116 protein-coding genes, 12 tRNA genes, 1 rRNA gene, 5 pseudogenes and 1 other annotated feature are annotated in these 115,343 nt (G+C 38.3%); of the genes and pseudogenes, 41 read left to right on the forward strand and 93 right to left on the reverse strand.

The genetic code is table 11. The annotated features are described in order from the left end of the window. The 14 genes from ACTWQM_RS10425 to ACTWQM_RS10490 form a co-directional block, all read right to left on the reverse strand. Positions 1–91, reverse strand: a 16S ribosomal RNA gene (locus ACTWQM_RS10425); the annotation flags it as partial. Between the two features lie 139 nt (positions 92–230). After that, a tRNA-Ile gene (locus ACTWQM_RS10430) sits at positions 231–304 on the reverse strand. Between the two features lie 12 nt (positions 305–316). Next, positions 317–390: transfer RNA gene (locus tag ACTWQM_RS10435), tRNA-Gly, on the reverse strand. A 36-nt stretch (positions 391–426) separates the two neighbouring features. Further along, positions 427–503 (reverse strand) — tRNA-Pro (locus ACTWQM_RS10440). A gap of 6 nt (positions 504–509) precedes the next feature. Further along, a tRNA-Arg gene (locus ACTWQM_RS10445) sits at positions 510–586 on the reverse strand. A gap of 60 nt (positions 587–646) precedes the next feature. Beyond that, positions 647–730, reverse strand: a tRNA-Leu gene (locus ACTWQM_RS10450). Between the two features lie 98 nt (positions 731–828). Then, a tRNA-Leu gene (locus tag ACTWQM_RS10455) sits at positions 829–910 on the reverse strand. A gap of 6 nt (positions 911–916) precedes the next feature. Then, positions 917–992 (reverse strand) — tRNA-Lys (locus ACTWQM_RS10460). Positions 993–1,025: 33 nt separating this feature from the next. After that, a tRNA-Gln gene (locus tag ACTWQM_RS10465) sits at positions 1,026–1,100 on the reverse strand. 4 nt (positions 1,101–1,104) lie between these two features. Then, positions 1,105–1,181: transfer RNA gene (locus ACTWQM_RS10470), tRNA-Asp, on the reverse strand. A gap of 28 nt (positions 1,182–1,209) precedes the next feature. Beyond that, positions 1,210–1,281, reverse strand: a tRNA-Glu gene (locus ACTWQM_RS10475). Positions 1,282–1,287: 6 nt separating this feature from the next. Continuing rightward, a tRNA-Ser gene (locus ACTWQM_RS10480) sits at positions 1,288–1,378 on the reverse strand. Between the two features lie 3 nt (positions 1,379–1,381). Beyond that, positions 1,382–1,456: transfer RNA gene (locus ACTWQM_RS10485), tRNA-Asn, on the reverse strand. A 502-nt stretch (positions 1,457–1,958) separates the two neighbouring features. After that, complete coding sequence (locus ACTWQM_RS10490; RefSeq protein WP_443258115.1) at positions 1,959–2,432, reverse strand: SprT family protein; 474 nt, start codon at positions 2,430–2,432, stop codon at positions 1,959–1,961. Positions 2,433–2,617: 185 nt separating this feature from the next. Here ACTWQM_RS10490 and ACTWQM_RS10495 point away from each other — a divergent pair, with 185 nt between their 5' ends. After that, positions 2,618–4,057: a catalase gene (locus ACTWQM_RS10495; RefSeq protein WP_443258385.1), complete on the forward strand. Its 1,440-nt coding sequence runs from the start codon at positions 2,618–2,620 to the stop codon at positions 4,055–4,057. Between the two features lie 55 nt (positions 4,058–4,112). Here ACTWQM_RS10495 and ACTWQM_RS10500 read toward each other — a convergent pair whose 3' ends face one another. The 15 genes from ACTWQM_RS10500 to acpS all read right to left on the reverse strand — a co-directional run bounded on the left by ACTWQM_RS10500 (position 4,113) and on the right by acpS (position 17,106). Next, complete coding sequence (locus ACTWQM_RS10500) at positions 4,113–6,272, reverse strand: Tex family protein (protein ID WP_443258116.1); 2,160 nt, start codon at positions 6,270–6,272, stop codon at positions 4,113–4,115. An 80-nt stretch (positions 6,273–6,352) separates the two neighbouring features. Then, a complete protein-coding gene (locus ACTWQM_RS10505) occupies positions 6,353–6,955 on the reverse strand; it encodes a SpoIIE family protein phosphatase (protein WP_443258117.1) in 603 nt (200 codons plus the stop codon). Beyond that, entirely contained in the window at positions 6,952–7,743 is a 792-nt protein-coding gene (sigB, locus tag ACTWQM_RS10510) for an RNA polymerase sigma factor SigB (RefSeq protein ID WP_443258118.1), read from the reverse strand. Before sigB ends, ACTWQM_RS10505 begins: the two co-directional genes overlap by 4 nt. Next, on the reverse strand, positions 7,715–8,191 hold the full coding sequence (gene rsbW, locus ACTWQM_RS10515; protein WP_443258119.1) for an anti-sigma B factor RsbW: 477 nt from the start codon (positions 8,189–8,191) through the stop codon (positions 7,715–7,717). Before rsbW ends, sigB begins: the two co-directional genes overlap by 29 nt. Then, entirely contained in the window at positions 8,178–8,522 is a 345-nt protein-coding gene (locus ACTWQM_RS10520; RefSeq protein WP_443258120.1) for an STAS domain-containing protein, read from the reverse strand. Before ACTWQM_RS10520 ends, rsbW begins: the two co-directional genes overlap by 14 nt. An 84-nt stretch (positions 8,523–8,606) precedes the next feature. Continuing rightward, on the reverse strand, positions 8,607–9,617 hold the full coding sequence (locus ACTWQM_RS10525; protein ID WP_443258121.1) for a PP2C family protein-serine/threonine phosphatase: 1,011 nt from the start codon (positions 9,615–9,617) through the stop codon (positions 8,607–8,609). Between the two features lie 81 nt (positions 9,618–9,698). Continuing rightward, entirely contained in the window at positions 9,699–10,100 is a 402-nt protein-coding gene (locus ACTWQM_RS10530) for an anti-sigma regulatory factor (protein WP_443258122.1), read from the reverse strand. A gap of 2 nt (positions 10,101–10,102) precedes the next feature. Beyond that, a complete protein-coding gene (locus ACTWQM_RS10535) occupies positions 10,103–10,459 on the reverse strand; it encodes an STAS domain-containing protein (protein ID WP_092494230.1) in 357 nt (118 codons plus the stop codon). 4 nt (positions 10,460–10,463) lie between these two features. Beyond that, positions 10,464–11,333 (reverse strand): RsbT co-antagonist protein RsbRA, encoded by an 870-nt coding sequence (locus ACTWQM_RS10540; protein ID WP_443258123.1) that lies wholly within the window; start codon positions 11,331–11,333, stop codon positions 10,464–10,466. 234 nt (positions 11,334–11,567) lie between these two features. After that, positions 11,568–11,930: a type II toxin-antitoxin system PemK/MazF family toxin gene (locus ACTWQM_RS10545; RefSeq protein ID WP_092494228.1), complete on the reverse strand. Its 363-nt coding sequence runs from the start codon at positions 11,928–11,930 to the stop codon at positions 11,568–11,570. A 4-nt stretch (positions 11,931–11,934) separates the two neighbouring features. Next, positions 11,935–12,222 carry a CopG family ribbon-helix-helix protein gene (locus ACTWQM_RS10550; RefSeq protein ID WP_092494227.1) on the reverse strand — a complete coding sequence of 96 codons (288 nt, stop codon included), beginning with the start codon at positions 12,220–12,222 and terminating at the stop codon, positions 11,935–11,937. Positions 12,223–12,833: 611 nt separating this feature from the next. After that, positions 12,834–13,958 carry an alanine racemase gene (gene alr, locus ACTWQM_RS10555; protein ID WP_443258124.1) on the reverse strand — a complete coding sequence of 375 codons (1,125 nt, stop codon included), beginning with the start codon at positions 13,956–13,958 and terminating at the stop codon, positions 12,834–12,836. Positions 13,959–14,066: 108 nt separating this feature from the next. After that, a complete protein-coding gene (locus ACTWQM_RS10560) occupies positions 14,067–15,083 on the reverse strand; it encodes a LolA family protein (protein WP_443258125.1) in 1,017 nt (338 codons plus the stop codon). A 75-nt stretch (positions 15,084–15,158) separates the two neighbouring features. Further along, the gene (locus ACTWQM_RS10565; RefSeq protein ID WP_443258126.1) at positions 15,159–16,679 is read right to left on the reverse strand and encodes an NAD(P)H-hydrate dehydratase; all 1,521 of its coding nucleotides are present in this window, start codon (positions 16,677–16,679) and stop codon (positions 15,159–15,161) included. 64 nt (positions 16,680–16,743) lie between these two features. Next, the gene (gene acpS / locus ACTWQM_RS10570; RefSeq protein WP_443258127.1) at positions 16,744–17,106 is read right to left on the reverse strand and encodes a holo-ACP synthase; all 363 of its coding nucleotides are present in this window, start codon (positions 17,104–17,106) and stop codon (positions 16,744–16,746) included. Positions 17,107–17,262: 156 nt separating this feature from the next. Here acpS and ACTWQM_RS10575 point away from each other — a divergent pair, with 156 nt between their 5' ends. After that, positions 17,263–18,024 carry a rhomboid family intramembrane serine protease gene (locus ACTWQM_RS10575; RefSeq protein WP_443258128.1) on the forward strand — a complete coding sequence of 254 codons (762 nt, stop codon included), beginning with the start codon at positions 17,263–17,265 and terminating at the stop codon, positions 18,022–18,024. Between the two features lie 378 nt (positions 18,025–18,402). Here ACTWQM_RS10575 and ACTWQM_RS10580 read toward each other — a convergent pair whose 3' ends face one another. From ACTWQM_RS10580 to ACTWQM_RS10590, 3 genes are all read right to left on the reverse strand, one after another. Then, complete coding sequence (locus tag ACTWQM_RS10580; RefSeq protein WP_443258129.1) at positions 18,403–19,827, reverse strand: PH domain-containing protein; 1,425 nt, start codon at positions 19,825–19,827, stop codon at positions 18,403–18,405. Then, positions 19,820–20,299 carry a PH domain-containing protein gene (locus ACTWQM_RS10585; protein WP_443258130.1) on the reverse strand — a complete coding sequence of 160 codons (480 nt, stop codon included), beginning with the start codon at positions 20,297–20,299 and terminating at the stop codon, positions 19,820–19,822. Before ACTWQM_RS10585 ends, ACTWQM_RS10580 begins: the two co-directional genes overlap by 8 nt. A 73-nt stretch (positions 20,300–20,372) precedes the next feature. Further along, positions 20,373–21,839, reverse strand: a complete 1,467-nt coding sequence (locus ACTWQM_RS10590; RefSeq protein ID WP_443258131.1) for a DEAD/DEAH box helicase — start codon at positions 21,837–21,839, stop codon at positions 20,373–20,375. A 411-nt stretch (positions 21,840–22,250) separates the two neighbouring features. Here ACTWQM_RS10590 and ACTWQM_RS10595 point away from each other — a divergent pair, with 411 nt between their 5' ends. Both ACTWQM_RS10595 and ACTWQM_RS10600 read left to right on the forward strand, forming a co-directional pair. After that, complete coding sequence (locus ACTWQM_RS10595) at positions 22,251–23,156, forward strand: DMT family transporter (protein WP_443258132.1); 906 nt, start codon at positions 22,251–22,253, stop codon at positions 23,154–23,156. A gap of 69 nt (positions 23,157–23,225) precedes the next feature. Continuing rightward, positions 23,226–24,089 carry a DegV family protein gene (locus ACTWQM_RS10600; protein WP_443258386.1) on the forward strand — a complete coding sequence of 288 codons (864 nt, stop codon included), beginning with the start codon at positions 23,226–23,228 and terminating at the stop codon, positions 24,087–24,089. 41 nt (positions 24,090–24,130) lie between these two features. Here the strand turns inward: ACTWQM_RS10600 and ACTWQM_RS10605 are convergent, their stop codons facing one another. The 6 genes from ACTWQM_RS10605 to ACTWQM_RS10630 all read right to left on the reverse strand — a co-directional run bounded on the left by ACTWQM_RS10605 (position 24,131) and on the right by ACTWQM_RS10630 (position 29,131). After that, complete coding sequence (locus tag ACTWQM_RS10605; RefSeq protein ID WP_443258387.1) at positions 24,131–24,832, reverse strand: alpha/beta hydrolase; 702 nt, start codon at positions 24,830–24,832, stop codon at positions 24,131–24,133. 507 nt (positions 24,833–25,339) lie between these two features. Then, complete coding sequence (locus ACTWQM_RS10610) at positions 25,340–25,711, reverse strand: YppG family protein (protein WP_443258133.1); 372 nt, start codon at positions 25,709–25,711, stop codon at positions 25,340–25,342. Positions 25,712–25,804: 93 nt separating this feature from the next. Beyond that, on the reverse strand, positions 25,805–26,068 hold the full coding sequence (locus ACTWQM_RS10615) for a glutaredoxin family protein (RefSeq protein WP_443258134.1): 264 nt from the start codon (positions 26,066–26,068) through the stop codon (positions 25,805–25,807). 349 nt (positions 26,069–26,417) lie between these two features. Beyond that, positions 26,418–27,047 (reverse strand): SDR family oxidoreductase, encoded by a 630-nt coding sequence (locus tag ACTWQM_RS10620; RefSeq protein ID WP_443258135.1) that lies wholly within the window; start codon positions 27,045–27,047, stop codon positions 26,418–26,420. 523 nt (positions 27,048–27,570) lie between these two features. Further along, positions 27,571–28,161: a DedA family protein gene (locus ACTWQM_RS10625; RefSeq protein ID WP_443258136.1), complete on the reverse strand. Its 591-nt coding sequence runs from the start codon at positions 28,159–28,161 to the stop codon at positions 27,571–27,573. Positions 28,162–28,240: 79 nt separating this feature from the next. Next, positions 28,241–29,131, reverse strand: a complete 891-nt coding sequence (locus tag ACTWQM_RS10630; protein WP_443258137.1) for a YegS/Rv2252/BmrU family lipid kinase — start codon at positions 29,129–29,131, stop codon at positions 28,241–28,243. A 224-nt stretch (positions 29,132–29,355) separates the two neighbouring features. On the opposite strand from ACTWQM_RS10630, the gene ACTWQM_RS10635 reads away from it, so the two are divergent. From ACTWQM_RS10635 to ACTWQM_RS10655, 5 genes are all read left to right on the forward strand, one after another. Next, complete coding sequence (locus tag ACTWQM_RS10635) at positions 29,356–30,273, forward strand: phosphate/phosphite/phosphonate ABC transporter substrate-binding protein (RefSeq protein WP_443258138.1); 918 nt, start codon at positions 29,356–29,358, stop codon at positions 30,271–30,273. 103 nt (positions 30,274–30,376) lie between these two features. Then, positions 30,377–31,147 carry a phosphonate ABC transporter ATP-binding protein gene (phnC, locus tag ACTWQM_RS10640; protein WP_443258139.1) on the forward strand — a complete coding sequence of 257 codons (771 nt, stop codon included), beginning with the start codon at positions 30,377–30,379 and terminating at the stop codon, positions 31,145–31,147. Between the two features lie 35 nt (positions 31,148–31,182). Continuing rightward, positions 31,183–31,965 carry a phosphonate ABC transporter, permease protein PhnE gene (gene phnE, locus ACTWQM_RS10645; RefSeq protein ID WP_443258388.1) on the forward strand — a complete coding sequence of 261 codons (783 nt, stop codon included), beginning with the start codon at positions 31,183–31,185 and terminating at the stop codon, positions 31,963–31,965. Continuing rightward, the gene (phnE, locus tag ACTWQM_RS10650) at positions 31,965–32,765 is read left to right on the forward strand and encodes a phosphonate ABC transporter, permease protein PhnE (protein ID WP_443258140.1); all 801 of its coding nucleotides are present in this window, start codon (positions 31,965–31,967) and stop codon (positions 32,763–32,765) included. Before phnE (ACTWQM_RS10645) ends, phnE (ACTWQM_RS10650) begins: the two co-directional genes overlap by 1 nt. Before the next feature lie 629 nt (positions 32,766–33,394). Beyond that, positions 33,395–34,969 carry a bifunctional metallophosphatase/5'-nucleotidase gene (locus ACTWQM_RS10655; protein WP_443258141.1) on the forward strand — a complete coding sequence of 525 codons (1,575 nt, stop codon included), beginning with the start codon at positions 33,395–33,397 and terminating at the stop codon, positions 34,967–34,969. A gap of 47 nt (positions 34,970–35,016) precedes the next feature. Here the strand turns inward: ACTWQM_RS10655 and ACTWQM_RS10660 are convergent, their stop codons facing one another. The 4 genes from ACTWQM_RS10660 to ACTWQM_RS10675 form a co-directional block, all read right to left on the reverse strand. Then, the gene (locus ACTWQM_RS10660) at positions 35,017–35,835 is read right to left on the reverse strand and encodes a PepSY domain-containing protein (RefSeq protein WP_443258142.1); all 819 of its coding nucleotides are present in this window, start codon (positions 35,833–35,835) and stop codon (positions 35,017–35,019) included. Positions 35,836–35,927: 92 nt separating this feature from the next. Further along, positions 35,928–37,238, reverse strand: coding sequence for a HAMP domain-containing sensor histidine kinase (locus ACTWQM_RS10665; protein ID WP_443258143.1), 1,311 nt, complete (start codon positions 37,236–37,238; stop codon positions 35,928–35,930). 38 nt (positions 37,239–37,276) lie between these two features. Continuing rightward, the gene (locus ACTWQM_RS10670) at positions 37,277–37,969 is read right to left on the reverse strand and encodes a response regulator transcription factor (RefSeq protein WP_443258144.1); all 693 of its coding nucleotides are present in this window, start codon (positions 37,967–37,969) and stop codon (positions 37,277–37,279) included. 122 nt (positions 37,970–38,091) lie between these two features. Next, the gene (locus tag ACTWQM_RS10675) at positions 38,092–38,655 is read right to left on the reverse strand and encodes a GNAT family N-acetyltransferase (protein WP_443258145.1); all 564 of its coding nucleotides are present in this window, start codon (positions 38,653–38,655) and stop codon (positions 38,092–38,094) included. Positions 38,656–38,746: 91 nt separating this feature from the next. On the opposite strand from ACTWQM_RS10675, the gene ACTWQM_RS10680 reads away from it, so the two are divergent. The 4 genes and pseudogenes from ACTWQM_RS10680 to ACTWQM_RS10695 all read left to right on the forward strand — a co-directional run. Next, positions 38,747–39,358, forward strand: a complete 612-nt coding sequence (locus ACTWQM_RS10680) for a VOC family protein (protein ID WP_443258146.1) — start codon at positions 38,747–38,749, stop codon at positions 39,356–39,358. 76 nt (positions 39,359–39,434) lie between these two features. Next, positions 39,435–39,802: pseudogene (locus ACTWQM_RS10685) on the forward strand (ArsR/SmtB family transcription factor). Next, the gene (locus tag ACTWQM_RS10690; RefSeq protein ID WP_443258147.1) at positions 39,792–39,923 is read left to right on the forward strand and encodes a cation transporter; all 132 of its coding nucleotides are present in this window, start codon (positions 39,792–39,794) and stop codon (positions 39,921–39,923) included. Before ACTWQM_RS10685 ends, ACTWQM_RS10690 begins: the two are co-directional and overlap by 11 nt. A 227-nt stretch (positions 39,924–40,150) precedes the next feature. Then, positions 40,151–40,635 (forward strand): annotated as a pseudogene (locus ACTWQM_RS10695) (HAD-IC family P-type ATPase); the annotation flags it as partial. Between the two features lie 23 nt (positions 40,636–40,658). Here the strand turns inward: ACTWQM_RS10695 and ACTWQM_RS10700 are convergent. The 5 genes from ACTWQM_RS10700 to ACTWQM_RS10720 all read right to left on the reverse strand — a co-directional run bounded on the left by ACTWQM_RS10700 (position 40,659) and on the right by ACTWQM_RS10720 (position 45,600). Then, the gene (locus ACTWQM_RS10700; RefSeq protein ID WP_443258148.1) at positions 40,659–41,255 is read right to left on the reverse strand and encodes a class I SAM-dependent methyltransferase; all 597 of its coding nucleotides are present in this window, start codon (positions 41,253–41,255) and stop codon (positions 40,659–40,661) included. Between the two features lie 210 nt (positions 41,256–41,465). Next, on the reverse strand, positions 41,466–41,786 hold the full coding sequence (locus tag ACTWQM_RS10705) for a thioredoxin family protein (RefSeq protein WP_209482136.1): 321 nt from the start codon (positions 41,784–41,786) through the stop codon (positions 41,466–41,468). A 72-nt stretch (positions 41,787–41,858) separates the two neighbouring features. Beyond that, positions 41,859–42,674 (reverse strand): DUF368 domain-containing protein, encoded by an 816-nt coding sequence (locus ACTWQM_RS10710; RefSeq protein ID WP_443258149.1) that lies wholly within the window; start codon positions 42,672–42,674, stop codon positions 41,859–41,861. A gap of 519 nt (positions 42,675–43,193) precedes the next feature. Continuing rightward, positions 43,194–44,372 carry a CapA family protein gene (locus ACTWQM_RS10715; RefSeq protein WP_443258150.1) on the reverse strand — a complete coding sequence of 393 codons (1,179 nt, stop codon included), beginning with the start codon at positions 44,370–44,372 and terminating at the stop codon, positions 43,194–43,196. A gap of 79 nt (positions 44,373–44,451) precedes the next feature. Next, a complete protein-coding gene (locus ACTWQM_RS10720; protein ID WP_443258151.1) occupies positions 44,452–45,600 on the reverse strand; it encodes a thiolase family protein in 1,149 nt (382 codons plus the stop codon). A gap of 247 nt (positions 45,601–45,847) precedes the next feature. Here ACTWQM_RS10720 and ACTWQM_RS10725 point away from each other — a divergent pair. From ACTWQM_RS10725 to ACTWQM_RS10740, 4 genes and pseudogenes are all read left to right on the forward strand, one after another. Further along, positions 45,848–45,967 (forward strand): annotated as a pseudogene (locus tag ACTWQM_RS10725) (YfhE family protein); the annotation flags it as partial. Positions 45,968–46,143: 176 nt separating this feature from the next. After that, positions 46,144–47,064 (forward strand): ABC transporter ATP-binding protein, encoded by a 921-nt coding sequence (locus ACTWQM_RS10730; RefSeq protein ID WP_443258152.1) that lies wholly within the window; start codon positions 46,144–46,146, stop codon positions 47,062–47,064. Continuing rightward, positions 47,057–48,022 (forward strand): ABC transporter permease, encoded by a 966-nt coding sequence (locus ACTWQM_RS10735; RefSeq protein ID WP_443258153.1) that lies wholly within the window; start codon positions 47,057–47,059, stop codon positions 48,020–48,022. The genes ACTWQM_RS10730 and ACTWQM_RS10735 overlap by 8 nt, the downstream gene beginning before the upstream one ends. Positions 48,023–48,142: 120 nt before the next feature. Then, complete coding sequence (locus tag ACTWQM_RS10740; RefSeq protein WP_375052024.1) at positions 48,143–48,325, forward strand: hypothetical protein; 183 nt, start codon at positions 48,143–48,145, stop codon at positions 48,323–48,325. A gap of 487 nt (positions 48,326–48,812) precedes the next feature. Here ACTWQM_RS10740 and ACTWQM_RS10745 read toward each other — a convergent pair whose 3' ends face one another. Further along, positions 48,813–49,091 (reverse strand): YkvA family protein, encoded by a 279-nt coding sequence (locus ACTWQM_RS10745; protein WP_443258154.1) that lies wholly within the window; start codon positions 49,089–49,091, stop codon positions 48,813–48,815. 83 nt (positions 49,092–49,174) lie between these two features. Between ACTWQM_RS10745 and ACTWQM_RS10750 the strand changes: the two genes are divergently transcribed. Continuing rightward, a complete protein-coding gene (locus ACTWQM_RS10750; protein ID WP_443258155.1) occupies positions 49,175–50,038 on the forward strand; it encodes a manganese catalase family protein in 864 nt (287 codons plus the stop codon). Between the two features lie 26 nt (positions 50,039–50,064). Here the strand turns inward: ACTWQM_RS10750 and treR are convergent, their stop codons facing one another. The 7 genes from treR to ACTWQM_RS10785 all read right to left on the reverse strand — a co-directional run bounded on the left by treR (position 50,065) and on the right by ACTWQM_RS10785 (position 59,735). Continuing rightward, complete coding sequence (gene treR, locus ACTWQM_RS10755; RefSeq protein WP_443258156.1) at positions 50,065–50,775, reverse strand: trehalose operon repressor; 711 nt, start codon at positions 50,773–50,775, stop codon at positions 50,065–50,067. Positions 50,776–50,787: 12 nt separating this feature from the next. Beyond that, positions 50,788–52,446 (reverse strand): alpha,alpha-phosphotrehalase, encoded by a 1,659-nt coding sequence (gene treC, locus ACTWQM_RS10760; protein ID WP_443258157.1) that lies wholly within the window; start codon positions 52,444–52,446, stop codon positions 50,788–50,790. 27 nt (positions 52,447–52,473) lie between these two features. Beyond that, positions 52,474–54,363, reverse strand: coding sequence for a PTS system trehalose-specific EIIBC component (treP, locus tag ACTWQM_RS10765; RefSeq protein WP_443258389.1), 1,890 nt, complete (start codon positions 54,361–54,363; stop codon positions 52,474–52,476). Positions 54,364–54,569: 206 nt separating this feature from the next. Next, a complete protein-coding gene (locus tag ACTWQM_RS10770; RefSeq protein WP_443258158.1) occupies positions 54,570–55,526 on the reverse strand; it encodes a PQQ-dependent sugar dehydrogenase in 957 nt (318 codons plus the stop codon). 315 nt (positions 55,527–55,841) lie between these two features. Beyond that, positions 55,842–57,668 carry a translational GTPase TypA gene (gene typA, locus ACTWQM_RS10775; RefSeq protein WP_443258159.1) on the reverse strand — a complete coding sequence of 609 codons (1,827 nt, stop codon included), beginning with the start codon at positions 57,666–57,668 and terminating at the stop codon, positions 55,842–55,844. A gap of 61 nt (positions 57,669–57,729) precedes the next feature. Continuing rightward, on the reverse strand, positions 57,730–59,046 hold the full coding sequence (locus ACTWQM_RS10780) for a sensor histidine kinase (protein ID WP_443258160.1): 1,317 nt from the start codon (positions 59,044–59,046) through the stop codon (positions 57,730–57,732). After that, positions 59,043–59,735, reverse strand: coding sequence for a response regulator transcription factor (locus ACTWQM_RS10785; RefSeq protein WP_443258161.1), 693 nt, complete (start codon positions 59,733–59,735; stop codon positions 59,043–59,045). Before ACTWQM_RS10785 ends, ACTWQM_RS10780 begins: the two co-directional genes overlap by 4 nt. 169 nt (positions 59,736–59,904) lie before the next feature. Here ACTWQM_RS10785 and ACTWQM_RS10790 point away from each other — a divergent pair, with 169 nt between their 5' ends. Then, positions 59,905–61,197 carry a S1C family serine protease gene (locus ACTWQM_RS10790; protein WP_443258162.1) on the forward strand — a complete coding sequence of 431 codons (1,293 nt, stop codon included), beginning with the start codon at positions 59,905–59,907 and terminating at the stop codon, positions 61,195–61,197. 293 nt (positions 61,198–61,490) lie between these two features. Beyond that, positions 61,491–62,255, forward strand: a complete 765-nt coding sequence (locus ACTWQM_RS10795) for a hypothetical protein (RefSeq protein WP_443258163.1) — start codon at positions 61,491–61,493, stop codon at positions 62,253–62,255. A 137-nt stretch (positions 62,256–62,392) separates the two neighbouring features. On the opposite strand, the gene ACTWQM_RS10800 is transcribed toward ACTWQM_RS10795, so the two are convergent. Both ACTWQM_RS10800 and ACTWQM_RS10805 read right to left on the reverse strand, forming a co-directional pair. Beyond that, positions 62,393–62,599 (reverse strand): zinc ribbon domain-containing protein, encoded by a 207-nt coding sequence (locus ACTWQM_RS10800; protein ID WP_443258164.1) that lies wholly within the window; start codon positions 62,597–62,599, stop codon positions 62,393–62,395. A 51-nt stretch (positions 62,600–62,650) separates the two neighbouring features. Beyond that, positions 62,651–63,235, reverse strand: coding sequence for a TetR/AcrR family transcriptional regulator (locus tag ACTWQM_RS10805; RefSeq protein WP_443258165.1), 585 nt, complete (start codon positions 63,233–63,235; stop codon positions 62,651–62,653). Between the two features lie 149 nt (positions 63,236–63,384). Between ACTWQM_RS10805 and ACTWQM_RS10810 the strand changes: the two genes are divergently transcribed. Next, entirely contained in the window at positions 63,385–64,275 is an 891-nt protein-coding gene (locus ACTWQM_RS10810) for an ABC transporter ATP-binding protein (protein ID WP_443258166.1), read from the forward strand. Then, a complete protein-coding gene (locus ACTWQM_RS10815; RefSeq protein ID WP_443258167.1) occupies positions 64,272–65,078 on the forward strand; it encodes an ABC transporter permease subunit in 807 nt (268 codons plus the stop codon). Before ACTWQM_RS10810 ends, ACTWQM_RS10815 begins: the two co-directional genes overlap by 4 nt. Positions 65,079–65,115: 37 nt before the next feature. On the opposite strand, the gene ACTWQM_RS10820 is transcribed toward ACTWQM_RS10815, so the two are convergent. The 5 genes from ACTWQM_RS10820 to ACTWQM_RS10840 form a co-directional block, all read right to left on the reverse strand. Continuing rightward, complete coding sequence (locus ACTWQM_RS10820) at positions 65,116–65,778, reverse strand: TraR/DksA C4-type zinc finger protein (RefSeq protein WP_443258168.1); 663 nt, start codon at positions 65,776–65,778, stop codon at positions 65,116–65,118. Positions 65,779–65,855: 77 nt separating this feature from the next. Beyond that, a complete protein-coding gene (locus ACTWQM_RS10825) occupies positions 65,856–66,302 on the reverse strand; it encodes a GNAT family N-acetyltransferase (RefSeq protein ID WP_443258169.1) in 447 nt (148 codons plus the stop codon). Continuing rightward, positions 66,302–66,604 (reverse strand): hypothetical protein, encoded by a 303-nt coding sequence (locus tag ACTWQM_RS10830; RefSeq protein WP_443258170.1) that lies wholly within the window; start codon positions 66,602–66,604, stop codon positions 66,302–66,304. The genes ACTWQM_RS10825 and ACTWQM_RS10830 overlap by 1 nt, the downstream gene beginning before the upstream one ends. Before the next feature lies 1 nt (position 66,605). Continuing rightward, complete coding sequence (locus tag ACTWQM_RS10835) at positions 66,606–67,295, reverse strand: class I SAM-dependent methyltransferase (protein ID WP_443258171.1); 690 nt, start codon at positions 67,293–67,295, stop codon at positions 66,606–66,608. Positions 67,296–67,382: 87 nt separating this feature from the next. After that, on the reverse strand, positions 67,383–67,580 hold the full coding sequence (locus ACTWQM_RS10840; RefSeq protein WP_090867773.1) for a cold shock domain-containing protein: 198 nt from the start codon (positions 67,578–67,580) through the stop codon (positions 67,383–67,385). 373 nt (positions 67,581–67,953) lie between these two features. On the opposite strand from ACTWQM_RS10840, the gene trhO reads away from it, so the two are divergent. Continuing rightward, the gene (gene trhO / locus ACTWQM_RS10845; RefSeq protein WP_443258172.1) at positions 67,954–68,925 is read left to right on the forward strand and encodes an oxygen-dependent tRNA uridine(34) hydroxylase TrhO; all 972 of its coding nucleotides are present in this window, start codon (positions 67,954–67,956) and stop codon (positions 68,923–68,925) included. 73 nt (positions 68,926–68,998) lie between these two features. On the opposite strand, the gene ACTWQM_RS10850 is transcribed toward trhO, so the two are convergent. Together ACTWQM_RS10850 and ACTWQM_RS10855 are read right to left on the reverse strand one after the other, a co-directional pair. Next, on the reverse strand, positions 68,999–70,948 hold the full coding sequence (locus ACTWQM_RS10850; RefSeq protein ID WP_443258173.1) for a TRAP transporter permease: 1,950 nt from the start codon (positions 70,946–70,948) through the stop codon (positions 68,999–69,001). 73 nt (positions 70,949–71,021) lie between these two features. Next, positions 71,022–72,023 carry a TAXI family TRAP transporter solute-binding subunit gene (locus tag ACTWQM_RS10855; protein WP_443258174.1) on the reverse strand — a complete coding sequence of 334 codons (1,002 nt, stop codon included), beginning with the start codon at positions 72,021–72,023 and terminating at the stop codon, positions 71,022–71,024. Positions 72,024–72,345: 322 nt separating this feature from the next. Between ACTWQM_RS10855 and ACTWQM_RS10860 the strand changes: the two genes are divergently transcribed. Then, a complete protein-coding gene (locus ACTWQM_RS10860) occupies positions 72,346–72,825 on the forward strand; it encodes a glutathione peroxidase (RefSeq protein WP_443258390.1) in 480 nt (159 codons plus the stop codon). Positions 72,826–72,869: 44 nt separating this feature from the next. Here the strand turns inward: ACTWQM_RS10860 and ACTWQM_RS10865 are convergent, their stop codons facing one another. The 10 genes from ACTWQM_RS10865 to ACTWQM_RS10910 all read right to left on the reverse strand — a co-directional run bounded on the left by ACTWQM_RS10865 (position 72,870) and on the right by ACTWQM_RS10910 (position 81,131). Continuing rightward, positions 72,870–73,589: an amino acid ABC transporter ATP-binding protein gene (locus tag ACTWQM_RS10865; RefSeq protein WP_443258175.1), complete on the reverse strand. Its 720-nt coding sequence runs from the start codon at positions 73,587–73,589 to the stop codon at positions 72,870–72,872. Next, a complete protein-coding gene (locus tag ACTWQM_RS10870; RefSeq protein ID WP_443258176.1) occupies positions 73,582–74,241 on the reverse strand; it encodes an amino acid ABC transporter permease in 660 nt (219 codons plus the stop codon). Before ACTWQM_RS10870 ends, ACTWQM_RS10865 begins: the two co-directional genes overlap by 8 nt. 31 nt (positions 74,242–74,272) lie before the next feature. Further along, positions 74,273–75,049 carry a transporter substrate-binding domain-containing protein gene (locus ACTWQM_RS10875; protein ID WP_443258177.1) on the reverse strand — a complete coding sequence of 259 codons (777 nt, stop codon included), beginning with the start codon at positions 75,047–75,049 and terminating at the stop codon, positions 74,273–74,275. 53 nt (positions 75,050–75,102) lie between these two features. Then, positions 75,103–76,263, reverse strand: coding sequence for a M20 family metallopeptidase (locus ACTWQM_RS10880; protein WP_443258178.1), 1,161 nt, complete (start codon positions 76,261–76,263; stop codon positions 75,103–75,105). Positions 76,264–76,416: 153 nt separating this feature from the next. Further along, positions 76,417–77,814, reverse strand: coding sequence for a proline--tRNA ligase (gene proS / locus ACTWQM_RS10885; protein WP_443258391.1), 1,398 nt, complete (start codon positions 77,812–77,814; stop codon positions 76,417–76,419). 163 nt (positions 77,815–77,977) lie between these two features. Then, positions 77,978–78,199: a binding site (T-box leader), on the reverse strand. A gap of 140 nt (positions 78,200–78,339) precedes the next feature. Further along, positions 78,340–78,525, reverse strand: coding sequence for a hypothetical protein (locus ACTWQM_RS10890; RefSeq protein WP_443258179.1), 186 nt, complete (start codon positions 78,523–78,525; stop codon positions 78,340–78,342). Positions 78,526–78,590: 65 nt separating this feature from the next. Continuing rightward, positions 78,591–79,142: a cysteine hydrolase family protein gene (locus tag ACTWQM_RS10895; protein ID WP_443258180.1), complete on the reverse strand. Its 552-nt coding sequence runs from the start codon at positions 79,140–79,142 to the stop codon at positions 78,591–78,593. 23 nt (positions 79,143–79,165) lie between these two features. Further along, the gene (gene thiD / locus ACTWQM_RS10900; RefSeq protein ID WP_443258181.1) at positions 79,166–79,990 is read right to left on the reverse strand and encodes a bifunctional hydroxymethylpyrimidine kinase/phosphomethylpyrimidine kinase; all 825 of its coding nucleotides are present in this window, start codon (positions 79,988–79,990) and stop codon (positions 79,166–79,168) included. Positions 79,991–80,011: 21 nt separating this feature from the next. Next, positions 80,012–80,497 (reverse strand): DUF456 domain-containing protein, encoded by a 486-nt coding sequence (locus tag ACTWQM_RS10905; RefSeq protein WP_443258182.1) that lies wholly within the window; start codon positions 80,495–80,497, stop codon positions 80,012–80,014. A 13-nt stretch (positions 80,498–80,510) separates the two neighbouring features. Next, positions 80,511–81,131 carry a glycerol-3-phosphate acyltransferase gene (locus ACTWQM_RS10910; protein ID WP_443258183.1) on the reverse strand — a complete coding sequence of 207 codons (621 nt, stop codon included), beginning with the start codon at positions 81,129–81,131 and terminating at the stop codon, positions 80,511–80,513. Positions 81,132–81,272: 141 nt separating this feature from the next. Here ACTWQM_RS10910 and ACTWQM_RS10915 point away from each other — a divergent pair, with 141 nt between their 5' ends. Continuing rightward, positions 81,273–81,854, forward strand: coding sequence for a M15 family metallopeptidase (locus ACTWQM_RS10915; protein WP_443258184.1), 582 nt, complete (start codon positions 81,273–81,275; stop codon positions 81,852–81,854). A 68-nt stretch (positions 81,855–81,922) separates the two neighbouring features. After that, positions 81,923–82,888 (forward strand): ring-cleaving dioxygenase, encoded by a 966-nt coding sequence (locus tag ACTWQM_RS10920; RefSeq protein WP_443258185.1) that lies wholly within the window; start codon positions 81,923–81,925, stop codon positions 82,886–82,888. A 97-nt stretch (positions 82,889–82,985) separates the two neighbouring features. Here ACTWQM_RS10920 and ytzI read toward each other — a convergent pair whose 3' ends face one another. From ytzI to ACTWQM_RS10935, 3 genes are read right to left on the reverse strand one after another with little or no spacing between them, the layout of a single operon-like run. Next, positions 82,986–83,141, reverse strand: a complete 156-nt coding sequence (ytzI, locus tag ACTWQM_RS10925) for a YtzI protein (RefSeq protein WP_443258186.1) — start codon at positions 83,139–83,141, stop codon at positions 82,986–82,988. A gap of 13 nt (positions 83,142–83,154) precedes the next feature. Next, positions 83,155–83,589 (reverse strand): GNAT family N-acetyltransferase, encoded by a 435-nt coding sequence (locus ACTWQM_RS10930; protein ID WP_443258187.1) that lies wholly within the window; start codon positions 83,587–83,589, stop codon positions 83,155–83,157. A 4-nt stretch (positions 83,590–83,593) separates the two neighbouring features. Then, positions 83,594–84,508 (reverse strand): ketopantoate reductase family protein, encoded by a 915-nt coding sequence (locus ACTWQM_RS10935; RefSeq protein ID WP_443258188.1) that lies wholly within the window; start codon positions 84,506–84,508, stop codon positions 83,594–83,596. A 433-nt stretch (positions 84,509–84,941) separates the two neighbouring features. Between ACTWQM_RS10935 and ehuB the strand changes: the two genes are divergently transcribed. From ehuB to ehuA, 4 genes are all read left to right on the forward strand, one after another. Then, positions 84,942–85,874, forward strand: a complete 933-nt coding sequence (ehuB, locus tag ACTWQM_RS10940) for an ectoine/hydroxyectoine ABC transporter substrate-binding protein EhuB (protein WP_443258189.1) — start codon at positions 84,942–84,944, stop codon at positions 85,872–85,874. Positions 85,875–86,012: 138 nt separating this feature from the next. Beyond that, the gene (locus ACTWQM_RS10945; RefSeq protein WP_092494249.1) at positions 86,013–86,642 is read left to right on the forward strand and encodes an amino acid ABC transporter permease; all 630 of its coding nucleotides are present in this window, start codon (positions 86,013–86,015) and stop codon (positions 86,640–86,642) included. Then, the gene (gene ehuD / locus ACTWQM_RS10950; protein WP_443258190.1) at positions 86,639–87,340 is read left to right on the forward strand and encodes an ectoine/hydroxyectoine ABC transporter permease subunit EhuD; all 702 of its coding nucleotides are present in this window, start codon (positions 86,639–86,641) and stop codon (positions 87,338–87,340) included. The genes ACTWQM_RS10945 and ehuD overlap by 4 nt, the downstream gene beginning before the upstream one ends. Positions 87,341–87,361: 21 nt before the next feature. Further along, positions 87,362–88,132 carry an ectoine/hydroxyectoine ABC transporter ATP-binding protein EhuA gene (ehuA, locus tag ACTWQM_RS10955; RefSeq protein ID WP_443258191.1) on the forward strand — a complete coding sequence of 257 codons (771 nt, stop codon included), beginning with the start codon at positions 87,362–87,364 and terminating at the stop codon, positions 88,130–88,132. Positions 88,133–88,900: 768 nt separating this feature from the next. Here the strand turns inward: ehuA and murB are convergent. From murB to ACTWQM_RS10975, 4 genes are all read right to left on the reverse strand, one after another. Next, positions 88,901–89,824, reverse strand: coding sequence for a UDP-N-acetylmuramate dehydrogenase (gene murB, locus ACTWQM_RS10960; protein WP_443258192.1), 924 nt, complete (start codon positions 89,822–89,824; stop codon positions 88,901–88,903). 15 nt (positions 89,825–89,839) lie between these two features. After that, complete coding sequence (locus ACTWQM_RS10965) at positions 89,840–90,661, reverse strand: alpha/beta hydrolase (protein ID WP_443258193.1); 822 nt, start codon at positions 90,659–90,661, stop codon at positions 89,840–89,842. Between the two features lie 26 nt (positions 90,662–90,687). Then, complete coding sequence (locus ACTWQM_RS10970; RefSeq protein ID WP_443258194.1) at positions 90,688–91,071, reverse strand: YbaN family protein; 384 nt, start codon at positions 91,069–91,071, stop codon at positions 90,688–90,690. 199 nt (positions 91,072–91,270) lie between these two features. Next, complete coding sequence (locus tag ACTWQM_RS10975) at positions 91,271–92,065, reverse strand: histidinol-phosphatase HisJ family protein (RefSeq protein WP_443258195.1); 795 nt, start codon at positions 92,063–92,065, stop codon at positions 91,271–91,273. A gap of 114 nt (positions 92,066–92,179) precedes the next feature. Between ACTWQM_RS10975 and hisZ the strand changes: the two genes are divergently transcribed. The 9 genes from hisZ to hisC are packed head-to-tail and all read left to right on the forward strand — an operon-like array spanning position 92,180 to position 99,739. Continuing rightward, positions 92,180–93,433 (forward strand): ATP phosphoribosyltransferase regulatory subunit, encoded by a 1,254-nt coding sequence (gene hisZ / locus ACTWQM_RS10980; RefSeq protein WP_443258196.1) that lies wholly within the window; start codon positions 92,180–92,182, stop codon positions 93,431–93,433. Continuing rightward, complete coding sequence (gene hisG, locus ACTWQM_RS10985) at positions 93,434–94,060, forward strand: ATP phosphoribosyltransferase (protein ID WP_443258197.1); 627 nt, start codon at positions 93,434–93,436, stop codon at positions 94,058–94,060. Positions 94,061–94,066: 6 nt separating this feature from the next. Further along, the gene (hisD, locus tag ACTWQM_RS10990) at positions 94,067–95,353 is read left to right on the forward strand and encodes a histidinol dehydrogenase (protein WP_443258198.1); all 1,287 of its coding nucleotides are present in this window, start codon (positions 94,067–94,069) and stop codon (positions 95,351–95,353) included. Continuing rightward, on the forward strand, positions 95,346–95,930 hold the full coding sequence (gene hisB / locus ACTWQM_RS10995) for an imidazoleglycerol-phosphate dehydratase HisB (RefSeq protein ID WP_443258199.1): 585 nt from the start codon (positions 95,346–95,348) through the stop codon (positions 95,928–95,930). The genes hisD and hisB overlap by 8 nt, the downstream gene beginning before the upstream one ends. A gap of 14 nt (positions 95,931–95,944) precedes the next feature. After that, the gene (gene hisH, locus ACTWQM_RS11000; RefSeq protein ID WP_443258200.1) at positions 95,945–96,550 is read left to right on the forward strand and encodes an imidazole glycerol phosphate synthase subunit HisH; all 606 of its coding nucleotides are present in this window, start codon (positions 95,945–95,947) and stop codon (positions 96,548–96,550) included. Further along, on the forward strand, positions 96,547–97,269 hold the full coding sequence (gene hisA, locus ACTWQM_RS11005) for a 1-(5-phosphoribosyl)-5-[(5-phosphoribosylamino)methylideneamino]imidazole-4-carboxamide isomerase (protein WP_443258201.1): 723 nt from the start codon (positions 96,547–96,549) through the stop codon (positions 97,267–97,269). Before hisH ends, hisA begins: the two co-directional genes overlap by 4 nt. Further along, positions 97,259–98,023 (forward strand): imidazole glycerol phosphate synthase subunit HisF, encoded by a 765-nt coding sequence (hisF, locus tag ACTWQM_RS11010; RefSeq protein ID WP_443258392.1) that lies wholly within the window; start codon positions 97,259–97,261, stop codon positions 98,021–98,023. Before hisA ends, hisF begins: the two co-directional genes overlap by 11 nt. Further along, positions 98,023–98,664 carry a bifunctional phosphoribosyl-AMP cyclohydrolase/phosphoribosyl-ATP diphosphatase HisIE gene (hisIE, locus tag ACTWQM_RS11015; protein ID WP_443258202.1) on the forward strand — a complete coding sequence of 214 codons (642 nt, stop codon included), beginning with the start codon at positions 98,023–98,025 and terminating at the stop codon, positions 98,662–98,664. Before hisF ends, hisIE begins: the two co-directional genes overlap by 1 nt. Continuing rightward, entirely contained in the window at positions 98,657–99,739 is a 1,083-nt protein-coding gene (hisC, locus tag ACTWQM_RS11020) for a histidinol-phosphate transaminase (protein WP_443258203.1), read from the forward strand. Before hisIE ends, hisC begins: the two co-directional genes overlap by 8 nt. 270 nt (positions 99,740–100,009) lie before the next feature. Here hisC and ACTWQM_RS11025 read toward each other — a convergent pair whose 3' ends face one another. The 8 genes and pseudogenes from ACTWQM_RS11025 to ACTWQM_RS11060 form a co-directional block, all read right to left on the reverse strand. Continuing rightward, positions 100,010–100,780, reverse strand: coding sequence for a SurA N-terminal domain-containing protein (locus ACTWQM_RS11025; protein ID WP_443258204.1), 771 nt, complete (start codon positions 100,778–100,780; stop codon positions 100,010–100,012). 213 nt (positions 100,781–100,993) lie between these two features. Then, positions 100,994–101,272: pseudogene (locus ACTWQM_RS11030) on the reverse strand (ABC transporter); the annotation flags it as partial. Then, positions 101,265–101,825, reverse strand: a pseudogene (locus ACTWQM_RS11035) (iron chelate uptake ABC transporter family permease subunit); the annotation flags it as partial. The pseudogenes ACTWQM_RS11030 and ACTWQM_RS11035, both read right to left, overlap by 8 nt. 218 nt (positions 101,826–102,043) lie before the next feature. Further along, the gene (locus tag ACTWQM_RS11040) at positions 102,044–102,769 is read right to left on the reverse strand and encodes a DsbA family oxidoreductase (protein ID WP_443258205.1); all 726 of its coding nucleotides are present in this window, start codon (positions 102,767–102,769) and stop codon (positions 102,044–102,046) included. Between the two features lie 132 nt (positions 102,770–102,901). Beyond that, on the reverse strand, positions 102,902–103,762 hold the full coding sequence (locus ACTWQM_RS11045) for an MBL fold metallo-hydrolase (protein ID WP_443258206.1): 861 nt from the start codon (positions 103,760–103,762) through the stop codon (positions 102,902–102,904). A gap of 184 nt (positions 103,763–103,946) precedes the next feature. Further along, a complete protein-coding gene (locus ACTWQM_RS11050) occupies positions 103,947–104,396 on the reverse strand; it encodes a DUF2188 domain-containing protein (protein WP_443258207.1) in 450 nt (149 codons plus the stop codon). A gap of 340 nt (positions 104,397–104,736) precedes the next feature. Next, positions 104,737–105,786 (reverse strand): type 2 isopentenyl-diphosphate Delta-isomerase, encoded by a 1,050-nt coding sequence (fni, locus tag ACTWQM_RS11055; RefSeq protein ID WP_443258208.1) that lies wholly within the window; start codon positions 105,784–105,786, stop codon positions 104,737–104,739. Positions 105,787–105,797: 11 nt separating this feature from the next. Continuing rightward, positions 105,798–106,757 carry a DMT family transporter gene (locus ACTWQM_RS11060; protein WP_443258209.1) on the reverse strand — a complete coding sequence of 320 codons (960 nt, stop codon included), beginning with the start codon at positions 106,755–106,757 and terminating at the stop codon, positions 105,798–105,800. A gap of 322 nt (positions 106,758–107,079) precedes the next feature. On the opposite strand from ACTWQM_RS11060, the gene ACTWQM_RS11065 reads away from it, so the two are divergent. Continuing rightward, complete coding sequence (locus ACTWQM_RS11065; RefSeq protein ID WP_443258210.1) at positions 107,080–107,619, forward strand: HD domain-containing protein; 540 nt, start codon at positions 107,080–107,082, stop codon at positions 107,617–107,619. A gap of 162 nt (positions 107,620–107,781) precedes the next feature. Here the strand turns inward: ACTWQM_RS11065 and rsgA are convergent, their stop codons facing one another. From rsgA to abc-f, 4 genes are all read right to left on the reverse strand, one after another. Beyond that, on the reverse strand, positions 107,782–108,846 hold the full coding sequence (rsgA, locus tag ACTWQM_RS11070) for a ribosome small subunit-dependent GTPase A (protein WP_443258211.1): 1,065 nt from the start codon (positions 108,844–108,846) through the stop codon (positions 107,782–107,784). Positions 108,847–109,123: 277 nt separating this feature from the next. Then, entirely contained in the window at positions 109,124–110,020 is an 897-nt protein-coding gene (gene thpD, locus ACTWQM_RS11075; protein WP_443258212.1) for an ectoine hydroxylase, read from the reverse strand. A gap of 246 nt (positions 110,021–110,266) precedes the next feature. After that, positions 110,267–111,091 (reverse strand): aldo/keto reductase, encoded by an 825-nt coding sequence (locus ACTWQM_RS11080; RefSeq protein ID WP_443258213.1) that lies wholly within the window; start codon positions 111,089–111,091, stop codon positions 110,267–110,269. Positions 111,092–111,159: 68 nt separating this feature from the next. Then, a complete protein-coding gene (gene abc-f, locus ACTWQM_RS11085) occupies positions 111,160–112,785 on the reverse strand; it encodes a ribosomal protection-like ABC-F family protein (protein WP_443258214.1) in 1,626 nt (541 codons plus the stop codon). Between the two features lie 1,046 nt (positions 112,786–113,831). On the opposite strand from abc-f, the gene ACTWQM_RS11090 reads away from it, so the two are divergent. Then, positions 113,832–115,259, forward strand: coding sequence for an amidase family protein (locus ACTWQM_RS11090; RefSeq protein WP_443258215.1), 1,428 nt, complete (start codon positions 113,832–113,834; stop codon positions 115,257–115,259). Positions 115,260–115,343: the final 84 nt, after the last annotated feature.

The raw sequence follows: 115,343 nt of genomic DNA on the forward strand, positions 1-115,343 counted from the left end.
CGAAGGGATCCGTCTGCTTCCCGCGCTCGACTTGCATGTATTAGGCACGCCGCCAGCGTTCGTCCTGAGCCAAGATCAAACTCTCCATAAAAGTTCGTTTGATTATGATTGACACCAATCAATCATTGTTGTCTTAGCTTTAAAAATTGAAATCAGGGTTTAAAAGTTTAACTTTTTTAACCTGTTTTCTTGACATACTGGTTGTTTTGTTCAGTTTTCAAGGAGCAAAATGGGCCTGAGTGGACTCGAACCACCGACCTCACGCTTATCAGGCGTGCGCTCTAACCAACTGAGCTACAGGCCCATAAGTAAAAAATGGAGCGGGTGATGGGAATCGAACCCACGATATCAGCTTGGAAGGCTGAAGTTTTACCACTAAACTACACCCGCATATAAAATTCTGTTGAACTACTTAAAGATTTTCGGTGGTCGGGAAGACAGGATTCGAACCTGCGACCCCGTGGTCCCAAACCACGTGCTCTACCAAGCTGAGCTACTTCCCGTTAAAATGGTGCGCCCGAGAGGAGTCGAACCCCTAGCCTCTTGATCCGTAGTCAAACGCTCTATCCAATTGAGCTACGGGCGCTTTAAAGCGAGAAACTTTAATATACCATATACAGTATATATTATCAAGAAGTTTTTTTAATGCGGTCGAGAGGACTTGAACCTCCACGGGATAAACTCCCACTAGGCCCTCAACCTAGCGCGTCTGCCATTCCGCCACGACCGCCTAATCTTCATTAGTAATACTTGGCAAGATGGGAAGTAACTTGTCTGATACCACAAAGTAAAACGCCGTGAATAACCACAGCAATGGGAATTGTTAAATGCGGGTGGAGGGACTTGAACCCCCACGTCGTAAAACACTAGATCCTAAATCTAGCGCGTCTGCCAATTCCGCCACACCCGCAAAAGGTGGTGAGCCATGGAGGATTCGAACCTCCGACCCTCTGATTAAAAGTCAGATGCTCTGCCAGCTGAGCTAATGGCTCTTATAATGAATATAAATTTAATCCATAAAAAAATGGCTGGGCTACCAGGATTCGAACCTGGGGTACACGGGATCAAAACCCGATGCCTTACCGCTTGGCTATAGCCCAACAGTGGCGGTCCGGACGGGACTCGAACCCGCGACCTCCTGCGTGACAGGCAGGCATTCTAACCAACTGAACTACCGGACCCAACCGATTTATTTATTAAAATATATGATGACCCGTACGGGATTCGAACCCGTGTTACCGCCGTGAAAGGGCGGTGTCTTAACCACTTGACCAACGGGCCATAAAATGGCGGAGAAGGAGGGATTCGAACCCTCGCGCCGCTCACGCGACCTACACCCTTAGCAGGGGCGCCCCTTCAGCCACTTGGGTACTTCTCCGAATGGCTCCACAGGTAGGAATCGAACCTACGACCGATCGGTTAACAGCCGATTGCTCTACCGCTGAGCTACTGTGGAATAATCTAAAATATTTATCAAGGCAATTCAACCTTATTTTTTATGCTCGTCGTGTTGCAAGTTCAATTCAGTGAAGCAAGCACTCCTCGCAGACCTGCACATGGTTGCTAATTCAGTGATGTATGCGGTCAGCTACTGTGGAATAATCTCAAGGTAATTCAACCTTATTTTTGTGCTCGTCATGTTGCACAAATATAATAGCGACGAAAAACACTATACAATATATAACGTTTATTGTCAATAAGTTTATATAGTATAAATAATAAAATCGACACGTTTTTTTAAGCCTTATTTAATTTAACACGTAGGGCATATTTCGTCAATCTATTATTTGAAATTTGTCTATATCAATCATTATATCATACAGGCACAGGCAGAAACTATTGGAAACTTGACTTTCGTTAAAGAGATTCTTTATGAGAGCATATTGTATTTTCTTAGAACTCCATATACTTTTGGATTGCAAGCCTTAATATAGATAAAGAAAAAAGTCGTTAACTGCCTAAACTTCGACTTGTCCTTCATCCGCTAATAACTTCCCCCTGCATTTTCCACACCTGTATTTATTAACATCAATTCGCCTGGTACGCTTATATACTCTTGAACAGTTTCTACATATATAAATATGCTTATTATGTTTTTTTACAGAGGAGGGCAGTGGATTACAATGCCGTGGTGAGCCTGTAGTTTTCAATAAATTTTTAAAGTCTCTATCACCGTGCTTATACCCTTTTCCTTCTATATGAAGATGGTAATGGCAAAGTTCATGTTTAATGATACCTATTACTTCGTTTTCCCGCATTTCCATAGAGTACTTCGGATTCAATTCAATTACTCTTTTCGAGGGTAGATACCTCCCACCTGTTGTTCTAAGGCGATTATTATATCTGATGATATCTTTAAAAGGTTTATCAAAATATTTTACTGATAGTTCATTTACCAATTTATATAGTTCATTTTCATTTAACAACTTCATATAATCATTCCCAACATATTAACACAGCACTATATTACCATATATTTAAAAATTTTTATATCTACGTCTAAATTAAAATAATTGTAATTAAACATTGATTTTTGATAGTATTATATTATAATTGAATATGAGGTTAATATTGTAAAAGGAGAGGTGTTCTGTAAGTGAGTAATGAAAAGAAAAGAATGACAACAGCATCTGGTGCTCCGGTTGGAGATAACCAGAATTCAATTACTGCAGGTAATCGGGGTCCAACATTAATTCAGGATGTTCACCTTTTAGAAAAACTAGCACACTTTAATAGAGAACGTGTACCTGAGCGTGTTGTACATGCAAAAGGCGCTGGGGCACATGGTTACTTTGAAGTAACAAACGATCTATCAAAATACACAAAAGCATCATTCTTAAGTGAAGTCGGAAAACGCACACCAATGTTTATTCGTTTTTCAACAGTTGCCGGTGAACTTGGCTCAGCAGATACAGTACGTGATCCACGTGGCTTCGCAGTTAAATTTTACACAGAAGAAGGTAACTATGATTTAGTTGGTAACAACACACCAATCTTTTTCATCCGTGATGCTATTAAGTTTCCAGACTTTATTCACACACAAAAGCGTAACCCTAAGACAAACTTAAAAGATAAGAATGCTGTTTGGGATTTCTGGTCATTATCACCAGAATCACTGCATCAAATCACATACTTACATGGTGATCGTGGTATTCCGGCAACATTCCGTCACATGAATGGATATGGAAGTCACACTTTCAAATGGGTAAATGATAAAGGAGAAGCATTCTGGGTAAAATACCACTTCATTAGTGAACAAGGTGTAAAAGGTTTAGATGAAGATGTAGCAGGCGAAATTGCTGGAGATAACCCAGACTATCATGTGGAAGATCTATACAATTCCATTGACAATGGTGACTTCCCAGCATGGAAACTTTATGTACAAATCATGCCGTATGAAGACGCAAAAACATATAGATTTGATCCATTCGATGTTACCAAGGTATGGTCTCAAAAAGACTATCCACGCATCGAAGTAGGTCGCATGGTCCTTGACCGTAATCCTGAAAATTACTTTGCTGAAGTAGAGCAAGCTGCATTCTCACCAGGTAACTTTGTACCAGGAATTGAAGCTTCTCCAGACAAAATGTTGCAAGGCAGACTATTTGGTTACTCTGATGCACACCGTTACCGTATTGGTGCCAACCATCAGGAATTGCCAATCAACCGTCCAGTTAACGAAGTAAATAACAACCAGTATGATGGACAAATGCGCTATAGTAATGGCAGTGGTTCGGTTAATTATGAACCCAACAGTTATGATACTGAGCCAAAAGAAGACCCAGCCTCAAAAACAAGTCCATATGAGGTTTATGGAGAGGCTGACAGTGTGTCATATGACAGTGATGACCATTATACACAAGCAGGAGATTTATATCGATTAATGAGTGCAGATGAGAAAGACCGTCTCATCGATGCTTTCGTAGGTCATATGAAGCCTGTTGACAAAGATGAAATCAAATTACGTCAAATTGAACACTTCTACAAAGCAGATCCTGAATGGGGCGAAAGAATCGCAAGTGGTTTAGGATTATCTGTTCCAGAAGGCGTTAAATAGTTACAGTTAACCAAAAACAGCTGATTATCTTTTTGATAATCAGCTGTTTTTTTATTTAACCTTTATTTTCGATCATTGATAGTGCGATACGACCTTTTTCAACATCAATCTGCTCAACCCATACTGTAACAACATCACCTACTGAGGCGATATCCATCGGGTGTTTAACAAATTTGTTCGCCATTTTTGAGATATGAACAAGTCCATCCTGCTTTACTCCAATATCTACAAAAACACCAAAGTCTACTACGTTTCTTACTGTACCCTGCATTTCCATCCCGGGTTTTAAATCTTCCATACTCAATACATTCTGTTTTAATAATGGTTTAGGCAAATCATCACGTGGATCACGTTCCGGACGACCTAATGCATTCATAATATCCATTAATGTCGGTTCGCCAATCTCCAATTGATCAGCTATTTCCTTTTTGTCCAATTCATTAAATTTATCCCGCAATTTATTAGAACCAATATCCTCAAGCTCACAGCCTATCATTTGCAGAAGTTGTTTCGTGTGTTTATAACTTTCAGGGTGTATCGGTGTCCTGTCCAGTGGATTTTCACCATCCAGAATCCGTAAAAAGCCTATCCCTTGTTCATAGGTTTTAGCACCTAGGCGGGGAATCTTTTTTAATTGTTTGCGATTAACAAACTTCCCTTCCTCATTACGCTGGTTCACAATATTATTTGCTACCGTCTTGCTTAGACCTGCGACATATTGTAAGAGTGAAGTGGAAGCTGTATTAACATTAACACCCACTTGGTTAACCGCTGTTTCTACGACAAATGTTAATGATTCATTAAGTGCTTTTTGAGTGACATCATGCTGATACTGACCAACGCCGATTGACTTTGGATCAATTTTAACAAGTTCAGCCAGCGGATCTTGCACCCGTCTCGCTATAGATGCTGCACTACGCTCTTCAACCTTCAAATTTGGAAACTCTTCACGTGCCAATTTTGAGGCAGAATAAACACTTGCTCCAGCTTCATTGACAATGATATATGGTATATCCAGTGTGTGCTTCCCTATCACATCTGCAATAAATTGTTCCGTTTCTCTTGAAGCAGTTCCATTTCCAATTGCTATCAGCTCGATACTAAACTTGTTGATATACTGCATCACAGTCTTTTCTGCACCAGCTGTATCATTTTTTGGTGCTGTTGGATAGATTACACTTACTTCATGAACTTTTCCTGTTTCATCAACAACAGAAAGCTTACAGCCTGTTCGATAAGCTGGGTCAACCCCAAGAACAGTTTTTCCCTTTAATGGTGGCTGCAGTAGAAGGTTTTTTAGATTTTTGGCAAATACAGAAATTGCCTGTTCTTCAGCCTTTTCAGTTAAACTATTACGGATTTCACGTTCTATCGAAGGCTGGATTAATCGTTTATAGCTATCCCCGATAGCATCCTCTAAAATCTGGGCAGCTTCCGGGTTGCCTTGACTTTGTATCACTTTTTTCTGGAGATACTCGAGCACCCGCTCAGTTGGAGGCTGGACTGCTACCTTTAACACGTCTTCTTTTTCCCCGCGGTTTAATGCTAAAATACGATGTGAAACCATTGAGCGAATTGCTTCATCATAATCATAGTACATTTCGTAGACGCCTTTTTCGTCCTTCTCCGTTTTCTTTGCTTCTGCATGCATGGTACCACGTTTAAAGGTTTCCTCACGAATAAAATCACGGTATTCCGGGTCATCTGATATCCACTCGGCGATTATATCATTAACACCTGCTAGTACTTCCTCTGTAGTAGTTAGTTCATGCTCCTCGGAAAAATATAACTCAGCTTCTGCAGAAATACTCTTCAATTCTTGCTTCCAAACCATTTCCGCCAGTGGCTCTAGCCCCTTTTCTTTAGCAATTGTCGCCTTTGTGCGGCGTTTTTGTTTATATGGCCGGTATAAATCCTCTACACGTTGTAATTGTGTTGCCTGTGTAATGTCACGTTCGAGTTCTTCGGTTAGTTTCCCCTGTTCATCAATAAGCCGAATCACTTCCTGTTTTCGTTCAGCTAAGTTAACAGCATATTGATATTTGTCATGAATCAATTTGATTTGCACTTCATCAAGCCCGCCTGTTGCTTCTTTCCGGTAACGTGCAATAAATGGTACGGTGTTACCTTCATCCATTAATGCGATTACTTTTTTTACGGTAGCATTGTTTACTTCAGCTTCCTTTGCCACCCATTGTTCTAATTCAATTGACACAATCGGCTCCTCCTTTATGTACGAACTTATTCTATCAAAAAATGAACGGAATTGAAAAAGACCGGCATTTTAAGTCCGGCCTAATTCTCATATCTTATAGCTATTAAGGTTGTATCATCTTTTCTAACTTCTCCGTTAACGTGGTTTGCATAAGCATTAGTAACCTGGTTTACATCCTTATTCAATAGGAAACGTTGTGACAGGTCATTATCTGAAACACCATCTGAGAACATAATCAAATTCATTTCGGGATCCAGTCTGTCCGTCACAACTTTAAAAGGTCTGTGATAACCAGCCAGGTAACCTGCATTCGGTATATTTCGCTTTTTCTTACCATTCTCAGTAATCGTTAATAATCCAATATTACCAATAGATGAAAACGAATAAAGGCGCGAATGGAAATCCATTTTTAGAATCCCTATAACAGCACCTCGCTTACCAGTCAATTGTTGGTTGCTCTTCTTTATTAACTGTTCTACAGTTGTATGAACGTTGTCTTTGATGATATCAATTACGATTTGAGAAGATTCTTTGGCAAATTCGCCACTGCCTAATCCATCTGCCAGTGCGCAAATAAATTCATTTTCTGTTTCTGTATAGAAATAGCTATCACCACAATAGTACTGACCTTTTTTTGCTTTTTGGAAGATAGCTACTTCTACATTGTTCTCTTTCGTGCTCAATCAAAAACCTCCGTGCTCTCAGTCTTGATAGCCTCACGCAGTTTTCTTAGAGAACGGCGTTGAAGTCTTGAAACGTGCATCTGCGAAATACCAAGTAACTCGCCGGTTTCTTTTTGACTCAAATTATCAAAATAGGTGCAACGTAATATTTGTTGTTCACGCTCAGATAAAACAGGTAAAATCTTCTCCAGTAACATTCGCTGGTCTACATTTTCATAACCATTTTCACTGTTACCTACCAAATCAAGGATGGCTACTGTACTTCCATCAGAGTCAGCTTCAATTTTCCGGTCAACGGAAAGCGCCTTATAGCTTTTACCCATTTCCATTGTCTCCAGAATATCTTCTTCGGAGACTTCTAAGTAATCGGCTATCTCCTTCACTGAAGGTGAGTCCTGATTTTCGGTAGTAAGCTCGTCAACAGCTTTCTTAATCTTCGGTCCTAATTCTTTAATACGGCGTGGTACATGAACACTCCACGTCTTGTCCCGAATAAAACGCTTGATTTCTCCGATGATCGTTGGAATTGCAAAGGATTCAAATGATTTGCCGAATGATGCATCATACCTTCTTATAGCAGCAAGTAATCCAATCATGCCGACCTGTGCTAGGTCTTCGTGTATATTGCTGTTTTTCGAGTACTTTCTGGCAATAGATTCAACAAGATCGGTATAGGCAAGCACTACTTTCTCCTGTGTTACTTTGTCATCCGGATCCTGTTGAAGCTGCTCAATCCATTGGTATACTTCGCCTTTCCCTTTATTGTCTGGTTGAGATCTGGTCTTCATCTAGACCCACCTCAGCTTCATAAAGGTACTTAGTCATTAACACAATCACACCATCATTGTTATTAATTTCAACTTTATCCATTAATGCATCAATTAAGAAAAGCCCAAAGCCACCTTCACGTAGATTCTCAACAGGCTCTGAGTTCTTGTATGGGCCGATTCCTCCTTTAATTTGATTTAAATTAAAGCTGCCACCGTGGTCGGCTACCATCACTTCAAGACGATTATCATACACTCCGAATCCTACCGTTACCTCCCCATTGTCATCTTCCGTATAAGCATGATCAACAGCGTTTGTAATTGCCTCTGAAACGGCTACTTTCAGATCTTCTATATCCTCATATGTGAAACCCATTCTGTTAGCAATTCCTGATATACTTAGTCGGACAACACCAACATATTCTGCTTTAGCAGGAACCTTCATTTCAATAAAATCAAATTTGTCCATTTTGATTCCCACCTCTAATTGCAGTAGTTATATCAATAATTTCATCCAAACCAGTAATTTTGAACAACCGTAAAACACGATCCTGCACATTTACCAGTTTCAAATGACTGTTATTTTCTTTTGTAGACTTTAAAGCACTTATAAAAACACCAAGACCGGTACTATCCATATAATTAACATATTCAAGGTCTACCTCAACTAGTTGACTCTCAATTCTGGTAAGCGGCAGTAAAGACTCTTTTAACTGTGGTGCTGTGTAAGCATCTATTTCACCAGACAGGCCAACAATAGATTTAGCACTTTCTTCTGAAACCTCAACCTTTAAGTTCATCGCCATCCTCCTTGAAACAATATATCTATTTATATATAAAAGCTTTCTTTAGTAACAAAGGACTATACCCAGAATAAAAAAGGATTAAACTTCTTTTCGCAAAACAATCAAGGTAAAGTCATCGCGTAATTGAAAGTTTTGCAGGCGTTCAAAATGCTTATACACCCCATTAACAAGCTCTTGAGCTGGCAAATGAGCATATTGCTTAATAACATCCAATACTTCCTCACTTTCAATAAAACGATCTCCTTGCCGGCACTCTGTAACGCCATCCGTTAACAGTATAACCATATCACCCTTTTTGATTATCCGCTCATATTGTTTGTACTTGGTATCTGCAGAAACTCCGAGTACCAGACCTTTCGCTTCTATCTCTTCAAACGTGTCACTTTGGGCATCATAATAAAATCCAGGTTCGTGGCCTGCTGAGGAGTATCGGAGCTTGCTTAAATCTGGGATATATTGTGCATAAAACATCGTAATAAACATGCTTGGATCAACATTTCGTTCAACTACGCGATTCAAATTTTTTAAAATCGATTTTGGACTCATGGTTGCCTCCGGAAAACTATCCATCGAGTATTTAATCATAGACATACATAATGCAGCTGGTATGCCTTTACCAATAACATCTGCAACAGCAATTCCCAGCGAACCATCCTTACCTTTAATAAAATGATGGTAATCACCATTCATTTGATGCGCCGGAACACTGATGACACCCACATCCAAATCATCAATAGTAGGTTTAGTAGTAGCAAGCAACGTATCCTGCATACCAGCAGCAACAGAAATTTCCGATTTCAGTTCGGATTGTTGTTCTCTCAATGTCTGGTATTCCTGATGTGCCAATCCATAAGAAATCATCGTTTCCAGTAAAAAATCCATGGAATGCCGAATGTGTTCTGGAATTTCCTCATAAAGTTCTGTTAGTGCCTGAATATGAAAATTCACAATTTCTTCTGGCGGAATGCTGTTTTTAATGAATGTCTTGCTAATTTGTTCAGCTCCATAAAGTGATTGTTCATCTTGGGTATTAATGTAATGTTTTAATAATTCTTTATAGTTAACTGCATCCAATTTTAGGGCATCCATGCATTCGTTCCTCCCCCGTTATAACTCTATAATTTCAAAAGGGGAGACTTAATTTTATTCTCCCCTTTTTTCTATTTATCATTATCGCACCCATTTGATGGTTCTAATTTCTGTCCCTTTTCCATCCTCTGATCTTATATCGAACTCGTCCATTAGCCTTTTGACCCCAGGCAGCCCGGCACCAAGTCCACCAGATGTAGAATAACCATCCTCCATTACTTGGCTTATGTCCTTAATTCCTGGACCACTGTCAAAGGAAAATATGCTCATCCCCTTTTGATTAATATTATCAATCACTTCAAAGCAAATTTTGCCGTTCTCCGTATATAAATATATGTTTCGAGCTAACTCAGATATTGCTGTCGCAATACGTGCCTGGTCTACTGTACCAAATCCGGTTTTTCTTGCGATGTCGCGGCCAAGCTGGCGTGCAGCAACAATATCCCACTCTTTTTGAATAGTAACACAGGATTGGAGATCCATACTCATTCCCCCAATTCCTGATGCAGTTTTACCAAGCCTTGTTCCAGATCTAAAGCAGTTGGAACATTTCGTAAATGAATTCCCAAATCAATTAATGTCATAGCAACTGCAGGCTGGATTCCTGTCAATACTACTTTTGCCCCCATAAGATCTGACATTGTAACGACATCACCTAATACCTTGGCTATAAATGAGTCAATTACTTCTACAGATGTTAGATCAATAACTACGCCTGATGAACCACTTTTGTGAATTTTGTCCAACAGGTCTTCCTGAAACTGTATTGCTGTATTATCATCAATCTCTGTCTGAATTGAGATCAGTAAATAATTGTGTAATTTTAATATAGGTATCCGCACACTATCACTCCTTACCGATGGATTCAATCATATCTTCAATTTTCTTGTCTTCGGTATTCATGTCGACTACTTTTCTGTTTGTAATTTCAAGTGCAGTGGTAAACCCTTTTTTCAGCGAGCTTTTGGTAGGAAATTTACCTAAATCAATCCCAAGGTTTACAATTGTTTGTGCAATTTCAGGGCGAATACCTACAAGGATGCACGTTGAACCTATTAACCGAACCGCTTCTGCTGCCTGTATAATGTGATGGGCAACCATGGTATCAACAACAGGAACGCCTGTAATATCCATTAGAACAACCTCTGAATTATGTTTCATTACACCTTCGAGCAGGTTTTCCATAATTAACTTTGCACGTTCAGTGTCGATCGTTCCAATCAAGGGCATTACCGTAATATTGTCCATAACCGGAATTAATGGTGCAGACAATTCCTGAAGCGCGACACGCTGCAGCGAGACAATGTGTTCCCAGCTACCTGAATACTCATTTACCAATTGTCGAATTATCGGTTCTGTCCAAGCATCTACACTCCTCAATACCTGTGAAATATAGTCTGAATCAACTTGTTCGGATTGAGCGAGAATGAAGTCAACTGTGACGCGTCTAAAAACTTGTAACCCGTCGGTAATATAGCTTAACGGCCAACCTAAATTTATCAGTTTTTCAGAGAAATCCTCCAGATGTTTTGTGGAACCTTGATCTTTAATACTTTTAAAAATAACGTTCACAAATTCTCTATTAGTACTTTCAAATAATTCATCTGATACATTTGATGTATAATTCCCATTTTTTAAAGAGCCTATCTCACCCATCCACATATTTACTATTGAATCACTGTTTTCCAAGGCAATTTTTTTAAATTTTTGGTCCATTGGTTTACCTCCCACTAACACGTTAATCAATGTTTCCTAGTAAATTATTAAAAAATTTAATATATATCAATAATACCAATTCAATTTGGTTTTATCATGGAATTTTATTTTTTTCAAGAAACATGTATAGTAATGCTATTTATTGTAACATAAAATCGATTTGTACATGTTCACACTTAGATTAATAAATTTTACAACAAAAAATACCCCTGCTTCATTTATCGGAAGGGGGTATCACGATTGATCATACATTTCCTTAAGTCCTAGACTTATTTCCAATGCCTTATCAATTTTTTCCATCATTTTATTATCTAACTTTGTAATTTTATCCGTTAAGCGTTGCTTATCTAATGTTCTAATTTGTTCTAGCAAGATGACCGAATTACGATCGAACCCATACCGCTTTGCATTAATCTCCACGTGTGTAGGGAGCTTGGCCTTTTGAATCTGCGCAGTAATGGCAGCCACAATAACCGTTGGGCTAAATCTGTTTCCGATATCATTTTGCAGGATCAATACCGGGCGTATGCCTCCCTGCTCTGATCCAACCACAGGGGATAAGTCAGCGAAATATACTTCGCCTCTTTGAACGATCAAATGCTTACACCCCGATCACAGAGCGCTCTAGGGTGTTTTTTTCAGCCTCCTCTTCAGCTTGGAAAGCTTCGGAAGCAATTGTTAGATTAATTCTGGCCATTTCTTCATATCCTTGCTGCATAGATTCGCGAAATTGTTGAATATGCTCATCTTTCTTATGTTCCAGATAGTTTCTTGTAGCTTGACATATGAAATCACTGAAATCACTATTTTCATATTTCATTAATCCATCCACCTCGTTTAATAGGTTTTTTGGTAATCGTACTAAGATCTCTTGTAAGCTCTCTGACAAAACCATACACCTCCGCCAACTGTTGAACGACCACTATTTAACTCTTTTTTAATAATATCATTGTAGCCCACGGTTTGCAAAGGTATATAAAAATATTTTTAATAAAAAGTTTAGCAGTTAAGTCAATTTCATAAATTCTTGTGATTTTCATTTATCCGATGCTTTTACAAACTAAATGCATTATTGTTCATTAATTCAAAGTACTACTATCGTTGTTTGGAGCGGAGGGCGGCGACTCCTGCGGGGATAGCAAACGTTTTTTTGCGATTGCAGCGAAGCGAATGAGCATGAGCCTTGAGACCCCGTAGAGCGACTAAATGATGGCCGACTAAAACCGTCCTTTGCGGAAAGCGTCCGACTGCAGTGGATCAACAAGCCTAGCACATTTACAAATAGTTTGGATTCACTGCTTAATTATTGAATTATGAAATTGACTCAGTAAAAGAAAAACATAAATACTTATACTTTCCTACTAAGTAAGTGCAACTGACGCTTTTGCCATTAAATTTCGACGATAATCCCAGTTTTCTAAAACATTAATTCCTCATGGTATATAATATTTTGAGATTATTATATTATGCCATTTCCCTAAAAAAATAAAAGATGCTGTCTTACTTTCCTTTGTGTATTCTTGGTACGCGATTGGTAATCATGCAAGGTATCTCATAATTTATCGTTTCCAAATGTGCCGCAACTTCATCAACTTCGATTTCTTCATTATCCTGCTTTCCTACTAGCGTTACCTTTGTACCTACTGGATATTCACTATTCATCTTAATCATCGTTTGATCCATACATATTCTTCCAACAATAGGCATTCGCTTTCCATCTATTAATACATCCATTCCTTGTAATTTACGAATCCACCCATCCGCATAACCAATGGGTATTGTTCCAATCCACTCATCGTTTGAGGCGACATATGTCGCACCATAACTAATCGATTCACCAGGTGCAATTTTCTTTACGTGAATTAATTGGCTGTTTAAGGAAAATGCAGGTTTCAAATCAATATGACGTTCTCTTTTGACTGTTTCTGATGGATACAGGCCATACATAGCGATACCAAACCTAATATAGTGATACATATTTTCCGGGAAGCGGATAGATGCAGCACTATTACCAACATGGATTATTACAGGATCTGTCCAGATAGTATTAAACACATTCAGTAATTGTTCAAAACGCTTTTTTTGCGTCTCAAAATAGGATAAATCAGGTTCGTCGGCAGTGGCGAAGTGTGTATACACTCCGGTAAGGTTTATTCTCTGATCACCCTGCAATTCCTCTACGATCTCTTTCAGCTCATCAGCTGTACGTATGCCTACTCTCCCCATGCCGGTATCCCACTTCATATGCAGTTTTAATGGATGATTTAGTACAGAATCTTTCACTTCACAGAGCCAATCTTTCTGAAAAAATGTCAGGGTTATATCCTGTTCAGCAGCTATTGGAGCATCCTTTGGAGAAACTCTACCAAATACTAGAATCGGTGCTTTAATATTAGCATTACGTAATACCAAGGCTTCCTCCAGCAATGCCACCGCAAGCATACCTGCACCTGCCTCAAGCGCTTTCCTGGCAACTTCTGCACCACCATGGCCGTATGCATCAGCCTTCACTACTGCCATCACGTTGCTATGTTGAGGTAGCTTCTTCTTAATTTGTTCAATATTATAAGCAATTGCATCCAGATTCACTTCAGCCCACGTATCTCGGTATATTACGTCTGCCACGGCGGAAATCTCTCCTCTCCTTAACTTGTATTATCCATATTTTATCTTATTCTTCTAAAAATAAAAAGCAGACCCCCTCTCCTTATGAGTCTGCTTACTACTATTCATTTACTTCACTTCTTTGCCTTGAACGGACTTTGCTACATTAATTAACTGTTCTTTAGTCAACTCATCACTGGCCAGGATAAAGTTCATCCCATTATTGCTCCACTCTATGGTACTTCCGGAAAGAGCTCCAATTGAGTGTCCAAGATTCACTATTTCACCATCTACTACTTGCGGAGAAGACATAGTTGGTATTACTTCCATTTTCTCTTCAATTAGCGTAAAGTTCTTTTCGCCAGAAAACGTCATGATTACACGTTGACCGTTTTCAAGTTCAACTTCTTTTTGTTCAACTAATTCAGAACCGGCCATATTCAGTGGATATACAACTGTAAACGCATCTGCTTCTCCATCACCAGAAACTGGAGCATCCGTCAATCCGGTTGTCATATTTTTCTCCATCGAGAAATCGTCATCGTTGAAGGTTGGTTCTGTATTAAACTCGGAAAAGTTAACTTCAACCAATGCCTTTTTATCCTTATCCAATACTTTTACCATGACTGGCGTATATGTTTTCTTATCAAAATAAATTTCTTGATATGGCAAGTTATTGTTGCTTTGATAATTTGTCTTAGTCTCGAAAATATAGTAATTATCGCTTACCTTAAAAGAAGCTTCTTTATCTTTCATAACATCATTAACAAGTGATTGAAACAGATATGGTTGACTGCCATTTTCAGGCCACTCTTTTTGAAACTTAAAGCTTTTGTTTAACGCCGGGGAAAGAACAAAAACCCCGTCTTCATTTTTCAGGATAATTTGGCTGCCTTTTTTATCCTGATCATTCGTTAATTCGACTCGATAGAAATCTTTTTTCTTATGCCAGATGTTTATGTTGTACTTTTGATCTTCCTGTCCAGTATTCATTTTCATTTCGGCCTTTGCTTTATATCCATTCATTGCCTCGAGCTTGGATTCTAATTTCTCAACAACATCTTCCTGAGATTTTTCACCACAGGCTGCAAGTACAAGGATTAAGCCGAAGACAATTACCATCCAAATCCCAAACTTTTTTTTCATGGACATATCTCCCTTGTCTCATTTCACTCTTTTAACGAGCTACGGACTTAACAGGAGGAAAATTATTGTCATCAATTAAACTCTAAATGTACGATATACTTCACCGATACCCTCAATTACATCGGAGGCCATTAAATCATTTACAGAGTGCTCTTTTGCTACTAGTATGTCAGCAGCTGATCCATGGACAAAGCATGCATTGCAAAGTGCCTTAAATACACTCTGTTTCTGCATTACCATTGCCAGAATGATTCCGGATAACACATCACCACTTCCACCTTTAGCCAGTCCAACATTTCCAGTTCTATTTACAGATTGTTCTCCTGCTGGTGTCGTAATAATAGTAAATCTCCCTTTTAATACGACATAAACATGGTATTTTTCTGCAAATATCTTTGAATATGTGAAAGGCTTGACCAAAAGCTCATGTACGGAAATATTCAAAAGCATAGCCATTTCACCCGGGTGCGGCGTTATGATCGTTGGGAACTGTCTATTACCGACCAAATCAAGGAGTGACGTTAAGTGGTATAAACCATCTGCATCCACAATAAGCGGACACATTGCTTCTTCCACCGTTTGTCTGACTAGATTACCAGTTACTTGTTGCCGGCCCATACCCATACCCAATGCTACTGCATCAAAGCTTTTAAATGGTATAGAGATATCATTGTTCAAGTTACCATTCGTCTCACCTAGTTCCAGGTAAGTAGCCTCCATACAGTGTGATGCTGCTACTGGTATGACTTTTTCAGTCGTGCCTGCTGTAATTAACCCCGAACCAGTACGCAAGGCAGCTTTTATAGTCATTGTAATTGACCCCGGCATTTCTGTATTACCACCAACTACCAGCCCTCTTCCATGATTTCCTTTATGAGCATCTGTTTTCCGTGTAGGCATGCTTTGTCTAAACAGATTCTCTGTCCAGCTAGCCCGTTTTACGTTATTTTGCAAAGCTTCTAACGGCAGCCCAATTGAAACAGTATCCCATTTTCCATAGAAAGATGCAGTATGTTGCAGAAACGCACTTACTTTAGGTGCTTCTACAATCACAGTATAGCTGGCTTGTACCGATTGAAAGTCACGTATCCCCTCATCAGCAGGAAGCCCGGATGGGATATCAACAGAAATCACAAGTTTAGCTGTTTCATTTATAATGGACACCATTTCAGCAATTGGATTACGAAGCATTCCGCTCACGCCTATCCCTAAAATCGCATCAATAATTACATCTGAATTCCGGACCAGCTCATGTATTTCTGAAGGCTCCTGGCTGACAATCACAGACCCTCCAAGTGATAAAAGCAGGTTTTTATGGTAAAGCGCATCCCCTGTGATTTTTTGATTTGGCACAACCTGTACAACAGTTATGTGATAGCCTTTGTTTAAAAGAGTCCTTGCTATAACAAATCCATCACCACCATTATTCCCACTGCCTGCAAAAATGCAGATGTGATCTGGCTTCTCAATAATAGATTCTATTTTTCCTGATACAGCCCTCCCGGCATTCTCCATTAATAACTTTCCATCCAGCCCGATTTCGTTCATGGTATATCGATCGATATCGTACATTTCATTCGCGGTGACAATAAACAATTTGTTCCCTCCTGCCCGCACTAAAATATATGAGACAACCCTAACAATTATGCAAAATCTCCAATTAGTTGTTTGCTTCAATTACTACCTGTGCGACTGCATAATCTCTACTATGCGTAATAGAAATCAAAATAGCACAGTCCTGAAATTGGCTTGCTTTTATTCCTGGAGCACCATTCTCATCAGTAACTACTTCTATATCCTGAAAGCTTAATTCACCAATTCCTTTACCTGTTGCTTTTGCGAAGGCTTCTTTGGCAGCAAATCTTCCAGCAAGATACTCGACTTTTCTTCTTTCATTCGTTAATTGGCTAAAAAAAATCTTCTCATTTTCTGTTAGTACTCTTTCTTCAAGACGCCCACTTCTCTCCATACTTTTTCTAATTCGATCCAATTCAATTATGTCAATTCCAATACCTTTTATCATAATTCATTCTGACCCTTCCATATGTATAATGCATATCGTTATATTTATCAGACGTATTTTAGTAAAATTAAAATGGTCATACAAGGCATGATAATCACTAAAATAACTAACAACTATTTATTAACTATCAAACTGTTCTTGTAAGGAGGTATGCCGTTGTTCATCCGCACGGAAAGAAGTATTAAAGAATTTATTCAATTTTACCCAATAGTCGCAGGACTTATAATTATCCACCTTGTTCTATGGCTGGTTACAGATTTCTTACCTTTGCCTTTTGGAGATCAATTATATAGTTGGGGTAAAGGTAACAACTTTTACATCAGTCAAGGTGAATACTGGCGATTACTCACATCTATCTTCCTTCATGCTGGTCTAATGCATGCGCTCTTTAATTCATTTGCACTTGTCCTATTTGGACCAGCGCTGGAACAAATGCTTGGTAAATACAAATTTATATTTGCATACATTGGAGCAGGCCTGATAGGAAATCTCGCAACATACTTTCTGACACCTACTGTATATTATCAGTATGTTGGAGCATCCGGTGCAGTCTATGGATTATTTGGAGTCTATATTTATATGGTAGCACTCCGAAAACATTTAATCGACCAGACAAACTCACAAATCATTCTAACAATTTTTATTATTGGATTGGTTATGACATTTATCCAGCCAGGAATAAACATTTACGCGCATATTTTCGGGTTTATCGGTGGCTTCGCATTAGCGCCATTGGTGTTAACCAAAGCCCAGCCCTTCTCTCCTTGGCGAAACAGACGTTACCGAGATGATGATTCAGTACAGTTTAACCCAAACCGCTGGAAAAAAAAACGTATTCCAAAACAAGTATACTCTAAAATCCTGTGGGGCTTTCTCGGAGTTTTGATAATACTTGGTCTGATAGGCAGAATATTTTAGGTTAGAAAACTCGACTTATCGCCAAGCCTTAATGGCGACAGCCTTAGTTGCACTTATGCAGTAAGAAAGTATTTATACTTTCTTAACTGCTAAAAAATAAGAAAACACACTAATTAGCCAATAACTAGTGTGTTTTTCTTTATGGTGAAAAGATTGTGCCTTTTTCTAAGCAATAGATCTTAAGGAAATTAAAATAAACTGCGACGTAATGCGGATACTTGAGTGCTATGACACCACTTCGGAAATACACTACGCGCACCTTAGGGCAACGCTTCAGCTTCCTCGGAAGCAAAAAACTGCGTGGTCAGGGTGCCACACTAAACACTACCTGTTCTCCTTAGTCTGCGTCACAGTTTTTATCGATGGCAACAAACTTTTCTATTTACGATAAGAATACCAATCGGCTAATTGGTCTGTATGAGATTCGTTCATTTCTTTGATTATAAAATGCTTACCCATACCCATCTTTCCTATTATTGAAAGTCTCATGGTGGCTAACTTCTGCTTAGCCTGCAACAAGTATTGCTTCTTCTCAAAAGCCTGTATACGTTTATGGTACATAATTACTGTGTTTTTACTAAAAGTTCGATAACGGATAGTTAAGCGTTGGTCATTCTGATAAAATCCGCCATCTTTATGTCTTAAAAATCCCAAATAAAGACTGCCTATCAGCAAAAGAATTGGCACCCATACAAACTGTGTGAAAAAGTATCCAATCCCAGCTCCAATTATGATTACTGGTAACGAAGAACGCAGCAGGTAAAATTTACGAGCGCGCTTTGGAAGTGGTGCCAGGTTCTGAATCTCTCCAGTATTTTCCGGTAAAAATGTATTGAAAAAGTCATCCACTTCGTTAGCCTTCATGATTGGAAATAATATCGATGAAAAATCTTCACCTTTATCTATTGATCCGCCTGCTACTTCTGCAAATATCGTTACATAACCGAGCGGCTGCCTGATAATGCTTTCCTGTATGCCTACTGCCTGTATTCTTTTTAATGGAATAGTCACTTGTTTCTTCTCCAGTAATCCGCGGGTAATAAATAATTCATTTTCATTTTTAGTAATAGTGAAATTTCCATACTTTATCATCGTACCAGCAATTCCTAATAGCCAAAGGAAGATTAATAAAACGATAACGAGCACTACTATAAAGATAATACTTAGCCCAATTGCCCACTCGACTGTACTATCGTAATAATGATCAGGTATGAATTGTTCCAGTTCTGAGAAACCAAACGCCATTAGAGCGAAGATGACGCCTATACTTCCAGAAGTGGATCCTGCTAAAAATAACCGTTTAAAGGTAATCCTTAATGAAGGATTCGCCACCTCTATATATTCATCATGTACATCTGTGTGTCTTGTGCTGGCCGTTTTTAATTCCTGACGCAACGCTTCCCCTTCTGTCCGCTTGACTGCTTTAAGAGAAGCTTCTGCACCATTACTGCTTCCTGCCGTTTCAATTTGAACCTTTGTTAATTTAAAAATTCGATGGATAACTCCTGAAGTCAGGTCAATGGACTGAATACGATTTTTAGAAATATAGCGCTTTTTCCGAATAAATATACCGTATTCAATTCGAAGTTCCTCATCTTCAATTCGGTATGTATAGCGATACCACGATAGAATACTAAATGTTAGCATTAAAATAAAAATACCTGACGCAATTAATATGAAATAAAACAGTGAATCATCCTTAAATGTGATAAACCCTAGAACAAGTGCAAAAAGCGATTCGCGCAGCACCTTAATAAAATTGAAGAATATAGCTGCCGGGTGCAGCCTTTTCTGATTAAACATCATCTTCGTCCACCCTTGCAAGTGCTGAAATACGATCTCTTAGCTCAGAAGCATCCCCATCCAGTAATGCGGGTATTTCATGTGTTGTAGCTGCAGTTGAAATAGTCACACTTGCCAGTTGGTACTTTTTTAAAATTGGCCCTTGTTGTGTATCGACATGCTGTACACGTATCATCGGAACTAGTGTCCGTGACACAATAAGTATCCCATGCTGAATATATATTTCCTGATCAAATACCTCGTAACGCCATCTTTTCCAGCGTAGCTTCGGAAATAGAAAGACAAATAAGTACGTGCATAGTCCACTAACAACTAAAGCTACTACTGTAAACCAATTTGAAAACTTAAAAATATACGTTAAAACAGCTAGTCCAATGGTAACCAACCAAAGAAACCCAACATAAATCCATGCAGTTATTTTCCACGCCTTTATTGCATCAGTCGCAATTGTATTAACTGGTGGCTGTCTCATATAACTCTACCTCACCTTTCTTTTTGTTAAATAATACCCACTAAAAAAGCTCCTTTACGCAAGGAGCCTCTACTTAGTTGTTATTATTATTTCTACGCTTCTGGAAATTTCCTTTGCGATTGCGTCCGCCTTGGCTACGGCCGCCCTGATTACGTTTACCGTAAAACTTTTTATTATTTGACCCGCGGTTATTGTCTTTACCTCTTGGTGCCTTCTTCACACTTATTGGCTGTGCTGATGATATTCGCACCGGTGTATCGCGACGCTCTTTTGTCAACATCTTAAGAGCAGCAGCAATTACTGTTATTGAGTCATGATTCTGCAGTAATTCATTCGCTGTCTCATGATAAGATTTCAATTCTTTCTGTTCAATAGTCTGTAATAGCTTATCTACTGTAACCTGTTGTTGACCACGCTGCGCTTCCTGATTAGTAGGAGGCATAATACGCTTCATTTTACTATTAGTCATCTTTTCAATTGATTGCAGATGAGCAATCTCTCTTGGTGTTATAAAGGATATTGCTTCTCCTGTGCGTCCTGCTCTTCCCGTACGGCCAATGCGGTGTACGTAACTTTCAGGATCTTGTGGAATGTCAAAGTTATATACGTGCGTTACACCAGAAATGTCCAGTCCACGGGCAGCTACATCGGTTGCAACTAATACTTCCACACGGCTATTCTTGAATTTATTTAGAACAGACGTACGTTTCCCTTGTGTTAAATCTCCATGAATACCTTCAGCACGGAAACCCCTTGCCTGCAATCCCTCAGCTATTTCATCAACACGCTTCTTAGTACGACTAAATACTATTGCTAGTGCAGGTGCATTAATATCCAAATGGTTTGTTAAGGTATCAAATTTATATTTCTCAGGTACTTCAATAAAAAACTGTTCAATATTTGTTACTGTCATTTCCTTACTCTTTACTTTTACTTCTTTCGGACTATTCATCAGGTTTGTTGCAATATCCCGAATCTCTTTAGGCATTGTTGCCGAAAATAATAATGTTTGTCTTCCATCAGGAATATTTTTTAAGATATTGCGAATATCCTCGATGAATCCCATGTTAAGCATTTCATCTGCTTCATCCAATACAGCCGTTTTCACATTGTCCGTACGTATTGTTTTCCTGCGCATATGATCAAGAAGTCTTCCTGGTGTTGCAACGACAATATGTGGACCGTCTTTCAAAGCTCTAATTTGTCGTTCCATATGCTGGCCACCATATACTGGCATTGTACGTACACCTTTATTTTTGCCCAAACGGTGGATTTCCTCTGAAACTTGGTTTGCCAGTTCTCTTGTAGGGGCTACTACCAACCCTTGTATTTTCTTTTGAGTTGTGTCAATCTTTTCAATCATTGGGATACCAAATGCTGCAGTTTTCCCTGTCCCTGTTTGTGCTTGTCCAATTACATCGTTTCCTTGCATGGCAAGTGGTATAGTTTCTGCTTGAATCGGTGTCGCTTCCTCAAATCCCATTTTTTCAAGTGCTGTCATAATGGGCTGTGATATACTTAGTTCATTAAATGTTGTCACCTTGTTACTCTACTCCTTTTTTCTTTCAAATTTATTTGGCGGACTAAAAAGTATAATTACTTTCTAATCTGCATAACTGCCACTAAAGGCTTTCGCCATTAAAACCTGGACATAAAGCCAAGTTTTCTAATGTATAATTTTTTTGAAAAACCAAGTCTGGCGAGAACTTAGTTTATTTTAGACTTCCAATCAACAATAAATTCCGGATAGGCTCTGAAAGTGTAAAAAGAGGCTACTCCAATTTATGGAAAAGGGCCTCATTCATGAAATATCATACAGAAAATAACAGTTCTTTCATCATAACACACACATTAAGATGATATCCACTACTTCTTATTATGATTTTTCATCAATAGCATGATAAAATAAAATTTAAATTAACTTACCTTTACAATTTAAAGGGGGACTTTTATGCGTCTACCTCCGTTCAATCCATATATAGCGGTTGTAATTGGTGTTATAGCTGTGTCAACATCAGCAGTACTAGTAAAACTGGCTGATCAAGCTCCTGCAGCAATCATTGCAAATTATCGGTTGTTGTTTGCAGTTATTATTATGGCACCATATGTACTTTTCAAACATAGAAATGAGTTTAACATTATCTCAAAAAAGGATTGGGTTCTCTCAGCCTTAGCGGGAGTTTTTCTTGCTTTTCATTTTATTCTCTGGTTTGAATCATTAAATTATACATCTGTAGCAAGCTCGGTGGTACTGGTAACATTACAGCCGATTTTCGCTTTTCTGGGCACTTACTTTTTTTTCAAGGAACGATTTTCACCTGGTGCTGTTATTAGTATGATCATTGCCTTATTAGGCAGTGTGATTATCAGCTGGGGTGATTTTCAAATAAGTGGAGTGGCACTATTCGGGGATATTCTTGCCTTACTTGGAGCAATAACAGTAACAGCATACTTTTTAATGGGCCAGCAGGTAAGAAAACGTTTATCATTAATGACCTATACGTTTGTTGTATATGGAATAAGTTCAGTGACACTAATTTTATATAATTTAGTTGTCCAAAATCCATTCTTCGGGTATTCCGCTAACCACTGGTTTGTTTTTCTTGCTTTGGCTATTATCCCAACATTCTTCGGACACACGTTATTTAATTGGGCATTGAAATGGTTAAGTACTTCAACCATCTCAATGGGAATTGTGTTTGAACCTATTGGCGCTTCAATACTTGCATACTTAATTTTAGGTGAAAAAGTGACATGGTCGCAATGGCTTGGAGGAACAATCGTATTATTCGGGCTGTTTTTATTCATTATGAGCACTGCTCGAAAATCAAAAGTGACAATATCACAAAAGAAATGACAAATGTACATACCAACTAGTGTTTAAAACTGGTATAATTAAGCCAATAATTATGAATTGGGTGATGTCATGAATATTCAGTTAATGACTGACGGAGGAGCAGACATTCCAAAGCGCTTAGACGAAGCATTGGATATTATTGTTGTACCTCTTTACTTACATTTTAAAGATGAACAATATAAAACGGGTGTCACAATTGATTTGGAAACATTCAACAAAAAAATGAGGGAGTCAGAGGAATTACCTCGTTCATCTGCTCCAAGTCCTAATGACTTTTATGAAGCATACAAGCAAGTAGACCCAAACACTCCTATTATCATGTTAAGTCTGACAAAAGGGCTAAGTGTTACGTACGAAAATGCGGTACTAGCTAAAACGATGCTTCTTGAAGAGGAGCCAGATCGAAAAATCGAAGTGATCAATACGAAAACAGCTTCATGCGGCATCGCGCTTTTACTCCATGAAGCAAAGGTGAAGCTAGAAGAGAACTATTCATATGACCAGCTCGTTAATCATTTGAACGGGCTAATTGATGATACAACAACATTATTTGTTTTAAAGACACTGGAAAATCTAGTACGTGGCGGGCGCTTAGATAAAGTAAAGGGTACAATTGCAAAGACATTAAATATAAAACTGTTGATGAAAGCTAGTGAAGACGAAGGAAATATTGAAGTAACCGAGAAAGTTCGGGGAGATAAAAAGTCGATAAGACGATTTATCGAACAAATTGGTGAATATACGAAAGACTTTGAAGACAAAGTTATTTCTATGACACACTGTAATGCAGAGGAACGAGCAAATAAAGTACTTGCAGAAATCAGACAGAAATACCCTTTTAAAGACGCCTACTTAACTGAAATGGGCCCACTAATTTCCACATATGCAGGTGATGGAGGTCTAGTTATTTCATTTTTTAAAGATAACCAATAATAAACTAGGGAGAAGGCTTAATTAGTTTTAGTCTTCTCCCTTTACTCTCTGGATTTTTCTTTTAACAGAAACTCATGAATCATGATATTAAGTGCATCTTTATCATTTCCTAAGCAGATAAGATGTCTTGATCGTTCAAAAAACACAACTTCCTTTTCCTTCGATGTAATTTCCTTATCCAAATAGTAAACCGTTTTATAGGGAACCATTCCATCCTGTTGCCCCTGGGCAATCAATACAGGTGATTCAACCTTTTTTAAATAGCGACGAGTAAACCTTAACACCCTCAAAAATTCAATATTAGCTTTAAATGGAACAGCTCCAAGCTTCCTTTTATAATGCAGGTATAATTTGTTTTGGCGGAGTTTCCCATTGAATCCATCTACAGCAACGTCCTTGACATCCTTGCTTATCTGTTTAAAGGATAAATACTTACCAGCTGGAGCCAACAGCACCAGTTTATCGATTTTATACTTTGCAGCTAAATATGCAGCAATCATCCCACCCATCGAAAATCCAATAATATATATTTCATCAACCTTTTCACTTAATTGCTTTAAAGAACTTTCTGCTGCATTAATCCATTTTTTATGTGAAACATTTTCCAACGCTAACTTTCTCCCATGCCCTGGTAATGTTGGAACTTCAATTTGCCAGTTGGTATGCTCCTTGAGATACTTAACCAAAGGGTCAACTTCATACGGTCCCCCAGTATATCCGTGTATTATCAGACATCCAATCATACTAATTCTCCTCATGTTTCAATGTACTTTATTTTCATATATATTTATTATGGCCTATAATAACTTTTAAATGTTTTCCATAATTTCCGTAAAAACTATAAGCGTGTGTTCAAAAAGGAGGATAAAAATGACTAAGTCGGCTATGTTTGCAACGCCGGCGTTGGCAGGCTATGTTCGTCACGTCCTGTGACAACGCCTGCATTAGCACGTCCTATGCGTCAAAGTTCGAGGCAGTGTAGCTTTGATTAGCGGAATGTATGGCTTTAATACATGAGCACAAGGAAAGCTACCCCGAATCTACATCGCACGCAGGAAAAGGGCTTTTCTTTTCCAAGGAACGGTGAGTCTTGCTAACGACGAAATTCGATGCGTCATTTTTTCCGGACTTTTTGAACAACCTCTATAAAGCAAAATAAGCTGATGACATGCAAGCAATGCTTCACCAGCTTTCTTAGTAGTTGAGAAAGTACATATTCTTCCCTACTGCAAAAGCCATTTTTCTAAATGTTATCGAAACTGCTTCATGATTGAGCTTACCTGTTTAACAACTGGTGAAACCTGCTGAAACGTATCAGCTATTTGGCCAGCTGTTGATAACATTTTATCGAGATCCATTTCACCATTATGATCCTGAAAATAATAGAGGAGGTTATTTTTTGGTGGTGTATTAAAAGAACCACCTATAGACTGACCGTATGGATGCCAATTCATTGGTTGTTTGGGTTTCGCATACAGCTCAAAAGGGGTTTGGAAATTTGGATTGTAATTGTGGTACATCTGTGCAAATTTCTGCTGCGGCTGCGGCTCTGGGTTATTTTGATAAAAATTATACGGGCTACCATCATAAGGCGGCATATAATTATAAGGCCTTTCGAACATGTTACACACCTCTTTTATAAGTTCTTGTATTACTACTATATGCAAGCGTAAAAAAAAGTGTGTAAAGCCACCACTCATAACAGGATTCAAATACTAAAACATGAAGTTAGGCTGATAATTAGACATACCTACCAAATATTTAATTTTGTTAATCTGGAAGCCACAAATTACTTCGCCATCCACAAAAGTTGCTGGAGTACCAAATACATCACGTTCGTGAAGATGTTTCATATATTTTTGGTCCTTCGTTACATTTCTCGTTGTATATTGAACATTCCATTGTTTTAATTGGGTTAACAGTTTTTCACAATTCGGACAATTATCGCTAATATAAACAATTACTTCCTGATCGTTCATTTTATTACACTTCCTCCTTGAAATTAGAACTTCCTTTTACTTTACTTCGTCAGTACCCTTGAATGTAACAAGTTAAACACAAATATTACAAAGATATTACGCAAAAACATTCTGCACTGTGTCATAATCACAAATGCAGAATGTTTTGTAAGACTTTTTATTAATTGAATATTAGAAAGCTCTTGGCTTATTGACATGTCTTAGTTGCTCATTTGCAGTTAGAAAGGATTTATAAAATACCTCACTTGATTAGAAAGCCCATTCTCATAATAGCTGGTGGCTGCGTTTTGCAGAGTCACGGGGTAATCTTTAACTTCTATAAAGGGCTTAACGTTCTTAACTGCTAAGTTCAATACGCCAGCACTTCCGACAACTCTGTATTTCCTTCAACAAGTTCAAAAATTTGATTTTCTGCTCTTGGAACACTTAATAAATAGACAAGAACTGCTGCAACATCTTCACGAGGTATATTTCCTAAATCTGATAACTTTTCCTGCAGGTTTACTTTACCTGTTCCAGGATCATCTGTTAATCTGCCTGGCCTAACGATTGTATAATTTAATCCTGCCTTTTTAAGATATTCGTCTGCTCGATGCTTTGCGTACAGATAATGCTTCATTTGTCCTGTTCCTTTGGGATGGTCAGCTCCAATTGAACTTAACATTATAAACCTTTTTATCCCATACTTCTTCGCTAAATCAACTGATTCAATTGCACCTTCCTGATCAATAACAATCGTTTTATCAGCACCTGTATGCGGCCCTGATCCAGCTGCAAATATAACTGCATCTATATTATGAAAAGCCTTCTCGAAATCTTCTTCCAAGTCCGCCAAAACTGTCTGGGCACCTAATTCTTCAAATTGTGGAATTTGGTCCGTTTTTCTTACCATTGCAACAGGTTCGTGGTCAGATTCCAATAACTTCTCAACTGCCTGCTTACCAATACCACCATTTGCTCCAATTACTAATACACGCATTATTTTCCTCCTAATAACTTTTGGCTGTTCTCTAGAAAATTCTGGCTTTGCCACAGAAAGAATAACTGCGACTCGATTCTTAGTAGTTATTATCGCTCTGGAGACCACGCAGATCGAATATATTCGCATACCAAGGGCACCCGAGCCTTTTTGCTTTTGGCTAGCTTAAGCGTTGCCTAAGGTACGCGTAATGTATTCCGCAGCGATACATTACACTAATTAATTTTCCACATTATGTCGCAGTAGGATTAAAAAGCAACAAAACTTATGAAAAGAACCTAACTTATAAACACCATAATTATAATATTACCTTTAATTAAAAAAACAAAACACCAATCTTCGTTAAGAAAGGTGTTTTGCTTTTACTCTTGAGGATTAATAATCCCCATTGGTGCAAGCTTACCGACAAGCCTGCACGTATACAAGAGTAGAGGACATCCCATATCCCACATTGAGCATATCGTGTTTCAGCCAGCCATGCCATGATATTTATCACTACTTTTGGAATTTTTATAAGTTCAAATCAGGTTGGCTCTGTTTGATAATAGGATGTTCGTTTTTTATGTTTTCGATAAAATAAATAGACAACCCCAACTATAATTAAAATCAGAAATATATATAGCTGGAATTCCTCCATAAATTTTTTCACCGATTTCAGATTACCCACACTACCAAGCCAAAGCATTCCAATTGTCCAAGGAAGTATTCCTAATACCGTCAAGCTTTGAAACTTCCATACACCTACCTTACTGATACCAGCTATATATGAAATATAATTACCTAGTCCAAGTGGTCTTGCGAACGCTATCGTCCACACACCGAATTTCTTAAACCATCGTTGTGCCTTCTCTATCTTTTTCTTGTTCATCTTTTGTTTTAGTTTATCTTCCAGTTTATAACCTATACCATAAGGAATTAAACTAAATACAGAATAAATTGCACTCCCAAGGAACCCGTAAAGTAACACTTCAAGGAAGGTCAACTTAAGAAGATAGCCAAAAGTTAGCGTGACCAGGCCACCAGGAAAAGGCACGGATGAAGCCTCAACCGCTAGACTAATAAATAGCCCCCAAAACCCTAATTCATTAATAACATCTACAATAAATTGCAACATCTGCCAGCAGGTCTCCTTTGTTTACTGCATTGAGTATTCAATACCCTGAAAGCCTCAATGAAAACCATATAATATTAAGCTACGGCTTTCCAATTATTCGAATATGTCTTGGCAACACTTCAATATCTGCTGGTGTTACTCCATTTATCTCGCCATCCATGTCGATTGCTTTCTGCTGATCCGTCCTAATTGTTAAAGTTGATGCTTGAAAATATCTTAGCTCTGTTAATTGTTCCGTATTAACATTAGGCTTATTCATTGATAATAGTTCCCGAAGAGTGGCCAAGGTTGAATTTTTAATAATTAACACATCAAATTTGCCATCATTAATGTTTATTGTAGGTATCGGAAACTCCCTTGTACCAATGAATTTTCCATTTAATACAAGAATCATTACCGATTCCCCTTCGTACACTTCGTCATCGGCAATTATTTTATAAGTAAAAGGTTCAGCCTGGTTAACTGTCTTGAGTGTACTCATAAAATAACTTAATACTCCAAGGTTCTTCTTTTGTCCTTCATCTATATTTAAAGATGTTTCAGAAACAAGCCCAATACCCCAAAAATTAAGGAAATAGTTATCCGATGTTTTGCCAAGGTCTATATTGACTGCTTCACCAGAGACAATTGCCTTAGCAGCCTGATATAAGTTTTGAGGTATATTTAGCATTCTGCTGAAATCATTACACGTTCCCCCAGGTAAAATAGCAATAGTGGGTCTTGTCTTTAAAGGAGCTAAACTATTTATACATTCGTACAACGTGCCGTCTCCACCAAGAATAATTATAATATCAACTTTATCAGCAAAATCTGTACAGGAATCCTTAGCTTCTTCAATCGTTTCCGTCTGAATAACAGTTAATTTCTTTATAGCTTTGGAAATAACAGGTATCGTTTGGGAAAGTTTTTGTTCCATGTTATCGCTTCCTGCATTACCATTATATAAAAATAAGCCTCTCTCATAAGCCAAAATATCCTCTCCCTTTAGCGATCCGCTTTATTTATTTATTTCCTAAATAATCATTATAGAAACATCATTGTAAAATAACACATTTCGAAAATTATGTTACACTATTTTGCAATAAGTTTATTAATCTAGTGTAAATTTTTGAATTTAGTCTAGTAATTTTCATCAAAATGTTATTTAATAAAGAAGAAGGAATTATAATTTTCACAATACACAGGAGGGTCAAAATGAAGAAACTTTTTAGTCTATTGCTTTTGTTAAGTATAACCCTAGTGTTGGCAGCATGTGGTAGTTCAGAGGATGCAGATGGCAGTGGTGAAGAAAGCATAACACCAGACACAATTGTAATGGGATTCGTTCCATCACAGGATTCTGATACAATCGCTGATACAATTAAACCTTTAGCGGATCAGCTAGGTGAAGAATTGGGTATCGAAGTTGAAGGTAAAGTTATGACTAGCTACAATGCATTAGTTGAAGCTATGGGTGCTAACCAGGTACACGTTGGATTTATCCCGGCATTTGGCTATGTCCTAGCAAATGAGCAATATGGGGCTGAAGTAATCCTGAAGTCAGAGCGTTACGGATCCGGTACATACAAAGCACAATACTTAGTAAAAGCTGATTCAGGTATTGAAGAACTAGCAGACTTAGAAGGAAAAATCTGGGCTTATCCAGATAAAGGATCCACTTCTGGCTATCTCTTCCCTGCAAACCAATTGATGATGGAATTTGACTATGACTCCGCACCACAATTGGAAACAGAATTCTTCTCAGGCACTACTGCTGCAGGAGGACATGACACAGCTGCTTTGGCGGTTTACCAAGGGGATGCTGATGTAGCAACAACTTTTGATGATGTGCGTACAGAACTTGAAGAAGAATATCCTGATGTAATGGAAAAATTAAACGTTATTGGATATACACAAGATATTCCGAATGACACAATCTCAGTTACTAAAGAATTAGATGACGATTTAGTTCAGGAAATCAAAGATGTATTCCTATCATTTAATGAAAATGAGGAAATGATCAAGATTATGAATCAAGTATATAATTGGGATGCCATCATTGAAGCATCTGATGAGGAATATAAAGTAGTTAAAGATACCTACAAGAAATTTAAGGATAACATAGAACTTTAATATCAACTTAACAAGGGGGGAGGTGATCATCTCCTCCTTTTTCTAACGTTTATGTAGACTCAAGCCATTTTCTCAAACAAATATAACGGAGGAAATACATATTATGATTGAATTTAAAGACGTAAGCCTGGTCTATCCGAATGGAACAGAAGGTTTAAAAAATATAAATGTAACAATAAATGATGGTGAATTTGTAGTTATTGTAGGTCTTTCCGGAGCAGGAAAGTCTACTTTTATTCGCAGTGTAAACCGTCTGGTCACGCCAACTTCCGGCTCTCTCTTAATAGATGATGAAGATATTCTTAAGTACAGCGGTTCCGACCTGCGTAAACTTCGCACAAAAATTGGTATGATATTCCAAAGTTATAACCTGGTAAATCGCTCTAATGTATTGAAAAATGTTATTGCAGGCCGTTTAGGTCATACAGGTACACTACGCTCCATTCTTAATCTTTACAAAAAAGAAGATATCGCACTAGCCTACGAAAGTCTGCAACGTGTAAATATTGATGATAAAATTCATAGTCGGGCCGACGAACTTAGTGGCGGACAGCAGCAGCGTGTCAGTATTGCCCGTGTTTTAACACAAAAGCCTAACTATATACTTGCTGATGAACCAGTGGCATCACTCGACCCGCCAACATCACATCAGGTAATGACTTATCTGAAAAAGATAAATAAAGAAGATAATATAACAACTATCGTAAATCTGCACTTTATTGATATGGCTATGGAGTATGCTGACCGAATTATTGGTATGCGTGCTGGTGAGGTTGTGTTTGATGGACCAGTATCAGAGGTGTCCGAGAAAACATTTGAAGAAATTTATGGCCGTACTATACGTGAGGATGACTTACGTGGGGGGGCACAGTAATCGTGACTAATCAAACTAATGCTACCCCCTCTCAAATGACACCGCCACTTTATCCTGCCAAGACAAAAGCCCAAGTTACACTTATATTTTTCATCATAATAGGCTTTTATCTGTTTAGCATGATATGGACACAGCGTCAGATGGTGGGAGGATTTGCCGATGCACTAGGCAATATGGGAGTGGTGGTTAATAAATTTTTTCCTCCTAATTTAAGTGTTATCCCTGCAGTTTGGGATCCAATGGCACAAACAATTCAAATGGCTATTATCGCGACAACTGTCGCAGCTATATTGACTGTCCCACTGGCATTATTGTCAGCACAAAACATTGCAACCTTTAAACCAATATATCTTACGACAAGAACTTTTCTGAATATCCTGCGAACGATTCCGGATTTAGTTTTAGCTGTTGTCTTCGTGGGGCTATTTGGTATCGGACTGTTTCCAGGTATTATCGCACTTATTATATTCTCACTGGGGATACTGGCAAAATTGATTAGCGAAACAATTGAATCCGTTGATATGAACCCACTTGAGGCAATGCGTGCTTCTGGGGGTAATGTGTTTCAGGTAATCTACTATGGTCTTGTGCCACAGGTGCTGCCACAGTTTGCATCATTTGTACTGTATGTATTTGAGATAAACATTCGTGCTTCTGTTGTACTGGGATTAGTGGGTGCAGGTGGTATTGGTCTTGTACTCGATCAGCAGCTGGGTTTCTATAATTATCCGAACGTTATGGCAATAATCATCTTAATATTTATCGTAGTACTTGTTATTGAATATATAAGTAACAAATTAAGGGAGGCATTGATATAATGACAACATACTCTCTCCCTCCAAAACCGCAACGTTCTCTTATGAAGCGAATCAAAAGGATATCTATTCTATTAGCAGTAATTGCAGTATACATTTGGACCTTTTTAGGTATTGACGTAGATTGGGGACGTGCAGCTGAACGTGCCATAAATAATTTCCACCGCGTCATTCCTAAATTATTCCACCCAAATTGGGAGGCAACCGGTGAAGTTGCTGGAAAGATGTTTGAGACGATTACAATCGCGTTTGCCGGTTCTTTTATGGCCGCTATTCTAGCTATTCCATTAGGATTTTTAGCAGCTCAGAATATGTCCAGAAGCAGATTATTAACAGCAGCTGGAAAGTGGATTCTATCCGCTATTCGTGCCTTTCCTGATATCATTTTGGCTATTCTGTTTGTTGTTGCTGTGGGACCAAACGCATTTGCTGGTGTGCTTGCAATTGCCATTGGCTCAACAGGAATGCTTGGAAAGCTTTACTCTGAGGTTGTTGAATCAATTGATATGAGCATTGTGGAAGCAATGGAAGCCAATGGTGCTAATAAAGTTCAAATGCTATTTTATGGTGTTATGCCACAGATTATTCCTGAATTCTTATCATATGCTATCTACCGTTTTGAAATCGATATTCGGGCATCATCCATTTTAGGTATCGTTGGTGCAGGTGGTATTGGTACAATGATTATCTTTGCAGCAAATAACCGTAATTGGAATGAAATGGGATTAATCCTGCTGGCTATCATAATTGTGGTAACCGTAATTGACTCTATTTCTGCAAGAATCAGACGGAAAATTGTATAATAAGCTATAATAGAAACGAAATCCAGGAGCATACTCTGGTTTCGTTTCTTTCATTATGACACTAAGACCTTTTATTAAGGCATAATTTTGTTGGTTTACCTTCGCAGATATAATCTGCGAAGTACTTTTTAAAAAGTTTGAGTGCTATTATGCCGCTCCGGAAATACACTTCGCGCACCTAGGGCGGCTGATGAGCCTCCTTGCTCCTACGTCGCTGCGTAGTCCTCCTACAGGAGTCTACGTGTATTTCCTCCGCTGTTGACTGGAGCAGGAATCGCTATAGAATAAATTTGTGACAGCTACACTAGTCCGGGTGAGCGGAGGGCGGTGAATCCTGCGGGAACAGCTTTCCGAAGACCCCGCAGAGTGACTAAATGAAGGCCGACTAAAACCGTCCTTTGCGGACAACGTCGGCATACCCCTTGCCGGGGCAAGGAGGCTGAGGTCGTGCCCTAAGGTGCGCATCCGCCCGTAGCGACCCCGGAAGGTGGGACGAGGGTTTATAGAGATTATTCCAGCAGTTTGTTCGCAGTTTATATCAACTGTGAACAAAAACAGTTCTTAAAAACCAGTCTAAAACAACGTGCAATCATCTGTTATAGCAGTTTTCTTAGAAAGGATGTAGCATAATGCATAACAATACAGCAACTATCAAGCTAGTATATTCGAGTGATGTTCATGGCAATGTATTACCCGTCTTATATGGAACAAATGAACATGCTGATTTAGGCCTAGCTAAATACGCCACAGCTGTTCAAAAAGTCAGACAGGAAAATAAGCATGTAATCGTATTAGATAATGGCGATTTAATTCAGGGAACACCATTAATGACTCATTATGTAAAAGAACATGCTGATAAAGAAAACCCTATGATTGGTATCATGAATCAGATAGGAATCGAAGCAAGCGTGATTGGCAATCATGAATTTAATTTTGGAAAGAAAATCTTAACTGATGCTGTTAAAGAGTCTGATTTCCCTTGGATTTCAGCTAACAGTATCGATGCCAATAATGGTGAAGCCTATTTTGGCCCACCCTATATTATAAAAACATTGAACAATGGAATTAAAGTAGCAATTGTTGGTGTAACGACTCATTATATCCCTAATTGGGAATCACCTGAGCATATTCAAGGAATACAGTTTACTGACGCACTTTCTACACTTCAAAAATGGGTTAAACATATTAATGAAATTGAAGAACCTGATGTTCTGGTAGCCTCCTATCATGGTGGTTTTGAACGTGATATTGACACTGGTGAAGAGACAGAACAGCCAACCGGTGAGAACCAGGGCTATACGATGTGTGAGCAAATAGAAGGAATTGACATTCTATTAACCGGGCATCAGCATCGTAACTTAACTGGTACAATAAATGGCGTTCTAGTCGTTCAACCCGGGAACAACGGGAAAATGTATGGTGAAATTGATATCACAATGGAGCATTCTGATAATGCCTGGAAATTAATTAATAAGCATGCGTCAGTTAACACATTAGAAGGCGTACAGTCAGATCAAGAAGTCCTTTCTTATATGAAAGATCTCGAAGCTTCCACCCAACAATGGCTCGACCAGCCAATTGGATACGTTGATGGCGATATGACAATAAATGATCCATTAGAGGCAAGAATTAGAAAGCATCCATTTATCGAATTTATCCAGCAAGTACAAATGGATGCAAGTGGAATAGATATTTCCGTTACTTCTCTGTTAAATAATGACTCCAAAGGATTTGACTCTACCGTTACCATGCGTGATATTGTGTCAAATTACATGTATCCAAATACCCTAGTTGTACTTGAATTAACTGGACAGGATATAATAGACGCACTTGAAAAGAGTGCTGGGTACTTTATTTTAAAAAATGGGAAGATTGCAGTTAACCCTGCCTATATTAATCCCAAACCACAACATTACAACTATGATATGTGGGAAGGGATAGAGTACACAATAAATGTACAACAGCCTTTAGGTTCCAGAGTTGAAAACGTTAGGTACCATGACATCCCTCTTGATAAACATGAGAAATACCATGTTGTATTAAATAATTATCGTGCTAATGGTGGTGGCAATTTTGATATGTTTAAAGGGAAACCAATTGTAAAAGAAATTCAGAAAGACGCTGTTGAATTAATCCGCTCCTATTTTGAAAAGTACAAAACTGTACAAGCGAAAACAACCAATAATTTCACCGTCCAAACATAAGAAAAGCTACCAGATTAGCAGCTAATCTGGTAGCTTTCAAGTTTGCATTAATCATCGTCACCGTCATCATCGGCGGCATCACCGTCATCTTTATCGTCAGTATCGTTATCATCGTCACTATCATCGGAGTTATCGTTAGAGTCATTGGCGTCATCATCGTTATCTTTACTTTCGATATCCAATACCAGAACCTCTCCGGTATAAGCATCTATTTCAATTTCTGCTTCTCTTTTATTAGTATCCATTTCTAATTCATAAAGCAGGCGCATATCATCTTCATCTAACTCGATATTTACTATAGTTCCTGAAAATGCATTAAGGGCGATTTCCCTTGCCTTACCAATGTCGATTACAGCTTTGCTGACCTTAGACTTATCGTCATCTTTTTTACTGCTTTTATTCTTATCATCTTTCGTGGAATCATCTTTTTCCTTGATGGCTACTTCTTTGTTGTCATCATCACTGTTATCATCATCTTTTTCTGCCTTTTTATCATCGTTGCTATTGTTAGCAGGCTTATTAGTGTCATCATCTGTATTATCATTATTTTTTACTTCATTCGATTGTTTACCATTACTAGCAATCATTTTCTCTTCTAATTTCAGTACTTCACCGGTATTTCCGTCCATTTTAATTTCATATTCTTTTTGGCCATCATGAATTTCTATCTCATATACAGCCCGATTTTGGTTTTTTTTAAGTTCCATCTCCGTAATTTCTCCTGGATATTGGCCCATTACCAATTGTGTAATTTCCTCTGTTGATAATTTGGGTTCAGCCTGTGCTGCATCTGAATGATAAATACCCAATCCCATCGCAGTTGCACCAATAAAAACTGCTAACGCGATACCAATTTTCTTTTTCAATTTATTCTCCTCCTCTTTACTTCCTAATTACATCATATCCCCTTCAGGTGAAAGGACACTGTGCAGAAGATTAGAATTTGATGAGAATAATATTAACTTTCTTTAACAACTGGAAGTTCCATAGTAAAGGTAGAGCCATTTCCTGCTTCACTTGTCACCCTTAAACTTCCATCATGAGCTGCAACAATCGTTTTTGCAATGGATAAACCAAGTCCAGTACCGCCTAAATCTCTGTTTCTTGATTTTTCCATTCGGTAAAACCGGTCAAATATTTTTCCCTGCTCTTCGTTTGGAATCCCTTGACCAGAATCCTGGACATTAACGATAACATTGGTATTTTCTCCCCGAATAGTTAACTTTACTGTCCTTTCACTATATTTTAAGGCATTATCAATTAATATATAAATAACCTGTTGTAATTGGTCTTGACTTCCATTCACATAAAGCACATCTTTTGCTGTTTCTAAAATAATTTTCCGCTCATATGCACCTGTAAATTTGGCGACTGTTTCCATACAAATATCAACTATGTTTACTTTTTCATGTGCATCTTTTTTCTGATTTCTTGCAAGCAACAGCATTTGTTCTACCAGCTTTTGCATACGATCTGCTTCGGATTCAATTGCCTGAATTGACTCATTGAAAAGCTCCGGGTTGCCCTGTCCACGTCTTTCCAATAATTCTGCATAACTCTTCACTATTGATATCGGTGTTTTCAATTCATGAGAAGCATCTGATACAAACGTCTCCTGCTTTTCGAAATTATCCTTTAAATACTCAATCATCGTGTTAAACGTATTTTCCATTTCATAAAGTTCATCACGTGATCTGTTTTCCACATATATTTTTTTCCATTTTGTATTGGTTATATTTTCTTTCATCGCAGCAGTTAATGCTTTTATCGGATTTAAAATGAACCTGCTTAAAAATATTCCGGCTATTATCGTTGGAATAAGCATAATGGCTGATGCTACAATTAAAACATAAAATAAGGTTTGCATTGTTTCGGTATGTGCAACGAGCTGTTTATATACCTGCAGAGTTACAATTTCTCCATTCTCCCATATAATTGGTTTAGAAATGGTTACAAAATTGGCTCGATTATTTAAATGGATAATTGAATTGGACTCGGTTTTTACAAACGATGCAGGCAATTCAGTAAAGCTATCTTTTTTGGTTAACGTCAGCAGAATACGATCATTTTCTTCTTCAACCACACGAATCATGCCATCTGTTGGCAAATAGGCCCTTAATAAGTCACTTCTGGCAATCTCCGGATTTGAGTTGAGTGTCTTTACAATCTCGTTCGTTTGGCTGGTCAGTTCATCTACTTCACTATTTATCGATATATTTTTAAACAAAAAGTAAATTGATGTGTTAACAAGCAATATTAGTACGAGCATAAATAGACTTGAAAACAAGCGAATCTTCGCGGATAGTTTCATTGAACATGTTCCTTTATTGTATATCCAACACCACGGACCGTATTAATATAGGTTTCCTTAAATCCTTTGTCGATTTTTTGGCGCAAATATCGAATATAAACATCAACAACGTTTGTGTCCCCAAAATAATCATATCCCCATACATGCTCGATTAATTGGTCTCTTGTGAGCACAATATTTTTGTTTTTCATTAGGTAAATAAGCAAATCAAATTCTCTGGGTGTAAGTTCAATTTGTTGTGATTCCCGCTTAACTTCTCGTGTGTTTACATCTACTTGCAAGTCACCGACAGTCAAATAATCACCATTATTCACCGCAGCTGTTTGCGTACGTAAATGTACGCGAATACGAGCAAGCAATTCTTCAATCTGGAACGGTTTTGTTACATAATCATTTGCTCCAAGGTCCAGTCCACTTACTTTATCGTGTACCTGGTCTCTGGCAGTCAGGAGGATAATTGGAGTATTGGTATCATTACGTCTGAACCGTCTTAAAACTTCCATCCCGCTTAATTCCGGAAGCATGATATCAAGCAGCACTAAGTCCCATTTTTTACTTTCCAGTAATTCAAGTGCCTGTTTCCCATTATTGGCAACCTCGGTCGTATAATTTTCATAATTAAGCTCAAGCTGCAAAACCCTGCTTAGCTTCTGTTCATCTTCAACAATTAATACGTTTGGATTTCCCATAAATACACCCACTTTATATGTGCCTTTTTATGTACTATATCAAAATATGTATAAAAAGTATTGATGTTGAACCAATGTTCACACAGACCTTCTTTCATAAAATGTGAAATTTAGCCAATTCGTTATTTTACTTTTGCAAAGATACAGGTGTCCCTAAGTCCATCCCCATCAACAGCAACATCATCATTATGTAAAATACCTTCCAGTTTAAATCCAAGCCGTTCTGGTATTGCTTTACTTCTGCTATTTTCCCGATCACACCGGATCTCGACCCTATTCGCTCCGAGTTCTTTAAAGGCGTAATCCGTTATTCCTTGGACAGCTTCTGTAATATAACCATGTCCGTTGTTGCGCGTATCAATCCAATAGCCTATTTCAAACTTTGGTACCTCCCAATCAATTCTGTGCAATCCTGTGCAGCCAATAAGATTTCCAGTTTCTCGGTCGAAAATATGCATTCTCATATCTTCTCTTTTTAGAAACTTGAAATATGACTCCCTTACGTTTGCTTCCACATCCTCCATACTTTGGTTCTTTTGCGCAAAGGGGAGCCATTTTTTCAACTCCTCTTTGCTTGCTTCAATAGCAAAATAAACTGACTCGCCATCTCCCGGTTTAGGCAGGCGCACATAGAGTCGCTTAGTATAGAATTCATTTGGAAAATCTTTGAGTATCGGTTTCTGCATTCTGTATTCTCCTTTTCCGTATAAATTTCTTTTCATTATAGCGCTTTAGCATTAAGATTGCGATAACAAATTAATATAGGGGGGCGAAAGAATGCTAGCGATTGACCACATTGTTATTGTATCCGACAACCCTGCACAAGCAGCTGATAAATTTGGAAAAAAGCATAATGTGACTGTCATTCAAGGCGGTAAACACTCCAATTGGGGAACATACAATTATTTGGCTTATTTCAGTAATGACAGTTATATCGAATGGATTGGTATTTTTGATAAAAAAATGGCGGTCCAATCAGAGAATCCTCTTATTAAACAAGTTGTCAATGCACTCGATGATAATATGGAAGGCCCTATCCAGTACGCATTACGGACGGACAAGATGGATAAATATATTAATCACTTTCATAAGTCTGCCATTCCTTTTACTGGTCCCATCCCTGGAAGCAGAAAAAAACCAAATGGATCGATGCTTGAATGGCGGATGCTTTTTCCTGAAGATGTATCAGAACAACTACCCTTTTTAATCGAGTGGGGCAATGGTAAGAATATTCCTGAGGATAATCGCTTGATAAACAAACAACAGATTCACACCATTTCTGCTGCTATTAATAATTTTACGAAGTTTAAGGATATTTACCAAATAGACCCGCAACTGGCTAATGCCAGATTAAGTGTTTCAGATAAATTAGCGTTTTCCATTAATTAATGACATTGCCCACTGACATTCAAACCGCTATTTGACTAAACTATAATCAAATACTCATTTGAATGAGGTGTAGTAAATGCCAAAAGATATATGTGAAGTAACTTGTATCCATGAAGACAAAGTTGACCGTGTGAAACAGCAAATGAAGCAGCAACCATTTGAAAAAGTAATTTCTATCTACAAGCTGCTTGCAGATAAAACAGGTTACAAATAGCGTATGCATTGTTAATTGAAGAAGAATTATGTGTCTGTGATCTTGCCAATATTATTGGTGCAACAACTGCAACAACTTCACACCACGTACGCCAGCTGCACAAAGCTGGTATCGCATCGTTCCGAAAAGATGGAAAGCTTGTTTATTATTCGTTATATGACAGTCATATCAAACAATTAATCTCACAAGCCTTCAGCCATATGAAGGAGGATTCCTATCATGCCGTCTAGCCAACAAACGTATCGAGCAGAAGGAATATCCTGCGCTAATTGTACCAAGACATTTGAAAGTAATATTAAACGAATTAATGGTGTCGAAAATCCGATGTTAATTTGCCGCATCAAAAGTTGACATCGACGGAACGGCTTCGATATTAGATATTGAAAAGGCTGGTTCATTCGAGAACATAAAGGTTGTAACAGAGAATGAATGCGACAATCAACCTGAAGAGCCTTTGGATCCGCTACGATAGAATCTTATTTTCAGCCCTGTTAGTCGTGCTGGGGTTTTGCAGCAACTTTCACTGAAGTTCACATTACCTGACCACCATCCTATTTGGATTAGCAGCACTCGTCGGGGGGTTAACGCTTACGTACATGCTTACCGGTGATCATGCTCAAACAGCTGCTGCATTAAAAGAAGACCTTGAAATCACCGATGTTAAAGCAGGTTTATTACCAAAGACAAATTAGACTTTATAAAAAAACATCAGAATAACAACGGGAATATTGCGATGATAGGTGACGGAATTAATGACACACCAGCGTTTGCTGCATCAACTGTTGGAATAGCAATGGGTTCTGCTGGAACAGATAGTGCACTGGAAACAGCCAACGTAGCCTTAATGGGCGATGATCTGGAAAAACTCCCATTTACAGTGAAATTAAGCCGGAGAACATTGTTAATTATTAAACAAAATGTTTCCTTTGCTATCGGCATCAAAGTACTTGCTTTACTACTCGTCATCCCTGGATGGCTGACAATTTGGATTGCAATTCTTGCCGATATGGGGGCATCCCTGCTTGTAACACTAAATGTATTGCGATTACTAAAAATAAGATGATCATTCCACAGCGAATGATCATCTTATTTTATTCCTAGCGCACACACTGTGTCATTTGGCTTTGTTGGTTTGATAAAAATCTCGATGGAAGTAAAACCCGATTGCTCCAGCAATGCCGATAACTGACCACCAATTAACTCGCTTGTTTCATCTGTTGCACCTTTCTCGTGGGGCTGAATCGTTAAGGCGATTTTACCCCCATCATTCATTTGGCTGTGAATATTTTTCAATGTATTTACTGGTTCACGCCAAAATGTGATATTATTTATGACTAAAACTTTGTCAGCCCTTTGGGAGAGTACAGGCAGTTCCTCAGCGTAACCTTCAATTAGTCGAACCTGGCAATTGATGAAAAGTTTGTTTAACTTCCGTAATGCTTGATGGACCATAACTTCAGATGGATCAATTCCAGTGATCGTTGCCGAATTTTTCTGTTCCAGTATATACTTCATAGCCTTACCTGAACCAAAACCGATTTCCAATACATGATCATTACTCTTGATGGACAAAAAATCAATTGTCCAGTTATTAATCTCTTTGTTTTCCTTTGACATAAACCATCCAACTAGCTGACCAAGACGTCCACGTGGCATAGCAAACTGTGAAAATAATTGTACCATTATCATCGGCTCCTTTGGGATTCCTATTCCCACATAGGGTAACAGTTAACACTGGTTTCTATAGATTGTTACTTTTTGCAAGCAATGAATCTTAACAAGTATGACGTAGCCTTAGTTGTAACTTATGCAGTAATAAAGTGTATTTATATCTTCTTAACTGCCAAAAAAATAACCACCCTCAAATAGAGAGTGATTATACTTAGGTTTGGTTTATACTAATTGCTGGTGCAGAAATGAACTTACGGATTCGGGTGATTTCGTGTCAGCGCTATGCTGATGGGCTAATTTTTCACCATTTTGGAAGATTAACATGCTTGGAATTCCCATAACTTCATATTTTTGTGCAATTCCCTCAACTTCATCACTATTGATTTGATACCATTCATGATTATTGAATTCTTCCATAACGTCACCAATAAACATATCCATCCGTTTGCAGTCTGGACACCAATCAGCAAAAAACTTTATAATAACTGGTTTATCTGATTGAATTATCTCATTAAATTTTTCTTCTGTATCTATATGTTTCATCATTAAGCACCCCTTTGTGATTTTCTCTATTTTTATTGTACCTATTTTGTAATAGCATGTCTCTTAATCTGTTTACGACTTGTATTCGACTCTTCCAAGAAGATAAGCTATGGCAAGGCCTAATGCAAATGTAGCTACACTTAATAGAATGAGTGTATTACTTGCTGGCCATCCTGGAAAGACAACAAATATCGAACCAATTACCATACCAATGATAATAGCAAATGTTCCTGTATAGTAATTGTTTAAAAAGAAGTTAACAACCTTACTCATTACAACAATTCCGATTACAATTCCTACACCGGTTACAGCAATAACATCAAGCTGGAGGCTGCTTATCCCTGTCATTATTGTCTGATACACACCTATGATCAGTAACATAAATGATCCACTTATGCCTGGAAGTACCATGGCACTGCTTGCAATAAAGCCAGAGAAAAACAGTAACACATATGTTGACATTGTTTTATTTTCAATTACCGCACTTTCTCCGGCGTTCAGAAAAATCATCGAACCTACAACAATAGCGCCGATAATAAGTAAAACAAGATGATTCGGTTTAAACTTATTTTTCGCATCTGCTTTATGGAATAAATATGGGAGTACTCCCAAAATTAGCCCTAGAAAAAGAAATTGCGTTGGTTCTGGGTAATGTTCAAATAACCACTCAAGAAGGTGGCTTAATAAAAAAACGGCTGCCACTATTCCAATACCAAGTGGTATCAGAAAGCCTAATTGTTTTTTCCATTCCTTACTGATGAATCCATTTATAGCAGCTATTAACCGGTCATAAATTCCAAGTAAGACAGCAATAGTTCCCCCACTCACACCTGGAATCACATCACTTGCTCCCATAATTATACCTCGATAAATATTTTTCCATTCCATATGTAACGATCTCCCTTTGTAACAGTTCCATTTCTAAAGCATACCGTTATCATATCAAATTATGTTCGCAATTCACATAAAAATTTTAGTTGTAGAAAAATCATTGTCAGAAAACGGCATTTACGATTCTTAGTTGCACTTATACAATAGGTGAACGAGGCATTGCCACTCGGAATGAGGATTAGATAAACAATTGAAGTGGATCCTCATTCCGCTAAATAGCAGAAAAGGTGTTCTGAGATGCGTGAGACGGATCCTCGTTCCGCTAAAAGCAGAAAATCAGCCAAATTTGAGTTAGAAATGACAAATAGCGGAACGAGGATCCGAACCCAAGCTTAAAACGGGGACTTTTAAGGAAATAACGGAATGAGGATCCGCCAAATCAGTAATCCGGATCCTCATTCCGTTAAAATATGGATTCTTCAATAACAGGCGATTTTATAATGTGAATTGTAATGTTATTAGCATTTATCTCTTCCAATACTGAACCCGTTAACTAGTATGCTGATATTCCTTTTTCTATTCCTCAATAAACTCAAGCTCTGGAGCCCACTGAGACATATGATCTTTAATTTCCTCGTAGTGTTTTTCAGCATTTCCAAGCTCATCATTTGTTAGCCGGTACATCGGGGCAACCTGGTAATTCGCCCAGTTGCTATACTTTACAAAGGTCGGCATCAACTTAGGTGATTTCACCTCAACTGTTTCCTTTTCACCTTTAATTGTTTTATGAATGGTAAATTTAAAAATACCGCCAATTCGCCGGTAAAATTCATCCTGACCTGATAAAAAATTTCCTAACGAGTATGCGACTAGCGTTTTGTTCCCGTTTGTTCCCTCTACCCAGTCAATTGGCTGGAGGACATGTGGATGGTGGCCAAGAACAACATCTACACCACTATCAGCAGCAAATTGGACGAGTTCTTTTTGTCCATCACTCGGTAATCGTTCATATTGGTTACCAAAATGCATACTCAACACCACAGCATCTGCTTGTTTTTTTGCCTCCTGGATCCTGTTGGCCATTAGTTCTTTATCAATTAAATTAACTAAATAATCCTTGCCTTCTGGCACCGGGAGCCCGTTTGTCCCATATGTGTAAGCTAAAAATGCAACAGAAATACCTTCATCGGTTTCATATACCCTGAGTTTATCACTATCTGCTTCACTCTTATATGCACCAGTGTACATCATATCAATTTTTTCCCAATGTTCGATTGCACTTTTAATTGCTTCTTCCCCGCCATCCAATGTATGATTGTTTGCTAACGAAACGACATCCACACCCGATTTCTTCAATGCATTACCTATTGCATAAGGACTGTTAAATCTCGGGTAAGTAGATAAACCTAATTGCTTACCACCGATCATAGTTTCCTGATTGGCGAACGTAATAGTGGTGTCATTTAAGAATGGTTTAACCCGCTCAAGCATTGGCATAAAGTCGTAACCATTAGCCGTTTGGGCATCATTATATACAGAACTATGTATCAGCAAATCACCTAATGCAGAAAGCGTGATTTCCTGGTGGACTACCTCTGGTTCTTTCGGTTCTTTTGGTTCTGCTGGTTCCTTGGGTTCTGTTGTTTCCTCTTTTTCTGGTTCAGCGGTTTCCTCAGGTTCCTTATCTGAGCAAGCTGTAATAATAACAGCTAATAATAATGCCAACAGAACCCAAACTAATTTACCCCGTTTCATAGACTCTTGCTCCTTAGCACTTTTACCCTAATATAACATATTTTCTCCATTAAACGAATTTACATAAGTATCTTCGAGTTTAAAGTCGTTCAATAATCGTCGCATTAGCCATCCCCATGCCTTCACAGATTGCCAGCAAACCGTATTTACCTTTGGTACGTTCCAGTTCATTAACTAGCGAAACAAGCAGCTTAGTGCCTGTAGCTCCCAGCGGATGACCAAGTGCAATTGCTCCACCATTCACATTCAGCTTATCTGGATCTCCCCCAATATCACTCAGCCAGGCTAACGGTACAGGAGCAAATGCTTCATTAACTTCATACCGATCTATCTGTTCGATTGAAAGATTAGCCTTTTTCAGCGCCCTTCTGGTTGCTTCAATTGGTCCTGTCAGCATAAGAGTAGGATCTGAACCAACAACGGTTTTAGCAACTATTCTTGCCTTTGGTTTTAAGCCAAGTTCCTCTGCCTTTTCGCTGGACATTAATAATACAGCACTTGCCCCATCACTCATTTGGCTGGCATTCCCGGCTGTTATTTTACCGTCCTCTTTAAAGACTGTCTTCAGCTCAGCTAATGCTTCTAAGGTTGTATTAGCTCTTGGTCCCTCATCGGTTTTCACAAGTTCCTGCTGCCCATTCTCATTTTCTGTTTCAACCGGTACAATTTCCTGTTCAAAATTCCCCTTTTCAATTGCTGCTAATGCACGCTTGTGACTTTGCAGAGAAAATTGATCTAATTCTTCCCTCGTAAAATTCCACTTGTCGGCAATTTTTTCTGCCGAAATTCCCTGATTAACAATTTCATATTGTGCTGTCAATTTTTCACTTGGCTTTGTACCCTGCATATTGGAAAACATTGGTGCACGCGTCATGCTTTCGACACCGCCTGCAATCATAATATCCATGTCTCCAGATGCTATAGCCTGCGCACCAAAGTGGACAGCTTGCTGACTTGAACCACACTGCCGATCGATTGTTACACCTGGCACATGCGATGGAAAACCAGCAATTAAAGCTGCAGTCCTTGCAATATTTCCACCTTGCTCATTGACTTGTGTTACGCATCCCAAGATAACATCTTCAACATCAGCCTTATTAATTTTCGAGCGTTCAACTAAATCTTCCAGTACGACAGCGGCCAATTCGTCCGATCGATAATTTGCATACATACCTTTTCTTCTGCCTATTGCTGTACGGCAACCTTCCACAAGAACAACATCTCGCATAACGACACCCCTCTTATAATTCGTTACCTCCATTATATCTGATTTTTTTGAAAATAAAAGGTGGTTTCTACTATTATAATCGAACTTCACAACGAAAAGGTGGCAAAAATTTATTTTTTAAAGATGCCACTTTTTTACGATGGGAAAACGATTATTTATATGAATAAGATAATTCTATGTTTAAATCTATATAGGACGGGAAAGTAAATAATAGACTGATAATCTATTATTAGAAAGGAAGTCTAAGATGAGAAAATCTCAATATCAGCCAGCAAAAAATAAACAACTGCCCGATGCTCAGGAAGTCCATTATTCGAAGGAATTTAAAAAAGCAGACATTGCTGCCGGATATCGGCGCTCCCGAGTTAAAGAGGCAAAAGGTGAAAATCCTGAATTAATTAAATAACCCCACAATCCCAGGTACTCTGTACGCAATATCTCGTATGGGGTACCTTTTTTGTCGGAAATTTGTACTTTTAGTGAAACATTTTAAAGGTTAATTCCGTACTTACGTATAGCATTAGGAATTAGGAGGATTTATACATGTCAGAAACAGCCATGGAATTAATTAATGTAAAGAAATCGCTAGGCAATAAAGAAATTATTAAAGGACTTTCCTTTTCCATTAATAAAGGAGAAGTGTTTGGATTTATCGGTCCTAATGGTGCCGGTAAAACAACCACAATACGTATGATGGTTGGTCTGATGCAGATTACCGACGGTGATGTCCGAATATTGGGTAATAGCATCAAAACTGATTACAAGGAAGCCGTACGTGAAGTTGGTGCGATTGTCGAAAACCCTGAAATGTACCCCTTCATGAGCGGATGGCAAAATCTGATGCATTTTTCCCGCATGATTCCAGGGGTTACAAGGGAACGCATTCATGAAGTAATTAAGCTGGTTGGATTAGAAAAACCTATTAATGAAAAGGTGAAAAAATACTCATTAGGAATGCGGCAGCGACTGGGCATCGCACAAGCTCTCTTACATAAACCGTCAGTTCTCATTCTGGACGAGCCTACAAATGGATTGGACCCTGCAGGTATTCGCGAAATTCGTAAGTATATAAGAGCATTAGCTAGTGAAGAAAATGTTGCTGTGATTATTTCAAGCCACTTATTATCGGAAATAGAGCTAATGTGTGATCGCATAGGACTTATCAAAAATGGCGAACTTGTAGCGACACAGGATGTTAACGCGGCAACTGATCAGGATAGTGTTAGCCAAGTTCAAATGGAAGTAACGCCTGTGGAGGATGCAATTCAACTCTTAAAATCAAACCATGAAATCGATGCAACATCCGAAAATGGCACCATAACTATCCAGAGTGAGCGCGATACAATACCAGCAATCATTAAAACACTGGTAAATAATGACGTACTCGTATACCAGGTAGCTATAACGAAAACAACACTAGAGGATAAATTCTTTGATTTGATTGGAGAGAATACAATTGAGTAATTTTTTTCAGCTTTTAATTAATGAACAGCTAAAATTATACATACGCAAGTCAACATGGATAATGTACATACTCGTATCTGCCATTATACTTGGATTAGCATTTCTTGTTAACTTTACACAAGGTATCGATGCTCCAGGGTCAAACGAGAAATTTCAGGACAATAACTGGCAACTAACACTCCAGCAGGAAAATGAAAACTTGAAGAAGGAAATGGAAACTGAAGAGATGATGCAAGGATTCAATGCACGTCAGATTGAGAAAAATAATTACTACCTTGAAAATGACATCCAGCCCAGCAAATATGATGCATGGCAATTTGTGATGGAAAATGAGTTTTTGCTATCAATTGTGAGCTTATTTACCATAATTGTTGCAGCTGGAATAATTGCGAATGAATTTAGATGGGGAACCATTAAACTGTTACTAATACGACCAATTACACGATCAAAAATTTTATTATCGAAATATGTTTCCGTACTATTATTTGCATTATTTACGCTGTTGTATGTTTTAGTATTTTCTTGGGTGATTGGCATTCTATTTTTTGGAATAAATGGAATGGATCCGCATATTGTGCTTAACCAAAGTGAAGGCTATGCTCACGTATCCGTTATTCAGCAAATTATTGAAGGTTATGGATATCAACTCGTCACACTATTAATGATGGCAACCTTCGCATTCATGATTTCAGCGATTTTCCGCCAAAGCTCATTAGCAATCGGAATAGCTATTATTCTAATGCTCGCTGGTAACGCGATTGTTACCTTTCTTGCAGACTATAGTTGGGCTAAATATATCTTGTTTGCGAATACGGACTTGAGTCAGTATGCTAATGGTGCAACGGCACTAGAGGGTATGAGTCTAGGTTTCTCCATAACTGTATTGGTGGTATATTATGTGATTTTCCTCATATTATCATGGGTATTTTTTACAAAAAGAGATGTAGCTGGACAGTAGAATTCTTCAAAAGCTGCCTGAATTTATGTTATAAATAGTATGGAAGGCATATTATTAACTAGAGATTAAAAATTTTCATATAGTAAATTATCAGGTATCTTACTAATTGGGGTGTTATTAGTGAAGCGTTATTTATCAACCTTTTTTCTCATCCTAAGTGCTATCATACTATTTGTAGGTTTGCGAATAAACTTGCAGTGGAGTGGAATCGCTGCATGGGGATTATCATTTATCAGTTTGATATTTGCAGCATACTATACAAAGTATATTCCTAATGATGAAAAAGACGAAAAGCGATCATAAATAGCCGGAATGCAACTGCAAAATTGCATTCCGGCTTTTTATTTATTGACTGCTATTCAAAAGATTGTTGCCTTTTCCAAGCAATGGGTCTTAGCATAGTTGATATAAACTGCGGTAATGTTAAAAAGTAATTTAAATGCTATGACACCGCTCCGGAAATACACTTCGCTGGGTTTGTATGCTTGGAATTAACAAATGTATATTGTGATGGACAAAAACAGGACTAACAATTTAAATCAGCAGCTAGAATATGCGAGACTCCAGTGGGACAGCGATCCTAAGAGACCCCACAGTGTGCGTTCTTTGCGAGCGAGGCAGACTAAGCACATCCTATGCGTCGGAGGCTCGTGGCGAGCCCACGGAAAGCGAGTATATTCCAGTTGCGTGGTCAGAGTGACACATTAAATCCTACGAATCGGTTACCTTTAGTTTGTATTACCGTTTATATCAATAGCAATAAATGTTTAATAACAACCTTCTTTTTAATTTAATCAAATAATTCATGTTTTTCCTTTAACGACTGAGGAGCAGACTTAGCCATTCGCTCCAGGAGGAATATTGCAATCGTTACATCATCAACAATCCCAAATATAAATAAAAAGTCCGGGATAATATCAAATGGAATGGCAGCATAGCCAATAATTAACAGCGCATATATTAATTTAGTAACGAATTTAATTTCCTTCGATATTAAGAAATCCTTTAAAAATGGAATAGATTTATGAAATTTAAATAAGAAACGAATTCGCTTCAAAAATATTTTCATTTGATGCACCTGCTTTCTCCGCATAGTTACAGGACAATTAGATAAGCTATAAAAGTAGCTTATCATAAAAAGGAGGAATCTGTGTGTTTCATCATATTAAAGAATTGCAATATAACGCAAAACCCTCAAAGCCAGATCCTGTATATGCCAAGAAGCTCCAAGAAGTATTGGGTGGTCAATACGGTGAAATGACGGTTATGATGCAATACCTCTTCCAAGGTTGGAACTGTAGGGGTGACCAAAAATACAAAGATATGATACTTGATATTGGTACCGAAGAAATTGCTCACGTGGAAATGTTAACAACAATGATTGCGCAATTACTTGACGGAGCTCCAGCGAAGGAACAAGATGAGGCAGCAAAGGATCCGGTTGTAGAAGCAGCACTAGGGGGAATGAATCCTCAGCACATTATTGTTTCAGGGCTAGGCGCTACGCCAACAGACAGTGCCGGTTATCCTTGGAATTCCCGCTATACGATTTCAAGCGGTAATTTATTGGCTGATTTTCGAGCCAATTTAAATGCTGAATCACAAGGAAGATTACAGGTTGTCCGTCTATATGAATCAACAACAGACCCAGGTGTCAGAGACATGCTTTCATTCCTGATCGCACGAGACACCATGCACCAAAATCAGTGGATGGCGGCTATTGAAGAACTTGAGCAAAACCAAAAGGCAATTGTTCCTAGCACATTCCCGCAGGAAAACGAAAAACAACAGGTTTCCTATTCATTCATGAATTTTTCCAAAGGAGAAGAAAGTGCACAGGGTAGATGGGCAAACGGACCTTCCTATGATGGACAGGGTAACTTTGAATATGTAGCGAATCCTGAGGCTATGGGTCAGGTGCCATTTCTTAAACCATCACCAGCCTATATTCACGGTACACCTCCAACAGGGAACCTTCCACCAAATACTAATAGCTCAACATTTGATAAAAGCTAACTCCTGGATAAAAGGAGTTAGCTTTATTATTTTATACGTCTGGCAAAGTCAACAAATCGAAATTTATCCGGACGGTGCCGCGATTCGGTATATTGAAATAAACTTGTATCCTCAAGGTATACCATGCTTTTAATTACCACAACATTAGAATAACCTTCGAGATCCAGCAGAAATCGGTCCTCTTCAGAAGGTTCTTCAATAACAATTTCCTTTCGAGCAAAGCTTATTTTCAATTCAAGCTGATTCTCCAGGTAATCATAAATTGAATCCTCACATATTTCCCTTGTTAATTCAGGAACATAATCCTTATTAAAATAATCTTTATCTAATATAACTTTTTCACCTGAAATCTCTCTTGCTCTGACTACCTTCCATACTGAATCACGAAGGTTTATGTTTAATTTTGTTTGTAATTCCTGGTCCGCTTCAACGATTGCTAGTTCATTAACTATCGTATTGGCTGGTAATTGCAAATTTGTTGCCAGTTCTTTGAAACTAACAATCCCTGAGACTGGAAAGTCAAACTTATTGGTATCAATTACCACAGAACCTTTCCCGCGAATCTTCTGAATATACCCATCTTGAGCCAATTGATTCAGTGCCTTTCGGATCGTTTCCCGGGATGTAGCGTATATCTCTGTAAGTTCGTTTTCAGATGGTAACTTGGTTGACTCTGGCCATTGGTTTGACTGAATTTTTTTCACGAGTTCATGATATATCGTTAAATACTTTTGCATCGCTCTGCCCCATTATTTCAAATAATACACAACTGACTCATATGGTCTTAATTTAAATTGATCAAACGTTTGATCAGTATCCGGATAATTCGAGAGTAACATTTTTATATTCCCATATTCTTCTAAGTCAATATGTGCCGTTACTTCTTTTCCATAAAAATTACTTATAACCAGCAAGGTTTCATTGTTCCAATTACGCTGATACGCAAATACACGATCATCATCTTTAAGTAATAACTGGTAGTCACCATATGTTATGATATCATACTTTTTACGTAAATCTACCAACTGCTGGTAGTGTGAAAAGATTGAATTCGGATTGCTTAAGGCCTTTTCCGCATTTACTTCTTTATAATTGTCTGCGACTGGTATCCACGGGGTAGTGGAAGAGAACCCAGCATGGTTATCTGCTGACCATTGCATTGGTGTTCTGGCGTTATCGCGTGACTTTTGCTGAAGAATAGCCAACACTTCATCCTCCGTTCTTCCCGAACGGAGTAACGACTCATAAGCATTAAGTGATTCCACATCACGATAGTCATCAATTTGCGTATAGTTAGGGTTAGTCATCCCTATTTCTTCGCCCTGATAAATATAGGGAGTGCCTTTCATCATGTGCAAAGTTGTTGCAAGCATTTTTGCTGATTCATTGTGGTATTTTCCGTCATTACCGAAGCGCGAAACAACACGTGGCTGGTCATGGTTGCACCAGAACAATGCATTCCAGCCACCACCTTCATGCATGCCGACTTGCCATTTCGATAAGATTTTCTTTAATCCCTGGAAATCAAATGGTGCTTTTGTCCATTTTTCGCCACCAGGATAATCGACTTTCAAATGATGAAATTGGAACGTCATATCAAGTTCATGCCGTTCAGGGCGTGTATAAAGTACGCAGTTGTCCAGTGTTGTAGAGGACATTTCACCTACAGTCATCATACGATGTGGTGAAAAAACAGCCTGATTCATCTCGTGTAAGTATTCATGAATCCGAGGTCCATCAGTATAGAATTTTCTCCCATCTCCAGAATAATCATTTGGAAAATGCTGATCCTTCGAAATAAGATTGATTACATCCAGGCGGAAGCCATCAATCCCTTTTTTAGCCCAGAATCGCATCATTTCATATAGCTCTTCTCTGAGTTGATCGTTTTCCCAGTTTAGGTCTGCTTGTGTTTGATCAAATAAATGCAAGTAATATTGATTTGTTTTTTCATCATATTGCCATGCAGAACCACCGAACTTCGATTGCCAATTATTTGGCACACCACCTTCCGGGGCGTCCTTCCAAATGTAAAAGTCACGAAACTCATTTTCTTTGGATTCCGATGCCTTTTTAAACCATTCGTGTTCAGTGGAGGTATGATTGATAACGAGATCCATAATAAGTTTCATATCCCGCTTATGCGTTTCATCCAGTAATTCTTCAAAGTCTTCCATTGTTCCGTAAGTTGGTTCAATGGAGTAATAATCACTAATATCATAGCCATTATCTTTTTGCGGTGATTGATAAACAGGTGTCAACCAAATAACGTCGACACCTATTTTTTTAATATAATCAAGCTTTTTGATAATCCCCTGTATATCGCCTACACCATTTCCTGTTGTGTCATGAAAACTCTTAGGATATATCTGATAAACAACAGCTTTTTGCCACCATGGTTCATTCATTACTAACACCTCGTATGTCTAGTTGTATTAATGTTTATTAAGCTTTCTCTTTGCAATAAGATACGTAATAATAAATGGCACAACAATTACAATTGCCATACCGATAAAGAATGAAAGCATCCCATTCGCAATAGACAGAAATCCTGGAACTCCGCCTATACCGATTGACTCTGCAGTTACATGCTGCATTGTGATGAAGGCACCGGCTATTGAGGACCCGAACACCGCAGCAATAAACGGATATTTGAAACGCAAATTCACACCAAACATCGCCGGTTCGGTAATTCCAAGCCAGGCAGATAGTCCGGAAGTACCCGCAAGTCCTTTGAGCTTTTCCTCTCTTGCAACAAGCATCATCGCGAAGGCTGCAGCACCCTGAGCAATATTAGATAATGCCAGAATCGGCCACAGAAAAGTGGAACCAGTGCTGCCGATCAGTTGTAGATCAATAGCCAGGAAGGTGTGGTGCATACCTGTAATAACCATTGGTGCATATATTGCTCCATAAACAAGACCGCCAATCAGTGCAAACTGATCAAATAATGCTACAAGTCCATCTGTGATTCCATTACCGATGGCAAACGTGATTGGACCGATAATAATAAATGTCAGGAATCCAGTAACCAGTAATGCTACAGGTGCTACCACAAGTAATTGTAATGAATCAATAACACGTTTTTTCATAAAGATTTCAATTTTCGCAAGCACCCATGATGCAAATAATACAGGAAGGACCTGACCCTGATAACCAATTTTATCTACTTCGAACCCGAATAGGTTCCACTTTGGAATTTCCCCTGCTTCCAATGCATCACCGTAGGACCATGCATTGAGAAGTGCCGGGTGAACCATTATCAGTCCGAGAACAACACCAAGCAATTCATTACCGCCAAACCGTTTCACAGCGGACCAGCCAATTAATGCCGGTAAAAAGGTAAATGCCGTATTTGCTATAATATTAATCATATTTGCCAAGCCTGCCCATTGCGGGTACATTTCCACAATCGGCTGATCACCGAAGACCGGATTTACCAGTATGTTGTTGATACCCATAAGTAAACCAGCAGTTACGATTGCAGGTAAAATAGGAATGAAAACATCAGCTAATACCTTGATAGCCTGCTGGAGTGGATTTTGTTTTTGTGCGGTAGCAGCTTTAACATCTTCCTTTGAAGCTTCACCAATACTCGTTTGATTAACCATTGCAGCATATACCTTGTCAACAGTTCCTTGGCCAATTACCACTTGAAACTGACCGTTAGCTGAAAAAGATCCTTTTACGATATCCATGTTTTCTAGCGTATCTTTATTAACTTGATCTTCATCCGATAACGCAAAACGAAGACGCGTCACACAATGGGTGGCAACATTAATATTATCCTCGCCACCCAGTGCTTCAACAATTTCACTCGCTTCTTGGCTATATTGGTCCGTTCCTTTTGCTGTAACTTTTTCCTCAGGTGCATTCTTTGTCTGCACATTGAATAGTGTTGAGTGGCCACCGACAACTGTTGAATCATTTGTTTTTTCAATTGATTCCAGTTCACTTCCATTTGTAATAATTACCGGCGTAATTACATCGGATGCATTTCCCCGGATATACTCTACGTCAAAGGTAATTAAGGGATCCCCGATTTTGACTTGGTCCCCTTGTTTCACATGTGCTTCAAATCCCTCACCGTCTAAAGACACTGTATCTAGACCGATATGAATTAATACCTCTACACCAGAATTTCCTCGGATTCCTACAGCATGCTTTGTAGGAAAAATCTGAACAACTTCCCCATCCAATGGTGCTACAACTTTACCATCACTCGGGTCAATTGCCAGCCCATCACCCATCATTTTTTCAGAAAAAGTTGGATCCGGAACATCTTCAAGCTTTTTTACCTGACCACTAAGTGGTGCATAAATCATTTCTTGTTTATTTACCACAGGAAAACCTCCCTAATTTTAAACTCATTTAAACATGTATATACAAGTTAACTTTTTTCAGTTTAACTTGTATATACATGTTTTGCAAGGGTTTTCATAAATAGAAAAACTTTTTAATGAAATCTGATTTACTTTCAAGATATCTATGTAAAAAGCTACCTTGCATAGTGTGTGCAAGGTAGCTTTTACTAGTCTAGATCGTTATATGGTAAAAACAGCAATCGATCATCATTTGCTGCCGGATCTCCACGACCATCCGTATTATTTGTCAGAAAATAGACTCCTTCGTTGGTGGCGAAAGCGTCACGAACTCGCCCTACATTCGAAACGATTAGCTCTTGGGTCTTGTTTACTGGATCAAACCGCCGCAGTCCCTCACCTCTTAATGAAGCAAAGTAGAAGAAACCATTTTGATAGGTCATTCCCGACGGTGCCCATGTATTTTCACCAGAGTGGATAATCGGACTCTCCATATTAGCAGCTGATTCATCACCCTGAATCTCCGGCCAGCCATAATTACTTCCTTTGATTATTCGGTTAATCTCGTCATGAGCACTTGAACCATGTTCCGTTGCAAACATTTCATCTGCTTCATTCCAGGCCATTCCTTGTGGATTACGATGTCCATACGTAAATACGTAGGAATCTTCAAATGGGTTGTCAGCAGGAATGGACCCGTCAAGGTTCATTCGTAAGATTTTTCCGGCTAAACTATCTGTTTCTTGTGCTAACTCCGGTTGTGTTGCATCACCAGTTGTAACATACAGTTTATTATCCGGGCCAATTTCGATTCGGCCACCTTGATGGAACTTTCCTCCTGGAACTTTATCGATTAATACAGCAGTTTCTGTCCATTGCTCTGCTGACTCTTCAATTGTGACTACCCTTTGATAATACTGATTATTTTCCTGGTAGGAATAATAGGCAAAAGCTTGATTTGTTTCGTTAAAATTATCCGGGATTGCGATACCTAATAACCCCGCCTCCGGTTGACTGGATAGATCCTTTGAGAATTGCACCTGCTTACGGGCCTGTTGATCGTTACTGATCGTAACAATTGAACCGGTTCGTTCACTTACATAAAATGTGTCATTCAGTTTGGCAATCTCCCATGGTTCCTGAAGGTTTTCAGCAATTACTTGCATGCTGCCTTCTGAATTTGAAAGACCAACATTTGCCTTATCTGATTCTTGCTGTCTTTCTTCATTCTGGGAACATGCGCTGAGAAAAAACACGAACGTGAAAATCAAAGCTAAATAACGGATTAGGAATCACCTCACAAATGATTATTTGGTTCAGTTTATCGTTTAAGCAGGCCTGATTCAATATTAACGCATCGATATAGAGTCTCATCTGTTTATTCCTCGAACCCATCTGCAATTTCGCAGTATTACTTACCCCGTCATTAAATAAAAAACGGCAGAAACACTACAATGTGCTTCTGCCGTATAAATTCATTATTAAATTTTCGTCTTTTTTGATGCTTTTTGGCGTTCACTGTTGTTCAATATTTTTTTACGAAGACGAATTGATTCTGGTGTTACCTCACAATACTCATCATCATTCAAATATTCAATTGCTTCTTCTAATGACATCTCTCTGGTTTTTCTAATCGTAGATGTCTGGTCCTTAGTTGCTGAACGAACGTTCGTCAAATGTTTTTCTTTTGTAATATTAACGGTTAAATCATTTTCACGATTATGCTCGCCTACAATCATTCCAGTGTAGATTTCGGTTCCAGGTTCTACGAAAATTACTCCACGATCTTCAAGCTGCATGATACCATAAGTGGATGCTTTACCATGTTCCATACCTACAAGTACACCTTCACGACGGCCGCCAACTTGACCTTTAGCAAATGGCTCATAAGCGTCAAATGTGTGATTTATGATACCATACCCGCGTGTTTGTGACATAAATTCGGTTGAATAACCGATTAATCCACGTGATGGCACTTTAAATTCTAAACGAACTTGGCCATTACCCTGGTTAACCATATCAAGCATTTCACCTTTACGTGCACCTAGCGATTCCATGACGGACCCAGTGTAATCTTCAGGTACATCTACTTGGACGCGTTCAAATGGCTCACACTTCACTCCATCAATCTCTTTAATAATTACTTGTGGCTTTGAAAGCTGTAATTCAAAGCCTTCACGACGCATGTTTTCAATCAAAATTGAAAGGTGTAATTCACCACGGCCTGAAACGGTCCATGCATCCGGCGAATCAGTTGGTTCAACACGTAAGCTGACATCCGTTTCTAATTGCTTCATCAGACGTTCTTCAATTCTTCGTGACGTGATATATTTACCTTCACGACCAGCAAATGGGCTGTTATTAACAACAAATGTCATTTGCAATGTTGGCTCATCAATACGCAACCACGGTAATGCCTCTGGATGATCATGTGCACAGATTGTTTCACCGACATTTATATCATCCAAACCAGCAATTGCGACGATATCGCCACCTTTGGCCTCTTGAATTTCAACTCGCTTTAAGCCTGTGAAGCCAAATAGTTTACTGATACGGAAGTTCTTTTGCGTGCCATCTTTTTTCATTACAACAACTTGCTGCCCGACGCTTATTTTACCTCGAACCACACGCCCTACACCAATTCTTCCGACATAGTCATTATAATCGAGCAGTGTAATCTGAAATTGTAACGGTTCTTCTTGGGTATCAGCTGGTGCAGGAATATGCCCCATGATCATTTTGAAAACTGGATCCATTGTTTCCTGTTGGTCATCAGGCTCTTCCCCAGACGTTCCATTTATTGCTGAAGCATAAACAACCGGGAATTCCAATTGGTTATCATCTGCTCCTAATTCAATAAATAAATCCAATACTTCATCGACAACCTCTTGTGGCCTTGCACTAGGTCGGTCTATTTTATTTAAAACGACAATAGGCGTCAATTTTTGTTCCAACGCTTTTTTCAATACAAACCGCGTTTGCGGCATTGTACCTTCATAAGCATCAACAACTAATATAACACCATCTACCATTTTCATAATACGCTCTACTTCCCCACCAAAGTCTGCGTGGCCAGGCGTATCTAAAATATTAATAGCTGTGTCATTATATTTAATCGCTGTGTTCTTTGCCAAAATGGTGATTCCACGTTCTCGTTCAATATCGTTGGAGTCCATGGCACGTTCATTCACTTGTTCATTCTCACGGAATGTTCCTGAGTATCTCAGCATCTGATCAACAAGTGTTGTTTTGCCATGGTCAACATGGGCGATAATTGCGATGTTACGAATATCTTCTCTTAATTGCATAAAAAGTACGCTCCTCTATTATTACGGGGTGAATCAAACTATCCAATTGTAACATAGAAATCTAATTAGTAAAAGCCAAAGTAAATTTTGCTCCTCCGAGTTTGGATTCGTGTACCATGATTTTCCCGCCTGATTGTTCAATAATAGCTCGTGCAATTGCTAGTCCTAAACCAGTTTCCCCATTTTTACCTTTAACAAACCGATGAAAAATATGTGGTATTAATTCCTTGGGAATCCCTTCACCATCATCTTCAATAACTATTAAATCCTTATCAAGAGTTATATCGACACGGGTCTTTGCATGTCGAATCGCATTAAAAGTAACGTTTAATAATGCTCGAAGAACCTTTTCCTGATCAACAAAAAGTGAACTGTCGTAGTTGACCTCCTGATTAATTGTAATACGTCTTTCATTAACCATCGGTAATGTTCTATCCATTACTTGATCAATCAATTCGGAAGCACTCACGTTCTCTGGCTGATAGACAGCTTGTTCACTATCAAGCTTCGCTAACAGAATCATTTCATTTATAATCATTTTCAGTCGTTTAACTTCCGTAACCATCATTTCCAGCCCTTTTTCCTGTTCCTGCTCATCAAATACCTTATCACGAATCCCCTCTGCATACCCTTGTACGGTCATCAGTGGTGTCTTTAATTCATGACTTGCATTCTGGAAAAAGGCTTGCTGCGAATTAACGTACCGCTGCAGTTCAGACGCCATTTCATAAACACTTTGTTCCACTTCCTTTATTTCACCGGTCGCTTTGATTGATTCTAGTTCATCAAATTTACGCTTCTCAATTTTTTTCAACTGCCCCTTCAATCTGCTTAGAGGTGTCACCAATTTGTTCGTTAGAAAATAACTAAGGAACACTGCTGCAATCGCACCGATTACAAAGACAATTACCAGCCGTTGGAAGAAATCCTGTTGTACTGCCTGTAAATCATTTATTGGTGTCAAAAGTATTAATTCCAGTCCTGTGCTTCCTGGTTTAAACAAAATACGTTGTGTTACGAATTTGTTATTTCCAATTTCCCAGAGTTCCTTTTGATCGTCTGCAAAATTATTATTTGCTGAAAATCCATTTACATACCTCGGAGGCATTGTAGAATCCAATACACGATTCTGATTACGATCATATAGGAAAAGATCCAAATCCTGCTCATCCAGAAAATCACTGAATCCTTGCAAACTGTTCCCTCTGCCATTTTCATTCAGGACCTGAACCAACAATTCTCCATTTTGTTTTAGTTCAGCCTGTTCATCCTCAATAAGCATGTCCATAAGTAAAGAGTAGATGACAAGTCCTGTAACCGTAAGCATCACAAGGAGTAACGTTGTAAAAGCCAGATTGAGCTGTGATTGAAGTTTCATGTCTGATCCTCTTCACTGCGCAGACGATACCCATAGCCCCATACAGTTTCTAATGGAATATCAGTCAGTTTTTTACGTATCCGTTTAACCAGATCATCAACAGCTCTATCACTGCCAAAATAATCTTCTCCCCAAATCTTTATTAAAAGCTCTTCACGTGAAAAAGCTCGGTTTACATTTTCAGCAAACAGTAAGAGCATATCAAATTCCTTAGTAGTCACATCCTGTTCCTCGCCATTCCAAAAAATCCTGCGATCACTCTGATGAATTAACATGTTGTCAACCTTTATCCTGTCATGTCCAACCTCACTTACCTCCGCTTGTGGCTGGGTGCGTTTAAAAACCCTTTTCACACGTGCAAGCAACTCTCGTGGACTAAATGGCTTTGTTAAGTAATCGTCCCCTCCTAACTCCAGTCCAAGGATTTTGTCAATTTCATCGTCTTTTGCAGAAATAATAATGATTGGTACATTACTTTCATTTCTGATTTTTTTACAAAATTCATATCCATCCATTCCAGGGAGCATGATATCCAGTATCCACATGTCTGGAGGTTGTGTTTCCCAAAGTTCCCAGGCTTTTTCAGCAGACTCCATAACCGTTACATGAAAGCCTTCCTTTTTTAAATAAGCAGAAACGATGTTTTGAATATTCGTATCATCTTCTACTACACCAATGTGATCACTCATGTAATCCCCCCTTAAACGTCATATTATTCTTACTTATATTTTTACATAAGTTAGTATTTGTGAACACTAATAAGCAAATTACACACTTTTTCCATATTTATACCAAAGTCATACCAAACATAAAACCTACAATTAGAATTGTACTAAATAAGAAAAGGGTGATGTACTTATGGATCGTAATGATTATGATAATAACCAAGAGATGGAAGATAACTCTTTAGATAATCAGGAACAACAAACAGATACAAGTGCTGGTATTGCACAAACAGCAAAACAAAATGCTAAATCAAAGCAGGAGAAACCTAAGCAAAAATCAGGTGCTAAAACACTTATGAGTGGAATTATTGGTGGAGTAATTTCTGCAGTAATTGTTGCTTTATTATTCACAACAAACATTATACCAATAGATCAGCAGAAAAATAGTAATACTGCTTCTTCAGAAAGCAACGAGCAATCGGCTCCTGAAATAGCAGAAACGGTGGCATCAGAAGGCTCAAATATTGCTTCCAACATGGATGAAGCTTCTAAGGCCGTAGTTGGGGTTATTAATAAACAACAGCAAAGTGTATGGACCCAAAGCAAACAAGCAGGGGCTGGCTCTGGCATAATTTATAAAGAAAAAGACGGAAAAGCATATGTCGTAACAAATCAGCATGTTGTTGAAGGTGCTGAAGAAGTAGAAGTTGTGTTAAGCAGTGATACTCGTATTACAGCAAAAGTATTAGGAACAGATTCATTCACAGACTTAGCTGTACTTCAAATTGATGGTAAAAAAGTAAACACAATCGCTGATCTTGGTTCCTCTAAGAATTTAAAAGTTGGTGACACAGTCATTGCGATTGGAAATCCACTAGGCATGAATTTTGCTAACTCAGTTACAAAAGGAATAGTTAGTGGCCTTGATCGGTCAGTAAGTATTGATACAAATGGTGATGGACAGCCAGACTGGATTACAGAAGTCATCCAAACCGATGCAGCAATTAACCCAGGTAACAGTGGCGGAGCCCTGATTAATTCCAAAGGTAAAGTTATTGGGATTAACTCTATGAAAATAGCAAAGACATCAGTAGAAGGTATTGGTTTTGCCATACCAATTGATGAAGCACAGCCAATTATGAAGCAACTTGAAAAAGACGGAGAAGTAGCACGTCCATTCATTGGAATCAGCACTGCTTCACTTGGTCAAGTACCACCGCAGTATCGAGATCGAATCCAGCTTCCCGAAGAGATTGAAGGCGGTATGGTAGTTGCCAAAGTACAACAAGGGTCACCAGCAAGTAAAGCAGAACTGCAGCAGTTCGACGTAATCACAAAAATTAACGGTAATAAAATCTCATCCATCTTGGACCTGCGAAAGTATTTGTATAATGAAACAAAAATTGGCGAGTCCGTAAAGCTAGAGATTTATCGGGACGGTGAACCTAAGACGATAGAGTTAGAGTTAGTTAAACGCGAGAAATAAGCCGCTTTTTCAAAAACTTGCAGTGATTACCACTGCAAGTTTTTTATTTTGTCTTTTTCGTAAGTGTTACTATTAGACCCAAAATACAACATAATTCGGAAAAATACTTGCGTGCTATGACATCATTTCGGAAACACACTCACATAGGTAGGCGAATACCAACAACAGCCTTTTAGAAAACAGCCTTGTTTAAGAGAATATATTACGTATTTATGTTAAATTAATTATATAATGTGGAACAGAAGTGTAAAATGCACTATTATCCAATAACTATTTATAAAGGAAGTGATTTTATGAAATGCCCTTCATGTGGCGAACAAACAGCAGAAGGAAAGTTTTGTACTAATTGTGGTGCAGAGTTAAGACAAGAGGAACAATATGAGTCTGTAGCTGAACCGATCACCTCAGCATCGTCGGCTGATCAAAATCCGAACGAAACTGTTGAGAAACTCAAGACTACCGGATCCAATTTCGGGCATTTTTTTGTAACATTAGTTAAAAGCCCAAGTGAAGCAAAAAAAGCTAATGGATCTGATATGAGTTCAGGAATAATTACATTTGCACTATTTTCATTATTAATTGCTTTAAGCTATCATTTAATACTTAGTACGATTCAAATGGGCTTTTTTATGCAAATTTCATTTCTGGATAGCTTTATTTTGCCATTTATAATTTTTACTATTTTGTACTTACTAATCGCTGGATTAACATTCGCTGGTGCTAAGCTTTCTGTTCAAGCAGTTACGTTTCCAGATGTTATTGCAAAATACGGTGCCTATTTAGTGCCATTTTTACTCTTATTTACTAGTGGAATCTTGTTCTGGCTAATTGGCCTCTCGGCGTTGGCCGGGCTAATTTTATTCATAAGCATTCTTGGTTCACTGCTTATAGCACCTACATTTATACTAATGGAACAAGAACCTATTGGGTTTGACCGAATTTATGTATTGATTGGTTTATACATCATTATATTGCTGGTGTCTGGGCTTTTCATTCAATCATTCATGGATTCAATGCTCGGAAGCTTTATGAACACGATGTTTAACAGTGGCTTTTAAAACTCTCCACTTTCAAGACGAATAATTATACTTACTTAACTGCAAAAATAAATCCGAACTAATTCAAATTCTATTTCAAGAATTTTGAATCATAGTTCGGATTTTTACTTTGACTAAAATTTCTTCCGACCTCTTTTCTATCCAAAGAAAAGGTCCAGAATATTACTTCCAGATGAACTTTTTTTATTATAAAACTCTGAATAACCACAATTGCTGCATGAAATTACGATGAACTGATTATTTTGTACATCAAACATCTTGGATAGGCCTGTCCCAGTCATCGATACTTCTTTCTGATCGGCATCAGTACTGCCGCATTTAATACAACCTTCTTTCTCTGCCATTTCCATCAACTCCTTCATAATTTATACGATACACTTTTCCATTCGTTTCAATTAATTTTGATCCTTTCCAAATATCCCATAAAAAAAAAGGGTTATGACATCCTCTGTTAACGAAAGCATTTTTGTACTAACTTCGTCTCGTTGCATGTATTCCATAAACATTTGTATATAAAATAAAATAGCATCATTTGATATGTTTGGATTTACATACCCCAGCCTTTTCCCTTCATCAAAGAACTGGATCATCCTCGGAACAACCTTGTTCGTATAATAATCATTGATAGAGGTATCGGCTTTATAATACTTCATAAACTCCTTAAAGAATGTCTCACTTATTTGATTTGCTATTTCACCCTCTTTAAAGATTATCTGTTTAATCTTTTCATCATACGAAAGGTTACTATCCAATAGTATTTCATAATCACGCCATATCTCCTCAAGGTAATAAACCATAACTGCATGTGTAAGATCATCTTTACTGCCAAAATAATTATAAATCGTAACTTGGGATACATTAGCCTGATCAGCTATTTCTGTTACGGATACCTTTTTAATTCCAAAATCTTTAAACAAAGACAAAGCGGCATTCAAAATTGTATCCTTTTTCCGTTCCTTTCGTTTTTGAAACCCGTCCATGTATTTCACCTCACACTTTTATCTTATTAAAATTTATGTAATAAAACAATTAAAATATTTCATAAACTATTGTAATTAAACGTTATTTTATATATTATGAACTATATAAATAAAAATATTTCATAACTTTTATTATAAGAGGTGAGGATATGACAATTACAATTAATGGCTTAACAAAAGAGTTTTCAAATGGCAAAGGAATTTTTGATATATCTTTTACAGTCGCGGATGGGGAGGTGTTTGGTTTTCTTGGCCCAAATGGTGCAGGAAAGTCAACTACCATCAGGCATCTAATGGGATTCATTAAGCCAACAACAGGCAGTTCAGAAATCAATCAGTTAGATTGCTGGAGAAACAGTGCCAGAATTCAAAAGTCAGTTGGATATTTACCAGGGGAAACGGCATTTTTAGAAGGAATGACCGGGAAAGAATTTCTAAATCTTCTAGCTGGTATGCGCAACATGAAACATACCAAACGTCAAAAGGAATTAATTGACCGGTTTCAATTCAACGTCAATACACCTATCCGGAAAATGTCTAAAGGAATGAAGCAAAAAGTGGGAATTGTAGCAGCTTTCATGCATGATCCAGAAGTACTCATTCTAGACGAACCAACAAGTGGACTTGATCCATTAATGCAAAGTATTTTTGTCGAATTGATTGGTGAGGAAAGAGATAAAGGGAAAACCATTTTGATGTCTTCGCATAGTTTTTCCGAGATCGATCGTACAAGTGACCGTGTTGGGATTATTAAGGATGGTGAACTTGTTGCGATCGAAGAAATACGTAGGCTGCAAACCATACAACGGAAAATCTTTGATGTAACAGTAAAATCGGAAGAAGACATTACTACCATTAAAAATAGTCCCCTGGAAGTAAAACAAACGGAACAACTCCGGGTGCAGATTATAGTTCAAGGCGATTATGAACAATTCGTACAAATTATCAGTCACTGTGGAATTAACAGTATTGATGTACATCACCAAAACCTCGAAGATATTTTCATGCATTATTACGAAATGGTTGGTGACCCAAAATGAGCAGATCACTTTTCGCTACAATGATGAAAAATAAAGGTAAAACAATTATCAGTTTTACGCTCGGGTCAATTTTTTATTTATCATTAGTCATCTGGCTTTATCCTTCTATAGCAAATTCACAGGCATTTGATACAATGTTTAAGGAAATGCCAGAAGGTCTGATGAGTGCCTTCGGATTTAGCGAAGGTATTAATAGTCTAAGCGGATTTGTGGCAGGTGAGTATTACGGACTTTTATTCATTATCATCTTACTAATTTATTGTGTGACAACAGCTACACAACTGATTGTACGTCTAGTTGATCAAGGATCCATGGCTTATCTGTTATCAAGCGGATTATCACGATTTAAAATTGCCATGACTCAAATAGCTGTCATCTTGTTGGGGCTAATATTTATTATTGTTATTACTACAATTTCCGGCGTCGTAGGGGCAAATATTTTTATAGAAGAAGGCAATTTCAGTGGGACACATTTCATCGAGTTAAACATTGTAACATTCATGCTGTTCTTTGTAATCAGTGGCTATTGCTTTTTCTTTTCTTGTTTATTTAATGACGAGAGAAAAACACTATCGGTTGCAGGTGGTATATCATTCATATTTTTCGCCGTCGATATGGTATCCAAAATTAGTGATAAATTGGACTGGATGCAGTATTTCACTATTTTCTCAACGTTTAGAGCAACCGAAATCGCGCAAGGCTCAGTAAACATATTACCGATATGCATTTGGCTTGGAGTCACAGGCGTTGTTTTATATTCCGCAGCTGTAATTATTTTCAACAAACGTGACTTACCCTTGTAAGCAAAAAATCGTGCACAGAAACTAAAGCTGTGCACGACTATTCTTCTTCATACTTCTGATGATTTGGTGTTACTCCGGTAAAATTACCGTCTTGATCAGCTGCAAGATAACTCTCCTCATCCTCAACACTACCTACATTTTCATCACTATTCGGGTACATTTCATTATAACTATCTTTCTCACCATAAAAATCGGAAGGTGATTCAGACGTACCGTACCTGCTTACATCCTGCCAAGCGTCCTCCGCATCATAACCGGTCTGTTCTTCTTCTGTTACTTCATTAGGATTAATGTTAGGACTGAAGACTTGTTCCTCAACAGGACGATCACCCATAAAATTACCGTGTTCCGCATGATCCAGACATCGGTCTGCAGTAGGAACTGCCTGTAGCCGCTCATACGAAATATCCTCACCGCATCTACTGCAGATTCCATATGTTCCATCGGCTATAGCATGAAGAGCTGCATTGATATCTTCAAGTTCTCTTTCAGCGTGTTCATTTAATGCTATATCTTTTTCCCGCTCAAACATTTCTGTTCCTTGGTCTCCGGGATGATTATCATAATTTGACAACTCACTCATCGATTCTTTTATTAATTCGAGATCAGTACCAAAGTGGTCTTGAACATGATTGATTAATTCTGATTGTCGTTCCAATAAAGCTGCTTTACATTGATAAAGTTGATTGTTATTTATCACAGCAGTCAGCCTCCATTTCATGTGATTAAAATTGGCTCGCTAACTATACTATGTGAAAAAATATAAAGGTTGATACCTTATTTTGCCTCCCAAATCATGTCAATGTGGGGAATTCCATCCTCCAAATAAGAATCTGAAACCTGTTCAAAACCTAGCCCTGAGTAAAAATCATTTAAGTATTCCTGCCCTTGGACTTTAATTCTTTTTTCATTCCATTCGTTCACGATATAATCAATTGCTTTTTGCATAATTTCCTGTGCATAGCCATGGCGACGAAATTTTTTCAAAACTAAAACACGGCCGATTGAAACTTCCTCGTATTTGGAATTACTAGGCAGAATACGGACATTTGCGGCAAACTCTCCATTGATTTTTAAAAAGTAATGCATCGCTTGTTGATCATAATTATCCAATTCGGGATAAGGGCAATCCTGTTCAACGACAAAAACATCCACTCTTAATTTCAGCAATGCATATAATTCATCGTTTGTTAGTTTGTCAAATGACTTAATGAACAAATCCACTACCTTTTCACTTCCTTATCAATTTCTTCCTGTACAATAAAAGCCAAGTCATCATTACCAAACAGCTGAAGCACATTAAGTACCGTTTGGCTTGGTATTTCTTCAGATTCCTTCTTGGGTACAGTTAATTCTAATGCTTCTCTAAGCGCTTCATTTTTCGTCTGTGAAGGATACGCTTTTTCGTACAATGATTTAGGGTCAAGGTCATTGTTTATACACCACTGCGCATAAATTAAAATCATCATTTTCTCATCATGCTGATAACTTTTAATTACCTGTTCTTCAACTTCTTTTTCATCCATATTATTCACCTACTTTTCGAAGCATAAACACCCACAAAAATGTTAACGCCTGTTTCAGATCCAGCGGTAAATTTTTATAGTGTTGCTCCTTTACTTCATCTTTATAAACGCCAAATCCATCGATATACTGCAAGTTATTTTCAGATGCAAGCTTCTGGAATTCCCATGGCATCATCGTATTGCAAATTGCCTCTTTACCCTGAAGGCGTGGGTAACTATTTGATCTTGGCCCTGCAGTTGGTCCTAGAACGCCAACACATAACAGGCCATCTTCTTTAAGGACTCGATGAAGCTCCACTAATGCTCTCTCAGGATACTCCGTCCATTCCAGAACATTAATAGTCATAATCCCATCACTGCTGTTTGCAGCAAATGGCAGTTCTCCCACATCACCTTGCATGAATTTTATCTCTTCTTTATGTAATTGTTGTTTTGCACGTGAAATCATTTCATTAGAAAGGTCCATACCAGTCACATCATATCCTAACTGATGCAATTTATAGGATCCATATCCATCGCCACAGCCAATATCCAGAATTTTGCTTCCTTTTTCGAAATGCTTCTCGATGAATGGAACAATGTCCTTCCTGCTACCATTGTCCCACATATTTTTACTGCGTTCATTCCAGAAATCTGCACGGGAATCCCACTGTGCTTCCGCTTCCTTACGCCAATTAAATGTTTCTGCCACAGAACCCCTCCAATTAAGAGTATTTCTTACATTATAAACTAAAAAAAGGTTTATCTCACGAAGAGATAAACCTTTTTATATCATCTATTATAGACGTGTTACGTTAGCTGCTTGTGGTCCGCGGTTACCTTCAACGATTTCAAACTCAACGTCTTGACCTTCTTCAAGAGTTTTGAAACCTTCTGCATTGATTGCTGAGAAATGTACGAATACATCGTCTCCGTCTTCGCGTTCGATGAAACCGAAGCCTTTTTCAGCGTTAAACCATTTTACTTTACCAGTCATTAAAATGACCTCCCTATATACAAATATCGTGCAAAGTAATTGAATCATAAATACTTTTACACCACTTTGATAAAGAGATCGTAAAGTATTACAAACTTCAATTTCCTATTGCACTCTTAACTTTACCCTTTCTCGGAATAAAATGCAAGTAATTTGATAAATTATTTTTCACTTCCTAGCTGCTTAGAATGAACGAAGGATCTTGCTGTAAATGCACGGTGATATGCAAAGTTTTCTATAAGAAGTTTTCTGTAAAAGCTCTAGTTGAAAATCCTTAGATAAATTGGTAAAATATTATCTTGCAAGAATATAAAAAAATACCGACTACCAAACATTTATATCTTGCAAATATGAATGACAGGTGGTAATTAAAATGATAAACAGTAAGGAATACCAAGTATTACTGTACTACAAATATGTCCGAATTGATAATTCTGAGGAATACGCTATGGAGCATCTGCAATTCTGTAAGGATCTTGACTTAAGAGGACGTATTCTGGTTGCTGATGAAGGCATCAATGGAACAGTATCTGGAACGATAGAACAAACAGAGAAATACATGGAGGCAATGCACAACGACCCGCGTTTTGCTGATATGACATTCAAAATTGATGAACATGAAGGACATGCTTTCAAAAAAATGCATGTACGCCCACGAAATGAAATAGTTTCACTTCGTTTGGAGGATGACATTAACCCCAAACAAACGACAGGCAAATATTTCGAACCTGAGGAATTCTTTGAAGCCATGCAGGATGAGAACACTGTTGTCCTGGATGCACGTAACGATTACGAATATGATCTTGGGCATTTCCGTGGAGCTATCCGACCAGACATTGAAGCATTTCGTGAATTGCCTGAGTGGGTGGAAAAAAATAAACACCTCATCGAAGGGAAACGTGTGTTGACCTATTGCACTGGCGGAATCCGTTGTGAAAAATTCTCTGGCTGGTTAGTTAAAGAAGGATTTGAAGACGTTGCGCAGCTACATGGCGGAATCGTATCATATGGAAAAGACCCAAATGTACAAGGTGAGCTTTGGGATGGTCAATGTTACGTTTTTGACGAACGAATTTCCGTGCCTATTAATAAAAAAGAACACGTTGTAGTCGGCGTGGATTACTTTGATGGTCAGCCATGTGAACGCTATGTTAACTGTGCTAACCCTGAATGTAATAAACAAATTCTTTGCTCGGATGAAAATGAGCATAAATATATGCGTGGCTGTATGCACGAATGCCGTATAAGTCCTCGAAACATGTACGTAAAAGAACATGATTTATCTGAAGAAGAAGTCCAGGAACGACTTGCAGCACTTGAAGATGTTATAAAGCAAGAAGTTTAAGCACAAGATAGTTTTCCTAATAATGAAAGGTAGGCGAGATAATCTCACCTACCTTTTTTTAATGTCAAATTAACTAAGATGTTTGCTGTTTCTTTTTAGCTGATTTACTTTGCAGGAATTGCATTGTTGTAATTACTCCAAATACCACTAAACCTACTAATGAAAATTTGATATCTGGATATACTAGAAGTAATCCTCCAATTATTAAAACAATTCGTTCAATCCGATTTAATGTGTTTACATAATAGCCAATCAGACTTGAACTGATTGCCATCATTCCCAGCATTGCTGTAATAACAGCTATCGATACATTTGTTACATTCGCATCTCCCTGCAATAGCAGGATTGGTTGCGAAACAAACATATATGGAATAATAAATGCTGCAATCGCTAACTTAACAGCAGTTACACCAGCTTTCATTGGATTCGCTTTTGCTATACCTGCCCCTGCATATGCAGCTAAACAAACAGGTGGTGTAATATCAGCGACGATTCCAAAGTAAAATACAAACATATGAACAGCAATTACTGGTACATCAAATGCCAGAAGTGCAGGTGCTGCCATTGTTGCTGTTACTACATAGTTTGCAGTGGTTGGCAGTCCCATGCCCAAGATAATACATGCTACCATGGTAAACACCATTACAAGGAAGAATTGGCCTTGTGCAAGATCGATTATTCCACCAGCAATCTTTGGACCTAATCCTGTCGTTGTTACAGTCCCAGCAATAATACCCGCAGTAGCACAGGCTGCAATTACTGGCAAAGCAGTCCTTGCTCCTTCTTCTAGCAAATTAACAATACCTTTAAACGACATTCTAGTATCTTTTCTAAAGAAACTAATGGTAAATGCAACAAATATTGCAAATAAGGCCGCGAAGGTTGGTGTATAGCCAGCAAGCAAGAATCCAACAATTATGACTAGAGGTGCAAATAAATCGAGTCTCTTTATAAGATTTTTCGTATTGGGTAATTGTTCCTTAGCAAGACCTAATATACCCTGCTTTCTAGCCTCAAAGTGTGTACCCATGAACAACCCAGAGAAATAAAGAACTGCCGGAATAATAGCAATTAAAATTATTTCATTATATGGAAACCCAGTATAAGATGCCATAATAAACGCAGCAGCACCCATGATCGGTGGCATTATTTGTCCACCAGTAGAAGCCGCAGCCTCTGTTGCAGCAGCAAAATGCGGTTTAAATCCTGCATTTTTCATCATCGGAATAGTAAATGAGCCTGATCCAACCGTATTTGCAACTGAACTACCACTTACCATACCTTGAAGTCCACTTGCTGCAACAGCAGCCTTTGCAGTTCCTCCAGTGTATTTACCTGTTAAACGCAACGCAATGTCATTAAAAAATTGGCCGATGTTTGTTTTTACCAAGATTACTCCAAAGAAGAGGAATAAATAAATGTATGTGGATGAAATTTGTATAGGGATACCAAAAATGGAGCTTGAACTAAAGAACATTTCAGTTGCAAGAGACGGCCAATCATAACCAGCGTGTCCAATAATTGGAATGTACTGACCAAATAAACCATAAAGCAAGGCAAGTATTGCGATTATAACTATAGGTAGTCCAACAACACGTCTAGTTGCTTCCAGCAATAAAATTATTCCAGCTGTTGCTACGATTTGATCAAGGGCTGTGAAACCAAATATAATCGCTTCATTAATCAGATGATCATAATTGTAAATAATATAGTAATTTGATAGAAGTGCAGCTATAGCTAATAGGGCATCATACCATGGCACCCCTCTACGCTTAGTCATAGATGGCTTTATCGGGTATAAAAGATATACCAGACTCAAGCCTGCACCAAGATGTATTGCGCCTTGAATTAAGGAGACCTTAGATCCATAAAATGCCGTGTAAAGTTGGAATATGGTTAAGGCAGCACCAATTATAAGGGTAATCCATCCCCAAGGTCCGAGATTAGTACGGAAGGCACTTTCTTTGTCGTATTTAGCCATCAGCTCATGCTGGTCGATTTCTTCTGTATTCTGATCAGCCATCGCTTCCCCCTCCATTTCTTCCTGTCTATGTATTGAGGAGAAAAAACCGGACTAAATAGCCCGGTTTTTTCTATTACTCAATAATACCGACTTCTTTAAAGTACTTTTCTGCACCCGGGTGTAGTGGTAAATCACTAGCACCAGTTAGTGCGCTATCTTCTGTTATTAATTTTGCCTGCTCGATAGTCATAGCATCTGTTTTTTCAAATAACGTTTTGGTTATTTGGTAAGCAAGATCTTCACTTACCTGTTCTGTAGAACCTAGCAGTAACGCCATAGCAGTTACGGTTTGAACTGGTTCTTCCTGCCAGTCATATGTTCCTGCTTCAACTGTATATGCTTCATATTGACTGTTATCAACTACTTCTTGCAATGCGTCTCCCTCAATATCAAGGAATTTAACTTCTTTTGTAGCGCTAGCAAGCTCGTCTGTTGTTGATGATGGAACACCTACAACTGCAAAGGAAGCATCGATTGTACCATTTTGTAATTTACTTTTGGCATCGCCAAATCCTTCTTCATAAGCTTGGTAATCGCCTTCTTCAATGCCGTATGCACTTAAGACCATCTCTGCTGCTTCACGAGTCGCTCCACCTGGAGGTCCGATTGCAACTTTTTTACCTTTTAATTCTTCTATTGATTCGATTCCTGTTGAATCAAGTGTTACTACTTGTAACCCCTCTGGATATAACGAAGCGATTACACCTACTTTATCAGTAGTCTTTCCTTCAAACTCTCCTGTTTGATTGTTAGCGTTAATCATTGTGGTATTCTGTGCTATACCTAGTTGAAAATCACCTGATTGTATCTTTGCGATATTCTCAACTGAAGCACCTGATTCCACTGAACTAACATCAAAGCCATCTACATCAATATTGTCCTTAAATAGATTTGCCATTTCACCACCAAGTGGATAGTAAACACCACCAACACTGCCAGTTCCCATGGTCAGGTTTGTCATAGTTCCGTCAGAATCGCTGCCCCCGCTTGACCCTTCACCACTATCGCCACATGCACCTAACACCATGCCAATGGCCAGAATTAAAATGAATGAGAATAGAGCTCTTTTTCTCAAAGTAACTCCCCCTTTTAAATTATTTTTTATTTAAACCATATTGTTAACCAATATGTTTCAAACCTAATTTACCACGTTTTCAATTTAACTAGAGAAAAGAAAACGTTTTATTCCATTATTTTACCCTTTCTTTTAGGATAGTTCAAGTTACAAAAAAATTATATTATACCCTATTAACTAATACACGAATTTTTTGACAATTATGCTTTTAAATTGCTATTCTTTAATAAGAAAATATAGGATTATAATAAATGCGTATTTACTTTCACAAAACCCATTACGCTTTGGAGTCATTTAATTGCTAAAAAGGAGGCTGATTTACATCAGTATTTATGATTTTTCTGCAAGAATGATGTCGGATGAGGACAAACCACTGGCAGATTACAAGGGAAAAGTTCTTCTTATCGTGAACACTGCAAGCGAATGCGGTTTCACTCCTCAACTTGATGGCCTGCAAAAGTTATACGATGCTAATAAGGAGAATGGTTTTGAAGTACTTGGTTTTCCATGTAACCAGTTTAACAATCAGGATCCAGGTTCAAATGATGAGATTGCCAATTTCTGCGAGCGCAATTATGGTGTAACCTTCCAAATGTTTAGTAAGGTCGACGTTAAAGGTGAAAATTGCCATCCTTTATTTGTTTATTTAACACAGCAAGCAAAAGGGATGTTAACCAAACAGATAAAGTGGAATTTCACGAAGTTCCTAGTGAATAAACAGGGAGAAGTAATTGATCGGTATGCTCCCCAGACGAAGCCAGAAAGTTTGGCGAAGGATATAGAGAATGCAATTCACGCTTAAAAAAAACTACTCGATGAGAAAGCTGCCACTCATCGAGTAGTTTTTTATAATATTTTATCCAAGAATTCTTTAGCCCTTTCTGTCTTGGGTGAACTGAAAAAGGATATTGGTTTACCTTCCTCCATTAATTTCCCTTCGTCTAAGAACAAAACACGATCAGCAACTTCTCTTGCAAAATTCATTTCATGTGTTACTACTACCATCGTCATGCCAGTTTTCGCCAAATCCTTCATTACATCAAGTACTTCTTTAACCATTTCAGGATCAAGTGCAGAAGTTGGTTCATCAAATAACATGACTGCAGGTTCCATTGCTAGTGCTCTGGCAATTGCTACACGCTGTTTTTGGCCACCAGATAACCTGTTCGGATAGGCATCAAGTTTGTCACCCAGTCCCACCTTGTTAATGAGCTGGGTTGCTGTTTCTTCCGCTTCATTAGTCTTCAACTTTTTTACTTTCTGTGGTGCATAAGAAACATTATCCAACACTGTCATATGGGGAAACAAATGAAAGTGTTGAAACACCATACCGACCTGCTCACGGACTTCCAGTTTACTAGTAAGGTTGGTTATCTCACTATTATTAAGCCAAATTGCGCCTAATGATGGTTTTTCCAATAAGTTTAAACACCGCAGAAAGGTTGATTTTCCAGATCCGGATGGACCAATTACAGCAACTACTTCTCCCTGATTAATCGTAGTTGATATATCTTCCAATACCGTATTATTGCCAAACGTTTTCGTCACTCCTTCAACCTTAATCACTGTATCTCAGCTTCCTTTCTACTACTTTTCCTATCTGTGTCATTACGTACACCATTACCCAGTATATAAAACCTGCCAGTAATAACGGCTCAAAGTTACGGTATATATCGGCCCCAACAATCTGTGCCCGCCGCATCAGATCTAAATAGCCAATGGTTGACACAATTGCAGATTCCTTCGTTAATGTTATAAATTCATTCATCAGGGCTGGCAAAATATTTTTTATCGCTTGCGGCAATATGATATTCAGCATCATCGGCTTATATGGAACACCTAACGCTTCTGCAGCTTCGGTTTGCCCCTTGTCCACTGCAAGAATACCTGCACGTATAATTTCAGATACATAGGCAGCTGAGTTCAAACCAAATGCCAAAACTGCCGTTAAAAATTCTGGTATATCATAACCCGTTAACTGCGGTACTGCAAAATAAATAATCATCAATTGTAAAATCAGTGGTGTACCACGGAAAATTGATGTATATACATCAGCAAGTTTCTTCAGGAAAGGTACTTTTGTAATTTTACATAATGCTAAAAGTATACCTAATATAAAACCAGCAATAATAGACATACTTACAAATTTTAATGTTACCCATATCCCTTCAAGTATAAAAGGAATATAAGGCACGATTTGGGCGAAATCCAAATTCATGCCTGCCACCTCATCTTTCTAGCTGTTATTTTTACTCTGATAGCCATTTATCCTTTAATTCCTGAAGTTTACCGTTCTCTTCAAGTTCTTTAAGCACCTTATTTACATCATCGACTAAATCACTGCCTTTAGGAAAGGCAATTCCCATGCCTGGTGAGCTTGATGTAGGATCCTCAAACCCTGAAAAGCCTTGCTCCTCTATATAGCCCACCGCTACAGTCTTATCCATATAGGCAACATCAACACGATTTGATTTTAACTCTTGAATTAGGATGCTTGAATTATCCACCTTTTTAACATTAAATCCATATTCCTCACTAAGCTTTTCTGCACCCTCTTCCTGGATGGTTCCAAGCTGAACACCAACTGTTTTACCTGTCAAATCTTGTAACCCTTTAAGCTCTGAATCCTTCTGACTGATAAACATCTCACCTGAATGATTATACTCAGTGGAAAAATCAACATTCTTTTTACGCTTCTCGGTTGTACTCATTCCTGCCATGACCATATCAACACGACTAGATTGCAGAGCACCAATTAACCCATCAAATTTCATATCTTCTATTTTCAGTTCGTATCCTAATTTATCTGCAATCAAATGAGCCAAATCAATATCGAAGCCTTGAAAGTTTCCGTCTTTATCACGGGACTCAAATGGTGGAAAATCAGCTGATGTAGCCATTTTCAATACTTTTTTATCTTTTGAATCACTTGATGAAGCATCTGCATTTCCTTCACTAGTTCCACAAGCTGCGAGCATACTGATGATTAATAATAGAGCAATGAATTTACTGAATGAATATTTCATGATATCTCCCCTTAATTTATAATTTTATCCTTATATATTTCGTGCATAAAAACTTACTTATTTTGCAAAAAGTCCGTTTGAATTTCTTTTAATAATTCATTATCTGTTAATATGTCATAGCCAGTCTGTGCTAATGATAATGCTCCATTTGATATAATTTGGCGACCTGTTTTGGTAATGGTTTTGTCCGCAAATTCCTTTGTGTGTGCTATTAGTTCAGGTTCATGTAACCCAATGTATGGATGAATCGCTGGAACAACCTGGCTCACATTCCCCATATCAATTGAGCCGTATCCCTGTTTTGCCGGGTTCAAATTCTGAGAATCTACTAGCTGCAGATTTTTATTGAAAGCTTGGGAAAGTGCATTATTCGTAATCATTTCATCATAACTTAATTCATAATTTGAAATAACTAGCGTTGCTCCGGTCATAAGTTCTGAACCATGCGCTATATTCTTAACTTTATCCACCACGCCATTTAGCGTCGATCGCTCTTTTGCACGAATATAAAACTGTGCAACAGCCTTATCTGGTACTACATTTGCCGCTTGGCCACCCTCCGATATGATGCCATGAATCCGTATATCAGAAGGAAGGTGTTCACGAAGTGCATTGATACCATTAAATAGCTGAATCACAGCATCCAACGCATTAATTCCCTTTTCCGGTGAAGCTGCAGCATGTGAAGACTTGCCGGAATAGTCAAATTGGATAGCGTCCATTGCAAGTGACTCACCACTCTCATATGACTGATCAGCAGGGTGTAAAATCATTGCTGCATCTATGTCGGCGAATGTACCTTCCTGACTCATTGGTACTTTCGCTCCATTTGTTTCCTCAGCCGGTGTGCCTAAAACTACTATCGATCCACCAATTTGATTTACCAATTTACTAAGTATTACACCAGCACCGACTCCCATTGTCCCAATCATATTGTGTCCACACCCATGACCAACACCAGGCAGTGCATCATATTCGGCTAAATATGCAATAGTTGGACCCGGTTTCTGGCTCTTAAATACAGCTTTAAAAGCTGTCGGCCGATTCACAATGCCAGTCTCCAATTCAAATCCATTCTCTTCAAGAAAATCTGTAAGAAGCTTCATAGATTTAAATTCCTCGTTACCCAACTCTGGATTTGAATAAAGTTGGTCACTCATACTCCATAATTGCTCTTCAACCTTGTTTATTTCCTCACTAAGTAAATGCTTCATATTTATTCACCTTTTTTGTATATTTATTAATTATTATGTATATTTATAACATAGTTTACACAAAAAATGCAACTACTTTTTAAAAGTTTTCTTGTCTGGTTAAAGTTCTCGATAAAAAAATCGAGCGCATCTATCGGCGCTCGATTTTTACCATTAATATGCTTTTGCCCAGTATACTAGTTCTTTTGCTTCTTTTCCGCAGCATACACAGGAGTCAGAAATATTTTCTTGCTCAAACGGGATACAGCGTGATGTTGCTGATGTTTCATCCTTGATTTTTTCCTCACATTCCGTGTCACCGCACCACATTGCCTTGATGAATCCAGAAGTTTCTTCTAATGACTTTTTGAATTCCTCCATATTCGTTGCAGTGGTTGTTTTTTCATTACGGTGGTTTAACGCTTTATTAAATAGCCCCTGTTGAACCTCTTCTAACAACACTGGTAATCGTGCTTCCACTTCATCAAGTGAAACAAATTCTTTTTCACCAGTATCACGTCGTACGAGAACAACCTGATCTTTTTCAATATCTTTTGGTCCCATTTCAACTCGAACAGGTATACCTTTCATTTCATACTCATTAAATTTCCACCCTGGCATTTTATCACTTGAATCAATGCCAACTCGTGCGACACCTTTTAATTTATCACGAAGATCATAAGCCTTATCCAATACACCTTCTTTATGCTGTGCAATTGGAACAATCATTGCCTGGGTTGGCGCAATCCGTGGTGGAACTACCAATCCGCGATTATCCCCATGGACCATGATTAATCCACCCATAACGCGTGTGGACATGCCCCATGACGTCTGGTGAACTGGTTGCTGATTGCCCTCTTTATCCAAATAGCGAATATCAAATGCTTCAGCAAAGCCTGTTCCAAAATAGTGTGATGTACCTGACTGCAGTGCCTTGCCATCATGCATCAAAGCTTCAATTGTTAATGTATAATCAGCTCCAGCGAATTTTTCTTTTTCCGTTTTTTTACCGCGATACACTGGAATTGCCAAGTAGTTTTCACAAATATCCGCATAAATTCCAAGCATTCGAGCTGTCTCATCCTGTGCATCTTCACTTGTCGCATGACATGTATGTCCTTCCTGCCATAAGAATTCGAGTGAACGGAGGAATGGACGAGTTGTTTTTTCCCAGCGAACAACATTGCTCCACTGATTATAAAGCATTGGCAAGTCACGATAAGAATGAATATTTTTCGAATAATATTCACCGAAAAGAACTTCTGAAGTCGGACGTACACAGATGCGTTCGCTTAGTTCATCATCTCCACCATGGGTGACCCACGCTACTTCCGGTGCAAATCCTTCTATATGATCTTTCTCTTTCTGCAGCAAACTTTCCGGAATAAATAATGGAAAGTAAACATTAGAATGCCCAGTTTCCTTGAATTTTCGGTCGAGCTCATCGCGGATATTTTCCCAAATCGAAAATCCATATGGTTTAATTATCATTGTGCCACGAACTGTCCCATAATCGACAAGGTCCGCCTGCTTTACTACATCGGTATACCATTGTGCAAAATCCTCTTCCATTGCAGTAACTTTTTCAACAAATTGTTTATTTTTACCCAAATTAAACACCCTTTTCTTTTAATTTTTATATATAAGAAAAACTTGACTTATCGTCAAGCCTTAACGGCGAGAGCTTTAGTTGCACTGGATTTCTTTCTTAAATACAAAAAATCCTCCGTCCTGTAAAAGGGACCGAGGTTTGGTGGTACCACCCTTGTTCACAAGATATAAAACCTTGCACACTTGGCATGATAACGGTCATGAACCGCGCATATTCTACAGCAATTGCCGTATAAATAGCGAACTCAAAGGCAGGTTCCAATTTGTCTCTTTGGAAATTTCCAGCAACCATTTCCTCTCTGTAAAAGACATTTCAAATTGTACTAATCCTTATCAACGTTTCTTCTATTATATTTTCAAATATATAGGGATGTTAAGGTAAAGTCAAGCCTTACCATTAAAGGATTTTTCATATTTCGAAAACGTAATTCCCATTGCTTCAGCATGACCAGCAAATGAAAATCCTTCATCAAGATAAAACTGATTCTATTTTGGATTGCCGGCAACACAATCCAATCGCAAAATCTCAATATTATCCCTGATCCACACTAATATCTTTTTGCCAATCTGCTTACTATGATAATTCTCATTTACAGCTAATCGACGAAGATAGTATGCTTTATCACTTCTATCACCCCATATGCTGATATCCAATTCAATTTGTGTTGGCAAAAGATTAAACCCGCAAGTTCATGACCTTAATACCCTGACTTATCTCCCTGGCTGCTTCATCACTACTATATGACTTTTGCACCTAATGTGTCAGTGAAGTGGCCTAGTGCCCATTCATGGCCTGCAGCGTTGAAGCTTGCTACAGCATCTTTATGTACAACAATTTTAAAGCCTTTATTATAGGCGTCAACAGCAGTATGCAACACACAAATATCCGTACAAACACCAACAAGATGAAGTTCGTCAATTTTCCGTTCACGCAATCTCAATTCCAAATCCGTTCCTGCAAATGCACTGTATCGCGTTTTATCATAATAATAAACATTTTCAGCCTGCTTATTTGATTGATAGACGGTAGTTAATTGCCCAAAAAGCTGTCTTCCCTCAGTTCCTATAATATTGTGTGGTGGAAACAGATTCGATTCCGGGTGATTTGTATCGCCTTCCTCATGCGCATCAACTGCAAACACTACATAATCCCCTGCATTAATGAACTTTTTTGTTAACGAAACAATTTCCCCTTCAATGGCTTGTCCCGGTCCACCACAAGTTAACATGCCATCATCTGCAACAAAGTCGTTTGTATAATCAATATTAATTAATGCTCGCTTCCCCATTAATCATTCTCCTCCCATTAAAATCAATTCACTTTTATTTCATGTGCTTCTCCATGTATACGAGATGCTGCATGATAAGTAGGGCCAACCATTTCTGTATATGAAAATCCATATTCAATTGCAGTTGTTACAAAACTTTTTGCGGAACGGACTGCCTCTACTACTGAATATCCATTGGCAAGATATGCAGTAATTGCTGCAGAGTATGTACACCCTGCTCCACTTGTGTTTATTGTATCAATTCGCGGAGCCTCAAAGGTCGTTAGTGTTTCACCGTCGTACAGTACATCAACCGCTGGACCTTTCAACCTTCCGCCTTTAACCAATACATATCGCGGACCCAGTTCATGTAAATCGGTGGCCGCCTGTTTTAAATCTGCAACATCGTTAATTTTGCGTCCATCCAATAGGTAAGAAGCTTCCGGCATGTTTGGTGTAATAACAGTGGCATTAGGTAATAGCCTTGTCTTTAATGAATCGATTGCATTGTCTTCCAGCAGTTTTGAATCAAGCTTACCGACCATTACCGGATCAATGACCAACGTCTTTATACTTGCTCCATCGATAAGTCCAGCAACGTTATCTATTACCTCTTTTGAAAATAACATCCCGGTCTTTATTGCATCCAGGCCTACTTGCTTAACAGCAGTTGTGAATTGTGCTTCAATCGCCTCAAGTGTTTGTGGATGCACATTCTTATTCGTTTCAGGATGCCTTGCAACAATCGCTGTGACCACACTCATCCCATATACATCCAATTCCTGAAATGTCTTTAAGTCTGCCTGAATTCCAGCACTTCCTCCAGCTGCAGAGCCTGCGATTGTTAGAACTCGTGATGGTTTACGCATTGTTAAAAAACCCTTTCTGCATTATATTACGACAACTACTATGAACCAAATGATCATGATAACTTGAATGACTACTTTCGCTACAGCTCCTCCAAGAAATCCAATTAAAGAACCAATAGATGCATACAGTGCTTCCTGTGATGATTTTTTCTGTACCATTTCAATCACCAGAACAACTAAAAATGGCACAATCAGTATGCCGAATGGAGGAATAATAAATGAACCTACAATAACAGCGACTGCTGCACCTCGCTCTCCCCATTTGCTGCCTCCGAATTTTTTAACAAAATAACTATTTGCGACAATATCCGATACAATTAATAATACCGTTAAAATAATCATCGCTATCCAAAACGTTACAGTTAATTCCCCCGCATTTATCACAAAATGATATAGTAGGAAACCAACCCACAAGACTAATGGAGATGGAATGATTGGAAAAATAATTCCTGCAAAACTTAAGATGAATAAAACTGCAATGACAACCCACATTATAATATCGAGCATCTAATTCCTCCGTCTATGATTCTTTTTTGAACATACTGGATAGTTTCGTTTCTTCTTTATTTAATATACGCTTATAATTTTCCAGATGTTTCATAATACTTATAATAAATAATAGCACAACCACCATAGTTGGTTCGATTCCAAAGAAGAAATAGGTCGTCACCAAAAATGAAAAATACATAAACAGAACTCCAACTACTAAATAATCGGTAGTTAGTGTAAATAAAAGCAGGATGCCTATACCAATAACAGCTACCTTCCAGTCAATTGCCAGCAGCACCCCCACTAATGATGCTGTTCCTTTTCCGCCACTGAACTTCATTGTGACCGGATAATTATGACCTAGAATGATAAATAATGCGTTAATGTACACAAGTAAAGTTTGCGTTTCCCCAGTAATTCCCTGGTCAATTAAAAAATATAATACTAATAATATCGATAATGTAGCTTTAAATACATCAATGAGCGCCACTAATATCCCAAACTTCCAGCCCAACAATATCGTTGTGTTGGAGGCTCCGGAATTTTTAACCCCTTTATTCTTGATATCTACTTTTTTATATTTACTTATGACCTGTGAACCATGAACACATCCAATCAAATAGCCAATCAAGCTAACTAGAAGCACATACATAGCGTCCCTCCTTTCGTCTTATTTTAAAGGGATAATTTCAACACCGCAAGATAGTTACTATAAATACAGATAACAGCTGATGTCTTCCCTTAAATGTTATAATTGCCCAAAAGTATTACTTCTCTTAAGGAGACTGACAAATTGAAACGCTATCGCAAAGATATAACAACATGGGTACTCATTATTTTATTTTTAACGATACTTATCATTATATATAATGAACAAAAAAATAACAGATACATTGAAATTGGCGAAGACACACCTCCTCCCGAAGAGCTGGACCCCGTTGTCGCGGTAAAAACCAGTCAACTTCTTAAAAAGTCTGCCCAGCAGGATATAAATGTTGTCATCACGGAGAAAGTACGATCCATTAAAAGCCAAAATGAACTATATGAACAGGGTCGATCATCTGATGAAGATGTCGTTACGTATGCAAAGGGTGGCGAATCATACCATAATTATGGCCTTGCCGTTGATTTTGCACTACGGAATAGTGAAGGCGTAATTATTTGGGATATAAATTATGATGGAAATAACAATGGGGAATCAGACTGGTTCGAAGTTGCTGATATTGCTAAGCAATTAGGATTTGAATGGGGAGGTGACTGGAACAAGTTTAAAGATTACCCACACCTGCAAATGGATTTTGGATTAAGCATCCGTCAACTGAAAAAAGGTCTTCGCCCAACACACGAACAGAAAGACAAAGGAGCAATAAACTAGACACATGAACAGAGTTCCCGTTATACTATAATTATCTTGAATTCAAAATAAACAGGAGTGACTTTGAAATGGAATTAAAAGGTATTCACCACGTATCAGCCATTACAGCAAAGGCAAAAGATAATTATTACTTTTACACAGAGATTCTAGGAATGCGATTAGTTAAAAAAACAATTAATCAGGATGATCCATCTGTCTATCATTTATTTTATGCAGATGAAGCAGGTAATCCTGGCACCGACCTTACCTTTTTTGAGATACCCAATGCGGGTACAACATATCAGGGAAAAGGGAGTATTTCGGGAACGTCACTACGCATCCTGAACGACAGCGCATTGGAATTCTGGCAAAAACGGTTGAGCGATTACAATGTTGACCATGACGGGATTACCAGACAAGGGGAACGGAATGTTATTAATTTCCGTGATTCAGAAGGACAACGATTAACGCTTATCTCTGATGAAACAAACCGCGGAGTAAAAGGCGGTAGAGTATGGGACCATAGCAGTGTACCTGCTGATAAAGGTATTATTGGACTAGGGCCTGCCAAGCTGACCGTCCAGGACCCAGCACCTACTGTTAGTGTACTAACGGAATTATTAACCTTTAAACAAACTGGAAGCTATACGTCATCAATAAAAGGGAATCAAGACATTATGGTTTTCTCAACCGGTGAAGGCGGAACAGGTGCCGAAGTACATCTGGAAGTGCGTAATGACCTCCCTAAAGAAAGACCTGGACGGGGAAGTGTTCATCATGTAGCATTTCGTGTGGATAATGAGGATGAATTAGTACAATGGAAAGACCGTTTACAGGCAGCACGCGTTCCTAATTCAGGTCTAGTAGATCGCTTCTATTTCAAATCACTTTACTTCAGAGAACCAAACGGTATTTTATTTGAGTTAGCAACGGATGGACCCGGTTTTGCTACTGATGAAGATATGGATTACCTTGGAGAAACATTAGCACTACCGCCATTCTTTGAAGATCGCCGTGAAGAAATCGAGTCAAAGTTAAAACCTTTGGATATTTGAAAACTTGGCTTATCACCAAGCTTTATGGTGAAAGCCTTAGTTGCGCTTATGCAGTAAGAAAGTATTTACTACTTTCTTAACTGCCAAAAAGGCCACACTAGCCCGTGTGGTCTTTTTTATCCTCTGACTTATTTTCATTATCAGGCATAGGATCAATCGAATGCTTGTAATCATAGCCTTTCGATATAGCAATTAAGGTCAAAGCAAGAACAGCTAACATTATAGCAATCGCCATAATTATATATACCATCATAAGAATACACCTTCTACTTCTTCATTATTAAAACATAACTTCCATTTACAGCATTTACCCAGCCCTTACTTTCAAAAAAATCATACACATCAACCTCAGTTGTGGAAATTTCTGTTTGCATTTTTGAAAAGGACTTTCGTTCAGCCAGGCGCTCAACTTTGCTGTATAAGTGTTCATCGAGACCCTTGTTCTTATATGCTGCTTCAATTGTAAATCTATCAATGTGAATTATACTATTGGGAACATCCAGTTGGAATAATACAAAGGCACGGATTTCCGCATCTTTTTCCACGGCATACCATCTAATAGATTCATTTAATAACATACGGTCAAAAAAATCTTTATCCATATAAGATATGTTTTCGTGTAAATGTATATTTTCCTTATTATTGGTTAACAGTCTAATAGCTTCATAGTCCTCATATTTAACCTCTCTCAGCTTATACATAGACTTAAACTCCTTCAAATGGTTTGATAATGCCGTATACTGCTTCAGTAAATGGCATTTTCAGACCTTTTACTTCTGCCAGACGCAAGGCCCCGCCATGCAGATGATCCAATTCAAGCGTCTGCCCCTTTCGGCGATCCTGATGCATAGACGATGTGGAGTCATAGCCAAAGTTTTGTAAATTGCTTTTTGCCCCTGCAACATCTTCATCTGTTATTTCTATATTATAACTATTTGCCAGCTGCTTCATCTCATTTAAAATCATCTTAGCTACCTTTAGCGTCTCCTCATTATCGCGAACAGGTCCAATAGGTAGGTCCGCAGCTGTGGTGATCCCTGAAAAAGCATTAATAAATAGATACTTTTTCCATAACTCTTGTAAAATAGAGTCACTGTATGTTGTCTCTACTTTTGCTTTACTGGATAAATCCCAAAATTCCTGGCAGATATCCGATTGCTTAGAATTCAGCGGCCCAAAGACCAGCTTGTGAAAATCACTTGAGTGCTCTACATGTCCATCATCATTCAATGTAGCAACAATAAAAGAAAGTCCCCCAATAACCGACTCCTCGCCAAGGTAATCCTGCAATACATTAATATGTTCTATTCCATTTAAAACAGGTAGAATAAAAGCTCCCTTATCTGATAGTACCTTTAAGCTTTCCAGAGTTCCTGTCAGATGATAACCTTTCACACTGACAAATACCAAATCCGGATTTTCAATGTCATGTACTTCCGTAACGACATGTGGATTACGATTTACATAGTTCCCCTGTGTACTATTAACCTTCAGTCCCTGCTCCTCAAGCTGCTTAGCTCTTTTTCCCCTTACCAGATAGGTTACATCTGCTCCAGCTTCTTCCCACCGAGAGCCAAAGTAACCCCCTAATGCACCGGCACCTAACACTACAATATGCATCTTATCCCCTCCATCACAATATTATTACCCTTAATCGTATCTTGTTTTCCACCTTTTTGTCTATCCTTAAACAAACCGGTAATTTTCTGAAAATATAGCAAATACCGAGTATATAAGAGGAATATTATCTATATAAAAGCATATTTTGGTATATACGAGCTTTATGTATTAAACAATGCTATATGAAGGCTTATTCCAAATTATCAGAAAATATAAAGTTTGAACCATTGGACAATACCCTATAATATTATAGTATCACTATTTGAAAAGAGTTTCCCCAGCTTTTCACTTTATTTTCACAGTCAATTACTGTTCTATTTCTAGTAAAAAAGTCATAAGCATAAAGAGAAATTGACTTAGCATTTTTCCAATAATGCGTTTTTTACTTTACTTACTTATTATTTTTTAAATACAGAGGGAGGTCATTAAAGAGATGAAAAAACTATTATTAGCTTCAATCTTCTTTATTTCAATTATGTTGCTGGCTGCTTGCGGATCCGATGATACAAGCGGTTCTGATGACACAAGTGGTAACGGTGGCGAAGAAAGTTCAGGCGAGACCGAAACTGAAGGTGAAAGCAACTTGTTAACAAAGCTTCAGGATAAAGGAAAAGTAACAATTGGTTTTGCTAACGAAGCCCCTTATGGATATCAGGAAGACGGGGAATTAAAAGGTGCAGCTGTTGACATTGCACAAGCAGTTTTCGCAGAACTTGGTATTGACGAGATGGAAGCACAATTGGCAGATTTCAGTCAACTTATTCCTGGCTTAAATGCTGGTAAGTTCGATGTTATTACAGCAGGTATGGCAATTAACCCTGATCGTTGTAAAAATGCTGACTTCGGTGAGCCAGAAATGCAATATGGGGAAGGGCTTATCGTTCAGAAAGGTAACCCGATGGACTTACACAGTTACAAAGATATCGCAGAAACTGGTGCAACCGTATCAATTATGGCCGGTGCAACAGAACATGAATATGTTAAGCAAATGGGTGTAAGTGACGACCAAATTCAGAGTGCTTCAGATATTCCTGGAACATTCTCAGCTGTAGCTTCAGGTCGCGCTGATGCAACAACTGGTACAGAAATGACAGTAAAACGCGCACTGGAATCTTCAGGGAATGACAAACTTGAATTCGTCAGTGACTTTGAACAGCCAGACATTGAAGGAATTCCAAGCTACGGTGCTGCTGCATTCCACCAGGATAGTGATGCATTACGTAAAGCGTACAATGAAGCATTAGCTAAACTAAAAGAAGATGGAACAGTTAAGGAACTTTTAGAAGCAAATGGCTTTAGTGGTGAAACTAATTCAGTTCCTTCTGACATTACAACAGAAGGCGTTTGCAGCGGTGAACAGTATTAAGATTTACTCTTTAAATAATTAACATGACTCCATAGGGTCGGCTCCCTCACCTAGGGATGTCAGACCCTATGCTTTTGCAAAAATTACAGAGAAGGAGTGATTACCATTAATGCGATAGCCGATATTTTCCCAGTTCTGATGAAGGGTGTAGAGATTACAGTTACTGTACTGCTTGCCTCAATAGTTTTGGGCTATTTAATGGCGTTTATTGCAGGGTTTTGCCGGCTCTCAAATAATATCTTACTCCGCAAATTTACAGGCTTTTATGTAGAAGTATTCCGCGGAACATCACTTATCGTACAATTATTTTGGCTTTACTATGCATTTCCAATATTATTCGGAATAGAGGTAGGAAGTAACTTTTGGGCTGGTGTACTTGCTATTTCCCTAAACTATGGAGCATACATGTCTGAAATCGTTCGCAGCTCAATACTGGCTGTGGCAAAAGGACAATCAGAAGCATCAACAGCCCTAAACATGTCACGTTTTCAGCGCATGAGACTTGTAATTTTCCCTCAAGCAGTCCGTATGATGCTTCCAGAATTTGGTAACTACCTCATCCTAATGTTGAAATCAACATCACTTGTATCATTAATTGGTATGACGGATATTTTATACTATGGAGACATACTGCGAAGCTCCAATCTATCCCAAGCACCAACAGTATACTTTTTAGTTCTATTATTCTACTTTATTCTTGCTCTTCCATTAATTTGGCTTACCAAGAAAATGGAAAGTGCTTCTAAGAAAGGGGTGGCTAGTCAATGAGTAATTGGAGCTGGAGTACATTCTTTGATGCCTTCCCTATGGTATTAGAAGGTCTGGGCATAACATTAGGATTAACTATTGCGTGTTATGTATTCGCATTGATCTTCGGATTTATATGGACCTTAATAAGACGTATGCCAATAAAAGTAATACAACTGCCACTGTTGTGGATAATGGAATTTATACGTTCCACACCACCATTAGTACAATTATTCTTTATTTTCTACGCATGGCCAATGGTTCCCGTTGTCGGTATGGCGTTGGACCCTTTTGTATCTGCAGTACTAGGACTCGGAATTCACTATAGTACATACATTGGGGAAGTATATCGTTCAGGTATTGATGCAGTAGATGATGGCCAATGGGAAGCTGCGCGAGCGTTAAATTATGGAACAAGTAAAAAGTGGACTAAAATCATTTTGCCACAAGCACTACCCCCAACTATTCCGATGCTAGGAAACTATTTAATTATCATGTTTAAGGAAGTTCCTTTAGCTTCGACGATTGGGGTTTTAGGTATTTTGGCGATGGCAAATGATTATGGCGCACAACATTGGAGATACTTAGAGCCGCTTACAATCGTGGCAATATTATTCCTGGTGTTAAGCTATCCTTCAGCAATCTTAATTAATAAGCTTGAGCGTAAAATGAACAAACGTTTTGATAAAAAGGAACCAACAGGAAGTAAAGCAGTTTAAGAGAAAAGGAGCAGTGATAATATGTCTGAACCTATTGTAAGGTATAATGATGTGCATAAGTCATTTGGCGATGTCCAAGTATTAAAAGGTATTGACCTGGATATTCAACCGGCTGAGAAGGTTGCTGTCATTGGACCAAGTGGGTCCGGTAAAACGACAATTATTCGTATGTTAATGACATTAGAACAGCCAACATCAGGCAGTATTATTGTCGATGGCAAGAATTTATGGCATATGGAAAAGGACGGTGACATCGTCCCTGCCAACGAGAAACACTTAAGACAGGTGCGTGGGGATATCGGGATGGTATTCCAGCACTTTAATCTTTTCCCACACATGACAATTTTAGAAAATTGTATGACAGCGCCAATACATGTACAGAAAAAGGATAAAGAATCGGCCAAGAAAGACTCGATTGAAATGTTGGAAAAAGTTGGTCTGGGGGATAAGTTGGATGACTTTCCTGCAATGCTTTCAGGCGGACAAAAACAGCGGGTAGCAATGGCCCGTGCACTTGTCATGCATCCAAAAATAATGCTTTTTGACGAAGTGACATCTGCGTTGGACCCTGAGCTGGTCGGTGAAGTATTAGAGGTTATCCGTGACATAGCTAATGAAGGTGAAATGGCAATGGTACTGGTTACGCACGAAATGGAATTCGCTCGTGACATTGCGGATCGTATTCTATTTCTTGATAATGGCGTAATTGCTGAAGAAGGTCCACCGATGGATGTCTTGGAAAACTCAACTAACGAGCGACTGCAAAGTTTCTTACACAGATTCAGAACGTAATAATTGTAAAGCTGACTCAATTATTGAGTCAGCTTTTTTATTGGCAGTTAAGAAAGTATAAATCCCTTCTTACTGCATAAGTGCAACTCGCCAATAGGCTTGCACTCCAGAGTATAAGGGGTTCTAAGAAAGCAAAATACGCTTTCATAAGAATCCCTTTAACGAATGCCAAGTTTTCTAAGCTATTTTCTAATAGATTGTTGTTTTTGATCACAAAATCTATAAACTGCAAAGTACTTTTTGAAAGTTTGAGTGCTATTAAGCCACTCCGGAAATACACTACGCTTTCCATGGGCGGCTAATGAGCCTCCTTGCTTCTACGTCGCTGCGTAGTCTCATCTAGTCCTCAGCTCCCACAGGAGTCTCCGTGTATTTCCTTCGCTGGGTTTTGCTCGCTTTATCCTGTAAACTAATCAATGCTTATTGAGACATTGCTTCTTATCCATAGGGAACACTTCATTCTCTAATCGGGAAATCTCTATTAGTGAAGGAAGAATACGTAGACTCCTATGGGAACAGCACGTTGCGAAGACCCCGGAAGAAGCGTTCTGTGCTTCTGAGGAGGCTGAGGTCGTGCCCATGGAAAGCGAAGTATTCTGCCGGAACGACTTTAAGCACTTACCCATCATTAGAATAATAGAAAATCTTCACTAATTCTCATTTTATATCAACTTTGAAGATTAATAAGCAATAAAACTTACCAACAAAGCATTTCAAAATAAAAAACTGTGACTACTAAATAGCAGCCACAGCAGATTTTAACTCAATTTAATCCTCACCGATTATTTTAACTTCTCGCTCAAGATTGACTCCAAACTTATCCTTTACTGTATCCTGAACAAAATGTATTAAGCCAATATATTCTTCAGCAGAAGCACCATCCTTGTTTACAATAAACCCGGCATGCTTCAAGGAAACTTGTGCACCGCCAATTTCCTGTCCCTGAAGGCCACTATCCTGAATCAGTTTCCCTGCAAAATACCCAGGTGGGCGCTTGAACACACTACCGCATGATGGATATTCCAGCGGCTGCTTAGATTCACGCTTGAAAGTAAGATCATCCATTACAGCTTTTATTTCCTCATAGTTGCCTACCTTCAAAGAAAAAGTTGCCTCTAATACAATATATCCTTTTTCCGGAATATTACTTGAGCGATACTCCAAGTCCAGTTCATCTGCAGATAATGTAAATAAGTCTCCATTCCGGTCAACTACTATGGCACTTTCCAATACATCCTTAATCTCACCGCCATATGCACCGGCGTTCATAAACAAAGCGCCTCCAACTGAACCCGGAATCCCACAGGCAAACTCCAGCCCAGTTAACGTTCTGGACAATGCCTCTCCGGATACATCTATAATCCTCGCGCCACTTTGAGCAACAATTGTTGTTCCGGTTGTTTCAATCGAGGTTAATTGCTTTAAGTTCAACACAATACCACGAATTCCACCATCTTTTACAATTAGGTTTGAGCCATTTCCAAGCAGTGTAAAAGGGATATCATCTTCTATAGATAGCTTAACAATTTCCTTCACTTGTTCATATGTTTCTGGTGTCACAAAAAAATCAGCCTTCCCGCCCAGGCGGGTATACGTATGATTTTTCAAGTGTTTATTAACCATCACATTTTTCTCTGATGCAATTGCTGTTAACTTGTCGTACGTATGATGATCATTTACCACTAAAACCATTCCCTTAATAATAATTTATTGTGTTGCATCCTGAGATTGAAGAAATGAATGAATAAGTTTATCAACTTGAGTGTTTTCATGCAATTCGCTATGCCCAAGCATATTATCCTCAATCATTTTTTTCCGCATTTGACCTTTCCTTACAATACTTCGTAATGATTGCACACTTTCTGGCATTGCAACTAGATCCCCGGTGCTACCAATATTTAAGATGTCTAGCCCTTTTGGTATCATATGCTTATTCTCGTGTATCGTTTGCAGCGCAGCGGAATTTGGTTTCAAATCAGTAGCAGCTGCATCACGATGGATCTGAAAATAAGGCTTACTGTAAATACCATCAAAGGGACTTCCAATCGTAATTAGTTTTGCAACACGCGGGTACTGCTTCTTATCCTGATATTCTTGAATAGACTTCAATGCCACCAGTCCACCCATCGAATGCCCAACTAAATTAACCATATCAATATGATAGGTTTCCTTCATATGTGAAAGTACAGATGCCAGCCACATCGAAGTATCCAGGAAGCTTGCTCGGTTATTTTCAAAAATCACTTGCACAAAAGCAGGCTCTGTCTTTCCTTTACTGAGATTAGTAACATTTATTCTTCCCTGAGGTGAGACACGGTAGATCAATACTTTGTTACCCCACCCATATCTGTACTCAAACCTGTTCAGCATATTGCCAAATGAATTATAGGTACCCTTGTAGCCGTGAACGAACACAGTTGGATTACCTATATTCTGTTCTGACTTTGTCTCTTTTGGTATATACACCACAAGAATTATACTTATTATTGCAAGAAGTGACACTGTACTTATAATATGTTTCTTAACCAAAAAACTGACCCCACGATCGTTACTAGCTATCTTTCTGTTTTATGCAATGTTTTCTGTTTTAGAATAAACCAGGAAAAAAACAAGGCAGTACAAAATAATAATAGTTTTACTATAACTAACGGAACCACATTCAGAATAGTATATCCCATCGATAGCCATAGGACAGAAACTCCTATTACTTTCGCCTTTAATGGAATCCCTTTTCCTGATCGGTAATTTTCAATATATGAACCAAAATATTTGTTGGTAATCAACCATTCATATAGACGGCTCGAGCTTCTTACGTAACAAGCAGCAGCCAGAAGCAATAATGGTGTGGTAGGCAGCAATGGAAGGATAATTCCAAGCAGACCCAGAGCCAAAGAGATTGACCCGGCTATAATTAAAACAATTTTTGTAAGTTGTTTCATGTTTTACACCAGCTAAAGTTAATTTAAAATTTTATAGCAGTTAAGAAAGCATAAATACTTTCCTGCCGCAGAAGTGCAACTTGGACTTTCGTCAAAAGCATATACTACAAAGTTTTTTTACATAATCATTATATCATTCAAGATACGATAATGCTTCCTTCCTTTCATAAAATCTGTGACATTTTCTATATGAATACGATTAAAGTTTACTGATATTATGAAATACTGGAACACCGTTATTAAATGTTGCAATATATTTAAACCCAAGCCCCTTAAGCATTTCAAGAGATTCCGTAAATTCGTATGCCAATGTGGATTCCACATGCGAATCAGAGCCTAAAGTCAGAACTTCTCCCCCACATTCCTTATATAGCTTTAGAATATCAGAGCTTGGCATTCCATTTTTTAAACCATATCGAATACCAGATGTGTTTAATTCAATCCCTTTACCTTCTGGAATAATCTCCTTAAAAATTTGTCGTAAAATATCATGAAAATCACTTGTACTGTTTTGTTTGGCATACCGCTTCACTAAGTCAATATGCCCTAATACGTTATATTGTTTAAAGTTTTTCACACAATACAACAGCTCCTCATAATACGCAAGATATGAATTGTCTACTGATCTATTATTAAAAAAGCTTCCTGAATGCAGATCCTTTTGCTCGGATGTATGCATCGAACAAATAATAAAGTCAAACAGATTATCTTCAAGTAAATCATTATATCTTTTTACAAGATGTGGCTGAATTCCGATTTCAACTCCCTTTTTAATAGAGATAGATTCTGCATAAACAGCCTTCAATTGTTCTATTTTTTTATCATATTGTTTCAGATCAAAATCAAATACAATCGACTCATCTGGATAATCATAATCAATATGATCCGTAAAACAAATTTCCTCCAACCCCAATTCAATTGCTTTTTCAATCGTTTTTTCCATAGGTGTCGTGCTATCAGCAGAAAAATTACTGTGAATATGATAATCAAACATAATTAATTACTCCCCTTACAGTTGACATTTTATCTATTATTAATTAGAATAATATATAACTTTAATTAAGTAAAGCGATAAAGTGATAAAGCGAATGGAAGGTGACTATTTCTTATGCAGCAATATTTATTTGACAGTACAAAAGATACTAGTGTTAGAGATTTCCAGGTTCGGGATAACTTGATAACAATATTGAAAAATCGCTTTAGCACTTATGGATATAAGCAGGTACGGACGACTACCTTTGAATATTACGATTTATATTCTGCAATGACTGGGACCATAAACAAAGATGAAATGCTTAAGGTAATTGATTCTTCTGGCAAGGTATTAGTATTACGTCCTGATGTAACAATACCAATTACGAGAATGATCGCAGCCAATAAACAGCGCCTATCATGGGGATCAAGATTTTTCTATGTGCTGGATGTGTTCCGTCAATCTGCCGAGCAAGCAGATAACAAAGAAACAACACAAGCAGGTATTGAAAGTTTTGGTGAAAGCACACCTGAAAATGACGCAGAAGTTATTGCATTGGCAATTCATACATTAAAAGATTTAGGATTTGAATCATTTAAACTAGAAGTTGGCCATGCAGGGTTTTTCAAGGAACTCGTAAATCAACTGTCATTAGCACAAAGTGAATTGGATCAGTTAAAGGGACTAATTCAATCGAAGAACCTCACTGAGATTGAACCTTTCCTTAGCAACCTGTCAATTGAAAAAAACATTCGTGACGCTGTTCAGGAGATACCACTTCTATACGGCGATCCAGATCATGTAATTAGACGCGCCGGTAAGATTGCATTAAATGAACAGATGAAGCAAAAGCTTAAAAACCTCAGTGATATTTATGAAGTGCTTCAAGCATATGGAGTTGAGGATTCAATTGTATTTGACCTTGGATTAATCAACAATATGAACTACTATTCAGGAGTGATTTTTCAAGGATTCGTGGCTAGCTTTGGGAAGCCTGTATTAATGGGTGGAAGATATGATCATTTAGCCGAACAATTTGATACTTCCATACCAGCGATTGGATTCGCTAGTGAAGTCGATAATCTTTTGGACGCCATGACACAGAGGAACTTATTAGCAAATGACTCTACATCTGTAGACATGATTATCTATTATGAAAGATTCAAACAGAAAGAAGCACTACTAAATGCTAATAAACTACGTGAAGCAGGATACCGTATTATCACTTATACGTTGGACAGTGATTGTAATAATCACGATCTTAAATCTGACTGCGCTATTTATTTTCAGACTGAGGAGAATCTAGTAATTGACAGATGGAGAAAAACTGCTTTCACAAACTATGACAAGTTAACACTCCTGCTTCAAGAAGGAATGAGGGATAAGTAAATGGATTACGTGACACTAGCATTAGCCAAAGGAAGGACAGCAGAAAGTACGATTAAACTACTAAATAATGCAGGTATCGATTTCCCTGACTTTCATACGAAAAGCCGTAAGCTCGTTTTTTACAATACCGATCAAACAGTTAAATTAATTTTTGTTAAAGCTGTTGATGTACCAACATACGTAGAAAAAGGGGCTGCTGATATTGGGGTTGTCGGAAAAGATAATATTTTGGAATCACAAGCAGATGTATACGAAATACTGGACTTAAAATTAGGCAGATGTCAATTTGTCGTCGCAGGAAAGCCCGAAGCCTCTATGGAAAGCACGCAGAAACTAACCATTGCATCTAAGTACCCAACAGTAGCTAAAAGCCACTTCCAGCAAAAGGGTATCCCGATTGAAACAATTAAACTGAACGGATCAGTTGAACTGGCCCCGCTCATTGGTTTAGCTGATGTAATAGTTGATATCGTGGAAACTGGTACCACCATCAATGAAAATGGTTTGAAAATTATTGATGAAATAGAGGACATCAGCACAAGATTAATTGTCAATAAAGCCAGTTTCACTACCAAATCTGCCTTAATTCACGAGCTTATTAATAGATTAAAATCAGTCATGGAGTGATGATTTATGAAACAAATAACACCCGAAAAGTTCAGACAAGAGAAAAATTATGATACTTATTCACAGAGCGATGAAAGTAACATTGATGAAACGGTCCTGGAAATTATTAAACAGGTTAAAAAAGATGGTGATAAAGCTTTATATCATTTTACCGAGCAATTCGATGGTATAAAATTAGATCAATTAGCCGTTTCAAAGGAAGAATTCATTGAAGCAAACAAGATGGTAAGTGACGAGTTTAAGTCGGCACTAGAAGAAGCGAAAGCTAACATCACAGCTTTTCATGAAGTACAAAAAGAATATTCCTGGTTTACTGATAATACGGAGGGAATCACGCTCGGCCAGAAAGTCACTCCGTTAAAAAAAGTAGGTGTTTACGTCCCGGGAGGTAAGGCTTCCTACCCTTCTACCGTTTTAATGAACGTTATTCCAGCTAAACTCGCCGGTGTGAAAAATATTATAATCACTACACCACCAGATCTAAACGGGAAAATTAGTCCAGAAGTGCTAGCAGCTGCAGAATTAGTCGGTGTTGATGAAGTATATAAATTAGGCGGTGCACAGGCGATAGCAGCACTGGCGTACGGAACTTCAAGTATAGAAAAAGTGACAAAAATAGTCGGCCCAGGTAATGCTTTTGTGGCACGTGCGAAGAAATGGGTATATGGTGATGTCGCTATCGACATGATAGCCGGACCAAGTGAAATATGTATTGTTGCTGATGAGTCAGCACCAGCTGATTATGTCGCAGCAGATTTGCTGTCACAAGCTGAGCATGATGAACAATCCAGTTCAATCTGTATTACAACAAGTAAACCATTAGCTACAGAAATCCAGCGAGCAATTGACCAACAAACACCTGCACTTGATCGGAAAGATATTATTGAAAAAGCACTCACACAAAATGGCAGAATCATAGTCGTTGAAAATTTGCAGGATGCATTCAATCTAGTTAATGAGATTGCCCCTGAGCATTTACAGCTTATGATAGAAAACGCGGCCGAAAAAGTAGCATATGTCCAAAATGCAGGAGCGATTTTTCTAGGAAACTTCTCCCCTGAACCGTTAGGAGATTATTTTGCCGGACCAAATCACACCCTGCCAACAAGTGGTACAGCCGCTTTTTCTTCTCCGCTTGGTGTGTACGATTTCATGAAGAAATCTAGTATAATCAATTACTCAAAAGATTCGTTGCTCGATGCTTCTGAAAATATAATAACTCTGGCAAAAGCTGAAGGACTATCAGCACATGCTAACTCAATTCAAATCAGAAAGGACCATTATAATGCGTAGACATTCTATAAAACGAGCGACTTCAGAAACCTCAATCGCACTGGATTTCGCAATAGATGGCACTGGTAAGTCCTCAATCGATTCTGGGGTTGGATTTCTAGACCACATGTTAGTCCTAATGACAAAACATGGATTATTTGATCTTGAATTATCCTGTGAAGGTGATTTACATGTTGATCAGCATCACACTGTAGAGGATATTGGAATTGCTCTGGGGCAAGCGTTTAACGAAGCACTTGGCAATAAAGCAGGAATAACTCGTTATGCTACGAAGACAATTCCGATGGACGAATCCCTTTCAACGGTATCATTGGATATTAGCGGACGTCCCTATTTTGTCTATAATGTTGATGGTTTGAAGGATAAAGTTGGCAGCTTTGATACAGAGCTTGTCGAAGAGTTCTTCCAGGCGTTTGCAAGCAATGCCAAACTTACCCTTCATATTAATCTTGCTTACGGAACAAACACGCATCATATTATCGAATCTATTTTCAAAGGATTTGGACGTGTATTAGACCAAGCAAGCCAGGAGAACCCTCGCATAAAAGGGATTCCATCGACAAAAGGAACCCTATAAAGGAGATTCAATCTATGATCGCAATAATCGACTACGGGGCTGGAAATATTAAAAGCCTGCAGTTCGCCCTAACAAAATTAAACATGGAATCCTGTTTAACGACTGATAAACAAACAATTAAAAACGCCTCGGCAATCATACTTCCCGGTGTTGGCGCATTTAAAGATGCAATTGAAGCACTTGGTGAATTAGATTTAATTCGTACTATTCAACAAGAAGCATCCTCTGGCAAGCCATTGCTTGGAATCTGTTTGGGTATGCAACTGTTCTATGAGAGAAGCTATGAAGATGGAGATTGGCAAGGTCTTGGACTCCTGCGCGGTGATGTGAAACGAATTGCTGATTCAGTTAAAGTTCCGCACATGGGCTGGAATACCTTATCACACCACCAAAAAAAACCATTACTAAACAATATTAAGGAAGATGCCTATGTTTATTTTGTCCATTCCTATGCCGTTGGTTCTTATCAGCAGGAGGACCTTATAAGTAGTGCTGATTATGGAGGCTTGGTTCCTGCAGTGGTACAAAAAAGCAATATTACCGGCATGCAATTTCACCCTGAAAAGAGTGGTGAAGTTGGGTTACAGCTATTACAAAACTTCGGGGAGATGATTTCATGATACTATTTCCGGCAATTGATATAAGAAATGGCAAATGTGTTCGACTGATTCAGGGTGACTATAATCAAGAAAAAATTTATCATGATTCTCCAGTGAAGGTAGCGAAGCAATGGCAGGATCAACAAGCCAATCACCTTCATATTGTGGACCTCGATGGGGCTAAAACCGGGGAGTCGCGTAATATCGACACCATCAAAGCCATCGCCCAACAAACAACAATTCCTATCCAGCTTGGGGGTGGAATTCGCTCTTTAGATATAATTAAAGAATATTTAGATGCAGGAGTTGATCGAGTAATTGTTGGCACAGCAGCAATTAATGATAAAGAATTCCTGCAAAGGTCCATTCGCGAATATGGGGAGAAAATTGCCGTATCAATCGATGCAAGAAGCGGATACGTAGCCACTGATGGCTGGACGGAAACAAGCAGTGTAAAAGCAACTGACCTTGTTAAAGAGTTAGAGCAATTAGGTGTAAAAACAATTATATATACTGATATTTTAAAGGATGGCATGCTAAAAGGACCAAACTTTGATGAACTGCAGCAATTAAAAAATACTACTTCGATTAACCTGATTGCTTCTGGTGGTGTTTCCACAAAGCAGGACGTCGATCGGTTAATTTCGATGAACCTCTATGGTGCTATTATTGGAAAAGCATTATATGACGGAACGGTAACCTTTGAATCACTATTGGATGGTGAAAATAATGCTGGCTAAACGAATTGTTCCTTGCCTGGATGTTGATAAAGGACGTGTTGTTAAAGGTCGTAAGTTTCAAAATATCCAGGATGTTGATGACCCGGTAGACTTAGCTAAAAAGTATAATCAAGCTGGCGCTGATGAACTTGTCTTTTACGATATAACAGCATCCAATGAAAACCGCAATATCTTTCTGGATGTAGTTGAAAATGTTGCAGCAGAAATAGCAATACCTTTTTCCGTTGGGGGAGGTATCCGGACTATATCTGATATTCATCAAACACTAAGGGCCGGTGCCGATAAAGTATCGATAAACAGTGCAGCCATCAAAAACCCTCAGTTAATAAAAGACGCCGCTTTAAAATTTGGCAGCCAATGTGTCGTACTTTCCATTGACGCTAAAGCTGTAAACGAAAACACCTGGCAGGTATATATCAACGGCGGACGAACAAATACCAAGATGGACGCAATCGAATGGGCAATTAAAGGCGAACAGCTTGGGGCCGGAGAGATTGTTATCAACGCAATTGATGTTGATGGCGAAAAGAACGGATATAACCTGGAGTTAACAAGAGCAATCGCAGACAAAGTAAATATCCCAATTATTGCAAGCGGTGGCGCAGGAACTAAAGAGCATTTTGCTAATGTACTTCAAAAAGGTGGTGCCGACGCTGCTCTAGCAGCATCGGTTTTCCATTACAGTGAAATACAAATACCAGATTTAAAAGAATATCTTGCAGCAGGTAATATCATTGTAAGGAGGGAAATCTAATGGAAACGAATATAAACCAGCTTTCTTTTGACGAAAATGGCCTTATCCCAGCAATTATACAAAACTTTAAAACAGGTGAAGTGCTGACTCTTGCGTATATGAATGAAACCTCTCTAAATAAAACACTGCAGACCGGTGAAACATGGTTCTTCAGCCGCAAACGGCAGCAGCTTTGGAATAAGGGAGAAACATCCGGAAATAAACAAATCGTCAAAAATATCAGCTATGATTGTGATGCAGACAGCCTGTTAGTACAAGTTAATCCTATGGGACCGGCTTGTCATACAGGCAACGATACTTGCTTTTTCCAAACTCTCTTTTCTAATGAAGTACAAACCCGAAACGTAATACACCGGTTAACAGAAAAAGTAAATGAACGGAAACAGCAACCGGTAGATGGTTCTTATACAACTTATTTATTCACAGAAGGGATAGATAAAGTTCTCAAGAAGGTAGGTGAAGAAGCAAGTGAAGTAATCATTGGCGCGAAGAATCATGATAAGCAGGAAGTAACATGGGAAATTGCTGATTTAACCTATCATACACTTGTTTTAATGGAACTTTTAGATGTAACAGTTGAGGATATAAAATACGAACTGTATGGACGCCACATTGCAAAAGAAGGTAATAAACATGAATAAATTCTGGAGTGAAGCAGTTAAACGTACAGAACCATATGTACCCGGTGAGCAGCTTGATATACCCAATTTATTGAAGTTAAATACAAATGAAAATCCTTATCCTCCATCTCCAAACGTAGTAGATGCCATTAAAGCAGAATTGGAACGTAAATTACACTTATACCCATCACCGGGTGCAGATCAACTGCGAGAGGCAATCGGTGTATATTATAATCTTGAGGCCAGCAATGTTTTCATTGGAAACGGATCAGATGAAGTATTAGCTTTTTCATTTATGGCCTTTTTCGAAAGTGACCAAAAAATCCGTTTTCCGGCTGTTACGTATAGCTTTTATCCGGTGTACGCTAAGCTTTTTAACGTTCCATATGAAGAAAAGCCACTTAATCGTGATTTCAGTATTCCATCCGAGGCATTTTTCCAATCAGAAGGTGGGGTTATTTTTCCGAACCCAAATGCACCAACAAGTTTATACATGGAATTGGATATGATAAAAGATATTCTGGATAATAATCCAGATCAGGTCGTCATTATTGATGAAGCATATGCAGACTTTGCACCAGGTTCTGCAGTTTCTTTAATAAACACATACGATAATTTGCTGATTGTTCAAACGATGTCTAAATCACGGTCACTTGCCGGCCTGCGTATTGGGTTTGCGTTAGGTAATCCACAGCTTATCCAAGCGTTAACACGTATCAAGGACTCCTTTAATTCATATACAATAGATCGTCTTGCTATCGCAGGAGCAGTATCTGCTATTGAGGATAATGAATACTTTAAAGATACAACCGATAAAATTATCAAAACAAGAGAATGGGTTACGGCAGAGTTGAAGAAGCGTGGGTTCCATGTTCTTCCTTCAAGTACAAACTTTCTTTTTATAAGTCACTATAATTACCGTGCAGAAGCATTGTATGCAGAACTGAAAAAACAAAACATTCTTGTAAGACATTTTAATAAAGAAGCAATTGAAAACTACATGCGAATAACAATTGGCACAGATGAAGATATGCAATCCTTAGTACAAACGCTGGACTTAATAATGTCCAGGGATAGTAAAGAAGATGGAACATAACTAAAACTTTCTACTTTCAAGACGAATAATAACAGGGTATAAAAATTGATATAAAATGCGAAGTACTTTTAAAAAGTTTGAGTGCTATTATGCCGCTCCGGACGTCGGGACGATAGTTTATAGAGATTATTCCACAGCAGTTAATTCGCAGTTATATCTAATCAACAACAAAAATAATCCGAACTACTTCGAATTCTTTCACAAGAATTTCGAATCATAGTTCGGATTTTACTTTGACTAAAACACTTCTGTCACAGCCATTTTTTCTTTTTAGATCATATGCTTGATTTCTGCTTGCTTCTGTAGCTCTTGTACTTTAGCTTGCAGTTTTTGCTGTTCTTTTTGCTGTTTCAATTGTTTTTTAATTTGGCTTTCTAAATCTTTCAACTTAGGCAGTTGCTTTTTTTGTTTCTTAGAAGCATTTTTTTGCTGCTCTTTTAACTTGTCGTAGTAATCTTGTACTTCTTTATCAGTAACTTTCGTATCTTTAAGTTCCTGTTTCTTATATTTCTGTACAGTAAGTTCAAAGTCCAATTGGTCTTTATACGTTTCTTCAGTTAAATGATATTGCTTTAATACTGACTCAAATTGTTTTTTATTACTTGATTTGGCCTTCTCAAATTGAGACTGTACTTCCTTATCTGATACTTCAATACCATTCTTTTCTGCGTCCTGTTTCAATAATTCCTGCTGAACTATTGCATTTAGTGTCTGTTCTTTTAATTTTTTCTTATCGCTAACATCTTGTCCATATTGTTGCATCATTACTTTTGTTTGAGCGTAAGTAGCATTATATGTTTCACCTGTAATTTCTTCGCCATTTATTTTAGTGACAACTTTATCTTTTTTAACCTTTTCTTCATCAGTTATTTCAACAGGTTTGCTTGACGCTTTTCCTGCTTGTCCTGCTTGTTCTTCTGTTTGTTTTTTGTTTCCTTCTTTGTCTTTGCTGTCTTTACTATCTGCGGAGTCATCACCGCCACATGCTGCTAGAATAGTGGCCAAACTCAATGCCATCAAAATCATTATAAATTTTTTCATTGATAGTTTCCCTCATTTCATTTCATTGTCCTTACATTCAAACATATTTACACGGGTAAAAGCAAATCTCAAATAGTACGGAGAAATAGATCTCATCCCTGTTCTAAACGCATTTGTACTACTTATTAACATTTCTTTTACATTTATTAATCATTTTTACTTATTTCTGCCGTAAAAACGGGCGGTCATATTTAATTTTGACCACCCGTTTTACTATTCTAAGCTATTTTTAATTTCATTGACCATTTCCTGAACAGACACTAAACCACCACCGGAAAGATACCAATAATTTGGATCTGAGTATACAATATTATCATTTTGATAAGCGTCTGTCTTCTTAACAAGTTTATTCTCAACCACCTGCTTTGCTGACGATTCACCGCCCACAACTGCTCCACGATCAATTACATAAAGTAAATCCGGATTCTGTTCCACCACATATTCAAAAGAAACATTCATTCCATGAGTTGATACTTCAATTTTTCGGGATACTGAAATACATTAGTTCGTAATTGCCACTCATGATCATCGAGAAATCACCTTGCATTCATGAGAACATATTTTGGATTAAATCGTTCTTATATGCGAAAAATGTTGCGACAGAACTAATTATGTTCCCAAACATCAACCCTACTAGCGGAATAAATATAGCATCTTTAAATTTGATTTTTTCAAGGATTTTCATAAATATAAACGTTCCGAGCAAAGCAAATAAAAATGACACAAGCATTTTCTGCATTGGGCTTTCTGATGTGAAAACCATTAATGAAACCAAAATACCAAGCCTTGCCGAATCAAGTGTCCCTGCTGTAGTTGGTGACACAAACTTATTCCGGCTTAACTGCTGCATAATTAACCCGCAAATACTCATGCTCATTCCAGCAATCAGAATACTTATTAGTCTTGGCAAGCGACTGATCATACCTATTTCAAGTTGATTCTGTGTTAAGCTGAAAACTTCCCAGGGAGCAATATCTGAAACCCCAATAAATACGGATAAAAACGACAATACTAAGACCGCAATAACCAAATATCTAACCTTCATTGTGAAAACCCTCTTAGCCAAATTAGAGTAAATACTTCTTTCTACACTTTATAATTAATAGTGATTTTCATTATCAATTAGATTGCTACAGATGATTATAGCACATAACGACCTATCGTCAACTGGTTTTTAGAACATAACTAAAATTTTGCATTAAAAAACGCTAACTCATTGGAAAGTGAATGGTTATTCCCAATGAGTTAGCTTTTCTTTAATTTTTATTCTTCTTTTTCTTCTTCGCAGCCTTCATCTGTACAATAAGTGGTTTTTGACTTTGTAGGATTCAATGTTTCTAATACTGGTTTATCGTTTTCTTCTTCCCAGACCTTTTCCAGCACCTCGGAAAAAGCTTCCGGTGGCTGTGCACCAGATACAGCATATTTTTCATTAAATACAAAAAATGGAACACCCTGAACGCCTATCTGTCTTGCCTGTTCTTCGTCAGCACGAACATGAATTGCATAGTCATCGACTTTTAACAGCTTTGTAACTTCATCCTTATCTAATCCAACCTCACCAGCAAGTTCAATTAATGTAGCATGGTCACTAATAAGTTTGGACTCAGTGAAGTATGCTTTAAGCAGTCGTTCTGTAATTTCTTTTCCCTTGCCATTCTCGTCTGCATACTTTGCAACACGGTGAGCATCGAATGTGTTTGTATGCTGCATCGTATCAAAATTATACGTTAACCCAATGTCAGCTGCTTGTTTGCCCAGCTCTTCATTTGAGTTTTTGGCTTTCTCTACACTCATGCCATACTTGCCCGCCAATAATTCATGAATATTTTTCCCAGGATTCATTTCTGCATTAGGATCCAATTCATAGCTTTTATATTCTACAGTCACTTCATCATTATGTGAAAATTTCTCCAATGCCATTTCCAGCCTACGTTTACCAATATAGCAAAATGGGCATACAAAATCTGACCATACTTCTATCTTCATGGAAAACACCTCATTTCTGTAATTATTGTAGCATAGCTCATTCCTTTACAGTAAATGTTGTGCTTTTATAGGTTGTTCAAAAAGTCCGGTGAAAATGACACATCGATATTCATCCTTCTTTTTGAACAAAATTCAATGCTTTTTATCATAATCTACAAACCGTCCATAATCCGGTACTGCTGATTGATCAAACGTTTGAACAAGTTTTTTTAACCCTTCCTTTAGCTTCTCGCCTTTCATAACTGAACCGTGACCAGGCACGACGATTTCAGGCTGCAATGCTTCAAGCTTTTCTACCGACTCTTTTGCGGCATGCCAGTCTGTTGTAAGATATCTGGGTGGCCCATTCACTTCTACAGTTTGCATCAGGACATTATAAAATGAATCCTGACGAACGGTTATAAAAGCATCACCGGATAAAAGTAATGAATCCTTTTCCCGGTAAAACGATACATGTCCCGGTGAGTGACCAGGTGTATGAATCCATTTCCAGTCATCAAGTCCTGGTACACTATTATCTTGAGGCAATGCTTGAACCGCATTTCCTATATTAATCGGTTCATTGGGATACATCCCGGAAATTTTAGCTAAAAAACCACCTTCAACTGTTGAATCTGGCTTTGGATAGCTTTTCTCTCCAGTTAAGTAAGGAAGTTCAAGTTCATGTGCGTAAACTGGAACATCCCATTCTTCAACTAATTCAAGTAACCCACCTACATGATCAAAGTGTCCATGAGTTAAAACAACTGCAGAAGGTTGACTATCTCTTCCAAAACGATCCACGACAACGGAGCGTATCTCTGCCGCTGCTTTTGGAAGCCCCGCATCAACAAGCACCCAATCCCCTTCACTAGGTAAGCCAATAAAGCTTATATTCGCAATCTGGTCTGTATAATAATACATATCGTTCAATACCTCTTGCCCGGAACCACTAGTAATAGAAGTCATTGGTATTACCTTATTATCTTTACTTTCGTGTAATTCTTCATCCATCTCATACTTCCTCCTTTATCTCTTAGTATTTGGATATAATTATTATTTTATTAGAAAACTTGGCTTATCGCTAAGCCTGAATGGCGAAAGCCTTAGTTGCACTTATGCAGTAAGAAAGTATTTATATTTTCTTATCTGCTTAATTAAAAAAACTGCCCACACTATGTGAGCAGTTGTCGGTATTCTAATATGACTGTTGGTCCTGAACAGAACCATCCTGTTTGTATATCTTTAGGGATGTCCCTTTATTCCTGGCAATTTCACGAGCCCGTTCGACAGCATCATCCTTTTTATCAAAGACCTCGCTTGCACGTTTGGCATTACTTGATTTTACAGCCCAGCCATCATCATGTGGTTCAACATGCTCTGCTTCTTCCAACCGTCCGGGATTGCTTTCATACTTTTTGCCTTCTTCCGAGCGTTCTATTGTTTTACCATTATTCTCATATGAATCAATCTCGTCATCATCTGCATTTTGCCGCCACTCTTTTGCTTGTTCCATTGCGATTGGAATTGCCTGTCCCTCTTCATAACCTTCATCAATCATTGAATTAGCAATATCAATCGCCTTCTTTTTTGTTACATGATTTAAATTTTTCATTGACGATGGATAATCGTTTAATGTCCAAGGCATTGACAACCCTCCTCAATTTTTTAAATAGTTTACCCTTTACCAAGTGCCTTAAACCTAGGCTCTTAAGTTAGGGTGTTTTCTATAGGTTGTTGCTAGTGCTATAAATTGCTACACGACTATCTATGGGAGTCCGATTGGTAACACTCTGACGACGCAGCTGGGTATACTCGCTGTCCCACAGGCATTTCGCCATCCGCCCTAAAAAGCCTCGTAGTGTATTTCCGAAGCGCAGTTGTAGCACCCAAGTATTTTGCTACATTTCGGCGCAATTTATATATACTACCTTTTAAGAGGCGTTATTTAAAAAAGCTGCTTACCATTATGGCAAACAGCTAATTTTTTAGCCCTCGAGCAACGATTGTCCCATAATCGTGACTCGTTTCGTATTTTTTAAGTCGGTAATCGTCTTTGCCCCAACACCGAGCATGGTCATTTTCAACTCAAGCTCAATCTGGCCCATTGTCTGAATAACGGCTTCGTCTGACTCGGTTGCAGCTTGCAGTAATTTACGGGCAAACCCCACTACATCCGCTCCAATTGTTAGTGCTTTGGCTGCATCCACACCAGTCTTCATACCACCACTCGATACAATTGGGACATCAGGTAAAGTATCTCTAACTGAAACAATACAATCCTTTGTTGGAATCCCCCAATTATTAAATGCTTCAGCTGCCGCTTTTTTCAACGGATCCTTCGAACGAAGTTTTTCAACCTGACTCCAGGATGTACCACCCGCACCAGCTACATCAATGTATGCAATTCCTGCCTCGTACAACTTTTTCGCTATTGTGCCATCGATGCCAAAGCCAACTTCTTTCACACCAACAGGAACATCCAAGGCTTTACAAACTTTCTCTATTTTTGACAGCAAGTTTTCAAAATTCAAATCTCCCTCATCCTGAACTGCTTCCTGCAGCGGATTAAGGTGTAAATAAATTGAATCTGCACCAGTCAAATCTACAATTCGCTGACAATCTTCAGCACCATACCCATAATTCAGCTGTACTGCACCAATATTTGCTATTAACGGTACAGTGGGTGCTTGTCTACGAATCAAAAAAGAATCCTTATGTGCATCACTTTCCAAAAAAGCACGGGTTGAGCCAAGTCCAACTGCCCAGCCTTTTTGTTCTGCTGCGGTAGCGAGGTTTTGATTAATTTTAGTTGCAAGTTCGGACCCGCCTGTCATTGAACTAACAAGAAAAGGCGCCTTTAATTGTTTTCCCAGGAAGCTTGCAGCCAGATTGATATCATCAAAATTTATCTCAGGCAACGCATTATGTATAAACGATATCCCTTCCAATCCAGTTGATTTATTCACTCCTTCCACATTACCTGTTAAGCAATGGCGAATATGTTCTGTCTTGCGCTTATTAATTCCTTCCTCCATCTTTACACACCCTAACTCTTAATATTTACTGATTTAACTTCAAAACGAGCCATTTTTTGGCTTACACGTTTATTCTTCAAATATTGATGAAATGTTACAAAGTAAACACCTGTTATTACCATTATCATACCAGCAATTTGCGACCATGTAATCGGAGAAGTATATAGCCATATTGCAAGCAACGCAGTATTAATTGGTACTAAATTCATATATATACTCGCTTTGCTTGCTCCAATTTGTTTAATTCCATAATTCCATAATAAGAAACCTGCGACAGAAGAGCAAATAATCATAAATGACATTTCCCCCCAGGCTTGAGTAGACATAGTAAAAATATCGTCCCAACCCTTTTCCGGGATAGAAAAAACGACAAGAAATATGGAGCCTGTCAATGTTGTTAAAGTCGTCGTTACAACAGGGGAAACATCACGCATAGCAATTTTACCTAACAACCCGTGACTAACCCAGCAAATTAACCCACCAATAAATAATAGATCACCTGAATTAAACTCAAGATTCACCAACGTTGCTATTGACCCTTTCGAAATTACAACAACAACTCCCATTAGTGACAATATAAGGCCAAATCCGAGTTGTTTATTCCAGGCTTCACCTAAAAACAGCACAGCACCCAATGTCAGAAGAACAGGCGTTGTTGCAACAATGAGTGACCCGTTGATAGCTGAGGTAATATCCAATGCTGTAAAAAAGAAAAAGTTGTAACCAAAGATACCGGTTATCGCCATTAACAATATGGAGAGCCATTGCTTTTTAATAGCTGCAATATCCAGTTTTTTTCGTGCTAATATGAAGACGAGCAACAAAATACCAGCTGATCCAAATCGAAAGGCAGCCGCTGTAACAGGAGGTATCTCCGTAATAATATGCTCAGCCGCTACAAAAGCCCCTCCCCAAAATAAAGGTACGAGCAGCAGCCAGAAGTAAATGGCGATTGATTGCTCATTTTTCATCTATACCCTTCTTTCTTATTGCAAACGGCTTACCAATTAGCAAGCCAAATTACTGTCACGTGTCTATGAAGTCCTATCATTAAGTATACTTGCTTGATTACTAGATTGGAAGAAGCTTATTCTAGATCTGTATAAGATTCTAACCCAAAGCATAGCAAAATAACGAATTTAATAGTACAGTTATATTAGAAAACTTGGATTCGCTAAGCCTTTGGGCGAATTGCCTTAGTTGCACTTATGCAGTAAGAAAGTAGTTATACTTTCTATATTTGCTCACAAAAGCGTTTGCAATAACTCTGCCAAATGAGAAGGAGGAAAACACATGATACAACAGGCAAAGGCATTTGCTGAAAAGGCACATGAAGGACAGAAACGAAAAAGTTCAAATGCACAATACATTACACATCCGATTCGTGTCGCAGAGAGATTGGAAGAATCCGGATTTAGTGAAGAAGTTATTTGCGCCGGGTATTTGCATGATGTCGTCGAGGACACCTCCTATGAAATCGAGGATATAGAATCAGTCTTTGGTCCAAGGGTTGCACATCTCGTAGCTTCCCACACAGAGGATAAGTCAAAATCATGGCAGGAGCGCAAACAGCATACAATTGACACTGTAAAAAGTGCCGAAAAAGAAGTGAAATACCTAATTGTTGCTGACAAATTAGATAACCTGCTTTCTATGGAAGAAGAATATGCACGCCAAGGTGATAAGCTGTGGGAGAATTTCAATGCTGGTTACAATCAGCAGAAATGGTATAACGAATCAATTGCTGAAAATATGAATGCTGGATTAGCAGATAACGAAGTGCCCGCCTACTTTCAGGAATTCGCGAACGCGGTTAAGCGGGTATTTGGTTGAAGTTTCTCGAATCTAGTTGAAGTTCTTCATATCCGGTTGAAGTTCTCCGGATCCGGTTGAAGCGAAGCCCCCTATATCTGGCAAAGGTTTCTCAACTTCATTATTCAGCCGACTTAAAAAAAGAGCGTCTCCCCTGTTAAAATAAGGAAGAACGCTCTATTTTCATCGCATTTTACGGAAATTATAGTTGTCCTTTTGCTGTTTCGATACTTTTTTCCATTTACTTTTCTCTTCCAGCATTGCTTTTTGATTCTGTTTTCTTTTTTCATATGCGAGTTCTCGTTGAAGTTTGAGATAGCTTTGGTAACGATCCTCATCCAACTCACCATGAATCAATGCTTCCTGAATACGGCAGCCTGGTTCTGTATCATGCTGACAATCATTGAATTTACATTCTTTTTCAAATGCTTCAACATCCTGAAATGTAGCTTCAATCGCTGACTCGCCTTCCCATAGCTGTAGTTCACGCATCCCCGGTGTATCAATTAACTGAGCATCATTCGGCAGCCTGAACATCTCCCGGTGAGTAGTGGTATGACGGCCTTTGCTGTCGGCTTCACGGACACCTTTTGTATCCTGTATATCCTGTTCCAAAAGCGTATTCACCAATGTTGACTTACCGACACCTGATGAACCGAGCAATGCAGCAGTCTGTTGTGGTGCTAGATGCTCCATTAATTCATCAATACCTTCTCGTGTCACGTTACTAATAGCTACAATTGGTACACCAATCGCAACCTCTTCCACTTGAATCGTAACATTCTGAACTTCATCTGAAGTGCATTCATCCTTTTTCGTTAATACAACTACAGGTGATGCACCACTTTCATACGTTGATAATATATAACGTTCAATACGACGCAGATTCAAATCATGATTTAGTGAATTAACGATAAATACAGTATCCATATTAGCTGCGACAATTTGCGCCTCGGTCTTCGTGCCGGCAGCCTGTCTGATAAACTGGCTTTTTCTTGTCAGAACCCGGTTGATTACTGCTTTACGTTCATTAGATAACTTTTGCACATCAACCCAATCTCCGACTGCGGGAAGATCAAGTGGCGAAGATGCCTGATTTAAAAATTTTCCACTTAAATGTGCGAAGTAATCCATGTCACCATCAGTAACCCGGTAACTATTTTTCCGCACCGTAATAACACGGGCAAGATTTTCTTTTTTAATATCCTGAATGGAATCGTCCCATCCGATTTGTTTTAATTTTTCCAACTAAAAAATTCCTCCTTCTATTTGGAGGAAAAGTCGTACATTACACGGACTGTCCCTCCACGCTGCGTGTGTGCTGGTTTACTGAAATTTGATTTACAATTGCCATAAAACACCACTCCTTTCAAAATGGATGAACAAAATTCTATAATTTAATAATTATACTTTTTCTGAAAAAAGTCAAGTTGAAAAAAAGCAGATGCCTGTTATAAAAGACATCTGCTTTCCTCCTAGCTAAGATACTCAGGAAAGTTTCCTGGCTAGTTGTTGTTTTTTAGCGCTAGTTCATCGCTGGTATTCCACTATCCCTTACAGCTATATACTCTGGACGTTTCTTATTGCCTGAGAACGGCTCAACTAAACGATTTTCCACGCTGTTGTACACCATGAATAGGTTGTTGCGCGGGTATGGAGTAATATTACTTGTTGAACCATGCATCGTATTACTCTCAAACAGCGTGATCGAGCCTGCTTTTCCTGTTGGCACAGATATGCCTCCGCCTTTTTCAGCAAGCCAGCGCAGGCTATCCTCATCAGGCACACCGACTTTTTGTTTCTTCAGTGATTCTTTATAGTTATTGTCAGGCGTTTCCCCTACACAGCTGACATAGTAGTTTTGGGACCCTGGTATAAGCATCAAAGGCCCGTTAAACGTATAGTTATCGGATAATGCAATTGATAAGCTGACAGCTCTCATCCGTGGCATACCATCTTCTGCGTGCCATGTTTCAAAGTCAGAATGCCAGTCAAATTCTTTCCCCTTAAATCCTGGCTTGTAATTAATGCGAGATTGATGAATATAAACATCACTCCCCAACAAATGGTTAACAATATCCAGTATTCGCTGATCATTTGCGACATCTTTAAAGTAATTATCATCTTTATGAACATGAAAAATGGAACGAATATCATTACTTTCCGGCTCTCGGATTACTTTATCGGACGTGACATTTTTAGTAGAATCCTGCAATTCAAAAATGGCTCTCTGCATATCTTTAACTTCTTCATCTGAGAAGAAATTCTCAATTTGCAAAAACCCATTTTTTTCATAAGAATCAAGCTGTTGTTTGGAAATAGGAGCCTGATGATCAAGGGATCGATCTGTGTGTATCACAGGGTCCTTCCGTTCCAAAATTTCCGGTTGGTCCTTTTTTCTTGAAGGATATAGATCTTTCATTCTAAACACTCCCTACTAAGTATTTTTCATAAAAGCTTTCTATATTGTTAAGTTCCCGACATCACCAGGAAACTTCCCTGCAACTATATAACGAATATTTGTCAGTATTATTTAGGAGTTAATATCCTAATATAAAAATTGTTTGGAATTATTATATAATTACTATTCTATAATTGCAAATTACCCGCTATCTTAAGATAGTAAACTTAAAAACAGACGAAGATTCAACCCGCGTCTGTCCCTTTCTTACCGCTTATTCATTTCACTTGGTTCAGGACCTTTTCGCTCATTACAATCCAGTTTAGCAATCTCATTCATATCATCTGCACTTAATTCAAAATCAAACACATTAAAGTTTTCTTCTATTCGCGATGGTGTAACTGATTTTGGAATTACAATTGCTTCAGATTGAAGGTGCCAGCGGATAATTACCTGTGCTGAAGTTTTGCCATATTTACTTGCAATTTGTTTTACTGCATCGTTATTTAAAACTTCCCCGCCATTCATTAGCGGGCTCCAAGCTTCCAAGTAAATATTATGCTTTTCACAGAAATCTTTTAGCTCAATTTGCTGTAAATATGGGTGGCATTCCACTTGATTCACAGCCGGCACTACATCACATTCATCCAACAAACGCTGAAGATGTTCAATGTTAAAATTACAAACCCCGATTGCTTTAACTCGGCCATCATTATAAAGCTTTTCCATCGCTTTATACGTCTCGACATAGTCATCAAATTCCGGGGTTGGCCAGTGAATCAAATATAAATCAACATATTCAATTCCCAGTTTTTCCAGACTTTTATCAAATGCCTTTAGTGTATTGTCGTAACCCTGGTCGCTATTCCAAACCTTTGTTGTTATAAATAAATCTTCACGCGACACAGAGCTAGTTGCTAGTGCCTTACCTACTCCACTTTCGTTTTCATATACCTTTGCCGTATCAATCGATCGGTATCCAACTTCAAGCGCCTTTGATACAGCTGGAGTTGCTTCTTCATCGGGTACCTGCCACACACCAAACCCAAGCTGGGGCATGCGATTACCATTGTTTAATGTAATATATTGCATTTTAATAAATCTCCCTTTCATGCTGTAATGAAGTATAGTTTATCACATGGAATACACAGGAAAAAATGCTATGCTTGTCGCTTTGCCCTCGCAAAGGTATAATTCCCTTCATATTTCGTAAGGCTTTCTTCAACCAGCCAGTATGTTTTTGAAAAAATCTTATCAAGAAAATAACGATCATGTGAGACAGCGATTATAGTTCCATCAAATTGATCTAAAGCTTCCTCCAATACTTCCTTTGACTCGATATCCAAATGGTTCGTTGGTTCATCCAGAATTAGCAGGTTGTGGTTCTGGTGCACTAATTGTGCCAACCGAAGTCGCATCTTTTCTCCGCTACTTAAACTTTTCACTTTTTGAAAGACTGTTTTCCCATAAAAAAGATACTTCGCCAATATCCCTCGTGCATCACCTTCTGTAACATGAACCTGATCACGGAATTCATCAACTATAGACCTTTCACCATCCATCTCAAACATATGCTGCGATAAGAATCCTACTGACAAATTACTGCCTAATTTCATCTCACCCTCATCCAGTCTTTCAGTACCTAAAATCATTTTCAGCATTGTTGATTTTCCACTACCATTTTCACCAATAATGGCGACTCGTTCCTGAAATCGAACATGCATATTAATGTTTGAAAATAACTGCTTTTCACCGTAAGCTTTTCGAGCCCTTTCAACGAACACAACATCATTTCCACTTCGTTTATTCGCTTGAAAATCAAGATCAATCTTTTTATGGTCCAGAATAGGTCTTTTCATCAATTCGATTCGGGCTAAAGCTTTTTCCATACTTTTTGCCCGGCGATGTAATCCGGCATTAGGCGGGTTAGCTTGATTAGCCCACTCTTTCAGTCTTTTAATTGTCTCTTTCATCTTTTTAATTCTCTTTTGCTGGTCTTCATATTGTTGAAATTCCTGAAGTAAACGCTCTTCTCGTTCTTTTACATAATTTGAGTAATTGGTATGATATTTAATCAGTTGACCTTGATCCATCTCCAGAATGGATGTTACCGTTTCATCCAAAAAGTAACGATCGTGTGAAACAATAATAATTGTCCCATGATAGTTATTGATAAAATCTGTAAGCCATTCAATCGCTGAGAGATCCAGATGGTTAGTTGGCTCATCCAATAGCAACAGGTCAGGTGACTTTAGTAGTAATTGTGCTAAACCAACCTTTGTCCGCTCACCACCACTAAGTTGCTGCCATTCTTTTTCAGCCAGTTCATCTATTTTAAGTCCACTCATAATTCTTCTTATTTGCGAATCAATTTCATAACCGCCATCCTGCTGGAATTTTTCCTGTAACGATCCATATTTCTCAATTTGACGTGTTAACTTTTCTGGGTCCGTTTCATCTGACATGGCACGTTCCAATTTTGACATTTGTCGTTTTAACTCTTCCATAGCTGCAAAAACATCATAGAGTATTGCTTCGACTTTTCTATCTTCAGCAATTTGCGGTACTTGTTGCAATAGCCCCACTGTCGAATCTTTTTTCCAGGTAATCGTGCCTTCAACAGGTTGCGTCTTTTTAGCTATTAAATCTAATAAAGTTGTCTTCCCTTCTCCATTTCTTCCAATCAATCCTATTCGGTCACCTTGCTTGATTTCACATGAAATTTCTTCAAAGATTGTGTTCGCGGCAATTGACTGTGTGACATTTTGTATACTGCATATAATCATTATTCTCTTCCTCCGTTTAGAAGAGACACTACTTTAAGAAATAAAAAAGACGATAGAGAGTCATTCTCCACCGCCTTTTAGATAATAATTCCGTTTGTGGGTAGATGTCTCCTTCTGGTATTTTTTCCGTTATGTTGTCTTAAAAAAGGACATACGTATCCCTTATAAAGAAACATCGGAAAAAATCGCATAACGCATCCAAAGATATTCTTTGAATTTTGCTATGCCACTACCAGTAAAATTCACCTAACCCACCTCCTTTTAAATTTAGTTTATTCGAAAAACTGTATTGAGTCAATAATGCCTAGGCTGTTTTCTAAAAGATTATTGCTTTATCAAAGTAATGAAATCCTAACATAGTTGATATAAACTGCCGCGACTCTCGAATCAATCATGATAGACTGTTCATTATATGTTTCCCGTTCAGTTGTTTCAATTATCTATTCTTTATTGCTGGATTTCTTAGTATTTGGATTGTGCATTATTTCAATTTGTTCAAAAGTTTGCGTGAATCGTTCTTGCTCCTTCTTATCTTGTTCTTTATCTGCCATAACGCTCAACTCCTTTAGGTTTAGTATACCTAACTTCAGTCTACCACTAGTTACTCAGAGAGATGTGTTATCGTCAAGTGGATGGTCAGCTTACTTTTTCATAGTGTCTTCTTAGCTATGGGAAAACTTCAAGGAGGCAGAATATGTTCGAACATACAAACTAATTTTCTTCGTGCGATATTATAGCGTAAATTTACGCTTGCCCAGTACCAAAAACTGCGAAACTGACTTTTATTCATTCATTTCACAAGTTCCCTGTACAAATCTTCCGACGAATTTCGCAATTCGCACTACCAATTCATTACCATTTGATATAAGTATACTGCCACAATATAAATGATGCAATTTTCGCTAAATTTAAAAATAGTAGGATAATGAATCAGTAAAAATGTTAATATGAACTTATAATTATGTGATTTTTCATTTTTACAGTACAGTGGAATCAGAAAATCGAATAACATACGATAAAAGTTTTTAACCAAAGGGGAGAATATATTGTCATTCACACTTAAAGAAGCAACCATATCCGAGATGCAGAACGAAATGGAAACCGGAAATCTAACAGCTAAAAAACTAACAATGATGTATTTAGAAGGTATCGCTAAACACAACGAAACAATTAACGCCGTCTTAGAGGTCAATCCTGAGGCTTTGCATATCGCTGAAGCATTGGATGTTGAGAGAGAACAAAAGGGACCACGTGGACCACTCCACGGTATCCCCATCCTGATAAAAGACAATATCGATACAGGAGATAAAACACATACCACTGCAGGTTCACTGGCGCTGGAAAACAATTATGCAAGAGAAGATGCCTTTATCGTGAAAAAATTGCGCGAAGCAGGTGCAGTTATCCTGGGGAAAACGAACCTGACAGAGTGGGCAAATTTTATGACAGACGATATGCCAAATGGATACAGCTCGTTAGGCGGCCAGGTAATGAACCCATATGGCCAAGGTAAATTTGATGTTGGAGGATCCAGCGCAGGCTCTGGTGCAGGCGTTACAGCTAACCTTGCTGCAGGGGCAATTGGTACAGAAACCAGTGGTTCAATTCTCAGCCCGGCAAGCAGTAACTCACTTGTTGGCATTAAGCCTACTGTTGGGTTATTAAGCAGAACAGGAATTATTCCAATCTCAAACAGCCAGGATACTGCTGGTCCCATGACTCGTACTGTAGAAGATGCTGCCACTTTATTAGGGGTGCTCTCAGGTGCAGATTCAAAAGATGCAGCTACTTCACTTATCACGGAAGGTCTTACACAAGATTACTTCTCATCTCTAAACAAGGACGGATTAAATAAAGCCAGTCTTGGCATCTCACGTGATTACCTGAAAGGACTTGATGATGAAGAACTAACCATAATTAACACAGCTTTAGCAGATTTACAAAAATTAGGTGCAGAATTGATTGACCCAATTAGCTTGCCCACCAATTTAAACGATGTTAACGTACTCCTTCATGAGTTTAAAAGTGGTGTAAATGCATACTTGAAAAACTTAACCAATAACTTCCCAGTTCATTCGTTAGAAGAGGTCATTCAGTTAAATGAATTTTATGGAGAAGAAGCGCTAAAATACGGACAAACTGTTCTCGAGCAGTCAGATGATAAAAGCGGAAAACTGGTTGAGGCAGAATATATTAATGCCAGATTAAATGATATTCAGATGTCACAGGAACAAGGTATCGACGCAGCAATGAACGAGAATAATTTAGACGCATTAATATTTGCGAATAATTATGGTGCCGGTATCGCGGCAAAAGCAGGTTACCCTTCCATAACCGTTCCAGCAGGATATACAACAGAAGGAAAACCGGTCAGCATAACATTTACAGGAAAAGCCTTCACAGAAGAAAAACTAATCGAATTAGCTTATGCCTATGAACAAGCAACAAAACATAGAAAAGCACCTAAAGTGTAAAAAATAGAGACAGGGACATAACTAAAACTTCCCACGTTAAAGACGAATAATAACAGGCAAGGATATTTAGAATGTTCAATTTCA

It is taken from the genome of Virgibacillus sp. L01, from assembly GCF_052246775.1.
Classification (GTDB): domain Bacteria; phylum Bacillota; class Bacilli; order Bacillales; family Amphibacillaceae; genus Lentibacillus.

Bases quoted from the DNA above. Each gene is read 5' to 3' on its own strand.
- ACTWQM_RS10490 (WP_443258115.1), bottom strand. From the start codon at position 2,432: ATGAAGTTGTTAAATGAAAATGAACTATATAAATTGGTAAATGAACTA.
- ACTWQM_RS10495 (WP_443258385.1), top strand. From the start codon at position 2,618: ATGACAACAGCATCTGGTGCTCCGGTTGGAGATAACCAGAATTCAATT.
- sigB (WP_443258118.1), bottom strand. From the start codon at position 7,743: ATGAAGACCAGATCTCAACCAGACAATAAAGGGAAAGGCGAAGTATAC.
- rsbW (WP_443258119.1), bottom strand. From the start codon at position 8,191: ATGGACAAATTTGATTTTATTGAAATGAAGGTTCCTGCTAAAGCAGAA.
- ACTWQM_RS10520 (WP_443258120.1), bottom strand. From the start codon at position 8,522: ATGAACTTAAAGGTTGAGGTTTCAGAAGAAAGTGCTAAATCTATTGTT.
- ACTWQM_RS10525 (WP_443258121.1), bottom strand. From the start codon at position 9,617: ATGGATGCCCTAAAATTGGATGCAGTTAACTATAAAGAATTATTAAAA.
- ACTWQM_RS10530 (WP_443258122.1), bottom strand. From the start codon at position 10,100: ATGGATCTCCAATCCTGTGTTACTATTCAAAAAGAGTGGGATATTGTT.
- ACTWQM_RS10540 (WP_443258123.1), bottom strand. From the start codon at position 11,333: ATGGACCAAAAATTTAAAAAAATTGCCTTGGAAAACAGTGATTCAATA.
- ACTWQM_RS10560 (WP_443258125.1), bottom strand. From the start codon at position 15,083: ATGAAAAAAAAGTTTGGGATTTGGATGGTAATTGTCTTCGGCTTAATC.
- acpS (WP_443258127.1), bottom strand. From the start codon at position 17,106: ATGATAAAAGGTATTGGAATTGACATAATTGAATTGGATCGAATTAGA.
- ACTWQM_RS10580 (WP_443258129.1), bottom strand. From the start codon at position 19,827: ATGTTTAATCAGAAAAGGCTGCACCCGGCAGCTATATTCTTCAATTTT.
- ACTWQM_RS10585 (WP_443258130.1), bottom strand. From the start codon at position 20,299: ATGAGACAGCCACCAGTTAATACAATTGCGACTGATGCAATAAAGGCG.
- ACTWQM_RS10595 (WP_443258132.1), top strand. From the start codon at position 22,251: ATGCGTCTACCTCCGTTCAATCCATATATAGCGGTTGTAATTGGTGTT.
- ACTWQM_RS10600 (WP_443258386.1), top strand. From the start codon at position 23,226: ATGAATATTCAGTTAATGACTGACGGAGGAGCAGACATTCCAAAGCGC.
- ACTWQM_RS10605 (WP_443258387.1), bottom strand. From the start codon at position 24,832: ATGATTGGATGTCTGATAATACACGGATATACTGGGGGACCGTATGAA.
- ACTWQM_RS10610 (WP_443258133.1), bottom strand. From the start codon at position 25,711: ATGTTCGAAAGGCCTTATAATTATATGCCGCCTTATGATGGTAGCCCG.
- ACTWQM_RS10615 (WP_443258134.1), bottom strand. From the start codon at position 26,068: ATGAACGATCAGGAAGTAATTGTTTATATTAGCGATAATTGTCCGAAT.
- ACTWQM_RS10620 (WP_443258135.1), bottom strand. From the start codon at position 27,047: ATGCGTGTATTAGTAATTGGAGCAAATGGTGGTATTGGTAAGCAGGCA.
- ACTWQM_RS10625 (WP_443258136.1), bottom strand. From the start codon at position 28,161: ATGTTGCAATTTATTGTAGATGTTATTAATGAATTAGGGTTTTGGGGG.
- ACTWQM_RS10635 (WP_443258138.1), top strand. From the start codon at position 29,356: ATGAAGAAACTTTTTAGTCTATTGCTTTTGTTAAGTATAACCCTAGTG.
- phnC (WP_443258139.1), top strand. From the start codon at position 30,377: ATGATTGAATTTAAAGACGTAAGCCTGGTCTATCCGAATGGAACAGAA.
- phnE (WP_443258388.1), top strand. From the start codon at position 31,183: ATGACACCGCCACTTTATCCTGCCAAGACAAAAGCCCAAGTTACACTT.
- phnE (WP_443258140.1), top strand. From the start codon at position 31,965: ATGACAACATACTCTCTCCCTCCAAAACCGCAACGTTCTCTTATGAAG.
- ACTWQM_RS10655 (WP_443258141.1), top strand. From the start codon at position 33,395: ATGCATAACAATACAGCAACTATCAAGCTAGTATATTCGAGTGATGTT.
- ACTWQM_RS10665 (WP_443258143.1), bottom strand. From the start codon at position 37,238: ATGCTCGTACTAATATTGCTTGTTAACACATCAATTTACTTTTTGTTT.
- ACTWQM_RS10670 (WP_443258144.1), bottom strand. From the start codon at position 37,969: ATGGGAAATCCAAACGTATTAATTGTTGAAGATGAACAGAAGCTAAGC.
- ACTWQM_RS10675 (WP_443258145.1), bottom strand. From the start codon at position 38,655: ATGCAGAAACCGATACTCAAAGATTTTCCAAATGAATTCTATACTAAG.
- ACTWQM_RS10680 (WP_443258146.1), top strand. From the start codon at position 38,747: ATGCTAGCGATTGACCACATTGTTATTGTATCCGACAACCCTGCACAA.
- ACTWQM_RS10690 (WP_443258147.1), top strand. From the start codon at position 39,792: ATGCCGTCTAGCCAACAAACGTATCGAGCAGAAGGAATATCCTGCGCT.
- ACTWQM_RS10700 (WP_443258148.1), bottom strand. From the start codon at position 41,255: ATGGTACAATTATTTTCACAGTTTGCTATGCCACGTGGACGTCTTGGT.
- ACTWQM_RS10705 (WP_209482136.1), bottom strand. From the start codon at position 41,786: ATGAAACATATAGATACAGAAGAAAAATTTAATGAGATAATTCAATCA.
- ACTWQM_RS10710 (WP_443258149.1), bottom strand. From the start codon at position 42,674: ATGGAATGGAAAAATATTTATCGAGGTATAATTATGGGAGCAAGTGAT.
- ACTWQM_RS10715 (WP_443258150.1), bottom strand. From the start codon at position 44,372: ATGAAACGGGGTAAATTAGTTTGGGTTCTGTTGGCATTATTATTAGCT.
- ACTWQM_RS10720 (WP_443258151.1), bottom strand. From the start codon at position 45,600: ATGCGAGATGTTGTTCTTGTGGAAGGTTGCCGTACAGCAATAGGCAGA.
- ACTWQM_RS10730 (WP_443258152.1), top strand. From the start codon at position 46,144: ATGTCAGAAACAGCCATGGAATTAATTAATGTAAAGAAATCGCTAGGC.
- ACTWQM_RS10745 (WP_443258154.1), bottom strand. From the start codon at position 49,091: ATGAAAATATTTTTGAAGCGAATTCGTTTCTTATTTAAATTTCATAAA.
- treR (WP_443258156.1), bottom strand. From the start codon at position 50,775: ATGCAAAAGTATTTAACGATATATCATGAACTCGTGAAAAAAATTCAG.
- treC (WP_443258157.1), bottom strand. From the start codon at position 52,446: ATGAATGAACCATGGTGGCAAAAAGCTGTTGTTTATCAGATATATCCT.
- treP (WP_443258389.1), bottom strand. From the start codon at position 54,363: ATGATTTATGCACCACTTAGTGGTCAGGTAAAAAAGCTTGAAGATGTT.
- ACTWQM_RS10770 (WP_443258158.1), bottom strand. From the start codon at position 55,526: ATGCAAGTAATTGCTGAAAACCTTCAGGAACCATGGGAGATTGCCAAA.
- typA (WP_443258159.1), bottom strand. From the start codon at position 57,668: ATGCAATTAAGAGAAGATATTCGTAACATCGCAATTATCGCCCATGTT.
- ACTWQM_RS10780 (WP_443258160.1), bottom strand. From the start codon at position 59,046: ATGAAACTTCAATCACAGCTCAATCTGGCTTTTACAACGTTACTCCTT.
- ACTWQM_RS10785 (WP_443258161.1), bottom strand. From the start codon at position 59,735: ATGAGTGATCACATTGGTGTAGTAGAAGATGATACGAATATTCAAAAC.
- ACTWQM_RS10790 (WP_443258162.1), top strand. From the start codon at position 59,905: ATGGATCGTAATGATTATGATAATAACCAAGAGATGGAAGATAACTCT.
- ACTWQM_RS10795 (WP_443258163.1), top strand. From the start codon at position 61,491: ATGAAATGCCCTTCATGTGGCGAACAAACAGCAGAAGGAAAGTTTTGT.
- ACTWQM_RS10800 (WP_443258164.1), bottom strand. From the start codon at position 62,599: ATGGCAGAGAAAGAAGGTTGTATTAAATGCGGCAGTACTGATGCCGAT.
- ACTWQM_RS10805 (WP_443258165.1), bottom strand. From the start codon at position 63,235: ATGGACGGGTTTCAAAAACGAAAGGAACGGAAAAAGGATACAATTTTG.
- ACTWQM_RS10810 (WP_443258166.1), top strand. From the start codon at position 63,385: ATGACAATTACAATTAATGGCTTAACAAAAGAGTTTTCAAATGGCAAA.
- ACTWQM_RS10815 (WP_443258167.1), top strand. From the start codon at position 64,272: ATGAGCAGATCACTTTTCGCTACAATGATGAAAAATAAAGGTAAAACA.
- ACTWQM_RS10830 (WP_443258170.1), bottom strand. From the start codon at position 66,604: ATGGATGAAAAAGAAGTTGAAGAACAGGTAATTAAAAGTTATCAGCAT.
- ACTWQM_RS10840 (WP_090867773.1), bottom strand. From the start codon at position 67,580: ATGACTGGTAAAGTAAAATGGTTTAACGCTGAAAAAGGCTTCGGTTTC.
- trhO (WP_443258172.1), top strand. From the start codon at position 67,954: ATGATAAACAGTAAGGAATACCAAGTATTACTGTACTACAAATATGTC.
- ACTWQM_RS10850 (WP_443258173.1), bottom strand. From the start codon at position 70,948: ATGGCTGATCAGAATACAGAAGAAATCGACCAGCATGAGCTGATGGCT.
- ACTWQM_RS10870 (WP_443258176.1), bottom strand. From the start codon at position 74,241: ATGAATTTGGATTTCGCCCAAATCGTGCCTTATATTCCTTTTATACTT.
- ACTWQM_RS10875 (WP_443258177.1), bottom strand. From the start codon at position 75,049: ATGAAATATTCATTCAGTAAATTCATTGCTCTATTATTAATCATCAGT.
- ACTWQM_RS10880 (WP_443258178.1), bottom strand. From the start codon at position 76,263: ATGAAGCATTTACTTAGTGAGGAAATAAACAAGGTTGAAGAGCAATTA.
- proS (WP_443258391.1), bottom strand. From the start codon at position 77,814: ATGGAAGAGGATTTTGCACAATGGTATACCGATGTAGTAAAGCAGGCG.
- ACTWQM_RS10895 (WP_443258180.1), bottom strand. From the start codon at position 79,142: ATGGGGAAGCGAGCATTAATTAATATTGATTATACAAACGACTTTGTT.
- thiD (WP_443258181.1), bottom strand. From the start codon at position 79,990: ATGCGTAAACCATCACGAGTTCTAACAATCGCAGGCTCTGCAGCTGGA.
- ACTWQM_RS10905 (WP_443258182.1), bottom strand. From the start codon at position 80,497: ATGCTCGATATTATAATGTGGGTTGTCATTGCAGTTTTATTCATCTTA.
- ACTWQM_RS10910 (WP_443258183.1), bottom strand. From the start codon at position 81,131: ATGTATGTGCTTCTAGTTAGCTTGATTGGCTATTTGATTGGATGTGTT.
- ACTWQM_RS10920 (WP_443258185.1), top strand. From the start codon at position 81,923: ATGGAATTAAAAGGTATTCACCACGTATCAGCCATTACAGCAAAGGCA.
- ytzI (WP_443258186.1), bottom strand. From the start codon at position 83,141: ATGATGGTATATATAATTATGGCGATTGCTATAATGTTAGCTGTTCTT.
- ACTWQM_RS10930 (WP_443258187.1), bottom strand. From the start codon at position 83,589: ATGTATAAGCTGAGAGAGGTTAAATATGAGGACTATGAAGCTATTAGA.
- ACTWQM_RS10935 (WP_443258188.1), bottom strand. From the start codon at position 84,508: ATGCATATTGTAGTGTTAGGTGCCGGTGCATTAGGGGGTTACTTTGGC.
- ehuB (WP_443258189.1), top strand. From the start codon at position 84,942: ATGAAAAAACTATTATTAGCTTCAATCTTCTTTATTTCAATTATGTTG.
- ACTWQM_RS10945 (WP_092494249.1), top strand. From the start codon at position 86,013: ATGAAGGGTGTAGAGATTACAGTTACTGTACTGCTTGCCTCAATAGTT.
- ehuD (WP_443258190.1), top strand. From the start codon at position 86,639: ATGAGTAATTGGAGCTGGAGTACATTCTTTGATGCCTTCCCTATGGTA.
- ehuA (WP_443258191.1), top strand. From the start codon at position 87,362: ATGTCTGAACCTATTGTAAGGTATAATGATGTGCATAAGTCATTTGGC.
- murB (WP_443258192.1), bottom strand. From the start codon at position 89,824: ATGGTTTTAGTGGTAAATGATCATCATACGTACGACAAGTTAACAGCA.
- ACTWQM_RS10970 (WP_443258194.1), bottom strand. From the start codon at position 91,071: ATGAAACAACTTACAAAAATTGTTTTAATTATAGCCGGGTCAATCTCT.
- ACTWQM_RS10975 (WP_443258195.1), bottom strand. From the start codon at position 92,065: ATGTTTGATTATCATATTCACAGTAATTTTTCTGCTGATAGCACGACA.
- hisZ (WP_443258196.1), top strand. From the start codon at position 92,180: ATGCAGCAATATTTATTTGACAGTACAAAAGATACTAGTGTTAGAGAT.
- hisG (WP_443258197.1), top strand. From the start codon at position 93,434: ATGGATTACGTGACACTAGCATTAGCCAAAGGAAGGACAGCAGAAAGT.
- hisD (WP_443258198.1), top strand. From the start codon at position 94,067: ATGAAACAAATAACACCCGAAAAGTTCAGACAAGAGAAAAATTATGAT.
- hisB (WP_443258199.1), top strand. From the start codon at position 95,346: ATGCGTAGACATTCTATAAAACGAGCGACTTCAGAAACCTCAATCGCA.
- hisH (WP_443258200.1), top strand. From the start codon at position 95,945: ATGATCGCAATAATCGACTACGGGGCTGGAAATATTAAAAGCCTGCAG.
- hisA (WP_443258201.1), top strand. From the start codon at position 96,547: ATGATACTATTTCCGGCAATTGATATAAGAAATGGCAAATGTGTTCGA.
- hisF (WP_443258392.1), top strand. From the start codon at position 97,259: ATGCTGGCTAAACGAATTGTTCCTTGCCTGGATGTTGATAAAGGACGT.
- hisIE (WP_443258202.1), top strand. From the start codon at position 98,023: ATGGAAACGAATATAAACCAGCTTTCTTTTGACGAAAATGGCCTTATC.
- hisC (WP_443258203.1), top strand. From the start codon at position 98,657: ATGAATAAATTCTGGAGTGAAGCAGTTAAACGTACAGAACCATATGTA.
- ACTWQM_RS11025 (WP_443258204.1), bottom strand. From the start codon at position 100,780: ATGAAAAAATTTATAATGATTTTGATGGCATTGAGTTTGGCCACTATT.
- ACTWQM_RS11040 (WP_443258205.1), bottom strand. From the start codon at position 102,769: ATGAAGATAGAAGTATGGTCAGATTTTGTATGCCCATTTTGCTATATT.
- ACTWQM_RS11045 (WP_443258206.1), bottom strand. From the start codon at position 103,762: ATGGATGAAGAATTACACGAAAGTAAAGATAATAAGGTAATACCAATG.
- ACTWQM_RS11050 (WP_443258207.1), bottom strand. From the start codon at position 104,396: ATGCCTTGGACATTAAACGATTATCCATCGTCAATGAAAAATTTAAAT.
- fni (WP_443258208.1), bottom strand. From the start codon at position 105,786: ATGGAGGAAGGAATTAATAAGCGCAAGACAGAACATATTCGCCATTGC.
- ACTWQM_RS11060 (WP_443258209.1), bottom strand. From the start codon at position 106,757: ATGAAAAATGAGCAATCAATCGCCATTTACTTCTGGCTGCTGCTCGTA.
- ACTWQM_RS11065 (WP_443258210.1), top strand. From the start codon at position 107,080: ATGATACAACAGGCAAAGGCATTTGCTGAAAAGGCACATGAAGGACAG.
- thpD (WP_443258212.1), bottom strand. From the start codon at position 110,020: ATGAAAGATCTATATCCTTCAAGAAAAAAGGACCAACCGGAAATTTTG.
- ACTWQM_RS11080 (WP_443258213.1), bottom strand. From the start codon at position 111,091: ATGCAATATATTACATTAAACAATGGTAATCGCATGCCCCAGCTTGGG.
- abc-f (WP_443258214.1), bottom strand. From the start codon at position 112,785: ATGATTATATGCAGTATACAAAATGTCACACAGTCAATTGCCGCGAAC.